We start from the raw sequence: 115,343 nt of genomic DNA on the forward strand, positions 1-115,343 counted from the left end.
TCAAACAGTTTGAAAAGGATATTTTACAAGCCTTAGCACATGATTTACATAAATCGGAACAGGAAGCTTATACAACAGAGATTGGGATGGTGTATGAAGAAATCAATCATACCATCAAGCACCTTCATAAATGGGCGAAGCCATCCCGCGCGAAAACACCACTGACTCATATTGGATCGAAAAGCATGATCATCAAGGAACCGTACGGAAGTGTTCTCATTATTGCCCCTTGGAACTATCCTTTCCAACTGGCTCTTTCTCCATTAATCGGAGCCATTTCAGCTGGAAATGCCGTCATCTTAAAGCCGTCAGAACTGACGCCGCAAGTCTCACAAGTGATCGGCTCAATTGTGGAACGTGTGTTTCAAGAAGATCATGCGGCAGTCGTAGAAGGCGGTGTAGATGTCAGTACAGAGCTGCTGAAGCTGCCCTTTGATTATATCTTCTTTACTGGAAGTGTGGCTGTCGGCAAAGTCGTCATGGAAGCGGCCGCAAAGCATCTGACACCTGTCACACTTGAGCTTGGCGGAAAAAGCCCTTGCATTGTCATGCCTGATGCCGACATCAAGCTTGCTGCGAAGCGAATCACTTTTGGAAAATTCACCAATGCTGGTCAAACATGCATTGCACCAGACTATTTGCTTGTTCATGAATCCATCAAAGAGGACCTTTTGCGGGAAATGACGGCTTGTATCCGTGACTTTTATGGCGAACAACCCGAAACGCATCCGCACTTTGGGAAAAATGTCAGCCAGCGTCATTTTGACAGACTCTCACAATTTCTTTTAAATGGTACGATCGTGACGGGCGGACAGTGCAATGAACAGGAGCTCAAAATCGCACCGACCCTTTTAGATCACATCTCATGGGAAGATCCCGTGATGCAGGAGGAAATTTTCGGACCGATTCTGCCTGTCATGACCTTTCATTCTCTGCATGAAGCAGCGGACATGATCAAAGCAAGGCCGAAGCCGCTCGCCCTTTACTTATTTACAACCAGTAAAGAAACAGAAGCATATGTCCTAGACAACCTCTCATTTGGCGGAGGCTGTATCAACGACACACTGATGCATGTGGCCACTCCTTACTTGCCATTTGGAGGCGTCGGAGAAAGCGGCATAGGACGATATCATGGGAAGGAAAGCTTTTTCACCTTTACGCATGAAAAAAGCGTCCTGCGTCAGACCAATCGCTTCGATTTTTCCTTCCGTTATCCAAATGCGAAAAATGGACTCGACATTGTCCGTAAATTTTTAAAATAAACAGGACGAAGGGGGTTTCCCCCTCGTCCTATTTTGATTCAATATCCTTGATACACCAGTTGATTTCTTCAAGCCCCATTTGCTTTAAATATGCGTTTGCCTGAGAAAACGGACGGCTGCCAAAAAAGCCGTTTCTTGCAGAAAAAGGACTTGGGTGAGGTGATTCAATGATGTAATGCTTGTTTTGATCAATGCGTTCTTTCTTATTTTGGGCATGTCTTCCCCATAACACAAAGACGACGGGCTGATCCCGTTCATTCAGCACATCAATCACCCGGTCTGTCACGCGTTCCCAGCCCTTGCCTTTATGCGAATTCGCCTCACCCTTTCTCACAGTTAGCACGGTGTTTAAGAGCAGCACACCCTGTTCTGCCCAGCTGACCAGAGAGCCATGGTTTGGGACAGGACAACCAAGATCATCCTTTAGCTCCTGAAAAATATTTCTCAAAGACGGCGGCTGTCTGACACCAGGCTGAACAGAAAAGCTTAATCCGTGTGCCTGTCCTGGGCCATGATAAGGGTCTTGTCCCAAAATCACCACTTTGACCTCTTCATACGACGTCAAATGAAGGGCACGATAAACGTCATCGGGTTTCGGAAAAACGGTCTGCATGCGATATTCTTCCTTCATCCACTCACGTAATTCCTGATAATACGGCTGTTCAAATTCACTCTTCATGACAGCCCACCAGCTATCATTTAAAAATGGCTTCATTGCGGTTCTCCTCCTTCTGCCTGCTGTGCCAATCTTGAGATCATCGGTTTTCCATCCCACACAATCTCACTCTCTGATTCTCGTTTTTTCATCGCTGGTTCTTCTAGTAGGACAGCAAAGTTAGCTGTCGGCAGATCGCCAAGTTCATGCTTTTCACTTAGATCATTTAAGTAGTTCTTCCTTGTTTCACCAAGATCACTAGACTGATTTCCACCGCCATCAAAAAACGCATAGATCACGCTGGCAGCTGGTACCCGTTTTACTCGCGCATGCTGTGATACACGCAAGAAAAAGTCCCAATCCCAGTAATGATGCATAGCTGGGTCAAAGTAGCCAACCTCTTCGTGTATGTGGCGTTTGTACATACTGCCGGAAGGAACATATGTAGAAAAAACACGCATATCCTCAATGTCCGCTGTATAAGCAAACAAACGTCTCGATAATGGAAAACGGATAGCGCCTTTTTCTTCAAATGAAACAATTTCTGCGTCAGAAAAGACAAAGTCGGCGTCGTCCAGCGCCTTGCTCATACGTTCGATATGACAAGGTGTGAAGTAATCATCGTCGTCACTTAGCATGATGACATCGCCTGTCAGCTCCCGCACCCCCACATTTCTTGCATTGACATGCTGGACATTCTCATCTAAATGAATCAAGCGGATCGGAAGTTCAGGATAGAGTTCCTGAATGATGTCCACTCGCTCCCCTGCATCATTCACTACTACAATTTCAAAAGGCTGTACGGTTTGTCTCGAAATGGATTCAAGCAGCTCACACAGCGCGCTTAGTCTGTTATGCGTCACAATTAATAAGGATATCTTCATATTCAACTTACTCCTTTAATAGATTCGTCTTTTTCCATTAAAACATAAATTGGCTTTCTTCTCATGATATAAAAGGCGGTTTGATTTTGCGGGAAAATGGGAATTTTTGATGGAAAGGAGTGATCACTATGGAATATATCACGGTAGAGAATAGCAAAGAAGCGAAACAGACCATTGAAAACTTACATTCATCAAAGGATGCCGTCTTCGTTTTTGCGTACGATCCAGAACGCTCTGATAACGTAACTGAGTATACAGATGCCAAAAGCATGACAGCAGTCGATCAAGGAATTTTAGATCAAGTTGCCAATGTCATTCGCACCCGGGATGATGAGCTCATGGCCAAAATGATGTCGGTCGGTGCTGATCAGGAGTTAGCCTTAACGCTTTTAGAGGAGCTGAAAAAAGGAAAATTGGTGATTTGTAAAAGATAAGATTTGAAGCGTTTCTCTCGTTGAGGAACGCTTTTTTATGCCGTTTCATTGTGATAAATGGAAAAGCTGATTATAATAAGGGATAGAACAATAACTGTTACACATCACATTGGAGGTTCAGCAACTATGTCTATGAATAAAGCACTCACCATCGCAGGTTCGGATTCAAGCGGCGGTGCAGGTATCCAAGCAGATTTAAAAACGTTTCAAGAGAAAAACGTCTACGGGATGACAGCTTTAACAGTTGTCGTTGCAATGGACCCTCATAACTCATGGGATCATCAGGTTTTTCCAATCGATACGGCGACCATTCGTGCGCAGCTCTCTACAATTGTGGAAGGCATTGGAATAGATGCTCTAAAAACAGGCATGCTCCCAACGGTCGACGTGATTGAACTCGCGGCTGAAACCATCAAAACATATGATTTGAAAAATGTCGTCATTGATCCTGTCATGGTTTGTAAGGGTGCAAACGAAGTCCTTTATCCAGAGCATGCTGAAGCTTTACGTGAAAAGCTCGCGCCACTGGCAACCGTTATCACACCTAACCTTTTCGAAGCAGGTCAATTAAGCGGCATCGGTGAGATCAAAACGATCGAACAAATGGAAGAAGCAGCAAAACGCATCCACAAACTTGGTGCAAAGTATGTCGTCATCACTGGAGGCGGTAAGCTAAGCCAAGATAAAGCGATTGATTTGCTTTATGATGGACAAACCTTTGAACGCCTTGAATCTGATAAGATCGACACACAATACACACACGGCGCAGGCTGCACATTCTCTGCGGCAGTCACAGCTGAACTAGCGAATGGATCAGACGTGAAGGAAGCCATTTATGCAGCAAAAGAATTCATCACAGCTGCCATTAAAGGCTCTTTCCAACTAAACGAATACATCGGACCAACCAAGCATTCCGCTCATCGTTTTGACAAATAAAACAGTAAAAACCGATTCACCTTTTTAATGGGTGAATCGGTTTTTTGTTTATCGATATTTAAAAACAGACCTTTATCTTCAATTGTCAGCACCTTCCATTTTCGTTCCGTAAAAAAAGCGCACTCGCTCCTGAGTACACTCTTTTGCCCCTACATGAATGCCTACTTTTGCTGATCCGATTCTTTCGCGATTTTTCGAATAAAGGCTTCAATGGATTCTACAAATAAGGCATATTCTTTCATTTGTTTATACGTATCTGACAGCTTCTCTTTTAACTCTTCCTGCTCTAGAGAAGGTTCACCGAGAATAGATTGGACTTGAATGAGCAATTCTTTATATTCTTCACGTTTATCTTCAACATGATCTGCCATTGTCTCCAAGCGCTTTCTAGTCGTCGGCTGCTGTTTTGAATTCAAGTAAACAACCCCTTTTTGTCCTACCGCATTTGGATAAACGTCAGCCTCAGCTGTATATATTTTAAAATGATACCATAATTCAACCTGTTATCATATATGTAAAACGTCATCAAACCGCTCACCACCGCCTGAGGCAACTCTTGTTTCTATGCGATATAGGCTTTAAGATACAGGCTGATCTCACTAGAAAAAAGCAGATCAATGACCTGCTTCTTTTTGTAAATGCCATGTCTTCAATTTCAGCTTCGTTTCATTTCTGCCACTCATCGAGATTGATTTATTTCCCGGGGAAGGAAAGTAACGTGAGGTAAATACTTCCCTGCCTCCGTTTACAAAAATCTCAATCGACGATGCATCGATAAAGATATGCAGGTCCTGTAATTCCTCTATTTCTACTTCACGAATTTCCTTTGCTCGATCTTCAAATCGATCTCGTTCTAATGTCAGTTTCCCCTCATCTTTATCATAAAAGATACGGGCAGCCGCACGAATACAGCATTCAAACCCTTTTTGTGTTTCAATTTGATCAATAAATACCTCTGCGCTCGTAATATCATCTACAGGAATAGAATGAACAGAGCGCTTAATATGAAATACATGCTCTTGCTCATTTGTCCGCATGGTCTGAAGCTCAGTTACTGGCTTTTGAATAAGATGTCCCTCATCATCTAAACGGAGCTCTCTCGGAATCGTTAAGCAGTGTATCCATTGATAGGAAATCGTCGGGTGATGCTCTTCTCCTTGATCAGGAACACCCATCCATCCAATTAAAAGACGCCTGCCTGATTCGTCTTGAAAGGTCTGCTGCGCATAGAAGTCAAAGCCTCGATCCAGCTCCTCAAATTCTCCGTGTGTATATTGGTAAGAGCTATCATCTAATGTACCAACAAAATAGCCTGATTGATGTGTATTGTGATATTTTAAGCCATTAGGCTTGAGCCCTTGCGGTGACACAATCAATACATCACGGCCGTCTAATTCGAACAGATCTGGACATTCCCACATATATCCGAAATCTTCTAATCCATTCTTTCCACTGCCTGCAATAATGCCCTGAAACGTCCAATTGTCTAATGTATCAGATGTGAACAAGACAAGATGTCCTTTGAGATCTTGGCTTTGTGCACCTAGAACCATGTACCACTGACCATTTCGCTTCCATACCTTCGGATCACGAAAATGTGCGGTGAATCCTTCTGGCAATGTCGCCACGACACCCTTTTTCTGAAAATGAATGCCATCGTCTGAAACAGCTAAACATTGATATGTCTCACGGTTACCTTGTTCATCACGAACATTTCCGGTATACATCACATACATGTTTCCATCGTCAATGACGGCACTGCCAGAATAACAGCCATTTTGATCAAACCAATCACTTGGGGCAAGAGCGGCTTCTTCATGCTGCCAATTCACTAGATCTGTAGATGTGTAGTGACCCCAGAATTTTGCACCATGTCCCGTTTTGAATGGCTGCCATTGATAAAAGACATGGTAAATCCCCTTCCACTGAATCAATCCATTTGGGTCATTTAAAAGACCAACTGGCGGCATCAAATGAAAATGCTGGCGGTACACATCTTTTTTCACCAAATGCTCATAGTTTCGAATACGGTCTGCTACCTTTTGACGAAGTGCTGCGTCAATTGTTGTCATGACTGTGACCACTCCTTGATTATTTTTCGACTTCTTTTACTTTAAAGATGATGGTGAGAATAAATGAAACAGCAACAGCGATTAACATACCAATAACATAATTTACCACATTTTGTAAACCAAATGGTGCTGCAATGGCAATCATCGGAATACCTGTTAAACCATAAGCGTTAGCTGCTACCTTCGTGAAGACAACGAATGCTCCGCCTAATGCGCCTCCGATCATTGCGGCAATAAACGGCTTACGATAGCGCAGGTTCACACCGAATATCACAGGCTCTGTAATGCCTAAGAAAGCAGAAAATGCGGCTGGAAGTGCGATTTCTTTTGTTTTCGCACGCTTCGCTATGAAAAAGACAGCCAATCCCGCCCCGCCTTGCGCTACGTTGGACATCGCCCAGATCGGCAGCAAATAGTTCCGTCCAATGTCATTCAGCAGTCCTGCCTCAATCGCATGAAAGCTATGATGAACCCCTGTGAGCACAATTAAAGAGTAAGCACCTCCGAAAATGAGTCCTGCTAAGAATCCTGCATGGTCATAAACAAATGTCAGTGCATTTGAAATTCCTGTACCGAGCATTCTTCCGAGCGGCCCAACCGCTATAAACGTCACAAATCCAGTCACAATCACCGTCACAAACGGGGTCACAAGTAAATCAATACTGTTCGGCACGACTTTTCTTAAATTCTTTTCAACAAGACACATGATATACACAGTCAATAAAACCGGGATGACTGTTCCTTGGTAACCAAGAAGAGCAATATCAAAATTGAATAAATGCATATACTCTGGTTTCGCTTCTGTCAGTCCCCATGGGTTGAGCAGGTTCGGGTGAATCATAATTCCCCCAATGACGGCACCTAAGTACGGATTTCCACCAAACTCTTTCGCTGCACTGACCCCAATTAAAATCGGTAAAATGATAAAGGCAGCACTCGAGAACATATCAAGCATTTGGAAGATCGCGGAGCTTGGATCAACCCATTTAAATGCTTTCATCATGCCTAGAAGACCCATTAATAAACCGCTCGCAACAATCGCCGGAATAATTGGTACAAAAATATTCGATAACGTCTTGGCAAAACGGGCAAGTGGATTCATTTTTTGTTTCACTGCTTCATCATGGCTGACAGGCTTTTGTTTCTCGTCGTCTGTCTCAAGACCGGTCTCACGAGCAAATGGCTCATATACCTTGTTGACAGACCCAGTCCCAAAAATGACCTGAAATTGTCCTGAGCTTGAGAAAGCCCCCTTCACACCATCAAGCTCTTCAATGGCCTCTTTGTCAATCAAACCCTCATCTTTCATCACCAACCTGAGCCGTGTGGCACAATGCGTTGCACTAATGACATTTTCTTTACCACCTAATAATTTTGTTAATTCTTTCGCTGTTTTTTGATAATCCATGTTGTCTCCTCCTTTTTTAAAGCAAAAAAGACCTAAAATTCACCAACGATCAAAGGACATACACGTCCCATCGTTACGCAAATTTTAGGTCTTGCCTGCCTGACAGTCACAATCCCACGATATCGAATTTTGATTACGCTTTCATCATAGTATAAGAGTGTGACCTGCGTCAATCTATTTTTTCGAATCAAATGACCCATATACACTAATAAGAGTAGTGTGCATAAAAAAAAGCCTGCATGCAGGCACAACCATTAAACCAATTCGGCATCTTGCAGACGCTGGACATGCAGCGTGATGTAGCCGATCTCCGATTTAGGGAGATGAAGTCCATATTCATTTTTCAACAAGTCAGCGAGTCCAAGTGCACACTGGTATGACGAATCATACTTTGTTTGGATAAAGAACAGCATCTCATCGTCCATAATTTGAAATGCCTCATTCGATTCCAACCTGCCTAATGCATACCTCAAATGTGTCACTAGCCGCTGATAGGAAATACTATCCTCATCAATCGAGTGATTAAAATAGCTTTCAATATGCTCGATCATTTCTTTGATCATCGTTGTGTATTTGACGGTCTTCTTCATGGACTCCGTATTCATTTTGGCCGTATGAATATGAAGCGCCACATATCCTGCCTCATCGTCCGGCAGTTCAACCCCAAGCCGCTCCTTTACATAACGAATGGCATACTTTCCAATGTCATATTCCTGCTTATATAAGACTTTGATCTCACCAAGCAATTTATTATATAGCACAATGCCTTTTTGAACGCGTTCAATGGCGAAGGATAAATGATCCGTCAGTGATATGTGGATATGATCACTGAGCGGCAACATGAGTTCACCCTCTGCATAACTGATAATATGCTCTGCCACCTCAATATGCGCTTCTGGCAATGTCGCAAGAATTTGTTTGAATTTCTCATTTTCTTCACGCACAACAAATATTTTCTCTATTTTTTGAACGGGAACGACGTCATTTTTCCCCTTCTGAAAAGCAATTCCGGGCCCCATCACAATTTTCTCCTGATCCCCCTCCTTTACAACCACTGCATTGTTATTCAATATTTTATATATCTTCAAGGGGTATCCTCTCCCACCAGATAACGTTTCTTATGTGGGATTTTACCCTGTTTCACCTCTTCTGTAAAGGGAAGAGCGGACCAGCACGCGCCTCTCTCGTCGTCTTCTCATCAAGCATCATCAGACTTTGCTGAAACAGTTTCTCTGCCCTGCGCTTCTTCTTATTTTTCTCTGCCAGCTTCTCTTGCTGTCTCTCTTTCTCTACTTGAAAGAACCCAGCATCCACTGCGGCCGCTTTAAACCGCTGCTGCTTCATCATCACACCAGGATTCACAAGCACATTCATCATGAAACCAAACCATACACTCAACCAGCTTTTCAATTTCTTCACTGAACATCCCTCCGCTTTTCTTAGAATCTAGCAGCTCTAGCAAAATAACTGCTCCTATCATATCCCGAGAAAAAAGAGAGGTTTGTCACAATATGGGTGAAAAAACAAACTAGTTTTCAGAAGTTTTGTTGAAAAGTGCAGAAGATCATCACGTTCCATGATCTTTTAAGAAAAATATTATACACACACTATCCAAAAGATAAGCACACCTTATCAACAGAGTTTATCCACATATCAACACCCTCTCACTAGATTTTGTGTATGGATTTTTTTTATTTTCCATATATGTATCCGAATATTTGAGTTATCAACAGACAATTGTGTATAAGTGCGACTTTATAAACAAAATAGTTCTTTATAACTATGTAAAATAAGACCATTTTAGTAAAGGAATTGTTTTCATCGTATTGAATACTTAATAACGGGCAGTGAATCTTTCCTATTTATCCACAAAAAGAAAGGCTATCTCCCTAAATACACAGCTAGAAAGGGGAAAATTAATTGAAAAAAGGAATCTCTCGTTCTTCTGTTCTATTGTTCTCCACTATTTTTATTTTATCCACATTCTTTTCAGGTCAACAGGCTGCTGCCGCCCCATCTAATAAACAGATGGAACTGGAAAAAGCAGAAATCTTCGGCGAAATCAATGTCAATTCAAGAAAACAAACCACTGTCATTGTTGAATTAAAGGAAAAATCCTTAGTTGAAGCCAAGCAAGAAGGCGAAGCACAAACGAAAGCCTCCCTCAAAAAATCTCGAACAAAAGTAAAGAAGGCAGCACTCAAAGAGGTAGATAAAGCGAGTGTTCGTCAAGAATATGAAAAAGTCTTTTCTGGTTTCTCTATGAAACTTCCTGCTAACGAAGTCCCGAAGCTGCTCGCAGTTGACGGAGTAAAAGCCGTTTATCCGGATGTTACATATAAAACAGATGAAGTGAAAAAGGAAAGCGTCCAGCTACCCAATGAGGATGTCTCCCCGCTTATGGATAAAAGCGCTCCATTTATCGGGGCACCAAAAGCATGGGATGCCGGCTATTCTGGAAAAGGGGTAAAAGTCGCTGTCATTGATACTGGCGTAGACTATACCCACCCTGATTTAAAAGGAAACTTCGGTTTATACAAAGGCTATGATTTTGTTGATCATGATTATTCTCCGCAAGAGACGCCTAAAGGAGACCCTAGAGGCGAATCCACAGATCACGGCACACACGTCGCAGGAACGATTGCGGCGAATGGACAAATCAAAGGTGTCGCAAAAGATGCCACGCTTCTTGCGTACCGTGTACTTGGACCAGGTGGATCCGGGACAACTGAGAACGTCCTTGCAGGCATTGACCGTGCTGTCACTGACGGAGCAGATGTCATGAACCTATCTCTTGGAAACAGTGTCAATAACCCTGATTACGCAACGAGCATCGCACTCGATTGGGCCATGTCTGAAGGCGTTGTCGCTGTCACATCAAATGGAAACAGCGGTCCGAATAGCTGGACAGTCGGTTCTCCTGGTACGTCAAGAGATGCCATTTCTGTCGGAGCAACTCAGCTTCCGTACAGCCTTTACAATGTGAAATTCCCGAACTATTCTACGGCAAAAATCATGGGCTATTATCAAGAAAGTGATTTAAAAGCACTTGACCAAAAACAAGTCACACTCGTCCCAGCAGGTATCGGTGACGAAAAAGCATTTGAAAACATCGATGTCAAAGGAAAGGTTGCGGTGATTGAACGCGGAGCCATTGCCTTTGTTGATAAAGTGGACAATGCAAAAGCCGCTGGTGCAATCGGCGTTGTGATGTATAACAATACCGATGGAGAAATTCCAGTAGATGTACCAGGTCTCGCTCTTCCTACGATTAAGCTTTCAAAAGCTGAAGGAACAGCGCTTGTCAAAGCCATTGAGGCTGGAAACCATACAACGACTTTCTCCATTCAATTTGTCAAAGAACTTAGTGAGCAAGTAGCTGATTTCTCATCTCGCGGACCTGTTGTGGATACGTGGATGATTAAGCCTGACCTATCAGCGCCTGGCGTCAGCATTGTGAGTACGATCCCAACACATGATCCTTCACAGCCTTACGGATATGGCTCTAAGCAAGGAACAAGCATGGCATCTCCACATGTGGCAGGGGTTGCAGCGATCATTAAGCAAGCGAAACCATCGTACTCTACTGAACAAATCAAAGCATTGCTCATGAATACAGCGGAAAAACTGTTTGACGCAAATGGCAGCCCATTCCCTCACAACACACAGGGAACAGGCAGCGTTCGAATCATCGAATCACTCCAAGCGTCTTCTATCGTTTCTGATGCCAGCTATTCTTACGGCACTTTCTTAAAAGAAAAGGGCGTTCAAATCAAAACGAAAAAATTCAAGGTAGAAAACCTTTCAAAAGCACCGAAAACCTATACCATTGATTACAAATTCGATGGTAGCGGCATTAGTACAAACGGAACGAAAAAAATCACTGTCAAAGGGAATTCCACTGGATCATTTACTTCTGCGGTACAAGTGAAGTATGCAAAAACCAAAAAAGGAACGTACCAAGGCAGTATCACAATCCGTGAAAATGGCAGAAAGGTCACTGAAATTCCTACTTTATTGATTGTGAAAGAACCTGATTACCCGCGCGTCACTTCGGTTTCAGTTGAGCCGGATAACCGTGCTGGAAGCTATGTCATTAGCAGCTATCTTCCTGGTGGTGCTGAAAACCTCGCATTCCTCGTCTACTCGACAGATGGAGAGTATTTAGGTGAAGCAGGTGTTTATCAACATGTTGATAAAGGGGAGCACCGCGTGAAGTGGAATGGCACGATCAATCAAGGCCAAAAGCTGGAAGCAGGTGAATATACAATGCTTGCGTATGCGAGTCTGAAAGGCAAATCAGATACCGTTCAAACGAAAGAACCTTTCGACATTTACCCCGAATAAATGTGAATCACAAGAAAAGCCTTGCATGAGCGGATCAGCTCATCAAGGCTTTTCGATCATATATGGAGGAAAAAGAGACTAATGTTGATATTGCTATGGATCGTTTCTTTTTTGACTGCTTTTTTTCTTACGATCATCTTGGTTTGTTTTTTGACCTTTTTACACGCGAAACAGCCTCGTCCTTTTCATCAAGCATGCGAGCTGACTGTCTATGTCTCCTGTATCTATCCGCTCAGTTTGCTGGTGACAGCCGCCTTTATTTTCATCATGATGCTCCTTTTCCCCTTTTACTGGCTGCGTGGACGGTAAATATTCATATTATGCATCAAATGCTTCCTTTAATAAACGATACGATGTGAGCCGATCTTGCATATGATGTGTGATGGTCACAGCGATCAATTCATTTGTATGATAAGCCTTTGCTAGTGCTGTAAGCTGCTGTTTCACAGAAGATGGCGTCCCAACCACCATCCTCTTCCGATTGGCAGCCACTCGTTTTTGTTCATATGGACTGTAGGAATAAGCCTGTGCATCTTCATATGAAGGAAATCCCCCAAGATTCTGACCCTGTTCATTGGCTAGTAAGGATAAATCTAGGCTGACAGCCAGCTTCTCTGCCTGCTCCTCTGTTTCTGCACATAAAACGAAGACCGCAAGATTGACGCGCGGCTCATCACCGAATGCTGAAGGTTCAAACCGGTTGATATATTGCTCCACAGAGTCTTCTCCGCCTTCACCATTAATAAAAAGAGCAAACGTGTAGCCAGCACCTGCTTTCGCTGCAAGCCTTGCACTCTCTCCAGATGAACCAAGCATCCATACCTCTGGTGCGGTTTCTACCTTCGGAGAAGCGGTCAGGTGAGGCAGCGGGTAGAATTCATCCGCTAGATCATGTAAATAGACCTTCAATTCTTCTACCTGCTCAGGATACTGATCACCTAGACGCTTTCGCTCACCATGATGAAGTGCAATGGAGGAAATCGGCATGCCACCAGGAGCACGTCCAATCCCAAGATCAATTCTGCCAGGAGCTAAGGCTTCGAGAACCCTGAAGTTCTCTGCTACTTTATAGGCACTGTAGTGGGGAAGCATGACGCCTCCTGAGCCAATACGTATGTTCAACGTAACGGCTGATAAATGGCCGAGAAGCACCTCTGGACTCGATCCTGCAAGCCGATTTGAAAAGTGATGCTCTGATACCCAAAAACGGTGATAGCCCCACTTTTCTGCCTGCTTTGCCAGCTCAACGGTTTGTCTCAGCGCTTCAGCAGGCGTTGCATCTCCAATCAAAGGAGATTGATCCAGTATACTTAATCTCATGATGCTGCACCTCTTACAGAAATCCCCCTCTCTCAATCGAAAGGGGGATGTCATTATTTATTTTCGATTAAAGCCCTTCTCTTTCACAAAATCTCCAAGGAAGGCACGCTTTGGCTTGCTAAAGCCCCGAAGCATCTGCTCAGACCAAGTATCTTTTCTATCGCCGTTTGTTCGTTCTTCATAATATGCTGAAATACGATCATCGTATTCTTTTAAATAACGATCCACATGGGCTTCATCTTGCTGATATGAGTTTTCATGATAAATCAGTTCAACTGGCAGCCGTTCCTTTTGTGAAGATTGATTGGCTGGATGTCCGACAACTAGACCAAATAATGGCAGCACATAGGAAGGTGTTTCAAGTAATTCAGAGACTTCTTTCAGCTGATTACGCAGTCCACCGATATAGCAGATCCCAAGTCCCATTGATTCTGCGGCTACACTGACATTTTGCGCAGCCAATGCCGCATCAATCACACTAATGAGGAAGGCTTCCGTATTTTCAAGCGCCTCCTGATGGTTCTTACCTGCTTTTTGAGCAATGTAATCGTGACGCTTCAAATCTGCACAGAAGACAAAGAAATGCCCATTCCTCTCAACGTATGGCTGATTCCCAGCCAGTTCAGCAAGCCTCGCCTTCTTCTCCTGATCCGTTACACCAATGATGCTATATGCCTGCACATAGCTTGATGTTGAAGCAGCCTGTGCGCTTTTGACAAGCGTCAGCACCTCTTCCTTTGTCAAACGCTCGTCTGTAAACGAACGGATGGATCGATGATTTAATATGGTTTCTATCGTTTTATTCAATTCGTAGACCTCCTTCACTCCTTCTATCATAAGACAAAGACATATTGCTTTTCAAAAATTAGAACTCGCACAAAAAAGACAGCCTATGCTTAGACTGCCCTTTACCCATTTTATTTAAATAAATAACTTTGATATTTCGTTAATTGAACACTTGCGTTATATGCGATCCCGAATCCAATGAGAACAGATAAAACAGAGCTTCCCCCGAAGCTGATAAATAAGAGCGGAATTCCAGTTACAGGCATCACGCCTATGTTCATCCCAATGTTCTGGAACGTATGGATCACAATGAGTGCTGTATATCCCACACAGAAAAATGACGCAAATCGGCTATAAGGATGGATACGGTCGATCAGTACGACAAGCCGGTAGATCAGGAAGAAGAACATGATCACAACAAATGCACAGCCGACAAAGCCAAAGGCTTCTCCTATAATCGAGAAAATCATATCTGTTTGTGCTTCTGGGACATAGACTTTTAAATTCTTAATGCCATTCCCAAAAATTTGACCTGCACCAATGGCCATGATGGCTTGATCCACTTGATATTTATCAGACCCAGATGCATCCTGTGTCTGCGCCTGGTTAGCTGAAGTAGAACTATCGGGCAGCCAAGCGGTAATCCGGTTGATTTGATACTGCTGAATTCCAATTTTTTGCGCAAAATCAGGGAAGAGAATAATCACGGCTAACACAGCGGCAACTAATAGCACAACCACTGAACCGATAAGAGAGATCAATTTCCAATTGACCCCAGATAAAAACACCATCACGACGACAATAAACATACAGACAGCAGCCGTACCCGCGTCCTGCATAAAGATGAGTCCAACTGGTACAGCAGCCACCCCGGCAATTTTTAATAGAAGAAAAACATCATCCTCTAATGTCCGCTTTCCTCTAGGGGTTGCCTTCCCAATAACAGAAGCAAGCATCATAATCAAACCAATCTTCATGAACTCTGAAGGCTGAAATGTTCCAACTCCCGGCAACACAAACCAGCTTTTTGCACCATTTTTAATTGGAGCAAAATCATGACCTGCAATTTGCGCCGGAGCAACTTTCAATAGAATTAACAGCATAATGCCGCCTATAAAAATATATAAGCTCAGCTTTTCTAATTGCTCGAGGTCAAAGTAATTAATGGCCACAATACATATCACCCCGACCATGTAGTAAATGATCTGTCTGGTCCATGCATTAGATCCATACTGCCCAAATTGACCCGCAGCATAAATAGCGATGACACTGATGGCAAAGAAGGCTAAAAATATAAAAATCAAATCTCCCTGATAGTAAGGAGATGTATTCTGCTTGTTCATGAACTAACCACCCTTATTACAAAACATAAAAGCCCTTATTTATATTAGATTGAAATTTTCACAAAAGCAACTCACTTTAAATATGACGGAAGATACGTCCAAAAGGTTCCAATCAATTTTCTAAAAATGAAATACTTTTCATCCTAACAATAGGAAAAAATTCCTTTCCACTCTTTCATTTCAACCCATCACAAGTCCTTTAAAAAGATTATTTTACAGATGTTAAGGGGAAAATTCAATGACCTATGTGGCGATATGACAAGCAAACATCAAGCCAGCATAAAGATGTACTGAGGAATGAGGAAAAAACCATTTTCTACGGAATAAGGCCCATTTCCCATTTATTGAGTTTACTTCAAAGTCAATTGTGGTATAATACTTGTAACAAAATGTTCACAATATCTCCTAAAAACAGACACAATTGCATCCTGACCTCTCATTTGATTTGAACATCAACTAACAAAGGAGTTGGATACGATGGATATGTTCTTTGCGTACCTCTGTATTGCAACGGCTACACCCCTGTTTTTATGGCTAGAAAACAGAAAAATCGCATTAGCTTCAATTCCACCTATTTTGATTATGTGGATTTTCTTCGGTCTTTACATGACAAGCAGTTTATCTCCAACAGGACATACCTTCATGATCGCATTCTTTGCCATTAACGTAATTCTGGCTCACATTGCAGCGTTCCTCATCTATGGACTTCCATTCATTCGCAAAAGATTCAGCAGCAGATAGATCTCGCACCACCAATTGGAAGCGCTATCGCAATCATCATAAAAACCACTCATCTATCAAAGATGAGTGGTTTTTTATTATTGATCTGAATGCTCAGACTGCTTTGGCGCAGACGGTGAATATCCGTCTTTGCTGTTCTCTCCGTGGCTGTAGTGAGCCGCGAAGATCCAAACAGATCCGATGACGAAGATAATCGCACAGAATAGACCAAACAGTGTATTTCCGACTTGAACAGTCCCGTTCTCGCTCTCTGTCATATGCATGAACATGAACAGCTGCAAGAATGCTTGAATGAATGCAAAACCAAAGATAATCCATAGTTTTGCGGCACTGCCAATTTCAGCTCCAATGGCAATCCAGAATGCTAAGATTGTTAGCACGATGGATAGGATGAAACCAACTACGTGTTTCCAAGGGAAGTGATCGTGCTCTGCTGAGGAATGAGTTTTTCCAGCCATATCACAAAAGCCCCCCTAATCCGATCAAGTACACAGCTGTGAAGATGAAAATCCATACAACATCAAGGAAATGCCAATACAGACTTGAAATAAAGATCTTCGCTGCTGTTTGTGGAGTTAAACCACGTTTTTTAATTTGGAACAAGACCCCGGTAATCCAGAAGATACCGATTGATACGTGTAGTCCGTGAGTTCCTAAAAGAACGAAGAATGCAGACCAATACGCACTTGTATGGATGCTGGCACCCTCGTGTACATAATGGAAGAACTCATAAATCTCAAAGCCAACGAAGCCTGCACCTAGAAGTAGTGTAAGAATTGTCCAAATGACAACCCCTTTTGTACTTCCACGGCGCATTTCATGAACGGCAATCCCACATGTAAATGAGCTCACTAATAGCAGGAATGTCATGATCAATACAAGCTTCATATCAAATAGCTCAGCTGGTAAAACGCCGCCAGCTGTTCTGCCATGAAGAACAAAGTAGGTCGCAAAAAGTGTTGAGAATAACACGATTTCCGCGCCAAGGAATATCCAGAAACCAAGGATGTTTAAACGTCCGGTTTCAGACTGATATTCAAGCGGTGCATTTGCATAGCTGCTATCATTATGTCCCATTACTTCTGCGCCTCCTTATTCTTTTTCTCTGTTTCAATCACTTCTTCAACAGGAATGTAGTAGCCATCGTCATATTCAAATGAACGTAAAATCATTGTTGCGAATACACCGATTAAGCCGATAACGCCAATCCAGTACCATTCAAATACAAGACCGAATGCACCAAGTCCGAAGAATGCAGACATGATCAGTGGTCTGCCTGAATTGTGCGGCATGTGAATTTTCTTGAACTCTTTTTCTGGATGAACGTCCACATTGTTTTTCTTCCAATGATGGAATGCATCTGGTGTTGTCACTTCTGGAAGTGCTGCAAAGTTATAATGCGGCGGAATTGCAGAAGATGTCGCCCAGTCAAGTGTACGTCCTTCTCCCCAGCTGTCTCCAGACACTTCACGTTTTGCGTGTCTCCAGCTGTAGTAAATGTTATAGCAAAGGATGATGAATCCGATACCCATCATGAATGCACCAATTGTTGAAATAAAGTTTAGTGCAGTCCAGCCATCTTCTGGTCCATACGTATAAATACGTCTTGGCATTCCTTGCAGTCCTAAGAAGTACTGCGGGAAGAAACAGATATTGAATCCGATCATGAATACCCAGAAGAACCATTTGCCGATTCTTTCGTTTAACTTGTAGCCAAACATTTTTGGATACCAGAAAACGAGACCAGCGAAACAAGCAAATACAGTACCTGCGATTAATACATAGTGGAAGTGGGATACAAGGAAGTACGTATTATGGTACTGGTAATCCGCAGCTGCCATCGCAAGCATAACCCCAGTTACACCACCGATCACGAAGTTCGGGATGAAACCAAGTGCCCAAAGCATTGGTGATGTAAAGCTGATACGGCCGCGATACATCGTAAAGAGCCAGTTAAAGATTTTAACACCTGTTGGTACAGAAATCGCCATTGTTGTAATCGAGAAGAATGAGTTAACCGCTGCACTGTTCCCCATTGTAAAGAAGTGGTGAACCCACACAAGGAAGCTCAGAACAGAGATTGCCACAATCGATACAACCATCGCTTTGTAACCAAACAACTGCTTTCTTGAGAACGTCGCAAAGATTTCTGAGAAAATACCGAAAGCCGGCAGGATCACGATATATACCTCAGGATGTCCCCAAATCCAGAAAAGGTTCGCCCAAAGCATTGGCATACCGCCTGCTTCGAGTGTAAAGAATGCAGAACCGAATAAACGATCAAATGTCATAAGTGCTAAAGCAACTGTTAATACAGGGAAAGCGAAAACGATGATGACAGACGTAATCAATGTTGTCCATGTAAACATTGGCATACGCATAAGTGTCATACCTTTTGTACGCATTTTTAAGATGGTCACCATGAAGTTAATACCTGTCATCAGTGTACCAATACCTGCAATTTGGAGCCCGAGCAAGTAGTAGTTTTGTCCAGGTCCTGGTGAGAAATCATTTCCGGCGAGCGGCATGTAACTCGTCCAGCCTGCACTTGGTGATCCTCCAATAACGAAGGAAATGTTGAACAGCATTGCTCCGACCATGAATGTCCAGAAGCTAAGGTTGTTCAAATACGGGAATGCAACGTCACGTGCACCAATTTGAAGAGGAACAACGACGTTGATTAAACCAATTAAAAATGGCATCGCCATGAATAGAATCATGATCGTACCATGTGTTGTGAAAATTTCATTATAGTGGTTGGAATCTAAAAACGTATTATTAGGAAGCGCCAGCTGTGCGCGCATCATCAGTCCGTCTACCCCACCGCGGAAGAACATAATCACAGCAGCAAGGATATACATGATCCCTAGCTTTTTATGATCAACTGATGTTAACCATTCTTTCCAGAGCCATTTCCACTTTTTGAAGTATGTTAAAACAAAAACGATGGCAATGGAAGTAAGAGCGATAGAAATTTGCGCACCAAGAATTAATGGGTCTCCAGTTACAAAAAACTCATCCCATTTTAAATGCATAACGGCCTCCTCCTTTCCTTAGTCAGTTTATTCACTATCTAGTTTTCTTTTATAGTTCTTCACATTCTCGAAAGGATCTGTTTTGGAATGCGGAGAAACTGATTGATAACCTAAACGTTTGCGTGCTTGGAGTGCATATTCAGAGTCCTCCCCATGCTTCGCAAAAGATAAATGTGTTGATGAGAATGTCTGCACATCTGCTGCATCAGGAAGCATCAGGATGTCATACGTTTTCTTCGTTAACTTTGGTGCTTCTTTTTTCGTTTTGTTTACCCATTTATCATAGTCAGACTGCATCATCGCATTGACTTTGAATTTTTGCTGAGCAAAGCCCTCACCTGTGAAGTTGGCGTTTCTTCCTTCGTATGTGCCTACTTCATCAGCTTGAAGATACTGTTCCATTTCCATTCCAGCCATCGCATACTTCTCCCCGCCTAGCTGAGGAATCCATAGTGATGCCATTGTATCAGCGGAAGTGATTTTGAATAAAATCGGCTGATCTTTTGGAATGTTTAAGTAGTTCACTGTTTCAATATTTTCCTCTGGATAACTAAAGATCCATTTCCAATCAACTGCTGTAGCATAAATGACAAGTGGATCTTTATGGCTTGTTGCTTGAGGTGCCTCTTCCAAAGAGTAAATTGTTTTGACAGTTGGAACTGAAAGGGCAGCAACGATTAATATTGGGATCACTGTCCAGACAACTTCTAGAAGCGTATTCCCGTGTATTTCTGGGTTGTAAGAGGCGTTTCCAACGTCCTTACGCTCACGGTATTTAACCAAAATGATGGTAAACAGTACAAATACCGCGCCAACGATAAAGAGCATGAATCCGATAGATAAAAGGATTAAGTCTTTTTGTTGTGCTGCGACAGGTCCTTTAGGATCTAAAACAGCGATATTGCTGCAACCTCCTAATACAAAAACACTCACGAGCATCGCTAATAAAAGCATAGGTTTAATGGCTCTGAACAAGAAGATCACCATCCTTCCTTAGATAATGTATAAATTGCTGAATAATTGTGAAAAGCCATCTGCCTTCGAAAACTTTTCTTCCCTTTGTAATGCTATCAAAATCTGTAGAAGTTAGCTTCCCTTTTTTCAAAAGTTCATTTATTTTTCAACAGATTTCTATTAAAATGTCATAAATTCGACATAAATTTATATTATTGCACACACACTAAATTTCTAGGAATTTGAAAAGTTGAGAGTTGAAGGCAAAGGACATACAATCTAGAAATTTGTCAAATTTAGGTTTACCACAATAAAAAAGTTTGGTCAAATTTCAATTTAACTTAATGAAATTTTATCTAGGTAAACAATTTCGAGATAGGCATCCCCACATTTAACAAAAACCTTACTCATTTTAACGCAAGTTCACAAGAAAAGAAAGGATCGATCTTCAGCCTGTGCGCTGTAACAATTGGTAATGCTGATGAATAAGTGGAATCTCACTAAAGACTTCCAGCAAAAAACCGGCTCATCGCCGGCATCCTGCATTTATTCATCTCTTACCAAGATGTCAGGTCGTCTATAGATGTCCCCTTCATGCTCGATGTCAATGTACGTCCACTTGCCCGTATAGGTTAAAAAGCGATTCTTCTCTTTTTCTACTACCATCGTATCCTCTGATTTCAGTCCAGGCAATGAAGGGTTCCATGTATACACTTGATAAAGCTGAACCTCCTCCTTCGATGAGGGAACGGCAATGATTTCTCTAGATTCAAAGCCCGTCTTTCCCCCTTGGTGAAGTTTTTTCCAACTATCTGAAAATCCTTCTTTTTCGTACTGAGCAATTCCTGCCTTCAGTACATTTCCAATGGTTTTTCCGGGACGGGTAGCCGCATTCATGACCGTGTCAATTCGCGCAAGCCGTTCCTTGTTCTCTTCAAGCTCCTTCGGAAGCTGACCAAAGTAAACGGATCTTGTCACATTGGCCACGAGTCCGTGCCGTTCAGCACAAAGCACAACAAGTGCATGCTTTTGAAGCGCCTTTTCTGTTGGAATCGGATGACGGTATTGATGGATACGGTCATCTGTTGCCACGAGCAGCACTTCAATCGTCATGCCTTGCGCAATCGCTTTTTGGGCGACAAGCGAAGCGATTTCATGCTCCGTTTGCCCTGGAACGATTTCTTTACAGACACTCTCTACAATAACAGCTGTTTCATGGCAAAGGGTTTCATATTGACTAAGCTGTGATGCCGAAAGGATCGATCGAACGTGCGACAAATCTGGCTCGATCCACTCAAACCCTTCCAATTGAATGTCTGCCCCTATTCGTTTGCCTTTTGTGAGTGTGTGAATGTAGGGGGCATCATCCTCATACCAATCCATTGTGACCACTTGAAAGGGATGGTCGAAATACGCCATTTCTTCTTCAATGATCCGCTTTTCTTCCATTTGATTCACAATCAGGACAATGTCGTCTTTCAACACGAGCAGCTGACACACGCCCTCTGGCGTGTTTAACACAATGTGATTCCTTCTTCCTCCTGTGAGCCAGGAGAAGTTATTTCTCTTTCGAATCAGGACACCGTCGAGTTGTTTTTCTTCCATTAAGGTTCTTACCTGTTCAATCATCTAATCACCTGCCTGTATGGAGTGTTTGAATGAAACGTTTAAAAGCTGTTTTCCCTTGCTCGGTTCTTTTAAACACACCTGCCTGCGCGAGAATACGAGAGAAAATATAGCCGATTTCTTTTTGTAAAACAGCTTCTGTATTGTCCTCTGTGAAGGTGTTCTCTTCAAGCAGGCGCTTCGCCCATGCTTCGTGCTTCATGATTGCAGGGCGGGCTTTGATTTCTTCAAGTGGTTTTTTGGACAGCAGCGCCGCCTTTAACTGGCTTAATTCCTCAGCTAATCTGCCAGGAAGGACGGCAAGACCCATCACTTCAATTAACCCGATGTTCTCTTTTTTAATATGATGGACCTCTTCGTGCGGGTGGAAGATCCCGTCTGGGTGCTGTTCATCTGTACGGTTATTACGCAGCACTAGATCTAATTCATAGTCATCCCCATGACGGCGTGCGATCGGTGTAATGGTATTGTGCGGAGTCTCTCCTGTATGAGCGATCAGCCCCACTTCTTCATCTGAATACATTTTCCACTCGTTTAAGATAAAGTCCGCTGCGCCGGCGAGCGTTTGCCGGTCGTTACTTTGAAGCCGAATCACAGACATCGGCCATTTTACAATGCCAGCCCTCACATTTGGAAACACTTTGAGTGAAAAGACGTCTTCCATCTCTGCTTTCGCCATCGGAAATTCATGAGCACCGCCTTGAAAATGGTCATGGCTTAATATACTGCCTCCAACAATAGGAAGGTCGGCGTTCGATCCAATGAAATAGTGCGGGTATATAGATATGAAGGAAAGCAGACGTTCAAAGGTCTTTTTTGTGATGTTCATCGGCTCGTGCTCGCCCTTGAACACAATACAATGCTCGTTGTAATACACATAAGGTGAAAATTGCAGAAACCACGATTCGTCTGTGAGCGTGACAGGGATAATCCGGTGGTTCTGTCTCGCTGGATGATTGATCCGCCCCCCAAACCCAACGTTTTCTTTACAAAGCAGACAAAGAGGATATTGCTTTTGACTGAGCTTCTTGGCTTCAGCGATCGCTTTTGGATCCTTTTCCGGTTTCGATAGATTAATAGTGATTTCCAGCACACCGTCATCTGTTGTTGTAAACCACTGAACATTTTTGGCGATTCTGCCTGTATGAATATAATGTGCATGCTGCTGCATCTCATAGAACCAGCTTGTGGCAGCCCTTGGTCCTTCATGCTTGCGTTTCTCTTCAAACTTCGCATAGATAACACTTGGAGGCGCCACCAAGCAGCCCATGATTTTTGCATCTAGTAAATCACGATACGTATCCGTCCCCTCAGGAATAAGGCCTGTTTCTACTGCCCACTCCAGTATCGGCATTAAGATGTCTTCAATGTCGTTTCCAGCTGAGACCGTCCTTGCTTCAGCGTCATCGAGCTCAAGCACCTCAAGCAGTCGATTTCTCGTATAACCGATATCTAGTGGTGTAATCAGCTCTTTATTGATCCCATATTGAATCAGCTGTTCCAGCTTTTCAAAAATATCTATCATCATTCCCTCTGCCCCCTCTCTTGCCTGCCTGTTATGCTTTATTCACTTTGGTAGCCTTCTGGGTGTTTCTGAAACCAATCCCACGCACTTTGAATGATGGTGTGAAGATCTGCATATTGAGGCTTCCAGCCCAATTCTTGCAGTGCCTTTTCAGAAGAAGCAATCAGCTTTGCGGGATCTCCCGCACGTCTTTTGGCCACCTGTGCCGGGATGGCATGCCCCGTTACTTCCCTTACGGCTTCTACGACCTGCTTCACAGAGAAGCCTGTGCCATTTCCTAAGTTGTATGTCGCACTTCCCTTTCCTGCACGCAGACGATCAACGGCTAAGATGTGCGCCTCAACTAAATCCATGACATGAATGTAATCTCTGATACACGTGCCGTCCTCTGTCTCATAATCATCACCGTAAATCATGATCTGATCCCGTTTTCCTAAAGCAACTTGAAGAATAATCGGAATCAGATGTGTCTCAGGCTGATGATCTTCACCGACAAGCCCTTCTGTATGAGCACCGGCTACATTAAAATAGCGAAGCACAACGTATTCCAGGCCATATGCTTGCTCACACCACTTCAACATTTTTTCAATCGCTAGTTTCGTTTCTCCATAAGGATTCGTCGGGTTGGTCTCATCCGTTTCAACAATCGGCACACGCTTTGGTTCACCGTACGCGGCAGCGGTTGAAGAAAATACGATGTGCTTCACATCAAATTCATTCATCACCTGAAGTAAAGTCGTTGCCCCTCCGACGTTGTTGTCATAGTACTTGAGCGGGTCCGTCACACTCTCACCAACAAGTGAATCTGCTGCAAAGTGCATCACCGCTTCAATTTGATGCGTTTGAAAAACCCGTCTTAAAAAAGCTTGATCTCTTAAATCTCCCTCTTCTAATACAGCTCCCTCTACAACAGCTTCTTTATGACCTGTCTGCAAATTATCAACTACCACCACTTGTTCGCCTTTAGCTAAAAGAGCCGCTACCGCATGACTGCCAATGAAACCTGCTCCTCCACAAACTAAAATTGTCATCAATCTTCCTCCTTCGTTAATTCTCTTGCGCCGCCTCCAATTCCAGCTGTGTAAAAGGAGGCTTGAATGCCCGTTTTTTCTTGATACACCGCACCTGTTTCTTCTATAAATGAGTCCAGCAGCTCTTCTTTCACAATGCTGATCGTGCAGCCGCCAAAACCTGCTCCTGTCATACGAGAGCCTATCGTCCCAGGATGAAGCCAAGCAGCTTCAGCAAGTGCATCTAGTTCAAGTCCAGTCACTTCATAATCATTCTTTAAAGAAAGATGAGAAGCCTTCATGAGAGCACCTAGTTCTTCCATTTTATCATCTTTCAGAAAATTTACTGCTTTCATGGTCCGCTCGTTTTCCGTCACCACATGTCTTGCACGTTGGCGGCACGTGTCATCTTGAATCAAGTGGGCATGCTGGGCAAATTCTCCCGCAGTGAGCTCACATAAATGCGCAATGTCCATTTCTTTTCTAAGGTCGTTTAAAGCAGATTGACACTCTGACCGGCGTTCATTGTATTTGGAGTCTGCCAGTGTCCGCTGTTTGTTTGTATTCGCAATCACAAGCACCAGCCCCTCTTGCCGAAACGGACTGTATTCAAAGGCAAGGGTGTCACAATTGAGTAAAATGGCATGATCTTCTTTTCCGAGGGCAATCGAAAACTGATCCATAATGCCGCAATTGACGCCAATGAAGTCATTTTCTGCACGCTGCGAAAGAAGGGCAAGATCAACATGTGATGTGCCGAATGAAGACCATTCATTGATCAAGACAGCTGTGACGAGCTCAATGGAGGCAGATGAGGACAGCCCTGCACCATTTGGAATATTGCCGCCGTACACGATATCAAAGCCTTCTTTGATATCCATACCTGCTTCTATAAACTGATTGAACACTCCCTTTGGGTAGTTCGCCCAGCCGTCCGATTCTGCGTAAGCAATTTCAAAAAGGTCGAATTCTTTCACACCATCTTCTTCAAAGTTTAAGGAATACATTCTGACGCGTCCATCTGACCGTTTTGCACCGGCAGCATACGTACCGAGAGTGAGCGCGCAAGGGAAGACATGACCTCCATTGTAATCGGTATGTTCACCAATCAGATTCACCCTCCCTGGGGCGAAAAAATAACGAAGTTCTTCTTTATCTCCAAATTGCTGGTGAAATGCTGCGCGTAACCTATCGATCATATCCATTCCCCTTTTCTCTTCTGATAATCTTATTTTAGTTGCCTCGACAGCGGAAGTTCAATGGTAAAAAAACCGTTAAAAAATACCCTTTTTTTGCTGTGGAATGGTACGATGTGATATGAGGTGTACCATGATTCAAAATAGAAAAAGGTTGTTTTTTGCTGTGAAGGGGGATTTCCAATTTGAAGAAGGAAGCATTTGCATTTCGTTTTCACCATTCTGATGTTACATTGCCAGCGCAAATATGGTCTGTTGGCTGGGAAGTTCAATCATCTTCGTTATACAGCTGGAATGGCGTAGAGCGGAAGGATCAGGGCAAGTGCATCTTTCAGCTCACACTGTCTGGACATGGCATGATCGAAATCGGACAGAAGCGATTCAAAGTATTGCCGGGGCAGGCCTTTCTCGTGAAAAGCCCAAGTGCCTATCAATATTATTTTCCAGAGGACAGTGAGCATTGGGAATTTCTATATTTGACGCTTTACGGGGAAGCCTGTGATCTTTGCTTTGATCAATTTATGGATGAAGGAAAGCAGGTCATGCGTTTTCATCCAAATTCAAAACCGATCCGCCTGCTAAAGAAAATTTATGATGAAGCCAGTGAAAGACGGATTACCAATCCATTTGAGGGGTCTAGCCTTGCTTATCAATTTGTCATGGAACTGTATTCATATTTGCCAAAGCTTGAGGGACAAATGGAGAAATGGCCTGAGCCCATCGTCCAAGCAGCCTTGTTTGCAAGCCATCATTTTCACGAGGAAATTGGCCCAGACGATATGGCAGCTGCGGCACGTTTATCCAAAAGTCATTTTACGAGGGAATTCAAAAAGGCAACTGGCTTCACACCGATTCACTACTTAACCAATATTCGATTAGAAAAGGCGGAAACGTTACTGAAAACAACGAAATATTCGATTGAAGAAATCGCCATACAGTGCGGCTACCGAAATGCGAATTACTTGAATAAAGTCTTTCGAAAAAAAATCGGCATGTCTCCAAAGCAATTGCGGGAAACAAGCGATGCATAATAAAAAGCAGCCGCTTTCAATTGGCTGCTTCTTTTACGCTTTCGTCAGATCAACACGAATTCTCCCTTGTCTTAAAACAATGGTCATTTGCGTGTCAGGGGTCATTAAGTTTTCTAAAATGTCTGTTGCCGTTTGAAGCGCAATGTCCATGCGGTTGATCTTTTCCTTTTCTTGTTCTGAAAACGCTTCTGGATGTGCGGTCATTTCTTTGACTAGCCTCAGCACTTGTTCATGCTGCTTTTCTGTTTGTTGATATATGGCATCATATAATTCGTCTGGCCTGCTGCTCATTTCACATCACCTATCTTTTTTCATGTGTTAAATCGCATCTTCTTTTGTTTTCTTAAAGACGAACCATTTACTGGCGACATAATTGACCACCACAATCACAAAGTTGACAAGAATTTTTGCGACAGTTTCATTGAGCGCCATTTGGCTCACAAATAAAATCATCAGCCCTAGATCTACACCTAGAGACATGAGACGGACACTAAAAAATGAAGAAAGCTCACGCATAAGACTTTTTGTGTCACGAGCCTTTTGCTTGAAGACATACTTCTTATTGGTGATATAAGCAAAGAGAACAGCAAATACCCATGAAACAACCGTTGCTGTTTTATAATCCATGGAAAACATCTCAACGAATAAATAGAAGCTGACTATGTTGACAATGGTTGTGCACACACCCATAACAAGATACATGACAACTTCTTGATACTTTTGAAAAAGGCTATACATCTCTTTCTTCATTCCTTCTTGGTGGTTTCTGTTTCTTTTAGAATACCATCTTGAGAAGAACTTCCCAAACGAACAATATGTGCGTCCTGCAAAGATGAAATTTGTTCTAATTGATGGCATATGTCAACCTAATCGGTTTATATGAGTCAAATGATTTAGGTCTTTATCATTATTTTAATTTATAATCTTTTAACTGACTTTACAATTGTTTATTATTAGAAGTAAGAAATCAATAATTTTGGGTTTTTTAGTCATTTTTTTAGGGACGTGGTAGGTGATAGTTTTTACAAAATAGGTTAAATGTCATCATTTTTCGACAAAAATCTAATTTGTGCTGTTTTCACTCACACGTACAGTTACTAGACGGTTTATTCAAGTCATTGGTTGCAGATGAATATGTCTTATTGAACTGGAGGATATTATGGATACGCAAGTGAAAAGAAGAGTTGACGAAGAGTGGGTTTATTTGATTCAGGAAGCGAAAAAAATTGGACTAGGCATCGAAGAAATACAAGCTTTTTTAACATCCAACGGTGATCAGAAGATGATAAACAAACCGTAAATCAACGCCGTTATCCTTTGTCTTTCAGACTGCTTTGGCTAAAAGTTCTGACCTTTCAATTGACCTTTTGAAAATCCTTTCATGACGATACGCTACAATAATTGAACACCTCTTTATACCAATCCCTTCCACTCAATGGGGTTCTGTCTTTCTATATTAGGAGGACAGTCCGTTTCCCGTTCTTTATATGATCTCTTTTTAACTGCCATTCATGAAAATTGCCCTTCTCTTATTATAAAACCAAGCTTCCCACCCATATAGTAAGCATGAGAACAACGAGAAAAAAGAAAGGTGGGTAGTGCATGAGTTCAGATTCCCTTTCCTATTATCACCAAAAAAAGGATCAGTATTATCACGGTGTAAACCCTGTCATCGTCAGCCGTATTCGTGAGGAATGGACGTCTATTTTGGATATCGGATGCGGCACAGGCAAGCTTGGAAAAATCCTTAAACAAAAGGACCGGACCATTTACGGGATTGAATCTTTTGAGAATGCAGCAAAGCAGGCTGAGCAGGAGCTAGATCATGTTCTATGCGGCAATATTGAACAGATGGCTCTCCCTTATCAACATGAACAATTTGACTGCATCATTTTCGGAGACGTACTCGAACATTTATTGGACCCGTGGGCTGTTTTAAAAAAGGTCAAACCCTTCCTTAAAAAAGAAGGTGCCATCCTGTCATCCATTCCGAATATCGGCCATATTTCAACGGTTTTAGAATTACTAGCCGGCAGATTTTCTTATACAGATGCAGGGTTAATGGATCAAACCCATTTACGTTTCTTTACCCTTCACGAAATTCATGCACTCTTTCATTCAGCGGGTTTTCGCATTCGCGAACTTGAAGCCATTCGCGTACAGCACCCTTCCTATGCGAGTGTGATGGATGATTTACATGAATTACTCGTGAAGCACGGCATCCGTTTTGATTTTAACGAAGCAGCTACAGCCTATCAATATGTGGTTGAGGCGGTTCAATTCAATGAGTAACCCCACTATCCTTTTTGTTTTATGTGTGAATGATGAGTCGATGTTTCAGGCTTGCTTCCGGCAGCTCGCTTCACTTCCTGCTCCGCATGGTTATCATGTGGAGGTCTTGCCGATTAGACAGGCATCCAGTATGGCCTCTGGATATAATGAAGCCTTCGCTCATCCTGCTCAGTTTAAAATATATCTTCATCAAGATACACTGATCGTCAAACAGCATATGCTCCTCGAGCTCATCCCCCTTTTTTTGCAAAATCCGTCACTTGGCCTGCTTGGGGTGATAGGTGCAGAAAGTGTGCCTGACAATGGGATTTGGTGGGAGAGCCAGGATTGCAGGGGGAAAGTGATTGAATATCGGCACGACACCTATCAGCTGCTTTCGTTTGAATCGGGTCGTCAACAATCGGAGACCCAAGATTATATCAAGGCTTCGGCTATTGACGGTCTTTTTATCGCGACTCAACATGATATCAGGTGGCGTGATGATCTCTTTGACGGCTTTCACTTTTATGATGTATCGCAGTCTTTTGAATTCGTGAAGCAAGGATATGAGATCGGGATCGCAAGACAAGAAGAGCCTTGGTGTATACACAAATGCGGAGATCATTTTGACGCAGAAGCATATGAAAAAGCGAGACAAACATTTCTTGCGAATTATCGGTAGAAAGCACCCTTTTCGGGTGCCTTTTTTATGATATACTGTCATAAACAACCAGATCGTCTCATATGCATTGGAGTACCTTGTCCCTAATTCGTACAAAGGAGGAAACAATGGCAGACAAAAAAGTTCATTATAAGAAGGTTGCCGCTTCAGAGGATTTTCGAAAACTTCTTGAGGAAAAACGCAGATTTATCGTACCGATGACGATTTTCTTTTTTCTCTTTTACTTTTCACTTCCGGTTGCTACATCCTACTTCACCTTTTTGAACACACCGGCAATTGGTGCTATCTCATGGGCTTGGTTATTCGCCCTCACACAATTTGTCATGACATGGGTTTTATGTGGACTTTATGCGAAAAAAGCGGCTCAGTTCGACAAATATGTAAGCGCTTTAAAAAACGAATCGAGAGGTGATGACGAATGAGCATGACCGCTTTTATTTTATTCGTAGCGATCGTAGGGCTCACATTGGTCATCACATATTTTGCTGCGAAGAAAACAAGTAGTGCGAGTGATTTTTATACAGCAGGCGGAGGTCTGACAGGGTTTCAGAACGGTCTTGCCATCGCAGGCGATTATATGTCCGCTGCATCATTTTTAGGAATCGCCGGAATGATCGCGTTAAATGGTTTTGACGGTTTTTTCTATAGCATTGGTTTTCTTGTGGCGTATCTTGTCGTTCTTTACGTTGTGGCCGAACCACTTCGAAATCTAGGGAAATATACGATGGCAGATATGATTGCTGCACGATTTAAGCGGCCGGCCATTCGAGGGGTTGCTGCCTTTAACACGATCACGGTATCTACTTTTTATATGATTGCACAGCTTGTTGGAGCAGGCGCATTGATTAAACTGCTTCTTGGCATTGATTATTGGATCGCCGTGTTGATCGTGGGTGTCTTGATGACCATTTATGTGGTGTTTGGCGGCATGATTGCTACCAGCTGGGTACAAATCACAAAGGCCGTTCTCCTCATGATTGGAACCTTGATCATTTCACTGCTTGTGTTTGCAAAGTTTGATTTTAGTCTGCTGAAGATGTTCGAGCAGATGAAAACAGCGACCCCTCTCGGCGAGTCGTTCCTACATCCGGGAAATAAATATGATGTGCCATTGGAAACCCTGTCTCTGAACCTTGCCCTAGTGCTTGGTACGGCTGGTTTGCCACATATTTTGATCCGTTTTTATACGGTAAAGGATGCCATTTCCGCGCGAAAATCTGTCCTTTCAGCCACTTGGATCATCGGGATTTTTTATTTAATGACGGTTTTCCTTGGCTTCGGTGCCGCTGCCTTTGTCGGATCAGAAGCGATCACAGCAGCCGATGCAGCAGGGAACATGGCCGCACCTATGCTCGCACAAGCCCTTGGAGGAGATTTCTTATTTGCCTTTGTTTCCGCAATCGCCTTTGCGACCATATTAGCTGTGGTGACAGGACTCGTATTATCCGCCGCATCTGCTTTTGCCCATGATTTTTATAGTCAGATCATCCGCAAAGGGAAAGCGAGTGAACGAGAACAGGTCAAGGCCGCACGCTTTGCTTCAATTGGCGTGTCCATCCTCTCCATCGTCCTTGCGTTATTTGCCCAGTCCTTAAACGTCGCTTTTCTCGTGTCTCTTGCCTTCGCAGTTGCAGCAAGTGCGAATTTACCATTGATTATCTTCACTGTCTTTTGGAAACGATTTAACTCCACTGGCGCCATTGCAGGGAGCTTAACGGGTCTTCTGAGTGCACTTATCATCGTATCGCTCAGCCCAAGCGTCTGGGACCCATCGGGAGCAGCCATCTTCACAGGCGAGCCACTCATCCCGCTGTCAAACCCAGGGATTATCTCTATCCCACTTGGATTCCTTGCCGCTTACTTAGGCACCATTTTCTCCTCTGAAAAAGCAGATGAAGAGACCTTTACAGAAATTCAAGTAAAGGCACATACAGGCATGCATATGGATACTGATTCATAAGGAAAAGCCGGCTGCTCTGCCGGCTTTTTAATAGCGCTGGAATAACTCTGGGTTTTTCGGAATGTTTTCTAAATAAATGATTTTCCCTTGATCGTCCAGTTCCGCAATGTCAATTCCTTCTGCTGTATATACACGGCCATTCGTGAGCTTTCCGCAAACAGCCCAGTTTGTTTCATACTTTCCATCTTCTCTTTCCACCCATCCATCCCACATATGCTTAATGTCTTCATGTACGTGAAAGAACGTGTTCAAAAATTGTGTAAACTCTTGAATACCAGGCTTTTGAGCGCCATTTAAGACAATCATGACATCGTCAGAAAACAACGCCAGCAATTCGTCCATTTGCTCCTGTCCTTTTCCCGCCTCATCATATCGGCGAAAATACGTATCGAGCACTTTCATTGTTCATTCTCCTTTATTTACCTGTCATTTCGAAAACAATCGAACAATAAGATTGTACACAATTGTTTCTTTCCTGTCTATTTTTCCCCAAATAAGAAAAGACATGAATGGAGTCATTCATGTCTTAGACTGTTGACAAAGGGCTAAAATGATTTTTATTTTAGCCCTTTGTCTTCTTTTCAGCGTGATAGAAAACCTTTGCAGTCTAGGAAGGACGAGTACCGGAGCGGAGCGAATTTGACATTCGTGAGCACCGGCACGCAGGACTGACACCGAATGCGAGGGTTTGTCTACACGCTGAGACATGAATGGAGTCATTCATGTCTTCTACAGATTAAAGAGATGCTTTTTCTGATACAACAAGTGATTTTAGTTCTTCTGCCGCTTTTTTTGGATCCGTGCTTTGGCTAATGGCGCTAATGATGCTAATGCCATCTGCTCCTGCTTGTATGACTGGTGCAGCATTTTCATATGTGATGCCGCCAATCCCAACAATCGGAATATGAAGACCATGATGACGTACTTCGGTGATCAAAGACACACCTTGGACACTGCGTGTATCCTTTTTCGTCTCTGTTGGGTAGACCGGACCCATCCCGACATAATCTGCCCCGTCCTTCATCGCTTGTTTCACTTCATCTATATGATGAGTGGACACGCCTAATAGTTTATTTCCGATCCTCTGCCGCACGTCTTGTGCATTTGTATCTTCCTGACCAACATGGACACCATCTGCATCAAGATCTACCGCTAGCTGTACATCATCATTTACGATAAAAGGGACATTCGCTTCTTGGCACAGGGCTTGTATGTCCCGGGCCAATTGTTTCTTCTCTTCACCTTGCAGGGCTCCTTCACCCTTTTCACGAAATTGAAACATGGTGATCCCGCCTTGAATGGCTTCTTTCACGACATCAAGCGGATGCCTGCTTGTATTCGTTGTTCCCATAATAAAATAAACCGATAATTGCTGTTTGATTTGCTGTTGATCATCCTTTGTCATGCGAAACTCCCCCTATTTTCCCTAACGTGATCACATCATCGCTATTTGTGTTTGATAATGCGTTTAACAATTCTATTTGAAAGGTTCCTGGTCCACTCCCTTTTGTCTGCTGAGCAGCCTTTTCAGCTGCGACACCATAAAACAGCAGAGCAGCTGCCGACGCATGAAGTGGCAGTTCACCCGTTGCACAAAATGTGCCGATGACAGATGTGAGTAAACAGCCAGTCCCTGTCACCTTTGTCAGCCATTCATGTCCATTATGAATGGACAGCACCTCATCTCCATCTGACACTACATCGACTTTTCCTGTGATCACCACAACGGTCTGAAATACTTTTGCCGCTTGCTTCGCTAATGCAGATACATCCCCATTCGTCTCTTTCGCATCAACGCCTTTTGACTGCCAGCCATCCACTCCGAGTAAATGAGCGATTTCAGCAGCATTTCCTCTCACAACGGATATCTTTACTTGCTGTAACAGCTGTTTCGCCGTTCTCGTTCGAAACGTTGTCGCACCTACCCCAACAGGATCTAATAGAACAGGTACACCTTTTTCATTAGCCGCTTGTCCTGCAATGACCATAGCCTCCACAGTGTCCTTTGTCAGTGTGCCAATATTGAGAACAAGTGCATCCGCTAATTGCGCCATTTCGGCGACCTCCTCTTTGGCATTTGCCATGACAGGAGAGGCACCTAAAGCAAGCAGTCCGTTGGCTGTAAAATTCGTCACGACTTGATTGGTGATGTTATGGACAAGTGGATTATTTGCTCGAACTTTCTCTAGTAGATTAGATGCGCAGCTTATTTTCATCAGTATCGTCCTCCCTTTTACTCAGCATCCCAGACATAAGATTTAGTATGCTTTAACCATTCTCTTGCTGCAAAGGACAAATAGCGGTCCTTTCGCCAAATAACACCCAAATGCCATGGGATAGATGGGTGTAAGGAAATAACCTTTACCTTTTCAGGATCAAGATCTCGGCAGATCCGTTCAGGGAGAAGCCCGATCCCAAGGTTCTCGGCTACCATTTCACTAATGAAATCCCATTGAGACGTTTCATAAATGACATTTGGCCGGAACCCTGCATTCATACATTCATTCAATATTCGGCTGTGCAAAACAAAATCTTCTCTAAAGAAAATAAAAGACTCTTCCTTCAAATCAGCTAAATGCACCTCATCACGCCCTGCCATCGGATGCGATGGATGCGTCACAAGCTTCATGTTCTCTTTAATAATGGTGTACGTATGAAAAATTTTATCATTTGCAGGCAGAACAATGACACCAATATCTAACGATCCATCCTCGACGCCTTCCTCAACTTTAATAGAGCCGTGCTCAACCAATTGAAATGTGACATCTGGATACTGCTGGCGGAATTCTCCCATGACATTTGGGAAGAAACTTGACCCAATCATGGGCGGCAGCCCTATTCGAATATGCCCTTTTTTTACATCCATTAAATCATTTAATTCACTCGTTAAATTCTGAAATGATTGGGTGATTTCACTTGCCTGTGTATACATCGTTTGTCCAGCATCTGTCATTTCAACCTGCCGGCCGTTCCGGTAGAACAGCTGCACCCCCAGCTCATCCTCCAGGTTTTTGACCATCTTGGAAATGGTCGGCTGCGACACATAAAGGGATTGCGATGCTTTCGTGAAGCTCTTTAACCTTGCCACTTCTAAAAAATATGTTAAATGTCTGATGTCCACATGGCTCATCCTTTCTATAGACAAAAGGAATAATAACTATTCGATATATGTATTTTACCTATAATAGAGCGTGCTGTACACTTTAAAGTAAGCTCATCAATTGGAACGTTGTCATGTTTTTGTGAAACAGTGAACAATTTATATAGAAAAAGGAGTGAACAGAAAGTGCAATTGCTCAAAACGCCGCTGATTGCTACCCTTCAGATTATGGCTTTATTTGTTTTTGCGAAATTGATGAATGTGCTGGCGGCCTTTTTGCATTTAAGAATTCCGGGCACGATCTTAGGCATTCTTGTCATTTTCTTATTACTTCATTTTAACATCATTAAATTAAAATGGATTGAACTTGGCGCCGTATGGCTGCTCGGAGAACTGCTGCTCTTCTTTATCCCGTCAGCAGTAGGTGTGATTGATTATGGAAAATTGCTTTCTCAATCTGGCACAAGTATTGTCCTTGTCGTCTTACTTAGTACCTTTGTGGTCATGCTCTCGACTGGCATGATGACGCAAATGATTGCGAAAAGAAAGGAGCGAAAAAAGCTATGTTAGTTGGCGGACTATTTCTGATCTTAACGGTTCTTTTATATCTCGGATCAAAAGCGGTGTACAAACGGCATCCGAAAGTCTATGTTTCTCCGTTACTTGTGACTCCGCTTGTCCTTGTGGCCCTGCTGTTAATCGTAAACATTCCTTACGATGCTTATAATCAAGGCGGGAAATGGCTCACGAATATGCTTCAGCCTGCGACTGTTGCTTTTGCCATTCCTTTATATAAGTATTTTCACATTCTGAAGAAGCATGCAGTGGAAATTATTTTGAATGTGGCTTGCGGTTCTGTCATCGCCATCTTATCAACGGCATTTATCGCCAAATTGTTTCATTTGGACACAAGCCTTATTGAGAGCCTTGTCCCAAGGTCGATCACAACACCAGTGGCAATGAGTGTGTCAGAAATGATCGGCGGCATGCCATCCGTTACGGCTGTATTCGTCATTTTAACGGCACTGTTCGGTTCGATCATCGGTCCAATGGTCATCCGTTATTTCCGCATTGATAATGACATTGCAATGGGCGTCCTGCTTGGTACAGGTGCACACGGGGCAGGAACATCGAAAGCCTTTGAATTAAGCTCTGTCTCAGGTACAATCTCAAGTGTGTCAATGATTATTTCCGCCATTATTACATTATGTGCAGCGCCTATCCTCATGTCGTTCACCTTATAAAAAAAGCCATTTCCCCTTATTGGAAAATGGCTTTTTCTTATGCTTGAATGAAGACAACCTTCAAATAGTTTCCTTCAGGATAATTCTTAGTTGTACGGAAATCCTCGGGAAGGGTATACTCTTCGAGGATACGATACGTTTGTCCAGATTCTTTAAAGGCATCAGCAATAAATCCTTTAAATTTTTTCATTCCAAATGCACTGCTATTGGTTGATGCCACAATGACGCCGTTCTCAGCCGTGATTTGGATAGCTTCTTTTAATAGCTTTTTATAATCCTTCGCTGCACTGAATGTGTGTTTTTTCGATCGTGCAAAGGAAGGCGGGTCTAAGATGACTAAATCATAGGTCCATCCCTTCTTCGCTGCAAATGGGAAGTATTTAAATACGTCCATGACTTTGATATCCTGTCCGTCCACATCAATTCCATTGACTTCAAACTGCTCGGATGTTTTTTTCAAGCTGCGGTTTGCGACATCCACACTTGTCGTACGGCTCGCTCCGCCAATCGCTGCTGCCACCGAGAAAGCGCCTGTGTAAGAAAATGTATTGAGCACAGTCTTTCCTTTTGCATAACGATCTCGGATTGCTTTTCTCACATGACGCTGATCAAGGAAAATGCCTGTCATAGCGCCATCATTTAAGTAAACCGCCACGTTCATACCGTTTTCTTTCACGATGAGAGGAAAGTCCCCTTTTTCTCCCTTCACAAAATCATCATCCTCAATGTATTGTCCAGACGTATCAAAGCGTTTCTTTTCATAAATTCCTTTATAGTCTGGATATACCTGCTCAAGCGCAGCCAATACATCTGCTTTTAATGTATTAACACCTTCGCTATACCATTGGATGAGATAGAATCCGTCATAATAATCAATGGTGATTCCACCAATTCCATCACCCTCTCCATTGAACACACGAAAAGCAGTCGTCTGCGTATCACGAAATAAATGCGTTCTACTTTTCGCTGCCTGCTCAAGCTTAGAGACAAAAAAGGCCTGATCTATTTTTTCGTTCGCATCAAAGGAAAGCACCCAGCCGATTCCTTTATTTTGCACACCATAATAGCCTTTTCCTAAAAAGGAGCCTCTTTCATCCACCCATTCAATGAGCTCGCCTTCCTGCACTCCGTTCACACGCGATACAGCATCTTTTGAAATGAGCGGATATCCCTTTTTCACTTGTTCTGCAAATGTTTGTTTTAATGAGATTTTTTTCATTTGTGTCATCCTTATCCTAAATTGACTCTCTCTATCCTACCATATGAATGTATACGTTACTTCTATTATGATAAGATGAGGAGAAAAATATCAACATGACATAGAGGAGGCTCTTCTTTTGACGACATTACGCTTAGATCATACAGGTATTATGGTCACGAATATTGATCAGTCCATTGATTTTTATGAAAAAGTTGTGGGCATGAAATTAAAGGATCGGATCACTCATACAAACGGAGTGATTGAGCTTGCATTTCTTGGATTCAAAGACGAAGCAGAAACGGAAATTGAGCTCATTCAGGGCTACAGCAGTGACCTGCCATCTGAAGGAAAGGTCCACCATCTCGCCTTCACAACAGACAATATTCATGCTGAATTCAACCGTATTCAAAAGCTGCAAATTGAATTAATAGATGAGGAAATCACAACATTGCCAAATGGATATTGCTACTTCTTTTTCAGAGGACCAGATCAAGAATGGATTGAATTCTTCCAGCGCTAATATTTCCTAGGAAATTGGGTGGCTATCCTATCTTCATATGAATGGCGATGTCTCTTATGATCCATTTATTTATAAAAAAGAGTAAGAGCATGTATATCTGCCCTTACTCTTTTTTTATAGCACCTTGCTAAGGAATGATTTTGTACGCTCATGCTGCGGGTTTCCAAAGAGTGCTTCCGGTTTGTCTTCTTCGACGATATAACCGCCATCCATAAAGATCACGCGGTCTCCTACCTCTCTTGCAAAGCCCATTTCATGTGTGACCACAATCATCGTCATGCCTTCGACTGCTAATTGTTTCATAACAGCTAATACATCCCCAACGACCTCAGGGTCAAGTGCCGATGTCGGTTCATCGAATAATAGCACTTTCGGGTCCATCGCCAAGGCTCTTGCAATGGCGACACGCTGTTTTTGTCCACCAGATAATTGGTTAGGATAGCTTTTGGCTTTGTCCTTTAAGCCGACCTTTTCAAGCAAGTCTATGGCTTTATCGACTGCCGCCTTCTTTTCGACACCTTTTACCTTAATTGGTGCGATCGTGATATTTTCTAAAACCGTTTTATGAGGAAATAAATTAAAGTGCTGAAATACCATGCCCACTTCTTGCCGTACTTTATTGATGTTAACCTTTGGATCTGTAATCGTATGTCCATGGACAATGACTTCTCCAGCAGTAATATCCTCTAATTTATTAAGACATCGTAGAAACGTGCTTTTTCCTGATCCAGAGGGACCAATGACACACACTACCTCCTTTTCCTCAATGACTGCATTCATATCCTTTAAGACTTCGTTCTCACCAAAGGATTTCTTTAAGTTTTTCACCGTAATCATACTCATTTGATATCAAATCTCCTTTCTGCATAGCTAGCCAGTAGAGAAAGTAAATAAATGATCACGAAATAAATGACACCGACAATGAGCCAGACATTTAAAGGATCAAATGTAGCCGATGCTTGTACTTGCCCTCGCTGCATAATATCGGCGATCCCGATAATAGATAAGAGGGACGTGTCCTTTAAGCTGATGATGGCTTGGTTTGTAATCGCTGGAAGCATCCGGCGAAATGCCTGCGGAAGGACAATAAAGCGCATGTTTTGTCCCCCTGTAAAACCTAGAGAGCGTGCGGCTTCTGTTTGTCCTTTATCAATGGACTGAATCCCTGCACGAATAATTTCTGAGAAATAAGCCCCCGCATTAATCGCTACTGTAATAATCCCTGCCGGCACTCGATCAAGCGAAATGAATTCAAGTGTATTCAAACCAAAATAAATGAAGAATAGCTGTACGATAAACGGCGTACCTCGAATGGCATTTACAAAAACGAGTGCGATGAAATTCAAGACTTTAAATGGTGACAGGCGGAATAATGCCACAATTAAACCGATGATAAATCCTAAAATGATAGCAACAACAAAGATGTATAAAGTGGTTTGCAAACCATCCATTAAATATGGAAATGCATTCATAATCGTATCCATGTTTCTCCCTCCCTAATTCACATACGATGTACACATAAAGAAAGCGCGCTCGGAGCGCGCCTCGCTTGTGTTATGACTTCAAATATTTATCAATGATTTTGTCATATTCACCGTTTTTCTTTAGGTTCTCTAGGCCTTTATTGATTTTCTTCAGTAAGTCTTGGTTTTTCCCCTTCATCACAGAGATACCGTATTGGTCCCCATTCAAACGGTCTCCAACTGTTTTCAATTTTAAATCTTGTTGGGCGATCGCATACGTAATGACAGGATAATCCTCGATCAATGCATCTGCATTTCCATTCGATACTTCTTGGAACATAGATGGACTGTCATTAAATTGAACAACTTCATACCCATATTTATCTGCGTTATCTGATGCAAATTTTGCTCCTGTTGTCCCATTTTTAACAGCTAGCTTTTTCCCCTTTAAATCATCAATTGATTTGATGCTGCTGTCCTTTTTCACGACAACTGTCAGTCCAGCGTCGAAATATGGATCTGAGAAATCTACTTTCTTTTTACGCTCATCTGTAATACTCATCCCGCCCATTCCCACATCAAGCTGACCTGCTTGCATCGCTGGAATGATCCCTGAGAAGTCCATTGCTTCAAGCTTCACTTTGAAATCTTGGTCCTTTGCAATCGCGTTAATTAAATCAACGTCTATTCCTTCATATTTACCGCCCTTTTCAAATTCAAATGGCGGATATGTTGTATCTATCCCAATTTTATATGTGCCTTTGCCTTCTCCCGAACCGCTGTCCGATTTCGATCCACAGGCTGCCATGACAAGCACAACAATTAGTCCCATGATCAGTAACATCGATTTCTTCATAAAACACGACCCCCTATTGTCAGTTTTGTCTAAATATTCGCAATAACAATATTACTATACCACGCTAAATCTATGGTGTGTGATGTTTTTTATCAATACCAAAGATCTATACAATTCTAGATCAATAGTCTCTTTAAATTTTACTTTTTTTGCGAATAACTCATTTTATTCTGAAAGAAGAGGGATTCACAATCATGATGTAAGATAATCTCACGTAAAAATGAGTCTGCACCTTGAAAATCGCCGTTTCTTTCTCTTCTACGAAAAAACACTCATCGACCGCCATTCTCTCTCTATTGATATTGCAATATATTTTTTCAAAAACCCTCTATTTACCTAAAAAAATGTAAGCGTATACAAAATCCTTGGAATCCCTTTATTTTTCACTATTGGTTGAATTTACATCAAAAAACATGTTTTACAATTCGCGAGAGAGCGCTTAAAATATAAGAAGATACTTAATATGGAAAGTTGATTCAAATGACCGGAAATCGAAATAGACGGATAGATGAAGAAAGGAGGATATGAGTTGGCAGAAACTAGGGTTTTGTCGTCCGTTGATGTAGCGAATATGCTAAATGACTGGTATGTCATGATGAAAAAAAGAGAGATACAAGAAGCGATACAGCTAAAAGAAGACATTCTTCAAGCGTTTGATCGAATGGAAGAGAATCAAGACGTCTTACTTTACTATCAATTACTAGAATACCGATTTAAGGATCTCATCGAAGATACAGCTTCGTTAGATCATAGTCTTTTTGTTGATGAAAATGCGATCCGTACGGATGATATGCTCAGCTACTATTTCTATTTCTTTAAAGGCATGTATGAAATGCGCAGAGGGAATCAAGATACGGCATTTCATCATTTAAGATTGGCCGAGGAAAAATTAGACCTCGTGCACGATGACATTGAAAAAGCAGAATTTCATTATAAAACTGGATGCCTATACTATAATATTAGGTCCACGCTTCTCTCCATACACCACTTAAAGATGGCTTCATCTATTTACGACGCAGATCCATGTTATGTGAAAAAATCAATCAGCTGTCAAATGATGCTTGCTTTGAATTATGCTGATCAATCGAAATATGATGAGGCAGTGACGTTGTTTGAAGAAGTGATTCATTCACTAGAACAGATGGAAGACCCAGACTTACTTGGTCACGCGTATTGCAATGCAGCCTTTATTAAAAGTTTAAGAAATGAATACAGTGAAGCTGTACCGCTCCTAGAAAAAGCTTTATTCATTGAGACATTCGAAACTTCTTCTCCAGGCGGCTATTTACTTGCCATGTATGGCTACACAAAAGCACTATTTAAGCTGAAAAAGCCTGGTTTGTTCCACTATTACGTACAGCTTTCACTTCAAAAAGCAGAAAATTTAAAACAACGAAACATTTCACTTAAATTATCCATTTTAGAAACACTCATGCTTCAGCCAGACAACATGATCGAGCAAATCATGTCTTATTGTGATCAATTAGAATCAATGAATTTCCTTGTCGATCTTGAAGCCATCTGTCAGGATGTAGCAGCTTACTTAACGGATAATGGGCTTCATGAAGAATCCACTTATTTTTGGAACAAGGCGTTGTCCTTAAAAACTTGTTAAGAATATGGAGTGATGTATGATGAAGAAATGGCTCATCACAAGTGCGATTTTTACGCTCTTGATAACAGGTATTTTCATTGGAACTTCTAGCCAAAAAGACAGCCAATCTGCACAATCTCAAGACAAGAGTACGATCATTCAAAAGAGAGATCGCGGAACCAACCCTTAATATGGAAGCCTTTGTCTTCTTTTCAGCGTGATAGAAAACCTTTGCAGTCTAGGAAGGACGAGTACCGGAGCGGAGCGAATTTGAGATTCGTGAGCACCAGCACGCAGGACTGACACCGAATGCGAGGGTTTGTCTACACGCTGAGAGTAGCTGTCAAAAACAGCTACTCTTTTTATCTGCTAATCAATTTCTCGTTTGATATTTTGCATTTTTTCATCTAAGTAATGGGCGATATCTGCCGCTTCCTTCAGTTCATCGGTGAGCTGATGAGGGACATCGTTTTGCAGTTTATAATAGATTTTATGTTCAAGACTCGCCCAGAAATCCATCGCAATGGTCCGAACCTGAATCTCGACCTTCACATGCTCCACACGATTCGTTAAGTAGACAGGAATCTCAACAATTAAATGAAGACTTCTGTAGCCGTTTGGCTTTGGATGTTGAATGTAATCCTTCACTTCAAGGATCTTTAAATCTTCTCTTTGCCTCAATACATCAATAACGTTATAGATATCCTGAATAAAGGAGCAGATGATGCGTACTCCAGCGATATCATGAATATGCTCCTTTGCACATTGTGTAGTGATGTCGCATCCCTTTCTTGCTAGCTTATTTACGATGCTTTCAAAGGATTTGATCCGTGATTTTGTATGCTCTATTGGGTTATGTCCATGGATTAAATTATATTCCTGACTAATTATTGAAAACTTTGTATCCATTTCATCTAACGCAAATTTATATACTAATAATTCATTTTTCCAGTCTTCCATGACACTTTTCAAATCTTCTACATGAGTTGCTGACATATTCATTCTATTTGTCATCTCCTTTTGGCAAACGGCGGTTACACCGCTTTCCGTTTACTAGACGGAGAGAGGACTCGAATGGTTTTAAAAAAATACGTCTTAGCTACGCTGCTTGTAATACGTCAGCGCCAGCGCAAGTGCAAGCACCGATCCTTTCACAATGTCCATCGCATAGTAAGGGACAGACATCATCACAAGTCCATTTTGTAAAATACCGATGAGCACAGCACCAATAAAAGTGCCAAATGCGTTTGGCTTACCTGCTCCCATGACAGAAAAGCCGATAAAGGCAGCCGCTACTCCATCCATTAAATAAGGCGCTCCAGCATTAATTTCTGCTGTCATCACCCTTGACGCCAGTACAATACCACCTATCGCTGCAAATAAAGCAGAGAGAAGATATGCTGCGATTTTGTATTTGTTCACATGAATGCCAGACAATCGAGCCGCTTCCTTATTCCCACCGATGATGTACATCAATCGGCCATGCTTTGTGTAGGTCATGAAAACATGTGCAAATAGCACGATGGCTGCCATAATCAGAATGATATATGGCACCTGTCCGATTTTACTGAAAAAGGCGGGGATGGTACCAGTCGAGAAAGTACCATCAGGCAGCACCATATTTTCAGAAATGGTCGCACCTTTCGTATAGGTTTGTGCCAGCCCTTGAATGATAAACATCATGGCTAATGTCATAAGCATATCTGGAATCTTCATTTTGACAATCATCCATGCATTCAGTAAACCAACAATAATAGAAGCCGCTAGCGCAGAGAGGATCGCAATCAGTGGATTTTGCGAGAACCATACAAACATAGAGATTACAATCGCATTCGATAACGTAGCGACTGAGCCTACTGATAAATCAAAGCCATTCACTGCCAATGATATCGTTAAGCCCACCGCAATGATGGTGACAATTGAGATAGATCGTAAAATGTTGATGATATTCCCTGATTGCAAAAACGCTGGATTCGCTGCCGCAAATACCACGATCAAAACGACAATCGTTAAGATAGTGCCGTATTGATAAAAGAAATCAAACAGGTGAAATGATGGCCGCTGTTTTTTCATTTGCTGCACAGGGGCTGAAATTTGTCGTTCGCTCATGATTGTCCTCCTGTTGAATGATATAAAAGCTCTTCTTCTGTCGTTGGTGCGGTCATTTCCCGGGCAATGCTGCCATCATATAGCACGTATACTCGATCTGCGATGCCCGCAATTTCCGCCAGCTCACTTGACGCATAAATCACGGACTTTCCCCGGGCGGCAAGTTCTGCAATAAGAGAGAAAATGTCTTTTTTCGCTCCAACGTCTACGCCTTTGGTTGGTTCATCAAAGAGATACACATCCGCCTCAGCTAGCAGCCATTTTCCAATGGCAATCTTCTGCTGATTTCCACCAGATAAATGCTTTACCTTCGCCTCAAGAGAAGGCGTTTTGACGCCAAGCCGTTTGACGATTTCACCTGCTGCCTGCTTTTCCTTAGGACGATGTAAGAAGCTGAGCACCCGTGAGAATGAGCGAAGACTTGCAGCTGTTAAGTTCCATCCCACGGTCTCTTCCGTTAGAATCCCTTCTTTTCTCCGCTCCTCGGGAACAAGTGCCAAGCCGGCTCTCACGGCTTGATGAGGCGATTTGATTTGAATGGTTTTACCATGAAGCTGCACAGTGCCCGCCTTCTTTTCTGAGGCGCCGAAAAGGGCTTTGCACAACTCTGTTTTACCAGCACCGACAAGTCCTGCAATCCCGAGAATTTCTCCCTTTTTCACATGAAGATGAATGTTGCTTAATTTATGCTGGTCGTATAACTGTTTCACTTCAAGCACAATAGGTGCATCCTTCAAAGGTGTACGGGGCGGGAATTGCTCCTCTAATGGCGCGCCTAGCATTTCCTCAATGATCTGCTGGGGATTGGTGTCTTTGACGAGGTGTGCCGCCACATCGGTTCCATTTCGCATCACAGTCAGCTCATCACAGATGTTGAAAATTTCGGGCATGCGATGGGAGATAAAAACGATGCCCGTTCCATTCTTTTTCAGCTGATCAATCATTGAGAATAACTTGCTTGTTTCCGCATGACTAAGCGGAGCGGTTGGTTCATCTAAAATTAAAATGCTGCATTTGATCGAAACGGCCTTGGCAATGAGCACCATCTGTTTTTCTGCAAGTGTCAGATCACTCACAAGACGTTTTGTAGAGATGTCGATGTCCATCTCTTTTAATAGTTGAGCCGCCTTGCGATGAAGCTCTTTCCAGCGGACAAATGATTTTTTCTCAATCTCATGCATCATCATGTTCTCACCAACACTTAGATAGGGAACAAGAGCCGTATCCACTTCTTGATGGACCGTCTGCACACCGTATGAGGCCGCTTCCTTTGGTGTTTGAATCGATGCAGCCTTGCCATTGATGTGGATGGTTCCTTCAAAATGCGAATGAACGCCAGAAAGAACTTTCATTAACGTTGACTTCCCAGCACCATTCGCTCCAATCAGCGCATGGACCGTGCCTTTTTTTAATGTGAAATTCACTTGATCCAGCGCTTTAACCCCAGGGAATTCAATCGAAATGTTCTCCATACAAACAAGCGGCGAAGTCATAGGTGTCCTCCTTGTCTATTGATCGTCATTTGAAAAACGAAACACCCTCTATGGAAAGAGAGTGTACGTTGTTTATTTTGCATAATGTTTCTTCAAGGTCTTCATCCAATCTTCTTCAAAAGCAGTAGATGAACCGAACCCCTTTACTTCTTCCGCAAGATTGACCATATTGATGGCCTTGCCTGCTTGTTGAAGCTGCTTTTGTGAAATGAGAGAGGCCTCAAGGTCATAGGAAGATGGTGTTTTCTCTCCAGCTATTTTCTTCGCAAGAATCCTCACGTCAACTGCACCAATGAGCTTCGGATCAACCGCTGCTGTGTACTTCCATGAGCTGTCTTTCGCTGTCATTTCCTGAAGATCGGCATTTGACACATCAATACCGTAAATCTTCACTTCTGTTCTTCCTGCTTCCTTTAAGGCTCTTGCTGCACCAATAGCAAATGCGTCCCACGTGGCAAAAATAGCGTCAAGCTTGCCCTTTGGATACTTATTCAGCATGGCAGCCACTGCATTTTGTGTTTGAACAGACGTATCAGAGGAAGCAATGCCAAAACGGTCAAGCTCCTTGAGCCCTGCATGCTGTTTGAGTGTTTCTTGGTACACCTTGTTTCGTCTCACCATTGGCGGGAACCCATCTACCCAGAGGTATGCAATATTTGCTTTTCCTTTAAAATCAGATACGAGTGCGTCTAATGATTTTTTCGCTAATTGTTCGTCATCTTGAGACGTCACTGTGACCCCTTTGATGTCCTTCAGCTTAGGATTCGAATCAAACGCTACGACTGGAATGCCCTTCGCTGTGATCTTTTTCACGTCAGCGACGGTCGCCTCGTCGTCCCCATGAGAGATGATAAAGCCATCATAATTTTCTTCCAGCGCCTGAGAGATCGCATCATGGAATTTCGCTGTATTTCCATTTGCGGTGTAGACATCTACCGTAAAGCCAAGCGCTTCACCTTCTGCCTTCGTCCCAGCTAAAAACTGCGCTGTATGATCATCTCCTCCGATTTTACGGATGACTTTAATTTTTGCTCCCTGTCCCTTTGCAAAGCGCTTCGGTACATTGTCAAAGGAAACTTTTTCGTTCGCATTCGCCTTTGAGCCTGAGCTTGATCCTGCTCCACAGCCTGCTAATAGGACGGTTAGGATCGTCAATAATACAAGAGATGATGTCCAATATTTACGTTTCATTGCTGTTCCTCCTCCAGTTATTTTATTTATCACATCAGAAAACTAGGTAAAAAAGTAAGAAAACGCCAGTAAACCAATGGATTGCTTCTAAAATAGAGACAAAAAAGCCTCTCTTGAAGAAGAGAGGCTTGATCACCGTTGCATGAAACATGTATCGGGAAGTCTTCCTCTCTTATCTGTCAAAGCTGTAACAGCTTTGCAGGAATTAGCACCAATTTCTAAAAATAGAAACGGTTGCTGGGCGTCATAGGGCCAGTCCCTCTGCCTCTCTTGATAAGAGATCCGTTATGAAATTTGTTTTAGTTGAAATGTCTTCTTTACTTTAATGCGATGTCCCACCAATGTCAATGACTTTTTTGAATATTTCTAAAATGATATGTGCATGGTCATTGATTTGATTAACTGCCGACGATTTTCTTGGCAGGTGAAGATTTCTTCAGACGGAAATCATATTTTTTCTCATTCACATAATGTGGATTGAGGTGTACTGATCCTTTATCTTGACCGCTTTTGGAGCGATACGTTTTGTAGCCTTCCATCCATTTTCCGCGCCATACCCACTGTGATGCTTTCGCACCTTTGCGGTCATCATAGACGTTCTTCTGGAATGTATTCTTTTGGTTCACTTGATAAAGGTTCACGACTAAGTAATGCGATCTACTAGCTGTCATGATATTATTCGTGATCCGATTGTTCACTGCTTGATATTGCATGAGCAATTGACCGCCTTCTAGGCCGGCTGTGTCATTTTTGTACAAAATATTATGCGAGATGGTCGTGTTTGTTGTTCCGCCCCGCTTCTTATCATAGCCGCCAATTGAAATGCCTGTATAACGGTTTAGATACACTTGATTGTGCTCGATGCGAATGCGATCCGCCATTTTCCCTTTATGTTCACTTGTGACTTCAATCCCAAGGTCATTGTGATGTGTGATGTTATGATCGATCACAATGTCTTTCCCGCCATCCACATAAATTCCGCCAGCGGAGATGTCCTTGCCGTAAGCTGGATTCCCATAACTCGTAATCCCATATACTTTGTTTCTAGATACGACACCATTTCTGACCTGATCATATTTTTTAGAAGGGGCTACTTTCTCAAAACCAATTAAATCAATGCCAATATTATCAGTGTGCCTGACCGTGTTATGTGTCACGCGAAATTTTTTGACGTTCCCGTTTAACACAAGGGCTTCACTGAAGCCAAGTTTTAATTTTTCAACGGTATTTCCTTTGATTTCAATGTCTTCAATGGCAGCAGGAGCTTTTGTCCCATAGACAGCAATACCATGCGCATTCCCATTTTTGTGTGTCGTCTGAATGTCATACACTCGGTTGTTGAGCAGCTTGACTCCTTTGCCGCTTCCTTTGATGAAAATACCGACTGGTGTTACATCTTCTTTATTCGTCTTAATATGCCCAACCGTAAGACCTTTGAGTGTGATGTAGCTTTTTTGATCGATCGTTACAAGACCGCCGTCTGCTTGATTTCCTTTAAGGGATGCTCCGCTAATGACAGGCTTTTCTTTTCCATAAGCTTGAAAGACAACTGGTGCTTTCTTTGTTCCTGAATGACGGACAATCAATTTCTCTTTGTATGTACCGCCTCTCATGTAAATCGTTGCCCCAGCTTTAGCCATACTTGCCGATTTCTTCAGTGTGCGGAAAGGTTTTTGCTGCGTTCCCGGGTTTTGGTCGTTTCCGTTTGTTGCCACGTAATAAGTTGTGCCTTGCTTGGCGCCAGCCTCCTCTGTCATCGCTTGACAGCCAAAGCTGATCACGGTTATGAATATAATCAGTAAGATACCTGGTATCATTCGTTTCATCTCGTTGTTTGCTCCTTTCACTTCTCTTCTTCCTTTATCGGTTAAAAAAAAGAGGATTAAAATATGACGCTGCCCCTTGCAAGGTACTGGTCAAAAGGTGTATGGTTGAAAGAATATCTTACAGGAACCACTCGTTATAAATTGTCAGATTAATCAGTTAATAATGCATTTGGTTTTTATTTCTTTTTTGAAAAGGGGTGACATGAGCCAAACTGACGGGAGAGAAGAAAAGCGCTTTAACAGATTTTTCTTGTCTGAATTCTAGAAAACCTATTGCTAATATTTTGTGAAGGTATAGAATAGAATCATAATTATTTCATATTATTAGAATTTTCAAATAATCAAACAGCAAGGAGATTTACGATGCCAAAACAACCCATCCGCGTTGAACTTAGTTCAACAAAAAAACCAAAACCTCAATCTGATCAACTTGAATTCGGAAAAATCTTCACAGACCACATGTTTGTGATGGATTATTCAATTGATAAAGGCTGGTACGATCCAAGAATTATTCCTTATCAGGCGATTCCAATGGACCCAGCTTCTATGGTCTACCATTATGGTCAATCTGTTTTTGAAGGCTTAAAGGCTTATGTTTCGGAGGATCAAAAAATTCTCTTATTCCGTCCGGAAAAGAACATGGAACGCTTAAACAGATCGAATGACCGCCTATGTATCCCGCAAATTGATACAGAAACGGTTTTAGAGGGCTTAAATGAACTCATTCGTATTGATAAGGATTGGGTACCTGATGCAGAGGGCACTTCCTTGTATATTCGTCCATTCATTATTTCCACTGAGCCATATTTAGGCGTTGCACCGTCAAGCACGTATAAGCTGCTCATTATTTTATCTCCAGTGGGATCATACTATAAAGAAGGCATCCATCCGGTGAAAATTGCGGTTGAAAACGAGTTTGTCCGTGCCGTTAAGGGTGGAACAGGAAATGCCAAAACAGCCGGAAACTATGCATCAAGCCTGAAGGCACAGCAAGTCGCTGAAACCAAAGGGTTTTCACAGGTTCTTTGGCTTGATGGGGTCGAGAAAAAGTACATTGAAGAAGTCGGCAGTATGAATATCTTCTTTAAAATCAATGGAGAAATCGTGACACCTGAATTGAACGGCAGCATTTTAGAAGGCATCACACGTAACTCTGTACTTGAGCTGTTAAAGCATTGGGACATTCCAGTGACAGAACGCAAAATTTCAATTGATGAGTTAATTGAAGCACATCAAGCAGGCGAACTTGAAGAAATCTTTGGAACTGGGACGGCGGCCGTAATCTCTCCTGTCGGTGAATTAATTTATCACGATCAGCCATATGTCATTCAAAATGGTCAAACAGGCGAAGTATCGAAGAAATTGTACGAAGCCATTACTGGCATTCAAAAAGGAACACAGCCAGACATCTTTGGCTGGACAGTAGAAGTTGACTCGGTTGTCAAGCAGGCTTAAGCATGTGAAAGAACCTTTCAGTCATGAAGGGTTCTTTTTTTGTTTATTTACCCCTCCAATATACCTTATAATGGTAATCATACGTATAAGGAGTGATGGTATGTTTTTTACTTATCTACTAGCGTTCTTAGGTATTTGCATCGGATCGATGATCATAGCTACAGGTTTCGACGATTCACCGTTCCTCACCCGGTTTCTATTTAAGGTTCTCGGGATTTTTATCCTTGTTCTTTCCATTACTTTTGTAAAGGTTAGACGAAAGAGGCTACACAACAAAAAGGCGAAATAGACTCAGATGTCCAGTCAGCCGCCCATCAAATCGTGCACCAAAACAAGACCGATACCCCCACAATCGCCCCTGCATATATCCACTGTTTCCTTTTTATGCTCCGCTTTCTTTCGATCAGTAAAAAGATCTCTGGTAAAAAGACGATGATGATTTCTAGGATAAAGACAAGATAATAAACAAGCGGCATGGGCTGGAAATCAAAGTCTCTTTCATCTCCACCAATCGTTGCGAAATACATCAACAGGTTGGTCACTGGAATGGTAAAACAAACGAGCAGGCGGAGAACATAAATCCACACATACTGTCTATGACGAATAAGACCAATAAATGAAGCAATGATGCCATACAAAAACAAGACCACTGTGCCATAACTCATCAGTGGTTGAACGATAAAGCCGTAAAGCATTAAACCAATTGCAACCATATTCAAACCGTCCTTTCTTTGAAGCCATACATGCTGTTTTTTCTATCATACACTTCTTTCTTGAATTCCCATATGGGGCAATGATAAAAAACGACCCCATAAAGGGGCCACTTTGTTTTACGCTTTGACTGATTTGAAGAATTGCGGTAAATACTCACGGTGCGCTTCGAGCATTTCATCTAACATTTGCTTTGCAATTTCGTCAGAAGGGACAAGCGGGTTGATCGTCATGGCGACAAGAGCCGTCTCGTAATTTCCTGTCACAGCCGCTTCAGCTGCCATGCGCTCAAATGATTTGATTTGCTGAACGAGCCCTCTCACTGCCACAGGCAGATCACCTGTCGCTATAGGTTTTGGTCCGTCCTTCGTAATGATACAGTTCACTTCCACCGCTGATTCCGGTGGAATGCTGGCAATCGCTCCTCTGTTCACTGTATTCACGGGTTGAATGTCATGCTTATCATTATAGATCGAGCTGATTAAGTTACATGCGGCATCGCTGTAATACGCCCCGCCTCTTTTTTCGAGCTGCGGCGGTTTAATCGATAAATCAGGATCTTTATACAGCTCAAATAATTCTTGCTCGACTTGCTGCACAACCTCTGCTCTTGTTCCTTTTTCTTGGGCCGCCTTTTGCTCTTCTTCCAGCATATCTTTTGTTTTATAGTAATAACGGTGATACGGACATGGGATAACCCCTAAGCCTTTGACAAAAGATGGCTCCCAGTTTTTCGCTTCAATGTTTTTCATGGACCACTGGCTATTCGGATTTCCTAGTTCATCGAGCACTTGATCCATAATGCTGACCCCGTCTAAATACACGTCTAATCCATAGACCATGTGATTGAGACCGGCAAACTGCACCTCAATACGTTCAACATCCACATCTAACGCCTTGGCAATCCCCATTTTGATCCCAATCGGCACATTGCATAGACCGACCACTTTTTTTAGATTCGTGTACCGTAAAACAGCTTCTGTGACCATGCCTGCTGGATTTGTAAAGTTCACAAGCCATGCATCTGGACAAAGCTTCTCCATATCCTTCACGATCTCTAGAATGACTGGAATGGTGCGAAGACCTTTAAATAAACCGCCTGGCCCGTTTGTTTCCTGCCCAATGACGCCGTATTTGAGCGGTATTCTCTCATCCTTTGCCCGTGCTTCCAGCAGTCCTACACGAAATTGTGTCGTGACAAAGTCTGCGTCCTTCAGGGCTGCCCGGCGGTCAAGAGTCAGGTGTACCTCAATCGGCAGACCGGCTTTTTCGACCATACGTTTTGCCAGAGCACCCACGATGTTCAGCTTTTCCTGCCCTGCTTCAATATCCACAAGCCATAATTCCTTTACAGGCAATTCATGATACCGTTTGATAAAACCTTCAACCAGCTCAGGCGTATAGCTCGAGCCACCGCCTATTGTGACAATTTTGATTCCGTCTTTCATGAATTGACACCTCCGAGTTGCTTCATTTTTTCATGGAGCTCGATGATTTCCGCTGCAAGCTCCTTGACGGTCATGGCGTTCATGAGATGATCTTGTGCATGAATCATTAAGAGACTGATGCCTGCCTTTTCTCCTCTGATTTCTCCTTGGATCAGCTCTGTCTGTGCGTGATGCGCCTCATTTAACGCGTCCTGTGCTTCCTGCAATTTTTGCTTCGCCTCATCAAAGTTGCCTTGCTTTGCACATGTAATGGCCTCCATTGCAGAGCTTCTGCCATTTCCACCGTGTAAGATGAGTTGAAACACAATTTGTTCCATTTCCATCGGCCGCATCCCCCTTGTTCCCTCTATTACATGCTGACGACATTTTCATCAGTTGATGCTTTTGTTTCCAGCTCACTTTCTTCTTTCCATTTCTGCTTATCCCACATTCTAAAGAACGGGTAGTATAGCGCAAATGACAACGCGAGGTTGATCAGCTGCATAACAGCGCCAGAGATTTTCCCGCCTGTTGCGAGATAGCCTGAAATGATTGGCGGCATTGTCCATGGGACAGCGATTCCTGCCGGTTTTGCCACAAGTCCTGTACTCATTCCGATATATGTGGTGATGATCATCATGATTGGCGTGAGGATAAACGGAATGAGAAGCATTGGGTTCATCACAATCGGCATTCCAAAAATGATCGGTTCGTTGATGTTAAAGATGGCTGGCCCAATGGCAAGTCGGCCAAGCTGTTTCATTTGTTTACTTCTGGCACGTAAGATCATCGTCAGCACCAAAGCAAGTGTCGCGCCGCTTCCGCCGACATTGATGAAAATTTCAAAGAATTGCGCTGTGAAGATATTTGGCAGCACCTCTCCTGCTTGAAACGCAAGACGGTTCTCATCCATCGCACCGAGCCAAATCGGACCCATGACGCCGCCGACAATTGTTGCTCCATGAATACCGCATGCCCAGAGGAGCATTTGCACACCCACGGCGACGATACTCCCGCCTAAGCTTCCACCAAGAATGGAAAGCGGTGTGCCAATTAAGACGGTGATGATATTATGAATACTCTCAAAAGGTGTCATCTCAATCACAAGTCTCGTGACCCAGATCAGCGTGATCACCACAAAACCTGGAATAAGTGCGATAAACGATTTACTGACGGCCGGCGGTACACCATCAGGCATTTTAATGACAATATTCCGCTGTACAATGAAGCGGTAAATTTCTGTTGAAAGCATGGCAATAATCATGGCGACGAATAACCCTTTGCTGCCCATGAGTGTGACCGGAATTCCGCCATTCACTAGGATGGCTTCTGTTGAGCCTTCAGGTGTGAAAGGCACTTGATATGGCGTGGCCAAAAGGAAAGCCGCGACAGCGATCGCACCAGATGATAGTGCATCAACGGCATACTTTTCAGCAAGCCTGTAGGCAATCCCAAAGGTTGCAACAAGTGCCATAATGTCAAATGTTGCATTAACAGGATAGGATAGTTTCGTGGCCCATTCGGCTCCAAAGATACTTGCCATAAAATCGCTGTATCCTGGGATCGGAAGGTTGGCTAAAATGAGAAACAGTGAACCGACAATAATGAGAGGCATGGTTAAAACAATTCCGTCACGCAATGCTTGTAAATGTCTTTGAGCGGCAATCTTTCCTGCAAACGGCATAACCTTCTCTTCTAGAAATCGGTTGAATCCATTCATCCCTTCCGCCCCCTCTATCCGTTCACTAGCTGTTCAGCAGATTTTAGAACCTCGGCGCCATTACACACGCCATAATGCACGGTATTAATGACGTCTACTGGAATTCCTTTTTCTTCTCCGAGCTTTTTCATTTGTGGTAATAAATATCGAACCTGAGGTCCTAATAAAAGCACATCGGCTTGATCAATATGACTTTTTGCAGCATCTCCAGATACCGCCCAAATGCGATAGTCTTTTCCTTGTTCTTGTGCGCTTTTCTCCATTTTTGTGACAAGTAAGCTTGTTGACATACCTGCTGCGCAAACCAATAAGATGTTCATGTGTAAACGCCCCCTTTTCAAAGTGTGAAGCTTTTCTTTACACTTTCATCATATTATGAAACCGCTTTCATAAACACCTATACTTTTTCCTTTAGGAAGCGGAAAAAGTTAATGTCACACTGTTAGTTCTTGTACGAAGGGGCCTTTTTGTACATGATATCGAGCATGTCTTCAAATGTATCACAGGCGATGAGATGCTGAATGAATTTCACATTATGCACAAGCTCTCCCAGCAGCCGGTACATCCCTTTTAAATCTTTGGCGTTCTCTTTTTCGACACAAAGCAAGCAGACAAATTGAACCTTTTTCTCTCCCCAAATGATCGGTTTTTCTAATGTACATATCGCCCAAAACGTCTCTTCTGTCAGCGGGGTCATCGGATGCGGAATCGCTGTATAATGCCCGAAGGAGGTAGGTGCTGCCTCTTCTCTTTCCATCACAGATGGTGTGAGCTCTGCTGGTGCTAACCCCATGTCGATGACTTTTTGCGTGAGAAAGGTCATGACCTCTTCCTTTGTTTGAAAGGCACGTCTTGTAAAGACCAATTCCCTTTTCATATATTGTGAGGCTAATGTCACTCTTGTTTCACTCGTCAGGGCTTCTTCAATTTTTAAAAAGTCGCCGCCTCCTAAAATGGTGTTCACTTGAATGACTGGAATCGGTAAATCTATATGAATAGGGATCGTCGTAATAATCAAATCCAGAGCATGTAAAGAGGCTTGCGGAAGTGAATAAAGCTCTGCTGTTCCTAAAATGGTCAGCTTTGACCCAAATTGTGACCGCAAACGATCCTGCAATAGCCTTGCACTCCCTGCACCAGATGCACAGACAATGAGACATCGCTTCGGCGGAATCTCCATTTTCCTACGCTCTAAAGCAGCACCAAAATGGAGCGCCATATATCCGATTTCATTCTCATGAATGGATAGGCCCGCCTCTTCTTCAATGACCCTGCTGGCAATAATCCCTGCTTCAAAGGCAAGTGGATACCCTGCTTTTATTTCATCAAGCATCGGATTTCTTAAGTTCATTCCATATTTACACCGGTTCATGGCAGGCTTTAAGTGCAGACTGAGCCCAATCATTAATTCCGCATCACTAGCTAAATCAAGCTGCAATTTTTGGTCAATGGCTTTCAGCATGTACTGAACGAGACGGCTCGTGTCATCATCCACAATTTGTTTTTGACCGCTTGATGAAAAGGACTGTACCATTTTGGCTGTTCCTAGCAAATGAATGGCGATATAGACGATCTCCTCTTGTGGAAATGAGACATCCAGCAGCCCTTCGAGACGTTCCACCATTTTTTTGGCTACCTTGTATTCCTTTGCCCGTGGAATTTCGTTGATTTCCTCTGGAAGAACAGATACATAGTTTCCGTGTCTAATTCGTTTACAGGCAATGGCGACATGGACAATTAAATTATTCACGCAAATGTCTGATAGATTCATTCTTTCCTCATTGATATAATCAATCATTGTTTTCTGAATCAATTCCAGCTCATGTTTTGGCAAAATGGTGACAGCTGTGTTCAGCATCGTTTGGCAGGAAAGTCGCTCGTTGAATAAATATTCTGACATGCAATACCGAATTTTCATCTCTGATCCTTTAATCCGGCAGCCTTTGTTCGGCTTCGCTTCCAGCTTCAGATCAAAGGGTTCAAGCTTGCGTTTGACCCATTTCATATCGTTACTCATTGTCGATTTACTAATAAACAGCTGCTCCTGTAAGTCCTCTAGCTTCACATACGATTCTGCCAGAAGAAGCTTTTTTAAAATAAACCGAACACGCTCCTCCGGCAGAACGGCAAGCGGCTCTTCCTGCTCGACCTCCCCCTTCATAAAACGGCGAAAAGCATTCTCATCTTTAATCAACAGCTCATAGCCAGCTCCTCTAACAGCTGCTACAGCCGCTTGATAAGGGGCAAGGCGGTCATTTAGTTCCTTGATGTCTGTACGAATGGTGCGGCTTGTCACTTGTAAGCTGACAGAAAGTGCAGCGCTTGTAAGTGGGGTCTCAGCTGCCATCAGCTGACTTAAGATGTGCGCCAGTCTTTTACTCAGCATCAAATCGGCCTCCTTATGTAAGGATGGAGAATCTGCCTTGTCTGGACAGGTTGTATACGCTTGCAGTTCTCTTCATTACTCATATTCTACTGAAAAGAAATAAAAATTGCCAATTCATTTATATGACAAATGCCCCTATTTATACGACTAACCATATCTAATGACCTACGAATCTCCTTTTTAGATGTTTCTTTGAAAACGACGAAAAAAGGCGTTACACCTTCGTGTAGCCGCCTTTTTTATGAGGAGATGAGCTGTGTAAAGACAACCAATCTTTTTTCATGTGTACCTGCTGCATGATCAAATGTCCCAGTACATGTGATTAAATTGAGATTCCGTGTAAAGGCGTACCCGAAAAAAGCATTTGGCTTCTCTTCACGCGGATAGCTTTGCACTTTGATGACTTCAAAGGTTCGCTTTTTTCCTGACGAAGACATCACGATCACCTTGTCTCCCTTTTTTAGCTCCTTTAGTCGATAAAAAACAGATGGCCCCCATTTATTATCAACATGACCATTCATGACAGCATTCCCTTTATCCCCTGGCTTCGGACCATCTTCAAACCAAGCCGTGTTGTCAGTATTTTTAGGGACACCCATACTGCCACCCTTTGATAAAGCCGTTTTCTCCACTTTTGCTTTGACATCAATAGCGGGAATAGCAATGTCAGCTGGAACAATACCAGACGGCTCGTCTTTTAACGTATCGTGTGAGTGGCTCTGTTTCTCAGCTTGATTTGTGGCCATTTTCTCAGGAGGTGATGTTGTTTCTGAGGATGACGATTCATCCATAAAATGTGATGCACAGCCTGTGATGATGAGAAGCGTGAGAATACCCATCAGCCATTTTTTCACGCAAGTCGGCCTCCTTTTGAAGAAAGGAACGGCACAATTATGCACGCTCCCCTCTTGTCTTTATGATTTTGAATTTGATGTCTTGCGGCGAATGAGGAAGAACGCACCCGCTGCACCTCCGGCTAAGATGAGACTAGCGATCATCCCAGCAAAAGCTTCATATGACATGCCTAAAGGACCGGCAGTACCTCCCATACCCGTTTTCGGCATTTCATTTGGCATTTTGGATTTGAACAGTTCAGGATGCTGATCGACAATAGCTGATGCGACATCTTGACCAACCATGAACATATGACCATACGCCTCTCTCACTGTCGGATAAAGCTGATCATATTCACCCTGATGATAAGACGTATACGTTTTGATCAGCTCATCAATATGTGTTTTCAAGCCTGCTTCTAAATCAGCCGCCTTCAAACGTCCATCTGTCGCTTGATCTAAAAACGTCGCTTGCTTCATCCGGTAAGCATCTAAATCTTTGACGGCCTTCTCCTTCGCTTTTTCGTCACCTGATGCATCCGCTTTGACATAATCAACTAGGTAACCGATATGGCTTGACCAAATGGTTTTAAATTGTTTTCCTGCATCCTTTCCATAAACAGATGCAATGGCATCTGATAAATCATTTGTATTTTCATTTAAAGCAGCCGCTGCTTGGTCAAAGTCCTTGCTGCCATCATTTCCTTTTTGCATGGCAACTACCGCGAGTGCCAAATGCTCTGAGAACAAGTAATTTAAATCCTCACGAAGATCTGCGGCTGGTGTATCCACTGATTTTTGATCAAATTTCCCAGGAAATTGATCTGTCATCGCCCATGACACGCCTTTGCCTACTTCAAACATATGATGAATGGATTTTCTAACGGTGTCATAGGTCGTATCAAAATCCTTTTCTGTGTAGCTGTTAAAAGCTTTCAGTAGTTCATTGACGTGCATCTTTAAGCCTTCTTCAAGTTCACTTGCTTTCAATCTTCCACCCGTTGCTTTGTCAAGCATATCAGCTTGTTTCATGCGATATTGATCAAGCTGTTTGACTGCTTTCTTTTTACCTGCTTCATCTCTTTTCGCTGTTGCTTGTACATAATCAACAAAGTAGCTAATATGGCTTGACCAAATGTCTTTGAACTGTTTCCCTGCTTTTTTTCCGTACACAGAGGCGATCGCATCTGATAAGTCATTCGTGTTTTCATTTAACGCCGCCGCTGCTTGATCGAAATCTTTACTGCCGTCAATTCCCTTTTGCATCGTGATCACTGCTAAATAGGCATGCTCTGAGAACAGCTGGTCTAGTGCTGCTCGAAGATCCGTTGCTTTATTTGACACCTCTTGTGATGAAGACGTCTTCTTTGCATCACCATGCATATGTCCTTCGTGTGCACTTGCAATATGAGTCGCTGGGAATAGTAATACTGCGCTAAGCGGGATGGTTAAAATAGCTTTTTTCATGTTCATCTGTTATTGCCTCCTCTTTCCGTTTGTTATGTACTTAACGGAGTAAGAGTGGAAATGGATCATTCGAATCTATTATTTTTTCTTTCATCGCAGGGTCTGGATATGATTCCATAAAAAAAAGCCGGATGATCCGGCTGATACGTTACGACCTTTTGATGCTTTTCGCTCTTTATATATTTTCCTCACCACTGGATAAATCACTGGTGCCCATTTGACAACTTGTTTCAGCCATTTTTTCATTTTCTCCCGCGCCTCCTTATTGTCATTCTTACAGGACGATTCCCCATCTAGTCATGAAATAAACAGGTGCGGGAGAGCAGGAGTTAAATCACGCCTTGTGCCATCATGGCATCTGCCACTTTGCGAAATCCTGCAATATTTGCTCCTACCATTAAGTTTCCAGAGTGTCCATATTCGTCTGCTGTCTCCGTACACTGACGATAAATAGACTGCATCATTTGTTTCAGCTGATCATCTACTTCTTCAAATGTCCACGACATCCTTACACTGTTTTGCGCCATTTCCAGTGCTGAAACACCTACCCCGCCAGCATTCGCGGCTTTTGCTGGTGCAAACAGAATACCATGCTGTTCAAATACTTTGACGGCCTTAAGAGTGGACGGCATATTGGCCCCTTCTCCTACAGCAATGACCCCGTTTGCCACGAGCTGCTGTGCATGCGCTTCAGATATTTCATTTTGTGTCGCACATGGCAGTGCAATGTCACAAGGAAATGACCAAATTTGTTCGCAATCTTCAATCAATTCAGCATGCGGGTGAATGTCTATGTATGCCCCAATCCGCTGATTGTCGACTTCCTTCAGCTGCTTCACTGTCTCAAGTGAAATGCCTTGCGGGTCATAAATGGCTCCGCTTGAATCACTACAAGCAACAACCTTACCACCTAGCTCCACTACCTTTTCCATCGCATAAATAGACACATTACCCGAGCCGGAAACGACAACCGAACGCCCTTTAAATTGCAGCCCATGGGCTTTCAGCATTTCTTCCATAAAGTACACCAGTCCGTAGCCCGTTGCTTCTTTTCTCGCTAAGCTGCCGCCAAACCCCGGACTTTTCCCTGTGAGCACACCAGCCTCATAAGCACCGCGCATTTTTTTGTACTGGCCGAACATATAGCCAATTTCCCGTGCCCCTACGCCAATATCACCTGCTGGCACATCTTGATCAGGTCCAATATATCGGCTGAGTTCACTCATAAAGCTTTGAACAAAACGCATGATTTCTCCATCAGATTTCCCTTTTGGATCAAAATCTGATCCACCTTTCCCTCCGCCAATCGGCATACCAGTCAGTGCGTTTTTAAAGATTTGTTCAAACCCTAAAAACTTGATGATGCTGGCATTGACGGATGGGTGGAAACGAATGCCTCCTTTATAAGGACCGATGGCACTATTGAATTGAACCCTAAACCCTCTATTGACTTGGACTTTGCCCTCATCGTCTACCCATGGTACGCGAAACATAACAAGGCGCTCAGGCTCAATTAACCGTTCTAAAATGCCCTGTTTTTCATACTCTGGGTGCTTTGCAAAAACCGGGACGAGTGATTCCAGAATTTCTTTTACCGCTTGCTGGAATTCCTCTTCGCCTGGATTTCGCTTTTCCACCTCCTCTAACACACGGTGGATGTAACTTTGTGCTGTTTGTGCTGCTCGATCTAAGGTCAACATGTCTCATCTGCCTCCTTGTAGATATCTTCACACATTTATTTGTTAGATTTTCTAACGCATATTGAGATTAATTTAACACCAATTGTAAAATCTGATCAATATTGATAACAGATGAAAATGATGCCGAATTGAGATGGATCAAGCAGCAGCAGCTATCGTCTTTAAAAATGACCGCTAAAGGAATGACTATTGTGCTAGAAATGATCAATTGGACTTTACACGTCCCGCTTTATTTGACAAATAGATGAATCATGATCTATTTCTAGATGGTTTGAAAACGAAAAAAAGGCCAAAAGTTTGATGGAACGCGTTCAATCCTTTCGAAGATTCTCGCCTCTTTTTCGATCAGGTAATACGACACAAAGCCAATATAAAATTGAAGACGATGGGAAGTTAATTAAACCGACAATGCCCCAGAACCACTTATAGCGCCCTCTTTTTTTTGCATCCATAAACAAGAGAAATCCCTGTGCAAACAATAACGGCAATGCACACAATAAGATGATCATTTCCGTCTGACTCATAAAGACCCTCCTTTAATGTGTTGATATTCCTTGATTCCTACTACTACACAGAGCGGGATGCTCACCACCTGGAGAAGAATTAAGATCATAGGCAAATGGGTGATGGCAGCTGCAAAAAGTGCCAGAATGGTGAGACTAATGAGAACGTACGCAAGCATTTCTTGTTTAAAACGCCTTTTCTCTTTTTCCTTTGCCTGCTTTAGCATCATCATGACAGCCTGCTCACTTGGTTTTTTCACTTCAATCTGTTCATCTAGCTGCTGTAACTCTTCTTTTAAACGCTCGGTGAAACGATCTTCCTTCATAAGAACCACTCCTTTCGAATTTTCTTTAATCCATGATGAACCCTCGACTTCACAGTGCCTTCTCTCATACCGAGCATCGAAGCAATTTCTGGGTAAGTAAAGCCATAATAATAATGCAGAATAATCGGTGCTCTCTCCTGAGCCTTCAATTCATTTAAAGCATCCCACATCTCATGCCATGTGTGGCCCTTTTGCTGAACGTCCCATTTGAAGCGGCGTATGGCTTCTTGATTGGCCTTCCCTTCTCTCATTTGTTCACGTTTTCTTTTCTTCTGGTGATCTAAAAATTGTCTCGATGCAATGGAGATGAGCCATGTTGAAAATAAGGAATCTCCTCTAAATGAAGAAAGTTTCATGTACGCTTTCAGCATCGTCTCTTGCATGATTTCTTCTGCCAGCTCTTGTTGAAGGGTAAGCTTCATCATATACCGGTAAAGAAAGGAATAGTGCTGCCGATAAAGTGCTGTAAATGCGGCATCATCTCCCTGTTTTGCCCGCTCGATCAATAATGTCTCCTCTGTCTGCTCCAAACACGCCCCTCCTTCCTTTCTTTCTCTTATTTATGAGACGACACGGATGATAACATCGTTTAAAATAGATCCTATTTTTTTAAAATGTCTCCTTATCCCCCTGCTGATCCGGTCATCGGTTCGTTTTATATTCAATTTTTTCTTATGTAATGATTATGACATTTCTTTGTCTCTAACAAAATGACGCTTTCGTAATCATCTTGATTTTCCATAGAATGGAGAACCCCTTTCCCATAATCATGATGTCATCCCAATACCTATCGTCAATGGTCCTTGTCTCATTTAGATGAAAATGAAATAATCATCGCCTTAGTTTCCTAGAAAATCATGGAATACACAGCGCCAATTCTTAGCCGATGATACCTTTTTGCGTGCTATGCTCTTCCTACATTCCGAATGAGGCGATGCCGGCGAAAGAAGGAGGAGCGTTTGAATCGCAGCTTATTTTGGAAACGTTTACATTAAATCAAAATAGAATGGAGATGTTGATTTTGAAGAAAAAAGTTCCAATGTTAGCTGGTGTGTTAGCGGTTGGTCTCGTGACTTCATTATTTGCACCAAATGGGGAGGCAAACGCGGCAGCCAAATATCCAGAAAGTCCTTCGATTATGGCCAATTTTAATCAGCAAGGATTCTCCACATTGAATGGAGGCACAACAGGCGGTGAAGGCGGTAAAACAGTGACAGTAAAGACCGGAAATGAACTATTAGCCGCCCTCAAAACTAAAGGAACAAATGAAAAATTAAAAATCGTCGTAGACGGGACGATTACCCCTTCTAATACATCTGCAAATAAAATTGATGTCAAAGATACAAACAATGTCTCAATCGTTGGTAAAGGCACGAAAGGCGAATTTAACGGGATTGGCATTAAGGTATGGCGGGCCAATAACGTGATCATCCGCAACCTGAAAATTCACCACAGCAAAATCGGTGATAAGGACGCCATTGGAATCGAAGGCGGCTCTAAAAACGTCTGGGTCGACCATAATGAGCTCTACAACACATTGAACTCTGGGAAAGATGACTATGATGGGTTATTCGATGTGAAAAATGACTCTGATTACATTACGTTCTCATGGAACTATGTCCATGACAGCTGGAAAACGATGCTTATGGGCAGCTCCGATAACGATAACTACAACCGAAAAATCACGTTCCACAACAACCGTTTTGAAAACTTGAATTCACGTGTACCGTCTATGCGCTACGGGGAAGGTCATGTGTATAACAACTATTACAAAGGCATCCATACAACTGCAATCAACTCTCGTATGGGCGCGAAAATGAGAATTGAGCACAACGTATTTGAAAATACAAACAATGCCATCGGCAGCTGGGACAGCCGTCAAGTTGGTACATGGCATGTCATCAACAACTCTTATATTAACAGCACAGGCAGTCTGCCAACGTCTTCAACAGGTACGTACAACCCTCCTTATAACTACTCTTTGCTTAACGTGAACAATGTCAAATCAGAAGTGGTATCAAATGCTGGTGTTGGAAAAGTAAACCCTTAAATCACAAAACGTTCGGGCAGAGATCACCTGTCCGAACGTTCTTTTCATTCATTTTATTTATATTGTAGAAAACGGTCGATCCATCTCATATAGCCTTTGATAACGCTGGTTTTCTCTCAATAAATCCTGATGCTTCCCCTGCATCTCAATGTGTCCATCTTCAATAAACATGATGCGGTCACACGTCTCGCAGCCAGTCAGGTGATGGGTAATCCAAATGACAGTTTTTCCTTTTAACACACGGAAGATTGTTTGAAGCAATTCACGCTCTGCCTGAGGATCAAGTCCGACGGTTGGCTCATCTAATACCACAATCGGTGTGTTTTGCAGCAAGATCCGAGCTAACGCCATACGCTGTCTTTCTCCGCCTGAGAAACGAACTCCTGTCTCCTGTACACCTGTGTGATAGCCTTCTGGTAAAGATTCAATGTAATCGTGCAGCTGCACTTGTCTCGCCGCTTCTTTCACCTGCTCTTCTGTCGCGTCTGGGGATCCTAAGCGAATATTGTTTAAAACAGACGTATCGAATAAATAAGGCTGTTGATTGAGGACAGACACATAAGCTGACACGTTCTCTTGAATGCTTTGCACCGGTTTTCCCTGAATGCTGACAGCACCTTGATTTGGCACGACCGCCCCTTCTAACAATTTTAAAATGGTCGATTTGCCTGCACCGCTTTTTCCTAAGAGAGCGAGTGATTCTCCTTGCTTAAGCGAAAACGAAAGGTGCTTTAGCACGTGTTGATGCGCATCATATCCAAAGGACACTTGTTCAAAACAGACAGCTTGATCATGAGAAATGATTGACTGATCAACGAATTCCTTCTTAGATTCTCCTTCATACGACTGCTTTTCATAATGATGTAATCTGCTAACAGTATGCTGATAAACAGGAATGTCACCTGCCGCATCTGAAAGCGGAAGAAAGGCTTCTGTTAACGGAAACAGCACAAGCACAAAGGCCGCAATGAGCGTGTGCGGCATAGAACCTGACTGAACAACTGAGCCGCTCCAATACACCACAAGAACAACTGCTCCTCCAATAATCAGCTGCGCAAAAAATTGGCGCAGACGGATAAACCGGTGCTTGGCAGCTTCAAGCGCTAACAGCTGAGCTTCTTTCTGTTCATAGCCGTCAACAAAATCTTTCTGTCTGCCGCTAAACAGCCAGTCACTAACTCCCATGACGGCATCTGTTAAATGGCTGTACAGTTCATTTCTGCCTTTTTTCATTTGAATTTGTCTCGCCCGGTTCACAAGCAATGTGACGTATGGGAAAACAAATACGAGAAGTGCCATATAGAGCAGCATCAATCCAGCAAATGGCCATGAGAAAAGTCCAAGTGCCCCAATCGATGCTGCATATAAAAGCAGCGCACCGATGGATGGAAAGATTGTTTTTAAATACGCATCCTGTAACCTCTCCACATCTTCTGACAAGAGCCCAAGCATTTCCCCTGTACCAAGCTTCGTCTGTTTGGCACTTCGTTCAGCCATGTCATACAGACGCACCCGCATTTTTTCAATCATCGTCAAAATGAGCTGATGACTCGCCAGCCTTTCTGCATAACGAGCAGCAGAACGTGAAATACCAAAGGTGCGTACAGCCACGATTGGGACGTAGACCATCAATATATTCTCAGGTCTTGTGGCGGCTTTTGAAATCAGAAATCCCGAGGTATACATCAGCAGAGAAGCAGAGAACACCGCAATGCTTCCTAAAAAAAGCACCAAGACAAACAGCTTTTGATTGTCCTTGATATAAGGTATAAACCAGCCTTTACTGACCATGTGAGACCGCCCCCATTTGCTCCTGTACCAATTGATAGTACACACCTTTTCTTCGCATTAATGATTCATGTGTCCCCATTTCTGCAATGGTTCCATGATCCATGACAATGATCTCATCCATCTCCGGCATCCAATGCAGCCTATGTGTCGCTAAGAACACGAGCTTATCTTCAAACAGCGGAAGCATCGTTTCCTTCAATTCATACTCCGTCTCAATGTCGAGATGCGCCGTTGGTTCATCTAACAGCATAATCGACCGCTGGCCGAGAACAGCCCGAGCAAGCGCAATTCTTTGTGCCTGGCCGCCGCTTAGCCCTCTTCCCTGCTGTCCGATGACCTCATCCAGTCCATTTGGCAGCTGCGCTACAAGCTGAGATAACCCAGCCGCCTGCACAGCTCTTTCCACTTCTTCGTCTGTTGCATGTGGTTCATAAAAACGAATGTTTTCTCTTAATGTCATGTGAAATAAATAGGGGTGCTGCGGCATATAGACGACTTCCTTTTGCCATTCCTTCATCTGTAAATGAACAAGCGGATGGCCGTTTAGCGTCATTTGACCTGAAGACGGTTCAACAAAGCCGCCGAGGACATCGGTTAACGTCGATTTTCCTGAACCACTGGCACCAATGATTCCGATTCTTTTCTTTCCTTTGACAGTCAAATCCACATCCTGAATGGAATAAGGAGCATGTTCATCATGCAGGACACAAATATCTTGCAGCGTAAGCACAGCTTGTTCATTCCACTCGTTTAGCTGCACTGATTGTGTCTCCTGCGCATGGAAGCCCTTTTCATCTAAAATGACCTGAATGGCCTCATTCGCTTCTTTTCCATTTAACGTCGCATGATAATCATTTCCCACTTCACGTACTGGCAGGAAATATTCCGGAGCCAGCATAAGCGCCGTCAAAGCTGGCAATAACAGAAGTTCCCCTTCAATTAACCGCAGGCCAAGAAAGACAGCAACGGTCGCAATCGATAACATAGAAAAGAAATCGAGGGCAAACGATGAAAGAAATGCGACCTTCAGCGTGTTCATGGTCGCCTTTCGATATCGCTTTGACACCTCTGCGATATTACGGGAGTGCTTTTTGCTAATACCTAAGTAACGAAGCGTTTCAAGGCCGCGGAGCGAATCAGTAAAATGATTGGATAATTTCTCATACGATCTCCATTGTTTGGCCGCTTTACGCTGAGCAACAAGACCTAACAAAATCATAAAAACAATTAAAATCGGCAGCGTCACAATCAAAATGACGGCAGATGTTTCATCTAATGTCCAAACATAAACGAGGACCATCACCGGAATAACAGCCACGTTCACCATTTTCGGCAAAAACAGCTGTAAATATTGACGATATTGGACAATTCCCTCCATCGCTAATGTGACAAGCTTTCCTGTACCTTTTTTCTTTGTGAAAGCTGGACCTAAACGAAAGAGTTGGTCTAACAGCTGTTTTCTGACGTCTGCTCCAATTCGGGAAGAGTAGGTAAACATGACCTTCTCCCGAATCAAGGTGAGACCGTGCCGCACCAGAAAGGCAGCAAGAAACAGCAGGACATAAGGCGTTGCCTGCGAGAGGGTTTTCCCGTCAAACAGCGTTGTAATGGCATGTGCCAGCCACTGTGCTTGGAAAATAATACTTGCTCCTTGGATGAGTGACACAATACCTAAGAGGGCAAGAAGCCCTCTCATTCCTTTTAATTGAAGCAAACGTTTATCCATTAGTAAGTCATTGGCTCCTTACCGCTTACACGTTTACGGAAGACGTAATAGCTCCAAATTTGATACCCAAGCACAAAGGGCAGCAAAGAAATGGCAACAATCGTCATGACCGTCAGTGAATAAGATCCGGATGCAGCGTTTTGAATGGTAAGATCAAACGCATGGTTGATCGAACTAATCATGACGCGCGGGAACAATGCAGTGAAAAGCATCGTCACTGTCACCATGATGCCAGCACCTGTGAATAGGAATGTCCAGCCATCACGTTCTTTTTTCATAAAGAATAGAGCCGCTACGTAACAAACCACAATCAGCACGGTTAAAGGAATGGTGATGATCGGGCGCACTGTGTAAATGTCTGTTTCCATGATGGACACACCGACAAATAGGACAAGCACTGGCAGCGCAATAAGCAGGACACGCTGACCAAGCTTTCTTGCACGGTCTCTTAAATCACCCTCTGTACGAAGTGTGACGAAAATCAATCCGTGCAGAAGGCAAAGAACCGTCACAGCTAACCCGCCAATCACTGAATAAAGGTTCACAAAATCCGTAAAACCAGCATACATATTCATGTCTTGATCAATTGGCATCCCGCGTAAAATACTTGTGAATAGCACACCGAGTAAAAACGGTGGCAGCAGACTGCCAAAGAAGATGACCCAGTCCCATGCTTTGATCCAAGAGGCTTTCTCAACCTTCCCTCGGAATTCAAAGGCGACCCCCCGCCCAATGAGCGCTAATAGGAGAACCGTAAACGGAATATAGTATCCGCTGAACATCGTGGCATACCAGTGAGGAAATGCAGCGAAAATAGCACCGCCAGCTGTAATCAGCCAAACCTCATTCGCATCCCAGAAAGGACCAATCGTATTGATTAAAATGCGGCGCTCATGCGCATCCTTTCCAAGCAGCTGCATGGACATCCCTACACCAAAATCAAATCCTTCTAAGAAGAAAAACCCAACAAACAATACTGCGACAAGAATAAACCAAATCTCGTTAAGATATGCCATGATATGCGCCTCCATCAAATGGATCTGTAGACAGGTCCGTTTCATCCTTTTGATCTGTATCCTCTTCAGAATGTGCACCTTTTTTAATTTCTCGAATGAATAAGTAGGCAAGCAAGATTGCAAGAATCAGATAAATGGTCGTAAAGCTAATGACTGAGAATAATAGCATGCCATAGGATACGTTTGGTGAAATCGATTGAGCGGTCGTCATCATGCCAAAGACGGTCCAAGGCTGACGCCCGATTTCGGTCATAATCCAGCCGGCTGAGTTTGCAATAAACGGGAACGCAATCATCCAAACCATGAAGCGTAAATACCATTTGTTTGATTCAAGTTTCTTTCTAAAGCTCAAGTACAAGCCAATCATACTAGCAAAAATCATAAGCATTCCCGCACCGACCATGATTCTAAAGCTCCAGAACGTTGTTTTCACTGGAGGAATGTAGTCTCCTGGGCCAAACTTTGCTTCATATTCTTTTTGAAGTGTCAGCATACCTGGAACATCTCCACTGAACTTCGAATAAGCCAAATAACTTAAAGCAAACGGAATGTTGATTTCTGCAGAGTTTTCTTTTTTATCTGTGTCAATGTTGGCAAATAGTGTCCAAGCCGCTGGATCTCCACTATCCTTCCAAAGGGCTTCACTTGCTGCCATCTTCATCGGCTGTGATTTCATTAAATGCTTTGCTTGGTCATGTCCAGAGAACGCCACACCTAAGCCAGAAATTAAAGCGAGTACCATGGCAATCTGGAATGATTTTTTGAAAAAGGCGATTTCTTGTTTTTTGATCATTTTATAGGCACTAACACCTGCAATAAAGAAAGCACCTGTTGCCAGCGCACCGAACAGAACGTGCGGGAACTCTACCCAGAGCTGCGGATTCGTGACAAGAGCGCCAAAATCATTCATTTCTGCACGGCCATTTTTAATGACAAATCCAACTGGCTCCTGCATAAATGAGTTAGCTAGTAAAATCCAAAACGCCGAAAAGATCGTACCAAGGGAAACAAGCCAAATACACAATAAATGAATTTTCTTCGGCAGACGATCCCAGCCGAAAATCCAAAGTCCAATAAATGTAGATTCAAGGAAAAAGGCCAACAGTGCCTCAATGGCAAGCGGTGCACCAAAGACATCACCAACAAACCTTGAATAGTCAGACCAGTTCATCCCAAACTGGAATTCCTGCAGAATCCCTGTCACCACACCTACTGCAAAGTTAATTAAGAAAAGGTGACCCCAAAACTTCGCCATCTTTTTGTAGATGTCTTTTTTCTTCACTACATAAAGGGTCTGCATCAATGCGACGATAAACACCAAACCTATAGACATAGGAACAAAAATAAAATGTAATAATGTCGTTGAAGCAAATTGAAATCTTGCTAAAAACAGCTCACTCACAGCCTTACATCCTCCCTTACTTTCACATGCCGAATGATTCGAGATCTTTATGCTCACCATTTCACAAATATTTCACTACTTGTTCAATGGTTCACAATTAATAGCCTGTTTGAAACGGTTCACTCGGTGAAAATTTACTCTTGAATTTCATTCGGTTAGTTATTTATACCTGTACTTTACACCCATACGCTTCAAAAATAAAGTAAATTTTACCTAAAAATTGGGTGGTATTGTGTCAGTTGTTTGAATACTTTGTCAAAATTATGTGACGGAAAGAAAAAAACTGCAAAAAAAATAGCGCTGCACCTCGGCGGCAGCGCTGTAATGACATTTAGGCTTTTTTCTGTAAAGCTGGTCTTGTCACTTGTACTTCATAGTACGTAATTTTGTTTTTTAATAGTCCTTCAGGTTTCACTTTTCCATGAGCGTGCGCATCACCAAACGCCTGAGATTTTGTCCAGTTCACAAAATCCTCCTTACGGTTCCAGCGGGTATGAATGGTCACTTCATCATAATCTGTTGTCTGCTGTGTGACCCATACTTCCATGCCTAAAAACCCTTCCATGAATTCTACTTGTCCCTGCTTGTTAAATCGTTTGACGAGATGGTCGGCACTGCCTTTTTCTACTCTTACTTGGTTGTTTACAATGATCATGTTCTTTTCATCTCCCTTTTGTTGTTGGATCGAAGCGATTGGGATGATGAGCGGATGCTCTCCGTTCAAGTGAACCTCCGCCTGAATCCCAAAGACCTCTTTGAAAAAGTCTTCTGTTAATACTTCTGTTGGTGCCCCTATTTGATGCACGTGACCACGCTTCATCGCAATGAGGCGGTCACAATACTTTGCTGCCTGCTGCAGGTCATGAAGAACCATTAAAATGGTGATTCCATGCGTCTGATTCAGCTGTTTAAGCAGCTCTAATAATTCAAGCTGATGTGCAATATCTAAATAAGTTGTGGGCTCATCCAGAATAATGGTCTCTGTTTTCTGAGCAAGCGCCATCGCAATATACGCCTTTTGCCTTTCTCCACCTGACAATGTATGCAGCATCCTGTTTTCATTGCCGCGGCTGTTCGTCACATCAAGCGCCCACTCAATCGCTTCATGATCTGTCTTCGAGCTCTTTTTCCAGATCGAACGATGCGGACTCCGTCCAAGTGCGATCAGCTCACGCACTGTCATCGATGGGATGGCCGTTCTCGTCTGCATGAGAACAGCGATCTCCTTTGCAATTTCCTGCGCCGTCATCTCTTTTTGCGGTATATCGTGAATGTAAATCATGCCGCTTTCTATCGACGTGAGGCGTGCGGCCGCTTTGATAAAAGTCGACTTCCCTGACCCATTTGGTCCAATGATTCCGGTCACACTTCCCTTAGGAACAGCTGCTGAGATTGACGACAGCCGAAAGCCCCCTTGACTGAGACTCACGTCATCCATTGCAATCACATCCAACTTAACCCCTCCCTTTCTTTTTTAATAAATAGAGGAAGAAAGGTGCACCGATGCAGGCTAGCAATATACCGACAGGCAATTCAACCGGGGTAAACCAGACCCGTGCCGCTGTATCTGCAAAAACCACAAGTACGCCCCCGCCCAGCATCGAAATCGGCAGCAGATACCGGTAGTCATCTCCTATTAAAAGACGGATAAAATGAGGAACGACAAGCCCGACAAACCCAATTAAACCGCTCACGCTTACAGCCGCACCAGCTAAAAGCGCCGCCAGCGCAATTAAGAAAAATCGGGTTCGCTCTACTCTCAGGCCCAATAGCTGAGCCGATTCATCGCCAAGCAGGAGAAGATTTGCCGGCTTGATTGCAAAAAAACAAAGACACAACCCAGCCAGCGCATATGGCGACACAAAGCTAAGATGATGCCAGCTCCGCCCGTTTAATCCACCTGATAAAAAAGGCAGAACAGCCTGCACCCGCTCACTATAAAGCACCATAAACCCGTTCATGACCGCACCAAGCAGGGCATTGACTGCCACTCCCGCCAAAATCAATTTCAGCGGTGAAACGCCTTGGTCAAATGACAGCACATACACAACGAGTGCCGCTAATAAAGCGCCAAGAAAGGCTGCGGCTGGAAGCAAATACGTAAATTGCGGGAAAACAATCATGCTGAGTACAGCAGCTAAGCCCCCGCCGGCTGTGACACCAATGATGCCGGGGTCAGCGAGCGGATTTCGGACGACCCCTTGTAAAATCGCCCCGGATGCTGCGAGACAGGCCCCAACGATGAAACCAATCAGAACACGCGGCAGCCGTAAATCCATCACGATTTTTTCATGGACAGGCTGCCCTGATCCCGTCAAAGCAGCGATCAGATCCGGCAGCGATAATTGAATAGAACCTAATGCAAGTCCTAGACATGCGCCCACACCTAAAGCGAGAAGCAGTCCCGGTATAAGCCACTTTCGTCTAGACTGTCTTTTTTGAAAATCTAACTCGGCATTCATTTTCATGATGACAATCGCTTCAATCTCTTCTCTAGTTCATCAATCGCTCTTATCACTTCTGCGCCTGGATTCGTACCAAATAGATCACTAGGCAAAATCTCGACGTGTCCATTTTTGACAGCTGACACATCGTGCCATGCCGCATTCTGTTTCATTTCGCTCATAAAGCCCGCTTTCACATTTTCTGGATTGCTGTGTGTCATCAGCAGAATGAGATCAGGATCGGCTTCGATGACCTTTTCTGCATTGATTTGAGCGTATTGAGGGAATTTTTCGAGCGCCGGTTCATTCTCAGCAATGTTCGCACCCCCAGCGATGTGCAGCAAATCCCCGCTTAAGGAATGAGGAAGTGCCGCCATATATGTGCCGGGAGCACCGTACACAACGAGTGTTTTCACTTTTTTCTTAGGCGGCTTGACCTGCTTTTTCCGCTGATCGATTTGTTCATTGAGTGCTTTTGCCTTTTGCTGCTTTTCAAGCAAATCACCAAATAACGAAATTTGACGCTGAATATCCTTCACTGAATTGGCGCTTGTCAAAAGAAGCTGTGAACCAATTCCTTCTATCGTAGAGATGTCCTTACTGTTTAATTGTTCATTCCCAAGCACAACATCAGGCTTTAAACTCGTGAGCAGCTCTACATCATATTGATGCGTTGTGCCAATCGTTTGTACGGACTTTGCCTTCTGTAACTTGTCTGGTAACTCGGTCGTTGGACGGCCGACAACCTCACCGCCTAAGGCATAAATAATGCTCATGTCTCCAGTCGATAACGAGACAATACGCTGAGGTGATTCATCAAACGACAACGTTCTGCCGGCAAAATCCTTTATCTTCAGCGCTCCTTGCGTGCTCCCTTTCTCTACCGGTGCTGCTTGACTGCATCCTCCGAGGAGAAGCATCAAAACGAGTCCCGCCACGATCACATGTGAAAATTTCAACCGTCTGTCTCTCCTTTTCTAGTAAACTTTCTTTAGCTTTGCCTGTACCACGAGACGCCCGTTTTTAGGTGCAAGCACATGATCACAGGTCGATAAGGTGAGGATCAGGTCATCCGTGGACACGTCTGTCTTCGTTTGATAGATCGACTTCTTACGCACGGCTTGCAAGTAGTGCGCATATTCGCCAATATCCTGAAAATCGGTTTGAATATAATCGAAGTCAACCGTCGTTTCATACACAGCAAAAATCTCCGCTTCGTAGCTTTGATACAGCGTATCGTACTGAAATGTCCGGTGCTCATCGAAAAAATCCCTTTTTAGATAGTTTGTGAGTCCAGCGAACATTGATCCATCCCTCATCCGATGGCCATACACCACTGTATTTGGACTTTCATGTAAGACGTCGTTTCGATAATCCATAAAGATACTGCCTGCCCGGGTATCGTTCTTTAAATAATTGCGAGTTAAGTAGAATGCATTATCGCGTGATTGAACAATCGGGTATTGAATCATTGTGCCCTTCATATTGATCCAGCCGACAATGTCGTCATTCACCTTTCGCAGCTCATCAAATGACGTACGAATCTTTCCCGGTTCCCGCTTTTCATTCATTTCTTCTTGTCCATACATCGTCTGGGCCTTTGCAAGCACTTGACGATTTTGATAATAGCCGAAGAGTTCTAAGCCGATGGCCGTACCGCTATAAATGAATACACCTAAACAGACGATCGTCAGCATCCGCTGCCAAAGCCGTTTTCCTCGTTTCACACTGTCTCACCTGCTTTTTGCACAGCTTATATACCAACAGGCACGATGTACATCCCTGTTTCTGCATCCTGTCTAATCGTGACGGACACATGATAAATGTGCCGCACCATCTCTTCAGTTAACACATCGTTTGGCTGTCCTTCACTGATGATTTGTCCATCCTTCATCGCAATGATGACATCGCTGTAGCGAACAGCCTGATTCATATCGTGCAGCACCATGACAATCGTTAATCCATGCACAACATTGAGCTCTCGAATGAGCTCAAGAATGTCAAATTGATAGTAAATATCCAAATAAGTTGTCGGTTCATCTAGGAAAAGGATCGGTGTTTTTTGCGCAAGTGCCATTGCAATCCATACACGCTGCCGTTCCCCACCTGATAGTGAGGCGAGCGGCACTTTTCGTTTTTCCGTTAGCTTTGTACTGTACAGCGCCCACTCAATCGCTCTCTCATCCTCTTCCTTGTCACCCCCGCGCATCGTCTGGTACGGCGTTCTCCCAAATGCCACGACCCGTTCGATCGTTAAATCAAGCGGCGCTTCATTTTGCTGATGAACGACAGCGAGCTTTTTTGCCAGTTCCTTTGGCTTGAACGCACTCAGCTCTTGGCCATCTAAGTGAATCTGTCCTTTATTGGGACAATGATTATTCGCCATCAAGGAAAGCAGCGTGGATTTTCCCGAGCCATTTGGACCGATAATGGTTGTGATTTTCCCCTGTTCAATCTGTGTTGTGACCGATTGAACGATGCTCTTCTGCTGGTCATAGGAGAATGACACCTCACGAATGTCCATGGAGACGGTCCCCCCTTCTTAATAAAAAGATAAGAAACGGCCCGCCAATGACGGCCATGATCGTAGAAGCAGGGATTTCATTTGGTGCTACAAGCGTTCTGCCAAGCGTATCAGCTGTCAAAATGAGCAAAGCCCCACTTAACGCAGAAAATGGAATCAGTACCCGGTGATCCGAGCCGACAAGCCTTCTTGAAATGTGCGGAATGAGCAAGCCGACAAAGGCAATCACACCCGCTACCGCAGCTGTCACCGCTGCTAGTAAAACCGCAGTCATTGAAATCAAAAGGCGCATTCTGGTCACACGCAATCCTAAATTTTTCGCCGTCTTATCCTGAAGAGCCAAGAGGTTACACCATCTGCTAAAGAAAAGTGCAACGACAAGGCCAACGATGCCATAGACGCCAATTAAACGGACATCTCCCCACGTTTTCATCGTGAGATTCGACTGCCCTGACTGATTCATCGTGATATTGAAATAGCTGCAAATGGTAACAAATGCTTCTGCCATCCCTGTAAACATGGCATTGATGGCGATCCCAACCAAAATCATACGGATTGGGCTCAAACCACCCTTCCAAGACAGAACGTATACAAGAAAACATGCAATGCCCCCGCCTAATACCGAAAATAAAGGAGAGTAGAAATAAAATTGAGGAAGCGCTGTAATCGCCATTAAAGAAAAGAAGCTGGCTCCTGATGAAATACCAATGACACCGGCATCAGCTAATGGATTCCTCATGACCGACTGCAATAGTACACCGGAGACAGATAAGGCTGCCCCTGTAAACATCGCGATGAGCATGCGGGGGATTCTCAAATCTTTAATGATTTCTACCTGTGCATGTTGACCGGTGATGAGCCCTTCCAATAATTCAATCGGAGTGACATGAATACTCCCAGTAATGGCAGAATAAATAAAAACGCCAACCAGTAAGAGACTGACTATCAGAAATAAAATCCCTGTTTTTTTCATCTTGAACGTCCTTTTATCATTAAGATTCGCCGCTTATGACGGATACAACATACGTGTCAATTCCTCTAATGCCTCTGCTGCCTTTAAATTGCCTGTTGTCCCGAATAAGCTTTCTTCTAGGTCGTACACCCGGTCTTGTTTTACCGCGTTAAAATGCTTCCAGATGTCATTTGTTTTGAATTCTTGATCAAACATGCGGACGACTTCATCTGGCATCCCATGTGCGGCCCGGAGAATGATATCTGGATTGGCTTTTTGTAAATACTCTGTATTGGATGCCAAATACTCCATTTTTTCACCTTTGACAATGTTCTCTCCTCCTGCGATACGCACAAGATCACCGATATATGAATTCTCTGTCGCCACCAAATAACTGCCTGGTACACCAAGCAGAATCAGAACGGACGGTTTGCGCTTTCCCTTCGTCCTCTCTTGTATGTCTTTCTTTTTTTGTTCAAAGTCAGACACAATGCGTTTGGCTTGTTTCTTTCTGTCATACTGATCACCAAGCTTCGTGATGGCCTTCTCCATGTTGTCCAGGCTTTCAAGATTTAAGTATGTGGCAGGGACACCTGCTTGTTGAAAGGGTGTCTCTAAATCATATTGAAGGGTCGTGACAGACAGGACATCTGTCGGTTGAAGTGATTGGATGATTTCCATGTCCGGGCTCATTGGATTGCCGACTTCTGGCAGTCCTTTGTAACGAGCTGGCAAGGATTTTTGACTTGTTGGCACCCCGACAAGATCCACCTCTAAAGCATCCATGATCTCCACAGCAGCTACAGTCGTTGCCACAATCCGCGCATTTGATTCCGCGCTTTTCTTGCCTTTCGCTGAGCTTTCAGCCGACTGTGAGCACCCCGACAAGATCACGCACACACTTAAAGCAGCGATCAGGGAACGTGACATTCGATGCTTCAAAAACAGAAGCCTCCTTTCGAAAAAAGAGAGTGGATGCGCCGAGAGAAATGGCGCATCTCACTTAAAATAAACCATCTATCTTGCCTTAGTTTGATACTTTCTCACGAGCACGAATAACGACCCGCCGAATAAAAGAATATACACCCAGAGAAGAGAGGGATCTCCTGTTTTCGGATTCAGCTGGCCTGTCTCAGACTTGGTTTGGTCATCTGATGGCGTAAATGTCATCTGCTCTGCGCCCGTTTCCTCTGGTGCCAGATTCACAAGCTGATTCGTTTGAGAATCGTGATCATTTGGATTTTTGACAAAGCCGATACTCTCATCGTCTCCGATAACCGTGGCAATCCCGCTGCCTTCACCATGTGCGATTCCTTTCGTGTCATAGATAAGTTTGACATCGTACTGCTCATGGTAATTCGCAGCTGGAATGTCAATTTTCACACGTGCTGCCTGGTCACCTCTTAAACTTTTTGCTTCATATTGAATCACTCGTGTATCTGCTTTTTGATCTGTTTTTGCGACAAGAGTCTCTTCATATTTCCCGCCTGTCCCTACTTGGAAGGATGTGATGGCTGAGCTGTTCTTCACTGTATATGAAACGAAATGGCGGCCATTTTTCACCACCAATGTCGCAGGGCTCACGACGTAATCGTTCATACGAGAAGGCTCATCCTTGTCTGCTTTCTTCATTGAAAAAGGAAGCTTGTATACACCATCTTTTAGCTGAGCTGTCTCTTGACCAGCTCCACCGTTATTTGTTTCTGGTGCTGGTGTATTTGGTTTTGGTGTTTCTGGAGTGGCTGGTGTTTCTTCCTCTACCTGACCGTCCTTAAGTGGAGAGATACTCTTTGAATCAAATTGAAAACGAATATCGTAGGTTTGGTCATAATTAGCAGCTGCCACCACAATGTGTACTTTTCCTTTAACCGCTTTTTTCAAATCAGCCACATCAAATGAGACGACTCTTGTGTTCTTTGCTTGATCTGTGCTGACGGTCTTCACTTCTTGATAAGAGCCGTTTTTCTCTGTTTTCAAAGAAGCAACAGACGTATTGTCCTTCACCGTAAAGGAAATGGTTTGCTTTCCGTTTTTGACGGTTAAGGATGCAGGATGTGAGAAGTATTGGTTCATCCGAGATGCCTCGTCCTCATCCCCTTTTAGCACACTGTAATTGACACGATACACACCATCTTTTAATTGATTTTGCGCAGAATCATCTGGCTTTGTACCGTTTTGATCATCTGGTTTTGTTTCGTTATCGTCTGGCTTTGCAGGCGTGACGAGTGTTAGACTGCTTTGATCGAATGCGAGCTGTACGTCATACGCTTCGTCATAAATAAAACCGCCTAAATCCCAGTAAATTTTGACCCAGCCGTTTAATTTTGCTGATAAGTCGGCTACATCAAATTTGATCACACGTGTATTGGCTGTTTCATCCTCACTGACCGTTTCAGTGGTGACGAGAGCGCCATTTTGTTCGACCTTGAAATCTGTGATTTCTTTGCTTTGCTTCAGCGTGACATAGGCTGTCGTCTTGCCATTTTCCACGATCAGCTTAGCTGGCTTTTCTGTATAAGTATCCATCATGGACGCTTCTGTGCTGCCATTTTTTAAAATAGTGAATCCAACTGTGTATTCACCATCAACGAATGATGCCGCTTGAGCCGTTCCTTGAGGAATCTGAAACGCAGTCAACAAACTGAATAAAACGAGCAGAATGGCTGCCTTTAGATGAAAAAGACGTTTCAAAAGGTGACACTTCCTTCCGTTAATGCTTGATGATCCACTTTCTTGCTAAAAACCCGCCTGAACATAAGACAAGCACAAGGAGCCAACCCGTCTGGCTTGTATCACCAGTTTGCGGATTCTCTTCTTGTTTCGTATGAGTGGATGAATCAGATTTTTTGGTTGATTCCTTTGATGATTGCTGGCTTTCTGCTGCACCCGCTTTTTCGTTTGAGCTGTTAGAAGAAAGTGCCTTGATGCTGCTTTCATCGAATTTCAGCTGAATTGTATAATCATGATCATAGTCAGCAGATTTTACAGTGACATGAATTTTTGACTTGATTGGTTTAGACAAGCTCTGTGCTTGGAATTGAACGAGCCTTGTATTGGCTTTTTTATTCGTTGAAAGAACCGTTGTATCGACATAGCCCCCATTTCCCGGAACTTTAAATTCCGTCACCCAGCTGCTATTTTTAATGGTCATTTGCACTGTCAGCTTTCCATTTTTCAAGATCACTTTAGCCGGCTTCAGCCAGTAATCATTTGCCATTGAGACCGCATTTCCTTCAGCCTTCAGCACAGTATAGTTGACGGAGTATGTACCATCATTTAAAGAGGCAGCCTGTGCATTTGAAAAAGGCAGTATGAGTGCCAATAAAAAAGCGGCCATGAAGGCTGGCAGCCTTATCCATTTTTTCATCAAGCGAATTTCCTCCCTTTTTATTGAACAGTTGCTGCATCAAACTTGAGGCGAATGTCATAATTGCCTGTATATCCGATGACCGGCACAGTCACACTCACTTTTGCTGGTACGACTTCTGTCAGACTGGACACATTGAATTCTACCGTTCTTTTATTGGCAGCTGTGTTCGTACTGATCACCTTCGCATCTTTGTAAACACCTTGATCCAGTGTTTTAAAGCTTGTGATCCAAGAGCTATTGGTTAACGTGACTTGCGCTTTGATTTTCCCATCCTTCACGACAAGCTTGGCTGGTTTTTCAAAATACGTATTCGCTGTTGAAGTCGAATCGCTATCTGCCTTCCATACCACATATTGCGCTGAATATTGACCATCTGCTAAGCCTGCTGCTGAGGCAGAGCTAACCGGAGCTAAAGCAAATAATAGAACAAAGCTAAAGAATAATAATACGTGTGACGATGGACGAAGTGCTTTCATGTGAACCCTCCTAATTGATATTGATAATTATTCTCAATAGACAATAAAAAAAATAACCTTCATAAGTGTTGAGATCACACTTATAGATGATTATGATAATCATTATCAATTGTGTTGAAAAAATAAATCTTTGCTTCCAAAAAGTCAAAGATGTCTGCTTCCAAATGATGGATCGATATTTATTTTAGGCAATCTGTCCCATTCATAATACCATGGCATAACCTCCATTCCATTACAGGGAAAAGAACCCTCTTCTCCTTGATATTATATGATGGATGAATTTATTGTCAACATCATTTTTCATACTATTGTCTTAGATTTCTGGAAAATCACAAAAAAAAATTTCGATCAGGTGCACCTGATCGAAATCGATTAGGAAGGGACATGTTCCCCTTTTTTGCTGTTTTTTCGCTCTAAAGACCATGCGTACATTTCACGAATAATCGGTTCGATTTTCTTCCCTTGCGCTGTTAATTTATATTCAATCCGCACCGGAATGTCGGGGTATACTTTTTTCTCAACGAGCCCTTCAGCTTCTAAATCCTTCAGCCTTTCTGATAATAATCTTCCGCTGATGTTCATTTCATTTTCAAGCTGACAAAAACGCTTGGGCCCTGTGAGAAGCTGATTGATGATGAGAATCACCCACTTCTTGCCTAGAATTTCCATGGCATCTGTAATTGGGCAGCCGTCCACTTGAGCCATACTTACTCCCTCCTGCCTTTCTCTCTTTTTTTCATTATAACACAATTAATTACTTGAAATAAGTCACTAACTATTATATAGTTTAGTTACTAAAAGTAACAAGGTATACATTTTTATAGATTTTCAAAAACATTTGAACATGCCGATGCATATATCATGAAGGAGCTGACCAGCTTGAAGACAATTGAGCAGCTAAGATTGGGTGTAACAGAATTACATGTGTCCAACTTTGAGCGTTCTTTACCTTTTTATACAGACATTTTAGGGTTTACTATATTAGAACAGACGGATTCCGCCGTCACTCTTGGCAGCAATGCAAAGGAACCGATCCTTTTGTTAAAAGAAGATGCACAGCTGAAGGAGAAACCTAATCATGAGCCAGGACTTTATCATTTTGCTGTTTTATTACCTACCAGAAAAAACCTGGGCACATGGCTGGCACATGTGATCAAAAAAGGCTATCCTTTAATTGGAGCAAGCGATCACTTTTTCAGTGAAGCCATTTATTTAAGTGATCCTGACGGCATTGGCGTAGAAATTTATGCTGATCGCCCTGAGGACGTTTGGGTAGGTGAGCATGGAGAACTGAAAGGTGGCGGAAATGCACCGCTTGATGGAGATGGTCTCCTGCAAGAAGCCGCTGATTCCACCTGGGAAGGACTCCCTGCTGATACAGTCATGGGACACTTGCATTTCCATCTTAACCCAGAAGAAGCTGATTCCTTTTATGTGAACACGCTCGGTTTTCATATCCGAATGGCTCCCCAAGCAAGTTTATTTGTCGCTGCTGGTGTGTACCATCATCACCTTGCCTTTAATGCATGGGGACGCGGGAGAAAAGGAGCCATTGATCCACGTTTTTCAGGAATTAGAAGCTATACACTGGTTTTCCCTGAAGAAGCGGACAGACAATCCGTCGTCGAACGTCTGACAAAAGCAGGCGTTGCTGTCAAAACGACAGGAAAAAGTAACGAATTTGTTGATCCATTTGGCGTTCTCGTTCGTTTACAGATTGAAGAAACAGATAAAAAAGAAGGTGCAGAATATGGACAAACACACAGATCTTAAAACAGCCATTTTAAAAGATAAAATCAAACGAGTACAGCAAGAAGACGGATATATATATATCACTGGACCCATTAAACTGCCAGTGAATTTAGACGGCAGAACCGTGATGTTCAACTGGTATTCATGGTTAAAAGACGATGGGTTAGAGCCATTGTCAGATGAAGCTTTAATTGAAAGCCTCTCATCCCGTGAGCTTGCCGATCATCAGCAATCAAGCGTTCTTGTGTATGGGGATTTCGAGCACGCTGATGAAGCCTTTATCCGCATGCATTCCATTTGCCACACTGGCGATATTTTCGGAAGCAAGCGCTGCGACTGCGGTTTCCAATTGAAGCAGTCCATGCGAATGATTGAGGACAATGGAGCAGGTGCCCTGTTTTATTTAGCCAACCATGAAGGGCGCGGCATTGGCCTTTTCAGTAAAGCCATGGCTTACATCCTTCAAGAGAACGGCTATGATACAGTGGAAGCAAATGAAGCGCTTGGTTTCGAAGATGATACGCGTCAATATGAAGAAGCCATTGCCGTTCTTCAAACACTTCGTACAAAGCCAGTAAGACTCATTACCAATAATCCGAAAAAGACAGATGCCATCAGTCATGCAGGTCTTTCTCTTTCTGGACGCATTCCGCTTTGGGGTGACGTCTCTGAATTCAACGAAAAATACTTGCAGACAAAAATTAACCGCTCAGGCCACATGAAGGCGGATCAAGAGGTGCATACGATTGCCACATCATGAGCGATATATGAATCTAGCCCTAGAAAATGCACGTGCCATGAAAGGACAGACATCACCGAATCCGCTCGTCGGGGCTGTGATTGTCCGCGATAATGAAATTGTTGGAGTCGGTGCTCACATGAAGGCCGGCGAACCACATGCTGAAATTCATGCACTCAAAATGGCAGGAGACAAGGCAAAAGGAGCCACGATTTATGTGACCCTAGAGCCTTGTTCCCACCATGGCCGCACAGGCCCTTGCGCTGAAGCACTTGTCAGAGCCGGTGTCGAAACCGTTGTCGTAGCAGCACTTGATCCGAACCCGCTTGTCGCTGGCCGTGGGATTGCCATTTTACAAGACGCAGGTATCCAAGTTATCACGGGCGTACTTGAACAGGAATCCATTCTCATGAATGAAGTGTTTAACCACTTTATTACGAAAAAAACGCCTTTCGTGACGCTCAAAGCGGGCATCACCCTAGATGGAAAAATTGCTTCTGTTACGTCTGACAGCAAGTGGATTACGTCAGAAATTTCCCGTTATGACGCTCACCACATCCGCAGTATCAATGATGCGATTTTGGTTGGTGCTCAAACCGTCATTCATGACGATCCTTCATTAACCGCGCGGATTCCAAATGGTCATCATCCAATTCGAATTGTCCTAGATTCTAAGCTTTCGACACCACTGACGGCAAAGATCGTCACTGATCAGCTGGCACCTACATGGATTTTTACAACAAAGCAAGCAGATGAGGAAAAACGAGCGGCTTTAGAAGCAGCTGGCGTCAGCGTCTTTATGACAGACGGCGACACGCGAGTGCCTTTACAAGAAGTACTTCAAGTGCTTGGAGAAAGAAATGTCTCCTCCCTCATGATTGAGGGCGGCGGCCAAGTCAACGCCTCATTTTTAGAGCTGCAGCTTGTAGATAAATTGGTCATCTACATGGCACCTAAGCTCATTGGCGGACGACTCTCTCCTTCCTTTTTCGGAGGCGAAGGCATACGCCTCATGAGTGACGCAATTGAACTGGATCAACTCGCCATTGAACAGCTGGGGAAAGATATCAAAATAACTGGCTATCCCGTTTATCAATAATCAAAAAAGCTTGTAGATTTGGTCTACAAGCTTTTTGCAAATGATTTATTTTTGAGGTGAATAGGTTGTCAATGAAAGGAATCAATCATTTATTATTTTCTGTTTCAGATTTAGAGGCATCTATTGATTTTTACACACAAGTTTTTGACGCAACATTATTAGCAAAAGGGAAAAATACAGCTTACTTTGATTTGAACGGGCTATGGCTTGCCCTCAATGTTGAAAAAGATATCCCTCGTCAAGACATACATCACTCTTACACACACATCGCCTTTTCAATTGATGAAGAGGATGTTGATCACATGTATCACAAACTAAAAGATTTGAATGTCAACATCTTACCAGGCCGTCCGAGAGACGAAAGAGATCAGAAATCGATTTACTTTACGGACCCTGACGGACATAAATTTGAGTATCATACAGGAACCTTGAAAGATCGAATAGATTATTACAAACAAGAGAAAACACATATGGAGTTTTTTGATAAATCGTGAAAGAAATACAGAGAAGAAACAATAAGATGCTATTCGTCATTTGGTAGAAAAGCTGGTAAAATATACATAGAAACGTGAAGCAAGCGATAGTCCTCCCCCCTTCCATACTAAAGGTGTTTTTATGCCGAGAAAGGAGGGGTCAGTTTGAGAACAAAACTTGTGCGTTCACGCGTTGAGAGACGCAAGAACAAAAAGAAAGAAGCTTGTACCTGCAAGTACAAGCTTTGGTTTCTTATCTTAAATTCAATCCGAACTCTAGTCCAGTTCATCGTATGGATTATAGATAAGAGACCGTTCTGAATTAACCCTTAAGATTATCATGAAAAATAAAGTGGCACCTTCATTACCCCTAGTCAAGGTAATGCTGGTTCTATCTCGTTTCTGTTTTTTGGAGGGCTACTTTATTTTTTTCATATTATTTCAGTGTATTCCTCAAATTAAAAATTTATACATAGAAAAAGCACACGGTAGTCAGCCGAGTGCCCAAATTAAATTTCTTTTCAGTTATATGGTGAACGTTCAAGAAATTCACCTTGAAGCTCTCGTGCTTCAGTTTGAAAACTAGTTCAACTTAGTCCGAGTTGAACAAAAAACTTGTGCAACTACATGTTACCATAAGTAACAATTTGTTACCATAGATAAGCATATTTTTTTAACCTTAATGTGTCATTTTAAATGATTGATACTGAATATATTTTAAACATTCTGTGTAAATCTCTAAGGACTGTGCAGAATTTTATTTTTTTTGTTAGTTGCAGTAATTTCAAATTAGAGTGAGGTAAATTTATTTTTCCTTCCTGCACAATGTTTAAAATAAATGATACAGCTTTTTTGTTGTTCAATTTATCAAATAAACTGAACAACAATCTATATAACATAAAAGTGTGACTTGTACTTTTCTTCTATACCCTCCTACTTTCTATTGGCAACTGTAAGACCTTATTTAGTTAAATAAAAAAAGAATCAGTATATTAAAAAGCTGATTCCTTATATTGCATTAATCTATCCAAATCCCAAAACAAGTTTTATTCAATCCGTGAAACTTGTCGTAAAATGTTTCACATGAAACATCTGTGATCTGACCTCTACGAATTCCCCTCTACCAGCCTGCCAAAGCTTTCGGGTGAAAGTCCCGGTGAAATGTGAAGGCGGTGTAAGGACATCATGCCTTGTTCCTTTTTCGCATGTCCTGGTTCAGTGGTGACAGCCATCTGATATCCAGCTTCCTTCGCCAGCTTCAGCGTGTCTTCGTTATAACGCCCAACCGGATAGCTGACCATTCTCGTACGCTGAGAAAATCGCTGATCAAAGAATGCCTTTGACCCTTTTAATTCCTCTTCCTGCTGCTTCTTTGATAAACGATTGAGCTCTAAATGGTGAATCGTATGACTCTCAATGGATAGTCCATGTGCCATCATTTCATCCATTTGATCATCTGTTAAGTGATGCGGACGGCCAATGGATTGCTCAATCATAAAAATCGTTGCTTTCATCCCATATTGCTTTAAAATCGGAAATGCCTTTGTGTAGTTGTCCGTATATCCATCGTCAAATGTAATCAGGACACACTTTTCACTTGGCTTCGTATTTGTTGTGAAGACGCGATATGCCTCTTCCGGTGACAGCGTGACATAGTCGTTGTCCCTCAGCCATTTCATATGAGCCGCAAACTCGCTCTTTGGCACACGTAATGAGTTGCCGCTGGAGATGCTGTGATACATCAAGATCGGAAGCTCAACCGGCTCCTTTTGCTCAATCCAGTTTTGTGTATCTATCACAGTCGCTTCTTTCTGATGAATCTGTTTTGTTTCTTTTGCTAATTGACCCTTTTCCTCTTTGACTACTTGCTGGTTTCCTTCCGCTTGCTCCTTCTTTCCCATACAGCCCGAAATGAGCAGCACCAGAAGACCAACCGCAATCAACATACATGTTTTTTTCATTCACCAATCCTGCTTTCTCTCTATCTACCGAATGATTATAACAGAAATTGGTTAATAGCTGACATCTATTTTGACAGGGTGTTCATTTTTTTACACATTTCGATCATCTCAATGGCGAGCAGATGAATGGTCTCTGTTGTGAGCATTTGATCTTCTGCATGTATCAGCAGTAAAGAAAAGGGAAGCTGTTCACCTGCCGCCTCTTTTTGAATGAGCGACAAGTGCAGGTGATGGATGCTTCGAAACGCTTCCTCCCCTTTTTCGATCAACTGCTGCGCTTTTTCAAAATCATCTGCTCTTGCGAGACGAATCGCTTCTACATAATGGCTTCTCGCCTCACCTGCATGGGCAATGATTTGAAAGGCTGCTCCCTGCATTTCCTCTAATCACATCATCAGCCTCTCCTCCGATTGCTCAAGATTCATTTGCTAGTTTGTCCGCTCTATCGCAGCCACTATATGGAGCGCCAAATACCCGATCTCATCTTCATGGATCTCCACGCTCTCTTTTTCCTTAAGCCATCTGCGCACCATATCCTGAATCAATTGGTACGTTTCTTCAGGTAACAGCGCAGGGTTCGGATGCTCCTGCTGAAACACATGCTCTGCCATACAATATCTTAATTTCATTTCATCCCCTGTCAGCCGCAGTCCATATTTAGGGCGATGAGATACAGAAAGTCCATGTAATGAAAACAAGTGCCTGACTGCTTTCAGATCATTTTTCACTGTGGATTCACTCACAAATAGTTCCTCTGCCAATCCATCTAATTTGATATAGTCGTCTGACAGAAGCAGTCTTTTCAGTAAATAAGCCACGCGGTCCTCAGGCTGAATCGGAATCACCTGTTCCTTTTTCTCATTTCTTTCTCTCATCGACTTTTTCAAAAATGTACGAAATGCCCCATAATCCTCGACGTTCAATATATACCCTGCCCCGCGTTTCATCTGAAGTACTGCTCCATGTTCTTCTAATATTAATTTAAGCGCTTTCATATCTGTTCAGATTGTTCTTGATGTGACCCCAATCACGCGGGCCATTTCTTCACTTGTCAGTTCTTGTTCCGCTTGCATCAATCGTTTCAGGAGCTCCTCCTGACGTAGAGATAGCATGGATTCCCCACCCTAGGCAATTACTTTTGCCTATTATCATATAGGAAACAAGAGGAGGGATGCATCATGGGTTCTTTTATGTTTGTTGTTATGATCATATTGGCTTCTTTACATTCTCACACCAAAGGATAAACGTACATCTTCTAAGCATTCTGCACATCACAGTTCAACGACAAGTAACTATACTGATTCCTATACTCATCATGCTTCAGATGCCTCCTGCGGGAGTGGTTCAGGCGGAAGCAGCGGAGGGTGTGATGAAACAAAAAAACAGCCGCTCATAGGGCGGCTGTTTCGTTTATTGTATTAAAGAGCTTTCCAGCCTCGTTCAATCAAATGTTTAACATCCTTTGCAAAATCCTCGCCCTTTTCCATCACGTCCTGGGCTCTTCCTGCAAAATTACTGGCGACAGCCAGCTCCATTTTTTTCAATTCAAAGTGCAGGATTTTTTGGTCAATCTCAGACATATATTTTTCATACTCATTATTCACGATGTCGTGCATCACACTGTAGGCTTCTTTCCGATGGCGATGAAAGTCTATTCCTCTCTCACCTTTCCATGACGAATCTAGAGCAGGCTTTTTGATTTCCTTTAAGTCTGACTGCACAAGATCTTGTTCTGTTCGAATATTGCTTTTGGCTGTCTTTAACCGAGAGATCATTTCGTCAAATTCTGCACGTTTGTTTTCAATTCCCATATGCAGATGGTGCAGCATCTCGGATAAACTCATGTCATCCACCTCTATCGGACCTCATACGAAAGCACTGCGTCAGAGCCTTTGGAACCGAGCAGCTCACCTGCTTTTTCCAATCCTGACATTTCTACCGTTCGCTTTCATTAAGTATAGTATAAGGTGAAAAGCCTTATGCTTAAATAGGGAAAAGGTGTCCTTTTAACGTAGTGATTGGAAGGAAAACGGAATAATCATAGGACATAAATCTCGAATTATATATGAGTCTTTATAACTACATTTCACACCATATCAATGTAAGCAATAAATAAAACGATTGTGCTGATTTATTTTGCAGCAATCGCTTCATCCTGTTCTTTTAACGTCTTCACATTAGAGCGCGTATCTTGAACATTTTTAATCAAGGCTTCTTTAAAGCTTGAGACCATTTCGCCCACCTCTGCTTCACGTGCCGTCCACTTGGTCACAAATTCAAGGCTGTTTTCACCCGCTTTATCTGCTGCTTTTTTCATTGTTAAAGCTTCGACTGCTTGGGAGACTTCATCTAATTTATCCATGACTGTTTGGTAGTTTAACTTAATTTGTCCCATTGTGATATCCTCCAGATTTGTTCAGCATGACAGCAGCTTTACAAGCTGCCCCATGCTTTTGAGATCAAGCGTTTTGCGTCCTCTACTGCGTCTTCTCCTTTTTCAGCAAGACGTGCGGCGTCTCCAGCTAAAGAACTGGCAAAGGATAAGGCAGCTTGTTCAGCTTCTAATGTATTGATTTTGAATTCAATGCGGCTCACGTAGCGTGGGTATTTGTCGTTCACGATCGTTTGCAGCGCATCATGTGCTTCATTCCGCTCTGATTTGAAATCCTGGCTTCTCTCACCTTTCCAAGAGGTCCCAAGCTTTGGCTGCTTGATTTGCTTTAGGTCTGTTTCTGCCGCATCTTGTTCACGTTCAATCTTGCTTTTCGCCTTTTTGAGTCGAGCGATCTTCTCTTCGATCTCTGCTTTTTTATTTGAAATGCCTCCGTTAAGGGCAGTCAGCATATCCGATAAGCTCATAGGGGTTCCTCCTCCTGTCAAAATATAAAAACGCTGCTTAGATTCCCTCTAAACAAGCGTAATGGTGAATAGCATTTTTTCCAATATTGTTATTATAAGGCTCAAAGACTCATGTTTGAATAGGTATTTGTGCCCTTTTTATGGTATAAATATGCTTTCACTCTCCTTCATACTACACCTAAAGACCTCTTCTGTAGGGGGTCTAAAATCACGATCACCTACTTTGTATCACATATAGTCTCTCGGTCCTAGGACAAACAAAAGCCGCCCAGTGAGGAGCGGCTTTTGCAAACGGCTTATGATGCCGATTCTTCTTTTTCTTGCTGATCTTTGACGTACCAAATGAATTTCCCAGTATATCCGTAAATAATCGCAAGACCAATGGCGACAAAGCTCAACCACATAAATGGTAAATAAGAGAATGTCGATACGCCTAGAATTCCCGCCATGTAAATCCCGTTATCTGACCATGGAACCATACCAGACGTAAGCGTACCACCGACCTCAGAGTTTCTGGATAAAACACGTCTGTCTAATTTTAATTTATCATAGCTCTTTTCCATAATTTTTGGCGTAAGGATGATTGATACATACATAGCACAGCCAAAAATATTCGCAAAGAAAGCAACAACTAGTGTGGATAGAGTGACGTTTCCTGCATTATGCAATTTCTTCTCAAACGTAGAGACGATGACTTTTAATACTCCTAAATATTCAAGTACACCACCGAAACCAAGACCGAGGATAATCACCACTAAAGATCCTAGCATATTGACAATACCGCCACGGTTTAACAGGGTATTTAAGAAATCTACATCTGAGTTAATGGAAAAGCCATTATAAGCCGTAGCAATCGCATCTGCCGGATTCATTCCTTGAAAAGCCATGGCCCAAATCGAGCCTAGGAGAGCACCAATGGCGATAACAGGCATTGAAGGTTTCTTAAATACGAGCAATAACACAACAACTACAGCCGGAATAACCATCCAGATATTAATTGTAAATGTATCATGAAGTGCATTTTTCAAAAACTCTACTTTATCTTGATCAATGTTTCGACCGCCATACATAAACCCTGTAATCGTAAACATAATCGCTGTAATCACAAAGGCTGGTATGGATAAGACCATCATAGCTCTTACATGCGCCAGCACGTCTACTTTAGAAAGAGAAGCGGCGAGTACGGTGCTATCTGATAATGGCGATAATTTATCACCAAAGTAGGCTCCAGATAAAACGGCACCTGCAACAATTGGAAGCGGAATCCCAAGACCTTCACCAATCGCAATCATGGCAATACCTGCCGTTCCAACCGTCCCCCAAGAGGTTCCTGTTGCAATGGACATAATGGCACAAATAACAAGTGTAGCTAATAAGAAAATGTTAGGATGAATAAATTCTAGGCCATAATAGATTAATGTAGGTACAACACCACCAGCAATCCATGTTCCAACAAGTGCACCAACAGCAATTAAGATCAAGATAGCATCTAAACCATTTGATATCCCTTTTGTAATCGCATTTTGAAGATCCTTATATGAATGTCCCAATCGAATCCCTAAAGCGATCACCATAAACCATGAGATAAACAGTGCTAGTTGAATATCTAATTTGAAGTAAAGAGTAAATGATAAAACAATTGCTAAAAACAAGCCAAGTACAGACACGACCTCTGTCAAAGACGGCAGACGTGGTGATTTCATTTTGTTTCCTCCCTTTGTGCGTGTGTTAAGCGTTTTCAAAATATTGTGAAAAAAGTGTGCCAATTCGAAAGAAAGTGAATTGCCTGTTTTTCTCTTTGTCACAGGCAATTCGTCATATTGATAAAATAAATTTTTTGATATTATTGTCGCTCTAGCAGCTCTTGACCCGCAATACCAGGCTTTGTCATCTCGTAAGGATTTAAGATAATATCAAGTTCTTCTTCCGTTAAAACATCATACTGCAAGCAAAGATCTCTGATCGATTGTCCCTTCAAAATAGCTTCTCTTGCAATTCTAGCGGCTGCTTCGTAGCCTAAGTGAGGGTTCACGGCAGTGATCACGCCTGCACTTTTTTCTACATATTCTTTCAAACGTTTTTCATTTGCTTCAATGTCCGCTAAACAATGATCTGTGAATGAACGGAATCCGTTATTCATTATACTAATAGATTGAAGCAAATTAAAGACCAGAACAGGCTCCATCACATTTAACTCAAGCTGACCCGCTTCAGAAGCAAGACAGATGGTGTGGTCGTTCCCAATGACCTGGAATGCGATTTGGTTAATGAGCTCTGCCATGACTGGATTGACTTTCCCAGGCATAATGGATGATCCAGGCTGACGGGCTGGCAATGCAATTTCAGCAAGACCTGCACGCGGACCAGATGCCATTAAACGAAGATCATTGGCAATCTTAGACATGTTCATCATACATACTTTTAATGCGGCGGACACTTCTGTGTAAGCATCTGTATTTTGCGTCGCATCCACAAGATGCTCTGCGCCTACAAGCGGAAGACCAGAAATATCTGCTAGCTTCTTCACCACGATCTCAATATAGCGTGGATCTGCGTTTAAGCCTGTCCCAACAGCTGTCGCACCCATGTTTACTTCATATAAATGCTGCTTCGATTGGTTAATCCGTTTAATATCACGGCTTAGAACGCGGCTGTATGCTTCAAATTCCTGTCCCAAACGGATCGGAACAGCATCCTGCAGGTGCGTACGACCCATTTTGATCACATGATCGAATTCTTTCGCTTTCTTTTGAAATACGTCCTGCATCACCTGCATCGTCTCAAGCAGAATGTCTAACTGCTTGAGCACAGCAATATGGATAGCGGTTGGGAATGAATCATTCGTCGATTGCGACATGTTCACATGTGTGTTTGGACTTAAATGAATGTATTCACCCTTTTGATGTCCCATGATCTCTAGGGCTCTGTTACCAATGACCTCATTGGCATTCATATTCATCGAAGTTCCTGCGCCGCCTTGAATTGGGTCTACAATGAAGTACTCATGCAGCTTACCTTCAATGACTTCATCAGACGCTTGAACGATGGCATTGCCAATTCCTTCATATAAACGTCCAACTTCCATATTGGCTTGAGCTGCTGCTTTTTTGACGATGGCAAAGGCTCTGATAAGTTCCTCATGCATGCGATACCCTGTAATCGGGAAATTTTCTTTTGCACGAAGGGTTTGAACACCATAATACACGTCTGCCGGAATTTCTTTTTCACCAAGAAAATCCTTCTCGTAGCGATAAGTTGCTTGAACCATCTGATATGACCTGCTTTCTATAGAATAGTTAAATTACTAAATCTTCTGCGATTGGCGTTTCCATAATCTTTTTCACTTCTCTTGGATCTGTTGTTTTGCCTAATGCCCACATGAGTTTCGGCACGATGGCTTCTGTGTTCATGTTTCGTGAACGTGCCACCAGTTCTTGATTGATCTTGCGTCCTACTTCATACACACTCATGTCTTCTCCTTCTTCGAGACACTGAGTTGTGATGACAACAGAAATGCCTTCTTCCAGCAATTCGTTGATCTTTTCTAAAAGGTTTCTTCCTTCGAAAGGAATTCCGCCGCTGCCGTAGCTTTCGATGACGACCCCTTTGTACACACCTTTGATCGCCTCTAAAAACTCAGGCTTAAGTCCTGGGTGCAGTTTTAATAGACAAACATCCGTGTTCAAGGATGCATCTAATTTAAGCGGTTTCATTGACGTTCTTTTTACTTTGCTATTGTATTCAATTTGATGGTTTTCAATCGATGCAATATATGGGTAGTTAATACTTTCAAATGCATCGTAGCTTTTCGTTCTTAGTTTGATTGCGCGTGTTCCTTGAATCACTCTTCCATCAAACACGACGTATACGCCGCCTACACCGTCACATGCAAAACGAATCGCATCTGTGATGTTTTTCTTCGCATCTGTTTTCTTAAACGTAATCGGAATTTGTGAACCTGTAATAACAATCGGCTTATCAGGATTTTGCAGCATATAAGATAGAGCTGCTGATGTATAGGCCATTGTATCGGTTCCATGAGTGACGACAAAGCCGTCGTATTGATCATAATTCTCATAAATGGCTGTTGCGATATCCACCCAGTATTCAGGCTGCATATTTGTACTATCTATACTCATCAGGGACTTTGTGTCCATTGTGTACTCTGCATTAATTTCGTTTAAATAGCTTAAAAGGTCCTCAGCTTTAACACCTGGAGCCAAACCATTTTCACTCTCTACAGATGCAATCGTCCCACCAGTGGTTAAAAGCAATAATTTCTTCAACAGGTCCACCTCTTTCAGTAAAATTACTTCGTTTGTCACACATATTATAAGCCAGCTTGTGCTATTCTATAATATACGCTTTACGCGTACCTTCATTGTCATTATAGTCACATACTGCGAATTAATCAAGAAATTATTACGCATAACGCGTACACTCCATGTCAAAATATGATATACTGTTGATGTATATAAAGGAGCGTTCATGTATGATACTCGATCGTTTAACCACCCTTAGAAAAAAGAAAAAATGGTCTCTCCAGCATACGGCAGATCGCCTAGGTATCGCCAAAAGCACCTATGCCGGTTACGAATCTGGGTACCGACGACCTTCGCTTGAAGCAGTGAAGCTGCTGGCTGATTTGTATGATACGTCCATTGATTTTTTACTTGGTAGAACGGACGAGCCAGAGATAAAGCGCAAAATCTCTGATATCAAAATTGAACTGACGGAAGCAAAAGAAGGAACCATCCTCGTAGATGGCGTTCCACTAACCGATGAAGAAATCAAACAGCTTGTTGCCTTTATTCGGGCGAAAAACACTCTGAAAGTATAAACAAAGAAAAGAGAGATCCCTATCATACGGGCGCCTCTCTTTTCTTTTTGATAACAGCTGCTTATGAATAAGGTGAAGACAGCTGGCTTAATTCCTCTAACCGCCGCTTCGCTTCTTCTTTATTAAACGAACTATAATAGCGATAATTCTCATCATCTAAGATACGGTAATGCTGACTCAGCACATTTTGCTGGAGACGAAACGTGCCTTTTTTTATCGAGGTCCGCCACCAAACCTTTCCGCCAATTGTACGTTCAACAGATAGATGCAATTCATCATGTGCCACGACTTCCAAAATCTCAAGCGGGTCATCCCCAAGTGTCCCTTTTAAAATGTCACTATCCCTGAATAATGCACAAACGGCCGCAGTTTGTGTCCAGTTGAGGCGCAGTCTGTTTTTTTCGACCTGCTGCAAATGCCGTTTCGATAAACCAAGTATCTCAGCCATGCGGTCCTGCGTATAATTCTTTTCTTTTCGAATCCGTGCCATTTGTTCTGTGACGAGGTCGATTACCATCTCTTTGTCCATCTCTCATCACCTCTTGAGCGTTCAGTCTTTACTGACATCATACACGATTTTTTCGAAAAAGTGGCGTCCTATCCTTTGAAATCATGGCGTAAACAACCTAGTCGATCTGCTCTTCGACCTGACCATGCTGCTGTTTCCAGTTCTCTTGGGCAGCCCGATTTAAATATGGATAGATGTCTTGTTTGACGGTTTGCTCGAATACTTCTTCATCTAAAATACTGTACGCCGGAATCTTGATCAATTTCCCATCTATTTTCCGAATGAGCACATCCATGAAGAGAAATCCCCTTATACTGTAACGGTGCCGGCGCATGTCGATTGATTGAATGTCTTGAAAAGGGATCGTTTGCTCTCGATGCAGCACAGCGCCATTCTCTCCGCGCTGAATTCGAAAAATCACATTTCCCCTCTTCGTAAAAGCCGGCAGAATCATTAAAAAGGAGATCCAGCCATACACAATGCCTAATAGTCCGCCTAAAAATAAAAATAATATATAATTCGATTCAAATGTAAGAGCTTCTGAAAATAGCCAAATACCGATGATACCAAAGCCGCCCGTTGCTAAGAATGCCCATACTCTTAGAAAGGGTCTGCTCCTCACTTCTATTACTTCACTTGGATTCAAGCGTCATTCTCCTTTTCTCCATTAGAATATAGAACGTAACCCGTCTCTATGAGCCGTCTCTATGCGAAATTCGTTTTCCTTTATTCCCGACACAAGCCATGAATGTTTCTCACCTGGTATAACAAATAACATGGACTCCACATCCGGCGTATTGTTTTTGTCATAGGCTACCTTCATAAGGGAATCCATCTTTCCTTTTCTCGCCTGCACATCGGAAACAAATGCCCTCACGAGTTCTTGATTCTCTGTTTTATTAAGGAAGGAAAAACACTCATCTTTCCCTTCGCTTGCTTGCTCTAACAGCATTTCAAATTCCTCTGCTTGCAGGTTAATAACAGGTATGCGGTGATCACTCATGTGTATGCTCAAAAAGGCTTTCACTTGCTCCTCTGCCTGCTGATCGTCTTTCAGTTTATGGATCTGATGCACTTGTTGATCATAAAGCGTATGATGCGCATACACGCCCGCCTGCGTCGTATGAAAGGAGGTACTGACTTCTTCATCTAACTCTCCAAATCTTGAAGCCTTGACGGTATGAGATGCATCATTCATGGCCTGGATGAAATGACGGTATTCTGCTTTATAACGGTATTGTCTGTTTCGAAATTCCAGCACGTCTTTTGCCAGCAAAGAGCGGCACGCAATTTCAAACAAAAACCCAAGACGTTCATCCTCTACATCAGGATAATAGGCTTCCTTTAAGGACATGCCTTGTTCAAAATAGCCTTCACTGTAAAAACTAAAGATGAGTTCCTCGATACTTAGACTCAGCTGATCCAACTTGATCTCTCCTTATCCAAAAGAAAATGCGCCCTTAAAGAAATCGCCTGCACCCTTTATAAGCGAGTCTGCGGTTTCTTTTGTTTGTTCTATCCCTTTATGTATCATCTGATTTGCTTGATCAATGGTGTCATTGACTGCTTTCACACCTTGACCCGCCAGCTCAAATGCTTTTTTCCCTTTATCCACGACTGTATGAATCGGTTCCTTTAATTTCACTGCGACCTGTTCAGCAAAACCGGATGTCAGCTTGGCGACTTTTTCTCCAATAAATCCACCTACTGCTGATCCAATGGCGCCACCAACAACTGTTCCAATTGGGCCCGCAAAGCTTCCGAGAGCGCCGCCGACAACGGCACCTGCGACGGACCCGCCAGCGATAAAGACCGTATTATTCACTGCATTTCCAACAGCCTTTGCATTTTCACGCTTAAGAACTTCCGGCTGATCACCGAATTCTGCATAGTTCTCAGCCATTTTCAAACCACAGCCAACCGTTTCCGTTGCACCAGTGACAACTGTTGCAATGATGGCATTTCCTTTAGCAAATCTTGCCCCATTTTTCAGAACAGACTTGATTCCAGCCGTGTCCTTCCAATTGATACTCCCTTTTGTAAAATCGCGGACACTGTTCGTAAACGCAACCGTATCGTCAGGATAAAATTTTGTGAATTTCTTATGGACCAAATCAGCCATCGACCAGTTGGATCGTTTTAATAATTCTTTTTTACTCAGCCAAATCCTTGCTAGCCGGTCAAATCTCGTTCCTTCTACCTGGCTGGTCAAATCAAGCAGCAGCTTAGAATGCTGCGCTGCATAACGGCCATTTTCTTTCATAAAGGTTGTCATCCCAAGCCCGTAGTATTTCGCCTGCATCATCACGATACCAGCTAAGCTCGTGAGCGTGCCATATTGATCATAGATGCTGTACATTTTCCTTAGAATATCATCTGCATCGACCATTTTATCTGCTGCATGACGAATCGCGATATCATCACTGCTCAATTTGCTTATTAATGCTTGTCCAGCACTCCATGCGTCCCCAACACCAGAAAAACAGCTTCTATACCGAGGATCACAGCCTAAAATCAAATGATCCAGTTCACTATGTAAATCGTGGTGCTTTGTTTCGGTGGCGGAAAGCTCACCTACAAAATCATTCGCCAGCCCTGTCAGCTGATCTGGATCAACCACAATGTCACGTGCCATCACATCATTTCCCTTCTCGGTTTCTTTCTCTCCGTTCTTCTCGTCTTTTTCGCTCAATCTCTTCCATTCTGGCAATTTCGGCTTTACGCTCCTCGATCTTGACTGCTGCATCCCGCAGTTCCTGGCTCGTTTCAAGCAAGTCCTTTTCAAATTGATCATAGCGTGCCGTTGTTTCCTCAAAGCTTTGATCAAATTTATTCTTTGCTTCTCCTTGCCAGCCTGATCCTACTGCTTTCAGCCGATTCTCAAGCAGCTGCTTCGACTGCCGAATCTCATCAGCCGCTTCCTGAAACTTTTGAGCGAGTGCCAGCGTTTGACTAGAATCCAACTTTCGCACCCCTTTCTCCCAATTTAACGTACAAATGGATGATTTTATATGTCCTCATTATAAATAAAAAGACACCCAAAAAAATCACCCTAAAGAACCATTCAGCACATCGCCTAATAAAAGTAGGCCTTTTTCCCCTCTAATTGCCAGAGAAAACCTTTCTTGTTATGAAGCGCATTCAAGACGTGATAAAATGAACATATTCTACAAAAGGAGTGACGTATAGATGAAAGAGGAAATGATCAAGCGTTTCACAAGTTATGTGAAAGTAGATACTCAGTCTGATGCAGAAAAAGAAAGCTGCCCATCTACTGCAGGACAGCTGAACCTAGCGAGACAGCTTGTTGAAGAGATGAAATCCATCGGGATTCAAGAAGTAACAATGGATCAAAACGGCTATGTTATGGGAACGATCCCATCTAACACCGACAAAGAAGTGCCAACGATTGGCTTCCTGGCTCATATTGATACAGCTACTGACTTCACCGGCAAGAATGTGAAACCGCAGCTTCATGAGGACTATCAAGGCGGTGACATCATGTTAAATGAAGATTTACATATCGTGTTATCTCCAGCACAGTTTCCAAATTTGCAAAAGTACCAAGGACATACGCTCATCACCACTGATGGCACGACCTTACTTGGTGCAGATAACAAAGCAGGTATCGCAGAAATTATGACCGCCATGCATTACCTCATTCAGCATCCAGAAATCAAGCATGGAAAGATTCGAGTCGCCTTTACTCCAGATGAAGAGATTGGCAGAGGACCGCACAAATTTGATGTCGATGCCTTTGGCGCTTCCTATGCTTATACCATTGACGGCGGACCGCTTGGAGAGCTTCAATATGAAAGCTTCAACGCAGCAGGTGCCAAGGTATCGATTAAAGGAAACAATGTCCATCCAGGTACAGCGAAAGACAAAATGGTCAGTGCTGCGAAGATCGGGATGCTCTTTCACAACAAACTCCCTTCAGATGAATCTCCGGAGTATACAGAAGGATATGAAGGCTTTTTCCACCTGACGAAGTTTGTAGGAGAAGTGGAAGAAGCAGAGCTGCAATATATTATCCGTGATTTTGATAAAGAGAAGTTCAACAATCGCAAAGCACTATTTGAAAAGATTGCAAATGACTTAAAAGCGGTCTACGGCGAAAACAGTATCACCCTCAGCATTCAGGATCAATATTATAATATGAGAGAAAAAATTGAGCCGGTTAAACATATTGTGGACATTGCCTATGAAGCAATGGAAAACCGCTCAGTGACACCTGTGATCGAACCTATACGCGGCGGTACAGATGGCTCTCAGCTTTCATATAAAGGTCTCCCAACACCAAACATCTTTACTGGCGGAGAAAACTTCCACGGTAAATATGAATTTATTTCAGTGGAGAACATGGTGAAAGCAACAGAAGTCATCGTGGAAATCGCACGTTTATTTGAAGAAAAAGCATAGACATGTTTACAACCGTTCCTGTTCGGGAACGGTTTTTTAATAAAAGTTTACAATATTCTGAAACTTTTGTGACACTTAATCGTACTAATATAGACAACCCCAGAAAAATTCTTCTTGACGAGTGAAATAATTGGAAATATAATAGTTAAAAACAACCAGTATTTTAGACCTAAATTAGCAGATCATCTAAACCTTAAGAACTAAACCGATTCTGCTGCTTATTTTCAGTTATAAACATCACTCACCCTGTCTACACTGAAAGAATAGGATGAATTGGAGGAATGTCATATGATGATTTTATTGATTATCGCTTCACTTTGCTGCTACTTACTTTTCTCTTTCAAAAAAGATAACCGCACCCAAAAACGAAAAAGCGCAGAGCTTTCGGAGTTTGAAATCTTTCGTATGCGCCGCCACTACAACGGCAAACGCCGCCATCCACTAAACGATGCACCTAAACAAGTATAAATTCAAAGAAAGAGCCTCATCAGGGGTTCTTTTTGTTTGTGTAAGAACGTGTTTTAGACACAATAATAAACGACCACATCCAGTGGCCGTTTATTATTGTTGACAAAGGGCTAAAATGATCTTTATTTTAGCCCTTTGTCTTCTTTTCAGCGTGATAGAAAACCTTTGAAGTCTAGGAAGAACGAGCACTGGCGCGGAGCGAATTTGACATTCGTGAGCACCAGCGCGCAGGACTGACAACGAATGCGAGGGTTTGTCTACACGCTGAAACGACCACATCCAGTGGCCGTTTCTCTTTTTATTTATACACCTTTGCAGGTACTTGAATCATAGGAATTCCTTGATAGTATGGTGCGATTTCATAACCACAGATCCAAATGGAGCAAACAACGAAACAATCAGCGAAAAAATAATCAGGCTGATCGTTAGGCCTTTTTTCATTGTCATAGTAAAAACCCTATTTTCGTCTATTACCAATTGAGTATACCGTGACAAAAGAACCAAAAGAAGCGTCATTTCCATATTATTCTTCTCTTTTCCACATCGGGTTTGTTTACCGTTTTCATAAGTTCCTGTATGCTTAATGTAGAATGTTAGATGAAGTGTGGTGTTTATCATAGAAGAGAATATTTTTAGTCATATTCGGACAACGTTTCATAGTTTGTCCCCAACCCAGAAAAAGATTGCCAATTACATTTTACAAAACCCTCAGAAAGTTGTGCTTCATTCCATTAGTGCACTCGCCGCTGAATGCAACACAAGTGAAACGACGATCTTTCGGTTTTTACGAAAAATTGGCTATGAATCGTACCAAGTGTTTCGTGTCCATGTCGCGCAGGATATTGCGACCAATACTCCTCAATCCATATACGGCGAGATCGAGGCATCTGATAGTGTAGCAGATATTAAACATAAGGTCATAGAGTTAACAACAAACTCTATTCAGGATATGAAGCATATTTTAGAAGATCAAGCCGTGACTCAATTTATCGAACAAATGAAACAGGCACATAAAACCGTCTTCTTTGGAGCAGGTGCGTCCAGTTTTATTGCAGGAGATGCTTATCATAAGTTCCTCCAGCTTGGTTTTGAAGTGAGTCTGTGCAGTGATCCACATATGATGAATATGATTGCAACACACGCCACGGAACACGATTTTATCGTCGCGATCTCCCATTCAGGAGAGAGCAGAGAAATTCTTGATGCCGTGCAATTTGCAAAAGAAAAGGGGGCAGCAATTGCCTCTATCACGAGCTATCCGAAATCAGAGCTCGCAAAGCGCTCTGACTTTCACCTGCTCAGTTCATCAAGGGAAACAACATATCGATCCGACTCTATGATCTCCCGTATTAACCAGCTCGTCATCATTGATGTTCTTTATGTCGCAGCTGTTTTAGAGCTAGGATCAAATGCCATTGAAAACGTGAAACGATCTCGATTAGCCGTAGCTAAAAATAAAACATGAACGCATAAGACCGGAGCTGATTCCGGTCTTTTTTTGTGACTTTTCTCATATTTTCCGTTGACACGTTCCTATCACGTCATGTACATTAAATGAACAATAGTTTTTTTTCTACTATTATTTAAATTAGATAGTATATATACTAACATTCAGAAAAGAAAGCGCTTTTTGTAAGGGTTTTCTATATGGGAGGCGGACAAAGTGACAAAACAGATTGGATTCATTGGACTAGGAATTATGGGAAAACCTATGGCACTCAATCTATTAAAAGCCGGTCATACTGTGACTGTGTTTGATCTGAACGAGGAAGCCATTCGAGCATTACAAGAAGCAGGAGCAAAGGGCGCTTTTTCAGCAGCTGAGGCAGCTTCTGAAAGCGATGTCATCATCACGATGCTTCCTAAAGGCGAGCATGTAGAAGCAGTTATATCAGGTGATCATGGCATTTTAGCTACAGCTAAACCTGGCACAGTCATCATAGATATGAGCTCTATTTCACCAGTTACCTCTAGAGCATTGGCCGCCCTAGCAAAACAGCACCAGGTAGAATTTATCGACGCACCTGTCAGCGGCGGAGAACCAAAGGCGATAGACGGGACACTTTCTATTATGGCTGGCGGCGAAGAAGCCATCTTCGAACAAGTAAAGGATGTCCTGCTCGCGATGGGCACAGAAGTCGTATTAGTTGGGACAAACGGAAGCGGGACAACAGCTAAACTTGCCAATCAAATCATCGTCAACTTAAATATTGCTGCTATGTCTGAGGCGCTCGTTCTTGCCGCTAAATCAGGCATTGCAATTGATAAAATGTATGAAGCGATCCGTGGCGGACTGGCAGGGAGCGCCGTTCTCGATGCAAAGGTCCCACTGATTTTGGATCGAAACTTTGAACCTGGCGGACGCATCGACATCAACTTAAAGGATTTAACCAATGTGATGGAAACTGCCCATGATATCGGCGTTCCTCTCCCTCTTTCTAGTCAGCTGCTTGAAATTTTCCATGCCCTCAAAGCAGACGGAAAGTCTGGACTTGATCATGGCGGCATTGTTCAATATTACGAAAAAATGGCTCATGTCGAAGTGAAGAAAGGATGAGATGATCATGATGCAAAGCACTGAAATACTGAATGCCATTCCGAAAGCGGATTCAAAGAGCATTCAAACGGCATATGAACAAGCACTAAGCCATTTTCAGCATAAAATCATTGTATTAGACGATGATCCAACAGGTATTCAAACCGTACATGGCGTCTCTGTTTTCACTGATTGGTCAGAGGAAAGCATTGAAGCCGGTTTTCTTGAAGACAGCCGTATGTTCTTTATTTTAACCAATTCTCGCAGTATGACTGAGAAAGAAACTGCCGCTGCGCACGAAACGATTGCTTCAACGATTGTGAAAGTAGCTGAGCGGCTTCATCAAGATTTCATCATTGTCAGCCGGGGAGATTCTACCCTGCGTGGACACTTTCCGCTGGAAACTGAAGTACTCAGAACAACCATTGAACAACGAAGCTCCTTCCAATTTGACGGAGAAATCATTCTTCCCTTTTTCCAAGAAGGCGGACGCTTTACGATCAACAATATCCACTACGTACAGGAAGGACACGACTTGATTCCTGCTGGTGATACAGAATTTGCACGAGACCGCACATTCGGCTTTCAGTCGTCTCATCTCGGGGAGTGGATTGAAGAAAAATCAGGCGGAACGTTCACAAAAAAGAACACCACCTACATTTCGTTAGAAGATATACGGGCTTTACGCATTGATCAAATCAAGGAGCAGCTCATGACCGTGAAGGATTTTCAAAAGGTGGCTGTGAACGCTGTAGATTATGACGATGTCAAAGTCTTTGTCACCGCCCTCATTGATGCCACCCAAGCAGGTCAGCAATTTATTTTCAGAAGTGCGGCTGCTCTCACAAAAGTACTTGGCGGCATCCACGACCAATCCTTATTAACAAGAAAAGACTTGATACAAGAAGAAAGCCCAAACGGTGGTCTTATCATGGTTGGTTCTCATGTCAAAAAAACAACGGAACAATTAAGAGCGCTGCAGCAAAATAAAGAGATCGCTTTTATTGAATTTAATACACATCTCGTGTTAGAACCCGAAGAATTTCAAGAGGAAATTGACCGCGTGATTGAGCAAACCGAAATGCTGTTAGCATCAGGTCAATCTGTTGCTGTTTATACAAGAAGAGAACGCCTTGACCTTGGGGACAATCGTCAAGAGGAGGAATTAAAGCTTTCCGTTCAAATTAGTGATGCTGTGACAAGCATTGTCCAGCGCCTCACAATTCGCCCTAAATATCTCATTGCCAAAGGTGGAATTACCTCAAGTGATATTGGAACAAGAGGGCTTAGCGTCAAACGTGCGACTGTTGCAGGTCAAATTAAACCTGGTATTCCCGTTTGGCAAACAGGAGAAGAAAGTAAATTCCCCTTCATTTCTTACGTGATTTTCCCGGGAAATGTTGGCTCAAAGGATACGTTAAAAGAAGCTGTAGAAATACTTGAAGGATAAAGCGCAGGGAGTGTTCTCGCTCCCTTATGCACCACAAAGGAGGAAAGACCATGTCGTTAGTTTTTATTGGACTTGGCGTTTTGTTATTGCTTTTACTCATGGTTGTCTTTAAGTTAAACGCTTTCATTTCGTTGATTATTGTCTCTTTAATTGTTGCTGTTTTAGAAGGTATGTCACCACTTGAAGCGATTGCTTCCGTCGAAAAAGGACTCGGTAGTACACTCGGGCATCTAGCACTGGTTCTCGGTTTTGGAGCGATGCTCGGTAAATTGATGGCTGATTCTGGCGGCGCCCAGCGCATTGCGATGACGCTCATTGACCGATTCGGCATTGGGAAAATCCAATGGGCAACAATGCTGACTGGATTTGTTATTGGAATTGCTCTGTTTTATGAAACCGGATTCATTATCTTAATTCCATTAGTCTTTACCATTGCTCAAGCCGCAAGACTTCCTGTGTTGTATGTTGGCATGCCGCTCGTCGCTGCACTCATCACAACACATGGCTTCCTCCCTCCTCATCCAGGGCCGACAGCCATTGCCAATGTCTTTCAAGCAAACATGGGACAAACGTTGTTAGTTGGAATTATTTTAGCAATTCCTGCTGTGTTAGTAGGCGGACTACTGTTTACGAAACTATTTCAAAAAGATCAATTGCATGCACATATACCGAAAAACTTATTTAATCCAAAGGAATTTACAGAAGAGGAAATGCCAAGCTTCGGGATTAGCATTTTTACCGCTGTTTTGCCTGTATTACTTATGACATTCAGAGCATTTTTAGAAATTTTCTTCCCATCCTCTCCATTCTTGCCAACAGCTGAGTTTTTAGGTGAACCGGCGATTGCGCTATTAATCTCAGTGCTGCTTGCCATCTACACGTTTGGACTTGGCAGGGGCAAAAGCATGCAGGAAGTCATGAAGTCGATCACGGATTCTATTGGCTCCATTGCAATGATTCTATTAATTATTGCAGGCGGCGGCGCTTTTAAACAGGTGCTCATCGATAGCGGCGTCGATCAATACATTGCGGGGATCATGCGAGGAAGCACTCTTTCTCCCCTGCTCCTCACCTGGCTGATTGCTGCTGTCCTGCGTGTATCATTAGGGTCAGCAACTGTCGCCGGTCTCACCGCGGCTGGCATTTCTGCACCACTTATTGGATTAACGGGTGTCAGCCCGGAATTAATGGTGATCGCAACAGGTGCCGGAAGTATTACGTTCTCTCACGTGAATGATGCGGGTTTCTGGATTTATAAAGAATACTTTAACCTGTCAATGGCCCAAACCTTTAAAACATGGACATTGATGGTCACTGTTCTTTCACTTGTCGGACTAGCTGGTGTTCTTGTCGCTGATTTGTTTATGTAGGAAAATAAATTGTAAAAGCCATTGACTTTTTCTCGAAAAGATTGAATAATTGTGTATATTAAGAAAATTGAATCAAAAGGTAACCTTATTAAGAGTGGTGGAGGGACTGGCCCTGTGAAACCCGGCAACCGCTGTTCCTAGGAACAGAATGGTGCTAATTCCTTAAGCAAGCACACGCTTGTTTGAAGATAAGGCAGAGATCTCACAGTATATGATGCTCTTCCTTATCCAAGGAAGAGCTTTTTTATTTGATATTCAACCTGTAGAAGGAAGGGATTCAGCATGACACAAGTACAAACCATTGGAAAGAAAACAACAAAGCCGCCATTTCGCGCAGATCAAGTAGGAAGTTTACTCCGTTCAGAGCGCATCAAAGAAGCACGTAAGCAAAAAGCAGACGGTACGCTGACAGCAGAGCAGCTCCGACAAATTGAAAATGCAGAAATCACACGTATTGTGGAGAAGCAAAAGGAGATTGGATTAGAGGTTGTGACAGACGGAGAATTCAGACGTGCATGGTGGCATTTTGACTTTCTTGAAGGACTTGATGGGGTCGAAGGATTTGAAGCAGATCAGGGCATTCAATTCCACAACACAACGACAAAAGCACGAGGCATTAAGGTAACGGGTAAAATCGATTTTACAGAGCACCCAATGCTAGAAGATTACCGCTTCCTTCACAGCATCGCTGGTGATCATACGGCAAAAATGACGATTCCAAGTCCGAATATGCTCTTTTTCCGTGGAAAGCTTGATGAAGGTGTGTATGACAGCTTAGATGATTTCCACCATGATGTGGCCCAGGCGTATAAGAAAGCCATCCGTGCTTTTTATGATGCAGGCTGCCGCTACTTGCAGCTAGATGATACGGCATGGGCAGTGTTCTTTTCTGAAAAAGGTCATGAACAAATCAAAGCCTTTGGCCGCGAGGAAGATGAACTTCGTGAGTCGTTTGCAAAAACAATCAATGAAGCCGTTGCCGATCGCCCAGAGGATTTAGTCATCACAATGCACATTTGCCGTGGCAATTTTAAATCAACATGGGCAGCTGAAGGTGGTTACGAAGCAGCGGCAGAAACGATTTTTGCTGGTTTAGATCTTGATGGCCTCTTTTTAGAATTTGACGACGATCGTTCTGGCGGATTTGAGCCTCTTCGATATGTGAAGAACCCAAATCTTCAAATCGTACTTGGTCTTGTGACTTCAAAGTACGGTGAGCTTGAGCCGGTTGAACAAATCAAAAAACGAATCGAGGAAGCGGCTCAATATGTAGACATCAACCAAATTTGTTTGAGTCCACAATGCGGATTCGCATCCACGGAGGAAGGCAATCTGTTAACAGAAGAGCAGCAATGGGAAAAGCTGCGTCATGTGATTGAGATTGCTGATCAAGTGTGGACGTCATAGTCCCTTGACGAAAAAAGAGACAAACCGCATCATCAGCGGTTTGTCTCTTTCTTTTATACATCTAAATAATCACCATTCGTAGCAATCACTTGTTTATACCAATCGAAGCTTTTCTTTTTCTTTCTATCTAATGTACCGTTTCCTTCATTATCACGGTCGACATAAATGAAGCCGTAGCGTTTTTTCATTTCAGCAGTTGAAGCACTGACAAGGTCAATTGGGCCCCAGCTTGTATAACCGATCAGGTCTACTCCGTCTGCGATCGCTTCTCTTGCCTCTAGCAAGTGGCTTCTGAGGTAATCAATCCGGTAATCGTCTTGAATCGATCCGTCCTCTTCCACTTGATCGACAGCGCCCAAGCCATTTTCTACGATAAACAATGGTTTTTGGTAGCGGTCATACAGCTGATTAAGCGTCGTACGAAGTCCTTTCGGATCAATTTGCCAGCCCCAATCACTTGCTTCAAGGTATGGGTTTTTCACGCCTGCAAATAGATTCCCACCTTCAGCCTGATCAAGGATTGCAGGATCTGTACTTGCCACAAAGCTCATATAATAACTGAAGCCGATATAGTCCACTGTATGGTTTCTTAAAATGTCTTCGTCACCATCTTGGAACTCAATGGTGATTCCATTTTCACGTAAATAACGTTTCATGTATCCTGGATAGTAGCCTCTTGCCTGTACATCTGAGAAGAACAATGTTTTACGGTCTTGATCAATCGCAGCAAACATATCTTCTGGTCTTGAGCTGTACGGATATGTGGTCATAGCTGCAATCATACAGCCAATTTTCGCATCTGGAATGATTTCGTGTCCCGCTTTAACAGCTAAAGCACTTGCAACAAATTGGTGATGGGCTGCTTGATATTGAATGCTTTTCTCGTCTTCGCCTTCTTCAAATACAAGTCCGCCACCTGTGAAAGGGGCATGTAACACGACGTTGATTTCGTTAAAAGTCATCCAATATTTCACTTTGTCTTTATATCTCGTGAACAATGTTTTAGCGTATGTTTCGTAAAGATCCACAAGCTTACGGTTTCTCCATCCGCCATAGTTTTTCACAAGTGCAAGAGGCATTTCATAATGAGAGATGGTCACAACTGGCTCAATCCCGTGCTTGTGAAGTTCATCAAACACTTTGTCATAGAAAGCAAGACCTTCTTCATTTGGTTCAGTATCGTCGCCATTTGGGAAAATACGCGGCCAAGAAATCGATAGTCTGAAGCACTTGAATCCCATTTCTGCAAAGAGTGCAATATCTTCTTTATAGCGATGGTAGAAGTCGATTGCATCATGATATAAGTTAAGGTCTTTCATTGATTCATCGAATGGGTGCATAATGCCATGTGGAGATACGTCAGCTGTAGATAAGCCTTTTCCACCTTTGTTATAAGCGCCTTCAATTTGGTTGGCAGCAACAGCGCCGCCCCATAAGAAACCTTTAGGAAATGTTTTTTCTAACTTGTTCATGTTGAATGACCTCCTCATTTTCTTTGACACTGACTGTGAGCAATGTCTCTTTCTCTGTGATCGTTCCATCTGTTTTCGCATCAACTCGTGCAAAATCGTTTGTGTTGGTGACGATAATAGGCGTGGTGACATCATAGCCTTCTTGCTGAATACCCTTGATATCAAATTCAACCAGCACATCTCCTGCTTGAACAAGATCACCGGACTGCACATGACTTGTGAAATGCTTTCCGCCAAGCTTCACCGTATCAATCCCAACATGGATGAGAAGCTCTGTACCTTTGTCACTCTTTAATCCAATCGCATGTTTTGTTTGGAAAATGGTTTCAACCTTGCCGTTGAACGGTGCAACAACACGTCCAACTGTTGGTACAATGGCAGTACCTTTACCCATGATTTCATTAGAGAATGTTGCATCATTTACTTGATTTAGCGGCTTTAATTGACCTTCAAGTGGGCTTTGTACCACTTGATTTTGAAGCGCTTCTGTATCTTTCTTTTCTTCCGGTTTGTCTGCTTTTGTTTCATCTTTCACTGGTACATCCTTGAATCCAAGTACAAGTGTCATGATGGTTGCCACAGCAAAGCCGATGACTAAACCGATTATTGAGTAGACAAACGTTGGTCCGATGAACGTTGGGATACCTGGAATACCTGCTGATCCAGACACCACATATGATTTCACTTTAAAGATGGACATGAACACGCCGCCTGCTGCTGCACCAATAAGAGCTGCAATGAACGGTTTTTTCAATCTCATGTTCACACCATACATAGCAGGTTCAGTAATCCCCATTAACGCTGTGATGCTTGTAGACATCGCCAATGATTTGAATGTTTTGTTTCTTGATTTTAAGAAAACACCGAATGCTGCGCCAGCTTGTGCCATATTTGCAACAAACATCATTGGAATAATGTAGTCAAAACCGTTTAATGTAATATTGTTGATCATGATTGGAACAAGCGCATAGTGCATGCCCGTAATGATCAATGGTGACATGAAGCCGCCGATCAAAAGTCCGGCTAAAATACCTGCATGTTTAAACAATAAATCAATTCCGCCTGAAAGGCCATTTCCGATAATTGCGCCAAGCGGTCCAACCGCTATGAGCATAATTGGTACAACGACAAGAAGTGTAACAGTTGGAACAAGGATAATTTTTAATGATTTCGGACTATATTTTTCTGCAAATCTTTCAACATATGAGCCGAGCCAGATTGTGAGTAGAATTGGAATCACCGATGAAGAGTACACAACGGCAACCACTGGCAAGCCTAGAAATTCTGTATTTCCTGCGCCCAGTAAAGCGGTTAACTGCGGATGCAGTGCTGCTGCTGCAATGGCAGCGGCGATATACTGATTTGTGCCAAGCTTTTTAGCTACGCTTACAGCAAGCAGAATCGGTAAGAAGTAAAAGGCTCCGTCTCCGATAGCTGTTAAAATCGCATACGTACTGCTTTTATCTGATATCCACTGGAACGTCAGCATCAGTGCCAATATCCCTTTGATCATACCGGCTCCAGCAATGGCTGGAAGAATCGGCGTGAAGACACCAGAGATAAAATCGAAAAGCTTTGATATCACATTTTGTTTTGATGCTTCTTCTGTACCGCCTGACTTTACATCTATTGACAGGCCTGAGTCAGCAATCATCGCTTGATAGACATTTGAGACATCATTGCCGATAATGACATGGTATTGACCGCCGCTTTGATTCACACCCATGACGCCATCTGTTGATTGCAGTTGCTCCTTATCCGCCTTGCTTTCATCGTATAAGTTGAAGCGAAGTCTTGTCATACAGTGCGTGACGTGCTTGACATTCTTTTCACCGCCGACAAGCTCTAAAACTTCTTTTGCTGTTTGTTTGTGGTTCATTGTATTACCCTCCAATCGTTGATTAAATCTTGATATAGAAAAAACCTAAACATCCATTAATGCCCGAAAAATAGCGATTCAGACATTAATCGATATTTAGGTTTTGCCTGCTTAACCAGTAACAATCCTTCATAGCGATTGATCATTATTGAATTTTATAAGTCTTTAGATATAAAAAAACCTAAATCATGCCTTATCAGAGATAGGGACAATGATTTAGGTTTTGCCTGCTTGATCAGTAACAATCCTTCATAGCGATTGATCATTATTGAATTTTATAAGTCTTTAGATATAAAAAAACCTAAATCATGCCTTATCAGAGATAGGGACAATGATTTAGGTTTTGCCTGCTTGATCAGTAACAATCCTAAAAGATTGTGGGTTATTTAGTTTATAGTTATAAATTATCATGTTAATTTTGTGATGTCAACGCTTTCTTTTTGAATTTATTTTCTTTTTATTACTCTGTCGATATGCAAAGTTAAGTATAACATCTCATCTTCTATGAGACTTCGGTTGTGTTCTTTTTGAACATACGCATTAATTTTTTCGGCGCATCGGAAAGCTGCTGTGTTTTTTTCTCTTACCACTTCATACAGAAATTCATTTTGATTTTCCATTTGTGTTTCGTTAAACAGGCGCTGCCCAAAAAACTTTAAATGCGTGACAAAACGGAAATAATTTAATGATTCCTCGTCCAAATCAATTTGAAAGTGATACTTTACGATATTCAAAATATCTTGAATGAGCTTCGTGATTTGAATAACATTTGGCATTTCCTCATTGAGCTCTGCATTGACAATATGCATGGCAATAAAGCCTGCTTCATCCTCAGGAAGATGGATGTTGAGCTTGTCCTGTATGATACGTATCGCTTCTACACCGCACATGAACTCCTCTTTGTACAACCGTTTAATTTCCCAGAGCAAAGCATTTTTGATGTCCATTCCTTTTTGATGACGTTCGATGGCAAAGGTGATATGATCCGTCAACGTCACATAGATGCTGTCATTTAAATTTTTGTTAAGGGTCGTTCTCGCATAATCAATAATCGCCTCACACACTTGCATATACTCGATTGGAATATCATAAAGCAGGGTTTTAAATTTTTCTGATATATCTTTATTTTGAATGGAAAATACTTTTTCGATACGTTCTTCGTCAATCGGGTCTCCGCTTTTCTTTTGAAACGCGACCCCTCTGCCCATAATGACCAGTTCATGCTGCTCGTCATCATACGCACTGACTACATTATTATTGATTACTTTCGAAATGATCAATTGATACCCCCCAGTACATTCCACTTTTTCGAGCATCTCATTGTAGATTGATATGTCATTTTATTATTATCTTCAAAAAAGAGGACTTTAAGATGATTTTACATTTTTTTTTGATACGGTCAACTAGAAAGAATGACATATTACCTCTCAAAAATGACGAAATAGGGGCAAAAAAGGCTAAAAACATACACAAAAACACTCTATGAAGAGTGTTTTTTACAAAATTAGGAGCAATCCCAATTATAGGCGATATTCTCGAAATTTTTCCGTTTGAGGTCTTCTGGTTTGATAAAAAAGTTGGCGATCCCGCAATCTCCCCACAGCAGGTCAACTTCATCATCTGAGTCAATTTGCAATAATAGAACGGTATGTTCTTGATCTACATATGTACGCGGGTCCTCTTGTGTAAACCCTGGATACCCGCCTAATTTATGACCAAAGCCACTCGCTATGTCATAAAATTCATCTAGCAGGGCATCTGCTTCATCAGCATCAACATTCGCATCTTCAAATAGGTCCCAGCTTTGTTTGCCTGTGACTTTTTCAAATCGAAAATCTCCTACGCTGATCGTTTCGCTTGATAATTCACCTGTAATCGCGCCTTCCTTCGTGACAGGAAAATAAAAATCATCTGGGATTTTCACAAAAGAAAAATCAGTTAATAACTCTTCTTCTGCTAAGAAAGGTTCCTCAATGAATTTGATCCGAAAATCTTTTTGCTCTGTTTTATGGTCAATATTCATCCCATAAAGATCATCATGCACAGAAATAAAGATTTGCAGAAGTCCTGTTTCTGGATAATCTTTCAGCTTCGGCAGCTGACCGAAATTCATTTGTGCCAAAAGCTTCATAGGGTGTCCTTCACCGTCAACTGGATATACGTCGTTTTTTGGGAAGTAAGGATCACCAGCTATTTTGCTGTCGTATGGTCCTGTTTTTCCTTGTTTCATCTTTAATTGAATCATTGGTTTTTCGGTTTGCTTTAACAACGGACGGTAGGGCGCGAGTATTTCTTGCAGCTTCGCTGATAGTGTCATGATGATCTTCCTCCTTATGAATAGGTCTAAAGACCAAACTGGTCTCTCTTTTTCTATCATACAGAAGTGTACCCTGCCTGTCAGCGATCAACCGGTCAATATCCTGACACATATCTCACCTTAAAACGTTAAAAAACCTCCGATACAGCTGGAGGTTTTGGTCCGTGAAGTTTTTATTTCACTTGATAGTTTACTAAGTCGTCTGCCAATGTTTTCATCGTTTCGTTTGTTTCGTGAAGTCCTTCAATAATTTTTGTAAAAGTGCCGACAAGCTCTGCTTGATGTTCAGAGGAAGCCACAATTTGTGAAATTTCTTCTTCCATTCCTTTAATAGAGCTCTGTACATCTTTTAGCGCTGTTTCGATATCAGTTGTCGCTTGCTTCGCATGAGTGGATAGCTTTCTCACTTCTGTTGCGACCACTCCAAAGCCTGCCCCTGCTTCACCTACTCTTGCAGCCTCTATGGATGCGTTGAGTCCGAGTAAGTTCGTTTGATCAGAGATACCTTTGATGAGATTGGACACTTGATTGATTTTAGAGGAATTTTCGACAGTGGTTTTCGTATTTTGTAGAATTTGTTCACTTGTCGCTTGTAGTTCCTCTGAATGTGCGGCAACTTGCTGTACCATCGCGACTAGTTTTTCGGAAGCTTGGTTGCTCTCCGTCATGATGTGATCTAATCGTTGTTGATTGGTTTGGTCATATGCAACACAGAAGGCAGCGGCAACTTGACCAGTCTCATCTGTAATCGGGACGGCTACGATATCCATAGGAATCCCGTATACTTCTTTCGGGATTTGGATAAACGATGGCTCTCTCCCATTTTTCAGCATCGCAAAGTTTTGAAATCCATCAGCCACTGTATCACCAGCTTTAAAACCTAAATCAATGTTCCCATGTTGCTGATAATAAAGAACCTTCTCTTTCCCTAAAACAGAAAAGGTTAGTTGCTCTCTCATAGCTAGTCCAATGATTGGTAAAGCGTCTATTATGTTATCAATTCTCTGTGACATTCGCTCACGTTCATCCTCTCTTTTTCTCAGTACACCTTCTTTATCGGTTCTTTATATGATCTATTCCAGCCTGCAATGTGTACTAATATCAATCAAATGACCTAAGACATATAAAAAGCCCACATTCTATCAAGAGAATGTGGGTGTTTTTAAAAAAAGAAAATGCATATGGAGACACTGACACCTATGAAAAAAAGATACAAATAGTCGATCCATGAGGTGCTGATGATATGATAATACGTTCGCTCCCTCGTCCCTGTGAAGCCTCTTGCTTCCATCGCAATCGCTAGGCGTTCAGATTTTCGTACGCCCTGCGTGAAAAGGGGTAGTGCATAACGTATAAAGGCTTTCCAGCTGTTTTTTTGCTTGTAGCCTCTGATTTTATGCGCAGCCTTCATTTGCTTCAATTCACTTTGAAACAACGGGATAAACCGGAAGCCGGCAAGCATTCCATACGCCCATTTTGGTGACATTCGGCATTGATGTATTAAGCTCATCATAAAGGCTGTCAAATCTGTTGTGGAGGTAAAAAGGAGACCAAATGTCACAAAGCCAAGCATTCTGAGAGATATGGTGAGTCCATTTCTTAAACTCTCCTCTGTGACATGAAACCAGGCCCACTTCCAAACAGTATGATCCCCCTTGCCGAAGGCCGCCATCATCCAAAACACAAGAATAAAAAAGATCAAATAAGGGATAAATCTTGTGATAAGATACTTGATATTCCAACTGCCTAGTACAAGCCCGATGCCCAGAGCAAACAGCCAGATGATGAACGTTGTTTTAGGATCAGAAATCGCCATCAGACAGCACATTGCAAGAAGGTGAGCGAGTAATTTCATAACTGGATTCACAGTGGATAGAAAGGAGTGATTACTTTGCAATCGTCAGCACGTCCTTTCTTTCAGCCACATAGCGATAATGCAAAGGCACTCTCAGCTGATAAGAATCAACGAGTTTCTGATTTGAAAATAAATCATAAGGCGTGCCATCATACACATGCTCTCCTTGGTGAAAAAGCAGCACCTGATCTGCGCACTCATCGACGATCTCCATATCATGTGTGACCATCATAACAGTGGTGCCTTGGCGTTGGCGCTCTTTTAAACGTCTGATTAATTCCTTCGCCGTTTTTTCGTCCTGCCCGAAAGTCGGTTCATCTAACATTAATACATCCTGATCAAAAAGAAGCATTGTGGCGACACTTAATCTTCTTTTTTGCCCTAAACTTAAGGTGAAAGGATGTGCTTTCGCATGCTTCTCTAAGCCGAACTCTTCCAATAGCTGAACCGTTTTTTCTTGTACAACTGATTCTGGCCAATTTCGCTGTCTTCCGCCAAATGCGATTTCATCAAACACCGTGTCTTGTATAAATTGCAGCTCTGGATTTTGAAAAACAAAGCCTGCTTTTTCATATAGTAATCGGTCAGACCACTTTTTGAGATGTTTTTCTTTTAAGAAAATATGGCCTTTTTTGATTGGCTCTAAGCGGATTAAATGTTTGAGACATGTACTTTTTCCGCTTCCATTTTCCCCGATGATCGCCACCCAATCTCCTGCTTTTATATCCAACCGAAGGTCATTCATAATCCTTTTTTTCCCGTAGCTTAATTGAAGATCCTCTGTTCGAATGATTGTCTCTCGATCTGTTGATCGGACTTTCTCACGCCGCTCTTTGCTTGACTCAAAGGTTTGCATAAGTGTTTGACTCAGTGGGTGAAATGGATCTTGAATAATAGTGGACCATTTCTCGGGAAATATTTTTGGACGCCAAATGCCTGCCTCTTTCATTTCTCCCTCATATGCTGTCATCACATCTTTCGGAGATCCATCTGCCAAAATGCAGCCTTGATCATCTAATAAAATAACCCGGTCCATCCATTCGATGACACCGTCTAGCACATGCTCCACAAAAATCATGGTTTGATCCTGATCAGCTGCAAGCTGCTGTAGCAGCTGAAATATCTCCATTCTGCCTGCTGGATCAAGCTGTGCAGTCGGTTCATCAAAGAACAGAACATCCGGCTCTAACGCTAGTAAACAAGCAAGCGCCAATCGCTGCTTCATGCCGCCTGATAATGTGTGAATATCTGTATTCGGATCGACATCCAGTTGTACTTTTTGCATGAGATGCCGAATGATGTCATCCATCTCTTCACGAGGTACAGAACGGTTCTCTAAGCTAAATGCAATTTCTTCATTGACCCGGTGCATACAAAACTGGGAATCAGGGTCTTGAAACATGACGCCTGTATGTCTTTGTAACATCACTTCTCCCTGCACGTCTGCTTCCATATGTTCTGGAATAATTCCAGCAAGAACCGAAATGAGCGTGGATTTTCCGCTTCCGCTTGGCCCTAAAATGAGCACCTTTTCCCCTTTTTGAATAGAAAGAGATACTTCATGCAGAACGGGCTTAGGCTGTTCATAAAAACGGACAGTGAGATTATTGCACGCGAGAAATGAATCCATGCTGTTCACCTTTGTTTCGTTTTTCTTTCATGATGGCATATTGATTCAGTACACCGGTCTTGGATAATGCATCCACTACAACTTTCGCTAAGCATCCCCCAAGTATCATACCGCTGATGATTTGAGTCACAAGTGTCATGAGTAAAACTTGAGGCGTGTAATAACCAAATCCATTGGCCATCAGGCTATATGCCATCGCTCCAACAGCTGCAAAGGCACCAGACAGCATAAGTGTCCACATGCGATATCGTTTATAACCAAAAAGAGCGAAGGCGATTTCTGCCCCAAGTCCTTGGCATACACCAATCAGCAGAGCTGAAAGACCGAAGTGGCTGCCTGTCAGTAATTCCACGGAGGCTGCGGCTGTTTCTGCAATGAGGGCAGCTCCCGGCTTTTGGATGATATAAGCGACGATTGGACTGGCAATCACCCAAATCCCAAACATGATATTGCCTCCTGCTGGACCCACAAGTGCTGTAATCGGTAAATAAAGAGTGGACCACCCTAAGTAGATCACACCGCACGCCACAGATAGAATCACGGCAAGGACGACTTCTTTCATCTTCCACGTCATGATGAATGCACCTCCAGCTTGACTGGCCACTCTTCCACAGTGAACGCCATTTCCCAGAATTTGTACTCAAGCTGACAGCTTAAGAAGAAGTGCTGTTTCATTTTTTCTTTTTCTTTCTCACTTGCTCCTTCCGCCCACTGATCAAGCCTTTTGCAAAGCTCAACTGTAACAGAGTCAGTTAACCCGCCATAAAACGTGATCCACTCATAAAATGGATGTGCCGGGTCAGGCTGCACGTCTGAAAGCATTCGTTTGCCTATTTCCCAATATGTCCAAGGGCAAGGAAGCAAAACAGCAATAATTTCTCCAAGTGTGCCTCCCTGTGCGACTTGCAGCATGTGATGAATATAGTGATGAGCACTCGGCGCCAACGAAGCACCTTGAAGCTCATCATATGCTACACCTGCCACTCGGCAAAGGTTTTGATGAGGATGCGTCTCACTATCTAGTACAAAAGCCATCTGCTGATGGAAAAAGGCAATGTCCTCTCTATCTGTACACCTGCTGATTGCTGCCGCATAAATTTTAATAAATGCATGTAAGTATTCTGCATCTTGTTTGACGTAATGAATGATCTGTTCCTTTTCAAGCTTTCCTGCTGCCAGCCCTCTGACAAACGGATGCTGATAAATGGCTTCAAATAATGGTTCCGCTTCTTTCCTTAATTGCGTTGAAAATGTCATAAAAAAAGCCTCCTCTTCTTCAGTTGAATAAATGAAAAAGCCACCCCAAATGGAGCGGCCTTCTTATCAATTCAATCATGAATAAGACAAGGTCCAGCTCCACTTCCCTCCGCTAGTACGAACTAGATCAGGTTCAAAGGGTCCAAGATTTTCTCTTGTCTCAGTCATACATGACTCCCCTAGTGGACTTTTGTCATTTAATTATCTTTACTCTACACATGTGGCGATTTGATGTCAACCGCCTTTCTTAATTCAATGTTTTAATTGTTGGCAGCTTCTCGATCCCTGCAGCATAGTAAAAATTAAGAACACTGAAGAAATCAATCGGCTTTCCTGTTTTTAAATCAACGGCTAAAATATGATCGCCGTAATTTGTCAAATCATCAAGGTCTAGGCGTCTTGGTGTTGTCTTCCCGAGAGTATCAACAAAGGTATCATGATAATATTGCCCGCTTGCAAACGATGATTGATGGTACATAAACAATGTCTCCACATCTAAGTAGACGAGAATGGCCTCTGAGGAACTCGCATAAGGAGCTGAGTACGACACTGGTGCCGAAATGCTTTTCACTTTCACACTTGAAATCGAATGGGTTCTCTGTTCATATTTTCCATCATATGAGAAATAAAACACACGCTTCCATTCATAATCTGCTGTCTTCGATTGCTTGTTATATACTTTTGTGCCATTTGCA

116 protein-coding genes and 3 riboswitches (2 of these 119 only partly in view) are annotated in these 115,343 nt (G+C 42.7%); of the genes, 30 read left to right on the top strand and 86 right to left on the bottom strand.

Features of this window, described 5'->3' with window-relative positions:
• Positions 1-1,262 carry the 3' portion of an aldehyde dehydrogenase gene (locus ACYH0L_RS17515; RefSeq protein ID WP_256499097.1) on the top strand. The gene continues 97 nt to the left of window position 1, outside the view, so the window shows 1,262 of its 1,359 coding nt (coding positions 98-1,359); the start codon falls outside the window, past its left edge; the stop codon is at positions 1,260-1,262.
• Positions 1,263-1,290: 28 nt separating this feature from the next.
• Here ACYH0L_RS17515 and ACYH0L_RS17520 read toward each other — a convergent pair whose 3' ends face one another.
• Complete coding sequence (locus tag ACYH0L_RS17520; protein ID WP_099728010.1) at positions 1,291-1,977, bottom strand: uracil-DNA glycosylase; 687 nt, start codon at positions 1,975-1,977, stop codon at positions 1,291-1,293.
• Positions 1,974-2,801 (bottom strand): glycosyltransferase family 2 protein, encoded by an 828-nt coding sequence (locus ACYH0L_RS17525; RefSeq protein ID WP_256499098.1) that lies wholly within the window; start codon positions 2,799-2,801, stop codon positions 1,974-1,976. The genes ACYH0L_RS17520 and ACYH0L_RS17525 overlap by 4 nt, the downstream gene beginning before the upstream one ends.
• Before the next feature lie 128 nt (positions 2,802-2,929).
• On the opposite strand from ACYH0L_RS17525, the gene ACYH0L_RS17530 reads away from it, so the two are divergent.
• Positions 2,930-3,235, top strand: coding sequence for a general stress protein (locus tag ACYH0L_RS17530; RefSeq protein ID WP_099728012.1), 306 nt, complete (start codon positions 2,930-2,932; stop codon positions 3,233-3,235).
• Between the two features lie 126 nt (positions 3,236-3,361).
• Positions 3,362-4,171, top strand: a complete 810-nt coding sequence (locus ACYH0L_RS17535) for a bifunctional hydroxymethylpyrimidine kinase/phosphomethylpyrimidine kinase (protein ID WP_482354184.1) — start codon at positions 3,362-3,364, stop codon at positions 4,169-4,171.
• Between the two features lie 161 nt (positions 4,172-4,332).
• Here the strand turns inward: ACYH0L_RS17535 and ACYH0L_RS17540 are convergent, their stop codons facing one another.
• From ACYH0L_RS17540 to ACYH0L_RS17560, 5 genes are all read right to left on the bottom strand, one after another.
• Positions 4,333-4,587: a hypothetical protein gene (locus ACYH0L_RS17540; protein WP_099728014.1), complete on the bottom strand. Its 255-nt coding sequence runs from the start codon at positions 4,585-4,587 to the stop codon at positions 4,333-4,335.
• Between the two features lie 198 nt (positions 4,588-4,785).
• The gene (locus ACYH0L_RS17545; protein ID WP_230030569.1) at positions 4,786-6,243 is read right to left on the bottom strand and encodes a sucrose-6-phosphate hydrolase; all 1,458 of its coding nucleotides are present in this window, start codon (positions 6,241-6,243) and stop codon (positions 4,786-4,788) included.
• Positions 6,244-6,262: 19 nt separating this feature from the next.
• On the bottom strand, positions 6,263-7,651 hold the full coding sequence (locus ACYH0L_RS17550) for a sucrose-specific PTS transporter subunit IIBC (protein ID WP_249704840.1): 1,389 nt from the start codon (positions 7,649-7,651) through the stop codon (positions 6,263-6,265).
• 254 nt (positions 7,652-7,905) lie between these two features.
• Positions 7,906-8,739: a PRD domain-containing protein gene (locus ACYH0L_RS17555; RefSeq protein WP_099728017.1), complete on the bottom strand. Its 834-nt coding sequence runs from the start codon at positions 8,737-8,739 to the stop codon at positions 7,906-7,908.
• Positions 8,740-8,791: 52 nt separating this feature from the next.
• Positions 8,792-9,070, bottom strand: a complete 279-nt coding sequence (locus tag ACYH0L_RS17560) for a hypothetical protein (RefSeq protein ID WP_230030567.1) — start codon at positions 9,068-9,070, stop codon at positions 8,792-8,794.
• 501 nt (positions 9,071-9,571) lie between these two features.
• Between ACYH0L_RS17560 and ACYH0L_RS17565 the strand changes: the two genes are divergently transcribed.
• Positions 9,572-11,998 (top strand): S8 family peptidase, encoded by a 2,427-nt coding sequence (locus tag ACYH0L_RS17565; protein WP_327925431.1) that lies wholly within the window; start codon positions 9,572-9,574, stop codon positions 11,996-11,998.
• Positions 11,999-12,316: 318 nt separating this feature from the next.
• Here ACYH0L_RS17565 and ACYH0L_RS17570 read toward each other — a convergent pair whose 3' ends face one another.
• The 3 genes from ACYH0L_RS17570 to ACYH0L_RS17580 form a co-directional block, all read right to left on the bottom strand.
• Positions 12,317-13,321, bottom strand: a complete 1,005-nt coding sequence (locus tag ACYH0L_RS17570; RefSeq protein WP_249704851.1) for an LLM class flavin-dependent oxidoreductase — start codon at positions 13,319-13,321, stop codon at positions 12,317-12,319.
• Between the two features lie 54 nt (positions 13,322-13,375).
• Positions 13,376-14,125 carry an oxygen-insensitive NADPH nitroreductase gene (nfsA, locus tag ACYH0L_RS17575; protein WP_367307873.1) on the bottom strand — a complete coding sequence of 250 codons (750 nt, stop codon included), beginning with the start codon at positions 14,123-14,125 and terminating at the stop codon, positions 13,376-13,378.
• A gap of 110 nt (positions 14,126-14,235) precedes the next feature.
• Positions 14,236-15,447 carry an FtsW/RodA/SpoVE family cell cycle protein gene (locus ACYH0L_RS17580; RefSeq protein ID WP_099728023.1) on the bottom strand — a complete coding sequence of 404 codons (1,212 nt, stop codon included), beginning with the start codon at positions 15,445-15,447 and terminating at the stop codon, positions 14,236-14,238.
• Positions 15,448-15,924: 477 nt separating this feature from the next.
• Between ACYH0L_RS17580 and ACYH0L_RS17585 the strand changes: the two genes are divergently transcribed.
• Complete coding sequence (locus tag ACYH0L_RS17585; protein ID WP_034321979.1) at positions 15,925-16,188, top strand: spore morphogenesis/germination protein YwcE; 264 nt, start codon at positions 15,925-15,927, stop codon at positions 16,186-16,188.
• Between the two features lie 77 nt (positions 16,189-16,265).
• Here ACYH0L_RS17585 and qoxD read toward each other — a convergent pair whose 3' ends face one another.
• The 8 genes from qoxD to ACYH0L_RS17625 form a co-directional block, all read right to left on the bottom strand.
• Entirely contained in the window at positions 16,266-16,646 is a 381-nt protein-coding gene (gene qoxD / locus ACYH0L_RS17590; RefSeq protein WP_099728024.1) for a cytochrome aa3 quinol oxidase subunit IV, read from the bottom strand.
• Between the two features lies 1 nt (position 16,647).
• Complete coding sequence (gene qoxC / locus ACYH0L_RS17595) at positions 16,648-17,265, bottom strand: cytochrome aa3 quinol oxidase subunit III (RefSeq protein WP_099682291.1); 618 nt, start codon at positions 17,263-17,265, stop codon at positions 16,648-16,650.
• Positions 17,265-19,223, bottom strand: coding sequence for a cytochrome aa3 quinol oxidase subunit I (qoxB, locus tag ACYH0L_RS17600; RefSeq protein ID WP_034321971.1), 1,959 nt, complete (start codon positions 19,221-19,223; stop codon positions 17,265-17,267). The genes qoxC and qoxB overlap by 1 nt, the downstream gene beginning before the upstream one ends.
• A 27-nt stretch (positions 19,224-19,250) precedes the next feature.
• The gene (gene qoxA / locus ACYH0L_RS17605; protein ID WP_099728052.1) at positions 19,251-20,207 is read right to left on the bottom strand and encodes a cytochrome aa3 quinol oxidase subunit II; all 957 of its coding nucleotides are present in this window, start codon (positions 20,205-20,207) and stop codon (positions 19,251-19,253) included.
• A gap of 516 nt (positions 20,208-20,723) precedes the next feature.
• Positions 20,724-21,806 (bottom strand): M24 family metallopeptidase, encoded by a 1,083-nt coding sequence (locus tag ACYH0L_RS17610; RefSeq protein ID WP_099728025.1) that lies wholly within the window; start codon positions 21,804-21,806, stop codon positions 20,724-20,726.
• Between the two features lie 4 nt (positions 21,807-21,810).
• Positions 21,811-23,331, bottom strand: coding sequence for a UDP-glucose--hexose-1-phosphate uridylyltransferase (gene galT / locus ACYH0L_RS17615; protein WP_482354185.1), 1,521 nt, complete (start codon positions 23,329-23,331; stop codon positions 21,811-21,813).
• A gap of 35 nt (positions 23,332-23,366) precedes the next feature.
• Positions 23,367-24,359, bottom strand: coding sequence for a UDP-glucose 4-epimerase GalE (gene galE / locus ACYH0L_RS17620; RefSeq protein ID WP_482354186.1), 993 nt, complete (start codon positions 24,357-24,359; stop codon positions 23,367-23,369).
• Positions 24,359-25,537, bottom strand: coding sequence for a galactokinase (locus ACYH0L_RS17625; RefSeq protein WP_437124978.1), 1,179 nt, complete (start codon positions 25,535-25,537; stop codon positions 24,359-24,361). Before ACYH0L_RS17625 ends, galE begins: the two co-directional genes overlap by 1 nt.
• Positions 25,538-25,719: 182 nt before the next feature.
• Here ACYH0L_RS17625 and ACYH0L_RS17630 point away from each other — a divergent pair, with 182 nt between their 5' ends.
• Positions 25,720-26,565, top strand: a complete 846-nt coding sequence (locus ACYH0L_RS17630; RefSeq protein WP_099728029.1) for an AraC family transcriptional regulator — start codon at positions 25,720-25,722, stop codon at positions 26,563-26,565.
• A gap of 33 nt (positions 26,566-26,598) precedes the next feature.
• Here the strand turns inward: ACYH0L_RS17630 and ACYH0L_RS17635 are convergent, their stop codons facing one another.
• Together ACYH0L_RS17635 and ACYH0L_RS17640 are read right to left on the bottom strand one after the other, a co-directional pair.
• Positions 26,599-26,856 carry a hypothetical protein gene (locus ACYH0L_RS17635; protein WP_008345502.1) on the bottom strand — a complete coding sequence of 86 codons (258 nt, stop codon included), beginning with the start codon at positions 26,854-26,856 and terminating at the stop codon, positions 26,599-26,601.
• Between the two features lie 27 nt (positions 26,857-26,883).
• Positions 26,884-27,267: a GtrA family protein gene (locus ACYH0L_RS17640; protein WP_012011676.1), complete on the bottom strand. Its 384-nt coding sequence runs from the start codon at positions 27,265-27,267 to the stop codon at positions 26,884-26,886.
• A 457-nt stretch (positions 27,268-27,724) separates the two neighbouring features.
• On the opposite strand from ACYH0L_RS17640, the gene ACYH0L_RS17645 reads away from it, so the two are divergent.
• From ACYH0L_RS17645 to ACYH0L_RS17665, 5 genes are all read left to right on the top strand, one after another.
• Positions 27,725-27,865 (top strand): anti-repressor SinI family protein, encoded by a 141-nt coding sequence (locus ACYH0L_RS17645; RefSeq protein ID WP_008345506.1) that lies wholly within the window; start codon positions 27,725-27,727, stop codon positions 27,863-27,865.
• 302 nt (positions 27,866-28,167) lie between these two features.
• A complete protein-coding gene (locus ACYH0L_RS17650; RefSeq protein WP_230030561.1) occupies positions 28,168-28,857 on the top strand; it encodes a class I SAM-dependent methyltransferase in 690 nt (229 codons plus the stop codon).
• Complete coding sequence (locus tag ACYH0L_RS17655; RefSeq protein WP_256499104.1) at positions 28,850-29,518, top strand: glycosyltransferase family protein; 669 nt, start codon at positions 28,850-28,852, stop codon at positions 29,516-29,518. Before ACYH0L_RS17650 ends, ACYH0L_RS17655 begins: the two co-directional genes overlap by 8 nt.
• A 107-nt stretch (positions 29,519-29,625) precedes the next feature.
• Positions 29,626-29,940, top strand: a complete 315-nt coding sequence (locus ACYH0L_RS17660) for a DUF485 domain-containing protein (protein ID WP_256499105.1) — start codon at positions 29,626-29,628, stop codon at positions 29,938-29,940.
• Complete coding sequence (locus tag ACYH0L_RS17665; RefSeq protein WP_099728034.1) at positions 29,937-31,478, top strand: solute symporter family protein; 1,542 nt, start codon at positions 29,937-29,939, stop codon at positions 31,476-31,478. Before ACYH0L_RS17660 ends, ACYH0L_RS17665 begins: the two co-directional genes overlap by 4 nt.
• A gap of 27 nt (positions 31,479-31,505) precedes the next feature.
• On the opposite strand, the gene ACYH0L_RS17670 is transcribed toward ACYH0L_RS17665, so the two are convergent.
• The 4 genes from ACYH0L_RS17670 to cidR all read right to left on the bottom strand — a co-directional run bounded on the left by ACYH0L_RS17670 (position 31,506) and on the right by cidR (position 34,599).
• Entirely contained in the window at positions 31,506-31,880 is a 375-nt protein-coding gene (locus ACYH0L_RS17670) for a nuclear transport factor 2 family protein (protein ID WP_099728035.1), read from the bottom strand.
• 334 nt (positions 31,881-32,214) lie between these two features.
• Positions 32,215-32,883: a thiamine phosphate synthase gene (gene thiE, locus ACYH0L_RS17675; protein WP_249705349.1), complete on the bottom strand. Its 669-nt coding sequence runs from the start codon at positions 32,881-32,883 to the stop codon at positions 32,215-32,217.
• Positions 32,870-33,694: a hydroxyethylthiazole kinase gene (gene thiM, locus ACYH0L_RS17680; RefSeq protein WP_099728037.1), complete on the bottom strand. Its 825-nt coding sequence runs from the start codon at positions 33,692-33,694 to the stop codon at positions 32,870-32,872. Before thiM ends, thiE begins: the two co-directional genes overlap by 14 nt.
• A 17-nt stretch (positions 33,695-33,711) precedes the next feature.
• Positions 33,712-34,599, bottom strand: a complete 888-nt coding sequence (gene cidR / locus ACYH0L_RS17685) for a cidABC operon transcriptional activator CidR (RefSeq protein WP_099728038.1) — start codon at positions 34,597-34,599, stop codon at positions 33,712-33,714.
• 165 nt (positions 34,600-34,764) lie between these two features.
• On the opposite strand from cidR, the gene ACYH0L_RS17690 reads away from it, so the two are divergent.
• Together ACYH0L_RS17690 and ACYH0L_RS17695 are read left to right on the top strand one after the other, a co-directional pair.
• Complete coding sequence (locus ACYH0L_RS17690; RefSeq protein WP_099728039.1) at positions 34,765-35,148, top strand: CidA/LrgA family holin-like protein; 384 nt, start codon at positions 34,765-34,767, stop codon at positions 35,146-35,148.
• On the top strand, positions 35,142-35,822 hold the full coding sequence (locus ACYH0L_RS17695) for a CidB/LrgB family autolysis modulator (protein WP_249705351.1): 681 nt from the start codon (positions 35,142-35,144) through the stop codon (positions 35,820-35,822). Before ACYH0L_RS17690 ends, ACYH0L_RS17695 begins: the two co-directional genes overlap by 7 nt.
• A 37-nt stretch (positions 35,823-35,859) precedes the next feature.
• Here the strand turns inward: ACYH0L_RS17695 and ACYH0L_RS17700 are convergent, their stop codons facing one another.
• On the bottom strand, positions 35,860-37,041 hold the full coding sequence (locus ACYH0L_RS17700; protein WP_482354187.1) for a class I SAM-dependent rRNA methyltransferase: 1,182 nt from the start codon (positions 37,039-37,041) through the stop codon (positions 35,860-35,862).
• A gap of 118 nt (positions 37,042-37,159) precedes the next feature.
• Here ACYH0L_RS17700 and ACYH0L_RS17705 point away from each other — a divergent pair, with 118 nt between their 5' ends.
• Entirely contained in the window at positions 37,160-37,543 is a 384-nt protein-coding gene (locus ACYH0L_RS17705) for a VOC family protein (protein ID WP_008345541.1), read from the top strand.
• 114 nt (positions 37,544-37,657) lie between these two features.
• Here the strand turns inward: ACYH0L_RS17705 and ACYH0L_RS17710 are convergent, their stop codons facing one another.
• The 3 genes from ACYH0L_RS17710 to ACYH0L_RS17720 form a co-directional block, all read right to left on the bottom strand.
• On the bottom strand, positions 37,658-38,386 hold the full coding sequence (locus tag ACYH0L_RS17710; protein WP_305881444.1) for an amino acid ABC transporter ATP-binding protein: 729 nt from the start codon (positions 38,384-38,386) through the stop codon (positions 37,658-37,660).
• Entirely contained in the window at positions 38,383-39,027 is a 645-nt protein-coding gene (locus tag ACYH0L_RS17715) for an amino acid ABC transporter permease (RefSeq protein ID WP_099728043.1), read from the bottom strand. The genes ACYH0L_RS17710 and ACYH0L_RS17715 overlap by 4 nt, the downstream gene beginning before the upstream one ends.
• A 70-nt stretch (positions 39,028-39,097) precedes the next feature.
• Positions 39,098-39,862, bottom strand: coding sequence for a transporter substrate-binding domain-containing protein (locus ACYH0L_RS17720; RefSeq protein WP_034660424.1), 765 nt, complete (start codon positions 39,860-39,862; stop codon positions 39,098-39,100).
• Between the two features lie 529 nt (positions 39,863-40,391).
• Between ACYH0L_RS17720 and ACYH0L_RS17725 the strand changes: the two genes are divergently transcribed.
• Both ACYH0L_RS17725 and ACYH0L_RS17730 read left to right on the top strand, forming a co-directional pair.
• Complete coding sequence (locus tag ACYH0L_RS17725; protein ID WP_482354188.1) at positions 40,392-41,477, top strand: response regulator aspartate phosphatase; 1,086 nt, start codon at positions 40,392-40,394, stop codon at positions 41,475-41,477.
• A gap of 16 nt (positions 41,478-41,493) precedes the next feature.
• Positions 41,494-41,646 carry a hypothetical protein gene (locus ACYH0L_RS17730; RefSeq protein ID WP_256499113.1) on the top strand — a complete coding sequence of 51 codons (153 nt, stop codon included), beginning with the start codon at positions 41,494-41,496 and terminating at the stop codon, positions 41,644-41,646.
• Between the two features lie 179 nt (positions 41,647-41,825).
• On the opposite strand, the gene ywaC is transcribed toward ACYH0L_RS17730, so the two are convergent.
• The 5 genes from ywaC to ACYH0L_RS17755 form a co-directional block, all read right to left on the bottom strand.
• On the bottom strand, positions 41,826-42,458 hold the full coding sequence (gene ywaC / locus ACYH0L_RS17735; RefSeq protein WP_099728045.1) for a GTP pyrophosphokinase YwaC: 633 nt from the start codon (positions 42,456-42,458) through the stop codon (positions 41,826-41,828).
• A 93-nt stretch (positions 42,459-42,551) separates the two neighbouring features.
• Positions 42,552-43,565 carry an ABC transporter permease gene (locus tag ACYH0L_RS17740; protein WP_256499114.1) on the bottom strand — a complete coding sequence of 338 codons (1,014 nt, stop codon included), beginning with the start codon at positions 43,563-43,565 and terminating at the stop codon, positions 42,552-42,554.
• Complete coding sequence (locus ACYH0L_RS17745) at positions 43,562-45,058, bottom strand: sugar ABC transporter ATP-binding protein (protein ID WP_410612318.1); 1,497 nt, start codon at positions 45,056-45,058, stop codon at positions 43,562-43,564. Before ACYH0L_RS17745 ends, ACYH0L_RS17740 begins: the two co-directional genes overlap by 4 nt.
• A 72-nt stretch (positions 45,059-45,130) precedes the next feature.
• On the bottom strand, positions 45,131-46,249 hold the full coding sequence (locus ACYH0L_RS17750; protein ID WP_327924900.1) for a sugar ABC transporter substrate-binding protein: 1,119 nt from the start codon (positions 46,247-46,249) through the stop codon (positions 45,131-45,133).
• A 169-nt stretch (positions 46,250-46,418) separates the two neighbouring features.
• Positions 46,419-46,529: riboswitch (SAM riboswitch) on the bottom strand.
• Positions 46,530-46,647: 118 nt separating this feature from the next.
• Positions 46,648-48,075 carry a right-handed parallel beta-helix repeat-containing protein gene (locus ACYH0L_RS17755; protein ID WP_482354189.1) on the bottom strand — a complete coding sequence of 476 codons (1,428 nt, stop codon included), beginning with the start codon at positions 48,073-48,075 and terminating at the stop codon, positions 46,648-46,650.
• Between the two features lie 363 nt (positions 48,076-48,438).
• Here ACYH0L_RS17755 and ACYH0L_RS17760 point away from each other — a divergent pair, with 363 nt between their 5' ends.
• Positions 48,439-49,530, top strand: coding sequence for a branched-chain amino acid aminotransferase (locus tag ACYH0L_RS17760; protein ID WP_099728049.1), 1,092 nt, complete (start codon positions 48,439-48,441; stop codon positions 49,528-49,530).
• Positions 49,531-49,844: 314 nt separating this feature from the next.
• Here ACYH0L_RS17760 and ACYH0L_RS17765 read toward each other — a convergent pair whose 3' ends face one another.
• The 13 genes from ACYH0L_RS17765 to sigY all read right to left on the bottom strand — a co-directional run bounded on the left by ACYH0L_RS17765 (position 49,845) and on the right by sigY (position 61,133).
• Positions 49,845-50,243, bottom strand: a complete 399-nt coding sequence (locus ACYH0L_RS17765; RefSeq protein ID WP_034660737.1) for a hypothetical protein — start codon at positions 50,241-50,243, stop codon at positions 49,845-49,847.
• A 117-nt stretch (positions 50,244-50,360) separates the two neighbouring features.
• Positions 50,361-51,689, bottom strand: a complete 1,329-nt coding sequence (locus ACYH0L_RS17770) for a 6-phospho-beta-glucosidase (RefSeq protein WP_256499133.1) — start codon at positions 51,687-51,689, stop codon at positions 50,361-50,363.
• Entirely contained in the window at positions 51,686-52,012 is a 327-nt protein-coding gene (locus ACYH0L_RS17775) for a PTS lactose/cellobiose transporter subunit IIA (protein ID WP_230031591.1), read from the bottom strand. Before ACYH0L_RS17775 ends, ACYH0L_RS17770 begins: the two co-directional genes overlap by 4 nt.
• A 26-nt stretch (positions 52,013-52,038) precedes the next feature.
• Positions 52,039-53,388, bottom strand: a complete 1,350-nt coding sequence (gene celB, locus ACYH0L_RS17780) for a PTS cellobiose transporter subunit IIC (RefSeq protein ID WP_099727159.1) — start codon at positions 53,386-53,388, stop codon at positions 52,039-52,041.
• 14 nt (positions 53,389-53,402) lie between these two features.
• Complete coding sequence (locus tag ACYH0L_RS17785) at positions 53,403-53,708, bottom strand: PTS sugar transporter subunit IIB (RefSeq protein WP_008355465.1); 306 nt, start codon at positions 53,706-53,708, stop codon at positions 53,403-53,405.
• Positions 53,709-53,830: 122 nt separating this feature from the next.
• The gene (locus tag ACYH0L_RS17790; RefSeq protein WP_249705631.1) at positions 53,831-55,774 is read right to left on the bottom strand and encodes a BglG family transcription antiterminator; all 1,944 of its coding nucleotides are present in this window, start codon (positions 55,772-55,774) and stop codon (positions 53,831-53,833) included.
• Positions 55,775-56,013: 239 nt separating this feature from the next.
• The gene (locus ACYH0L_RS17795) at positions 56,014-56,628 is read right to left on the bottom strand and encodes a class F sortase (protein WP_099727161.1); all 615 of its coding nucleotides are present in this window, start codon (positions 56,626-56,628) and stop codon (positions 56,014-56,016) included.
• 60 nt (positions 56,629-56,688) lie between these two features.
• On the bottom strand, positions 56,689-58,080 hold the full coding sequence (locus ACYH0L_RS17800) for a copper amine oxidase (RefSeq protein ID WP_256499134.1): 1,392 nt from the start codon (positions 58,078-58,080) through the stop codon (positions 56,689-56,691).
• Positions 58,081-58,164: 84 nt separating this feature from the next.
• Positions 58,165-58,320 (bottom strand): hypothetical protein, encoded by a 156-nt coding sequence (locus tag ACYH0L_RS17805; RefSeq protein WP_249705633.1) that lies wholly within the window; start codon positions 58,318-58,320, stop codon positions 58,165-58,167.
• Positions 58,321-58,403: 83 nt separating this feature from the next.
• The gene (gdhA, locus tag ACYH0L_RS17810) at positions 58,404-59,774 is read right to left on the bottom strand and encodes an NADP-specific glutamate dehydrogenase (protein WP_482354190.1); all 1,371 of its coding nucleotides are present in this window, start codon (positions 59,772-59,774) and stop codon (positions 58,404-58,406) included.
• Between the two features lie 311 nt (positions 59,775-60,085).
• Complete coding sequence (locus ACYH0L_RS17815; RefSeq protein ID WP_034321872.1) at positions 60,086-60,298, bottom strand: hypothetical protein; 213 nt, start codon at positions 60,296-60,298, stop codon at positions 60,086-60,088.
• Complete coding sequence (locus ACYH0L_RS17820) at positions 60,295-60,603, bottom strand: YxlC family protein (RefSeq protein WP_099727164.1); 309 nt, start codon at positions 60,601-60,603, stop codon at positions 60,295-60,297. The genes ACYH0L_RS17815 and ACYH0L_RS17820 overlap by 4 nt, the downstream gene beginning before the upstream one ends.
• Positions 60,600-61,133, bottom strand: coding sequence for an RNA polymerase sigma factor SigY (gene sigY, locus ACYH0L_RS17825; protein WP_230031596.1), 534 nt, complete (start codon positions 61,131-61,133; stop codon positions 60,600-60,602). Before sigY ends, ACYH0L_RS17820 begins: the two co-directional genes overlap by 4 nt.
• 482 nt (positions 61,134-61,615) lie before the next feature.
• Here sigY and ACYH0L_RS17830 point away from each other — a divergent pair, with 482 nt between their 5' ends.
• Positions 61,616-62,653 carry a pectate lyase family protein gene (locus ACYH0L_RS17830; RefSeq protein WP_268254884.1) on the top strand — a complete coding sequence of 346 codons (1,038 nt, stop codon included), beginning with the start codon at positions 61,616-61,618 and terminating at the stop codon, positions 62,651-62,653.
• Positions 62,654-62,710: 57 nt separating this feature from the next.
• On the opposite strand, the gene cydC is transcribed toward ACYH0L_RS17830, so the two are convergent.
• The 15 genes from cydC to ACYH0L_RS17905 all read right to left on the bottom strand — a co-directional run bounded on the left by cydC (position 62,711) and on the right by ACYH0L_RS17905 (position 79,059).
• Complete coding sequence (gene cydC, locus ACYH0L_RS17835; RefSeq protein ID WP_482354191.1) at positions 62,711-64,444, bottom strand: thiol reductant ABC exporter subunit CydC; 1,734 nt, start codon at positions 64,442-64,444, stop codon at positions 62,711-62,713.
• Positions 64,434-66,170, bottom strand: a complete 1,737-nt coding sequence (gene cydD / locus ACYH0L_RS17840) for a thiol reductant ABC exporter subunit CydD (RefSeq protein WP_230031598.1) — start codon at positions 66,168-66,170, stop codon at positions 64,434-64,436. Before cydD ends, cydC begins: the two co-directional genes overlap by 11 nt.
• The gene (gene cydB, locus ACYH0L_RS17845; RefSeq protein ID WP_099727168.1) at positions 66,170-67,186 is read right to left on the bottom strand and encodes a cytochrome d ubiquinol oxidase subunit II; all 1,017 of its coding nucleotides are present in this window, start codon (positions 67,184-67,186) and stop codon (positions 66,170-66,172) included. The genes cydD and cydB overlap by 1 nt, the downstream gene beginning before the upstream one ends.
• On the bottom strand, positions 67,173-68,588 hold the full coding sequence (locus tag ACYH0L_RS17850) for a cytochrome ubiquinol oxidase subunit I (RefSeq protein ID WP_482354192.1): 1,416 nt from the start codon (positions 68,586-68,588) through the stop codon (positions 67,173-67,175). The genes cydB and ACYH0L_RS17850 overlap by 14 nt, the downstream gene beginning before the upstream one ends.
• 331 nt (positions 68,589-68,919) lie before the next feature.
• Entirely contained in the window at positions 68,920-70,041 is a 1,122-nt protein-coding gene (gene isdG / locus ACYH0L_RS17855) for a heme oxygenase (protein WP_482354193.1), read from the bottom strand.
• A gap of 1 nt (position 70,042) precedes the next feature.
• Positions 70,043-71,056: a FecCD family ABC transporter permease gene (locus ACYH0L_RS17860; RefSeq protein ID WP_482354194.1), complete on the bottom strand. Its 1,014-nt coding sequence runs from the start codon at positions 71,054-71,056 to the stop codon at positions 70,043-70,045.
• A complete protein-coding gene (locus ACYH0L_RS17865; protein WP_482354195.1) occupies positions 71,053-71,991 on the bottom strand; it encodes an ABC transporter substrate-binding protein in 939 nt (312 codons plus the stop codon). Before ACYH0L_RS17865 ends, ACYH0L_RS17860 begins: the two co-directional genes overlap by 4 nt.
• Before the next feature lie 18 nt (positions 71,992-72,009).
• Complete coding sequence (gene srtB, locus ACYH0L_RS17870; protein ID WP_099727173.1) at positions 72,010-72,759, bottom strand: class B sortase; 750 nt, start codon at positions 72,757-72,759, stop codon at positions 72,010-72,012.
• A 26-nt stretch (positions 72,760-72,785) separates the two neighbouring features.
• A complete protein-coding gene (locus ACYH0L_RS17875; RefSeq protein WP_482354196.1) occupies positions 72,786-73,556 on the bottom strand; it encodes an ABC transporter ATP-binding protein in 771 nt (256 codons plus the stop codon).
• Positions 73,543-74,529 (bottom strand): FecCD family ABC transporter permease, encoded by a 987-nt coding sequence (locus ACYH0L_RS17880; protein ID WP_099727175.1) that lies wholly within the window; start codon positions 74,527-74,529, stop codon positions 73,543-73,545. Before ACYH0L_RS17880 ends, ACYH0L_RS17875 begins: the two co-directional genes overlap by 14 nt.
• A 33-nt stretch (positions 74,530-74,562) precedes the next feature.
• Entirely contained in the window at positions 74,563-75,450 is an 888-nt protein-coding gene (gene isdE, locus ACYH0L_RS17885; RefSeq protein WP_099727176.1) for a heme ABC transporter substrate-binding protein IsdE, read from the bottom strand.
• Between the two features lie 75 nt (positions 75,451-75,525).
• Positions 75,526-77,199: an NEAT domain-containing protein gene (locus ACYH0L_RS17890; RefSeq protein WP_482354197.1), complete on the bottom strand. Its 1,674-nt coding sequence runs from the start codon at positions 77,197-77,199 to the stop codon at positions 75,526-75,528.
• 19 nt (positions 77,200-77,218) lie between these two features.
• The gene (gene isdC, locus ACYH0L_RS17895; RefSeq protein ID WP_482354198.1) at positions 77,219-77,875 is read right to left on the bottom strand and encodes a heme uptake protein IsdC; all 657 of its coding nucleotides are present in this window, start codon (positions 77,873-77,875) and stop codon (positions 77,219-77,221) included.
• A 20-nt stretch (positions 77,876-77,895) separates the two neighbouring features.
• Entirely contained in the window at positions 77,896-78,354 is a 459-nt protein-coding gene (locus ACYH0L_RS17900) for an NEAT domain-containing protein (RefSeq protein ID WP_482354199.1), read from the bottom strand.
• Between the two features lie 372 nt (positions 78,355-78,726).
• A complete protein-coding gene (locus ACYH0L_RS17905; protein ID WP_230031607.1) occupies positions 78,727-79,059 on the bottom strand; it encodes a winged helix-turn-helix transcriptional regulator in 333 nt (110 codons plus the stop codon).
• Positions 79,060-79,233: 174 nt separating this feature from the next.
• On the opposite strand from ACYH0L_RS17905, the gene ACYH0L_RS17910 reads away from it, so the two are divergent.
• The 4 genes from ACYH0L_RS17910 to fosM all read left to right on the top strand — a co-directional run bounded on the left by ACYH0L_RS17910 (position 79,234) and on the right by fosM (position 82,438).
• On the top strand, positions 79,234-80,127 hold the full coding sequence (locus ACYH0L_RS17910) for a VOC family protein (protein ID WP_249705644.1): 894 nt from the start codon (positions 79,234-79,236) through the stop codon (positions 80,125-80,127).
• A complete protein-coding gene (locus ACYH0L_RS17915; protein ID WP_099727181.1) occupies positions 80,105-80,866 on the top strand; it encodes a GTP cyclohydrolase II in 762 nt (253 codons plus the stop codon). The genes ACYH0L_RS17910 and ACYH0L_RS17915 overlap by 23 nt, the downstream gene beginning before the upstream one ends.
• Positions 80,853-81,944, top strand: coding sequence for a bifunctional diaminohydroxyphosphoribosylaminopyrimidine deaminase/5-amino-6-(5-phosphoribosylamino)uracil reductase RibD (gene ribD / locus ACYH0L_RS17920; protein ID WP_482354200.1), 1,092 nt, complete (start codon positions 80,853-80,855; stop codon positions 81,942-81,944). Before ACYH0L_RS17915 ends, ribD begins: the two co-directional genes overlap by 14 nt.
• A 71-nt stretch (positions 81,945-82,015) precedes the next feature.
• A complete protein-coding gene (gene fosM, locus ACYH0L_RS17925; RefSeq protein ID WP_373605139.1) occupies positions 82,016-82,438 on the top strand; it encodes a FosM family fosfomycin resistance protein in 423 nt (140 codons plus the stop codon).
• Positions 82,439-83,523: 1,085 nt separating this feature from the next.
• Here fosM and ACYH0L_RS17930 read toward each other — a convergent pair.
• From ACYH0L_RS17930 to ACYH0L_RS17975, 10 genes are all read right to left on the bottom strand, one after another.
• Positions 83,524-84,378, bottom strand: coding sequence for a polysaccharide deacetylase family protein (locus ACYH0L_RS17930; protein WP_482354201.1), 855 nt, complete (start codon positions 84,376-84,378; stop codon positions 83,524-83,526).
• 65 nt (positions 84,379-84,443) lie between these two features.
• Complete coding sequence (locus ACYH0L_RS17935) at positions 84,444-84,755, bottom strand: PTS sugar transporter subunit IIA (protein ID WP_230031613.1); 312 nt, start codon at positions 84,753-84,755, stop codon at positions 84,444-84,446.
• 51 nt (positions 84,756-84,806) lie between these two features.
• Entirely contained in the window at positions 84,807-85,325 is a 519-nt protein-coding gene (locus ACYH0L_RS17940) for a helix-turn-helix domain-containing protein (RefSeq protein WP_367308020.1), read from the bottom strand.
• A gap of 54 nt (positions 85,326-85,379) precedes the next feature.
• Positions 85,380-85,490: an HTH domain-containing protein gene (locus ACYH0L_RS17945; RefSeq protein ID WP_230031616.1), complete on the bottom strand. Its 111-nt coding sequence runs from the start codon at positions 85,488-85,490 to the stop codon at positions 85,380-85,382.
• Between the two features lie 306 nt (positions 85,491-85,796).
• A complete protein-coding gene (locus tag ACYH0L_RS17950) occupies positions 85,797-86,222 on the bottom strand; it encodes a YwqH-like family protein (protein ID WP_099727186.1) in 426 nt (141 codons plus the stop codon).
• Positions 86,223-86,509: 287 nt separating this feature from the next.
• Complete coding sequence (locus ACYH0L_RS17955; protein WP_008355536.1) at positions 86,510-86,773, bottom strand: YwqI/YxiC family protein; 264 nt, start codon at positions 86,771-86,773, stop codon at positions 86,510-86,512.
• Positions 86,774-86,811: 38 nt separating this feature from the next.
• Positions 86,812-87,237, bottom strand: a complete 426-nt coding sequence (locus tag ACYH0L_RS17960) for a YwqH-like family protein (protein ID WP_230031617.1) — start codon at positions 87,235-87,237, stop codon at positions 86,812-86,814.
• 296 nt (positions 87,238-87,533) lie between these two features.
• Positions 87,534-88,940 (bottom strand): Na+/H+ antiporter NhaC, encoded by a 1,407-nt coding sequence (gene nhaC, locus ACYH0L_RS17965; RefSeq protein WP_099727188.1) that lies wholly within the window; start codon positions 88,938-88,940, stop codon positions 87,534-87,536.
• 140 nt (positions 88,941-89,080) lie between these two features.
• A complete protein-coding gene (gene aspA / locus ACYH0L_RS17970; protein ID WP_099727189.1) occupies positions 89,081-90,505 on the bottom strand; it encodes an aspartate ammonia-lyase in 1,425 nt (474 codons plus the stop codon).
• Positions 90,506-90,533: 28 nt separating this feature from the next.
• Positions 90,534-91,523 carry an asparaginase gene (locus ACYH0L_RS17975; protein ID WP_099727190.1) on the bottom strand — a complete coding sequence of 330 codons (990 nt, stop codon included), beginning with the start codon at positions 91,521-91,523 and terminating at the stop codon, positions 90,534-90,536.
• 206 nt (positions 91,524-91,729) lie between these two features.
• On the opposite strand from ACYH0L_RS17975, the gene ACYH0L_RS17980 reads away from it, so the two are divergent.
• On the top strand, positions 91,730-92,077 hold the full coding sequence (locus ACYH0L_RS17980; RefSeq protein WP_099727191.1) for a helix-turn-helix domain-containing protein: 348 nt from the start codon (positions 91,730-91,732) through the stop codon (positions 92,075-92,077).
• Between the two features lie 61 nt (positions 92,078-92,138).
• Here ACYH0L_RS17980 and ACYH0L_RS17985 read toward each other — a convergent pair whose 3' ends face one another.
• From ACYH0L_RS17985 to ACYH0L_RS18005, 5 genes are all read right to left on the bottom strand, one after another.
• On the bottom strand, positions 92,139-92,606 hold the full coding sequence (locus ACYH0L_RS17985) for a helix-turn-helix domain-containing protein (protein WP_482354202.1): 468 nt from the start codon (positions 92,604-92,606) through the stop codon (positions 92,139-92,141).
• Between the two features lie 97 nt (positions 92,607-92,703).
• Positions 92,704-93,231 (bottom strand): YfjD family protein, encoded by a 528-nt coding sequence (locus tag ACYH0L_RS17990; RefSeq protein WP_099727192.1) that lies wholly within the window; start codon positions 93,229-93,231, stop codon positions 92,704-92,706.
• A 21-nt stretch (positions 93,232-93,252) separates the two neighbouring features.
• Positions 93,253-94,011: a hypothetical protein gene (locus ACYH0L_RS17995; protein WP_099727193.1), complete on the bottom strand. Its 759-nt coding sequence runs from the start codon at positions 94,009-94,011 to the stop codon at positions 93,253-93,255.
• 12 nt (positions 94,012-94,023) lie between these two features.
• On the bottom strand, positions 94,024-95,220 hold the full coding sequence (locus ACYH0L_RS18000; RefSeq protein WP_230031620.1) for a DUF6861 domain-containing protein: 1,197 nt from the start codon (positions 95,218-95,220) through the stop codon (positions 94,024-94,026).
• A gap of 4 nt (positions 95,221-95,224) precedes the next feature.
• The gene (locus tag ACYH0L_RS18005; protein WP_099727194.1) at positions 95,225-95,548 is read right to left on the bottom strand and encodes a WXG100 family type VII secretion target; all 324 of its coding nucleotides are present in this window, start codon (positions 95,546-95,548) and stop codon (positions 95,225-95,227) included.
• A gap of 226 nt (positions 95,549-95,774) precedes the next feature.
• Between ACYH0L_RS18005 and pepT the strand changes: the two genes are divergently transcribed.
• The 7 genes from pepT (at position 95,775) to ACYH0L_RS18040 (ending at position 104,238) form a co-directional block, all read left to right on the top strand.
• A complete protein-coding gene (gene pepT, locus ACYH0L_RS18010; RefSeq protein WP_482354203.1) occupies positions 95,775-97,007 on the top strand; it encodes a peptidase T in 1,233 nt (410 codons plus the stop codon).
• Positions 97,008-97,295: 288 nt separating this feature from the next.
• Positions 97,296-97,475: a hypothetical protein gene (locus ACYH0L_RS18015; RefSeq protein ID WP_008345664.1), complete on the top strand. Its 180-nt coding sequence runs from the start codon at positions 97,296-97,298 to the stop codon at positions 97,473-97,475.
• A gap of 607 nt (positions 97,476-98,082) precedes the next feature.
• Entirely contained in the window at positions 98,083-98,940 is an 858-nt protein-coding gene (locus tag ACYH0L_RS18020; RefSeq protein ID WP_180275507.1) for a MurR/RpiR family transcriptional regulator, read from the top strand.
• Positions 98,941-99,138: 198 nt separating this feature from the next.
• Entirely contained in the window at positions 99,139-100,032 is an 894-nt protein-coding gene (gene garR, locus ACYH0L_RS18025; protein ID WP_249705647.1) for a 2-hydroxy-3-oxopropionate reductase, read from the top strand.
• Between the two features lie 7 nt (positions 100,033-100,039).
• On the top strand, positions 100,040-101,461 hold the full coding sequence (locus tag ACYH0L_RS18030) for a four-carbon acid sugar kinase family protein (protein ID WP_327924922.1): 1,422 nt from the start codon (positions 100,040-100,042) through the stop codon (positions 101,459-101,461).
• Between the two features lie 50 nt (positions 101,462-101,511).
• Positions 101,512-102,831 (top strand): gluconate:H+ symporter, encoded by a 1,320-nt coding sequence (locus tag ACYH0L_RS18035; protein WP_482354204.1) that lies wholly within the window; start codon positions 101,512-101,514, stop codon positions 102,829-102,831.
• Positions 102,832-102,913: 82 nt separating this feature from the next.
• Positions 102,914-103,026: riboswitch (SAM riboswitch) on the top strand.
• A gap of 87 nt (positions 103,027-103,113) precedes the next feature.
• On the top strand, positions 103,114-104,238 hold the full coding sequence (locus tag ACYH0L_RS18040) for a 5-methyltetrahydropteroyltriglutamate--homocysteine S-methyltransferase (protein ID WP_230031627.1): 1,125 nt from the start codon (positions 103,114-103,116) through the stop codon (positions 104,236-104,238).
• 53 nt (positions 104,239-104,291) lie between these two features.
• Here ACYH0L_RS18040 and bglH read toward each other — a convergent pair whose 3' ends face one another.
• The 10 genes from bglH to ACYH0L_RS18090 form a co-directional block, all read right to left on the bottom strand.
• Entirely contained in the window at positions 104,292-105,710 is a 1,419-nt protein-coding gene (gene bglH / locus ACYH0L_RS18045; protein ID WP_482354205.1) for an aryl-phospho-beta-d-glucosidase, read from the bottom strand.
• Positions 105,682-107,589 carry a beta-glucoside-specific PTS transporter subunit IIABC gene (locus ACYH0L_RS18050; protein ID WP_230031631.1) on the bottom strand — a complete coding sequence of 636 codons (1,908 nt, stop codon included), beginning with the start codon at positions 107,587-107,589 and terminating at the stop codon, positions 105,682-105,684. The genes bglH and ACYH0L_RS18050 overlap by 29 nt, the downstream gene beginning before the upstream one ends.
• A gap of 446 nt (positions 107,590-108,035) precedes the next feature.
• A complete protein-coding gene (licT, locus tag ACYH0L_RS18055) occupies positions 108,036-108,869 on the bottom strand; it encodes a BglG family transcription antiterminator LicT (RefSeq protein WP_482354206.1) in 834 nt (277 codons plus the stop codon).
• Positions 108,870-109,093: 224 nt separating this feature from the next.
• Positions 109,094-109,906, bottom strand: coding sequence for a YwqG family protein (locus ACYH0L_RS18060; RefSeq protein WP_230031633.1), 813 nt, complete (start codon positions 109,904-109,906; stop codon positions 109,094-109,096).
• A gap of 173 nt (positions 109,907-110,079) precedes the next feature.
• Positions 110,080-110,919, bottom strand: coding sequence for a methyl-accepting chemotaxis protein (locus ACYH0L_RS18065; protein WP_230031635.1), 840 nt, complete (start codon positions 110,917-110,919; stop codon positions 110,080-110,082).
• A 149-nt stretch (positions 110,920-111,068) separates the two neighbouring features.
• Positions 111,069-111,803 carry an energy-coupling factor transporter transmembrane component T family protein gene (locus tag ACYH0L_RS18070; RefSeq protein ID WP_230031637.1) on the bottom strand — a complete coding sequence of 245 codons (735 nt, stop codon included), beginning with the start codon at positions 111,801-111,803 and terminating at the stop codon, positions 111,069-111,071.
• Positions 111,793-113,391 (bottom strand): ABC transporter ATP-binding protein, encoded by a 1,599-nt coding sequence (locus tag ACYH0L_RS18075; protein WP_230031639.1) that lies wholly within the window; start codon positions 113,389-113,391, stop codon positions 111,793-111,795. Before ACYH0L_RS18075 ends, ACYH0L_RS18070 begins: the two co-directional genes overlap by 11 nt.
• The gene (locus ACYH0L_RS18080; RefSeq protein WP_230031641.1) at positions 113,366-113,965 is read right to left on the bottom strand and encodes an ECF transporter S component; all 600 of its coding nucleotides are present in this window, start codon (positions 113,963-113,965) and stop codon (positions 113,366-113,368) included. The genes ACYH0L_RS18075 and ACYH0L_RS18080 overlap by 26 nt, the downstream gene beginning before the upstream one ends.
• On the bottom strand, positions 113,962-114,648 hold the full coding sequence (gene tenA / locus ACYH0L_RS18085) for a thiaminase II (RefSeq protein WP_099727209.1): 687 nt from the start codon (positions 114,646-114,648) through the stop codon (positions 113,962-113,964). Before tenA ends, ACYH0L_RS18080 begins: the two co-directional genes overlap by 4 nt.
• Before the next feature lie 87 nt (positions 114,649-114,735).
• Positions 114,736-114,839, bottom strand: a riboswitch (TPP riboswitch).
• A gap of 56 nt (positions 114,840-114,895) precedes the next feature.
• Positions 114,896-115,343, bottom strand: partial view of a hypothetical protein gene (locus ACYH0L_RS18090; RefSeq protein ID WP_099727210.1) — the final stretch only. The gene runs 680 nt beyond the window's last position; the window shows 448 of its 1,128 coding nt (coding positions 681-1,128); its start codon lies beyond the right edge, outside the window; its stop codon occupies positions 114,896-114,898.

This window comes from Bacillus sp. MC1252 (genome assembly GCF_056838025.1).

Excerpts from the sequence above, each read along its gene's own strand:
- ACYH0L_RS17520 (WP_099728010.1), bottom strand. The coding sequence starts at position 1,977 with ATGAAGCCATTTTTAAATGATAGCTGGTGGGCTGTCATGAAGAGTGAA.
- ACYH0L_RS17525 (WP_256499098.1), bottom strand. The coding sequence starts at position 2,801 with ATGAAGATATCCTTATTAATTGTGACGCATAACAGACTAAGCGCGCTG.
- ACYH0L_RS17530 (WP_099728012.1), top strand. The coding sequence starts at position 2,930 with ATGGAATATATCACGGTAGAGAATAGCAAAGAAGCGAAACAGACCATT.
- ACYH0L_RS17535 (WP_482354184.1), top strand. The coding sequence starts at position 3,362 with ATGTCTATGAATAAAGCACTCACCATCGCAGGTTCGGATTCAAGCGGC.
- ACYH0L_RS17545 (WP_230030569.1), bottom strand. The coding sequence starts at position 6,243 with ATGACAACAATTGACGCAGCACTTCGTCAAAAGGTAGCAGACCGTATT.
- ACYH0L_RS17550 (WP_249704840.1), bottom strand. The coding sequence starts at position 7,651 with ATGGATTATCAAAAAACAGCGAAAGAATTAACAAAATTATTAGGTGGT.
- ACYH0L_RS17580 (WP_099728023.1), bottom strand. The coding sequence starts at position 15,447 with ATGAACAAGCAGAATACATCTCCTTACTATCAGGGAGATTTGATTTTT.
- ACYH0L_RS17585 (WP_034321979.1), top strand. The coding sequence starts at position 15,925 with ATGGATATGTTCTTTGCGTACCTCTGTATTGCAACGGCTACACCCCTG.
- qoxD (WP_099728024.1), bottom strand. The coding sequence starts at position 16,646 with ATGGCTGGAAAAACTCATTCCTCAGCAGAGCACGATCACTTCCCTTGG.
- qoxC (WP_099682291.1), bottom strand. The coding sequence starts at position 17,265 with ATGGGACATAATGATAGCAGCTATGCAAATGCACCGCTTGAATATCAG.
- qoxB (WP_034321971.1), bottom strand. The coding sequence starts at position 19,223 with ATGCATTTAAAATGGGATGAGTTTTTTGTAACTGGAGACCCATTAATT.
- ACYH0L_RS17610 (WP_099728025.1), bottom strand. The coding sequence starts at position 21,806 with ATGATTGAACAGGTAAGAACCTTAATGGAAGAAAAACAACTCGACGGT.
- galT (WP_482354185.1), bottom strand. The coding sequence starts at position 23,331 with ATGATGATAGATATTTTTGAAAAGCTGGAACAGCTGATTCAATATGGG.
- galE (WP_482354186.1), bottom strand. The coding sequence starts at position 24,359 with ATGACAATTTTAGTTTGTGGAGGAGCAGGTTTCATTGGCAGTCATGCG.
- ACYH0L_RS17625 (WP_437124978.1), bottom strand. The coding sequence starts at position 25,537 with ATGATCGATAGGTTACGCGCAGCATTTCACCAGCAATTTGGAGATAAA.
- ACYH0L_RS17635 (WP_008345502.1), bottom strand. The coding sequence starts at position 26,856 with ATGAGCAGCAGGCCAGACGAATTATATGATGCCATATATCAACAAACA.
- ACYH0L_RS17640 (WP_012011676.1), bottom strand. The coding sequence starts at position 27,267 with ATGTATCTTGTTATGGGTGTGTGCACAACCATTGTCAACATAGTCAGC.
- ACYH0L_RS17645 (WP_008345506.1), top strand. The coding sequence starts at position 27,725 with ATGGATACGCAAGTGAAAAGAAGAGTTGACGAAGAGTGGGTTTATTTG.
- ACYH0L_RS17650 (WP_230030561.1), top strand. The coding sequence starts at position 28,168 with ATGAGTTCAGATTCCCTTTCCTATTATCACCAAAAAAAGGATCAGTAT.
- ACYH0L_RS17655 (WP_256499104.1), top strand. The coding sequence starts at position 28,850 with ATGAGTAACCCCACTATCCTTTTTGTTTTATGTGTGAATGATGAGTCG.
- ACYH0L_RS17660 (WP_256499105.1), top strand. The coding sequence starts at position 29,626 with ATGGCAGACAAAAAAGTTCATTATAAGAAGGTTGCCGCTTCAGAGGAT.
- ACYH0L_RS17665 (WP_099728034.1), top strand. The coding sequence starts at position 29,937 with ATGAGCATGACCGCTTTTATTTTATTCGTAGCGATCGTAGGGCTCACA.
- ACYH0L_RS17670 (WP_099728035.1), bottom strand. The coding sequence starts at position 31,880 with ATGAAAGTGCTCGATACGTATTTTCGCCGATATGATGAGGCGGGAAAA.
- thiE (WP_249705349.1), bottom strand. The coding sequence starts at position 32,883 with ATGACAAAGGATGATCAACAGCAAATCAAACAGCAATTATCGGTTTAT.
- thiM (WP_099728037.1), bottom strand. The coding sequence starts at position 33,694 with ATGAAAATAAGCTGCGCATCTAATCTACTAGAGAAAGTTCGAGCAAAT.
- ACYH0L_RS17695 (WP_249705351.1), top strand. The coding sequence starts at position 35,142 with ATGTTAGTTGGCGGACTATTTCTGATCTTAACGGTTCTTTTATATCTC.
- ACYH0L_RS17700 (WP_482354187.1), bottom strand. The coding sequence starts at position 37,041 with ATGAAAAAAATCTCATTAAAACAAACATTTGCAGAACAAGTGAAAAAG.
- ACYH0L_RS17710 (WP_305881444.1), bottom strand. The coding sequence starts at position 38,386 with ATGAGTATGATTACGGTGAAAAACTTAAAGAAATCCTTTGGTGAGAAC.
- ACYH0L_RS17715 (WP_099728043.1), bottom strand. The coding sequence starts at position 39,027 with ATGGATACGATTATGAATGCATTTCCATATTTAATGGATGGTTTGCAA.
- ACYH0L_RS17720 (WP_034660424.1), bottom strand. The coding sequence starts at position 39,862 with ATGAAGAAATCGATGTTACTGATCATGGGACTAATTGTTGTGCTTGTC.
- ACYH0L_RS17730 (WP_256499113.1), top strand. The coding sequence starts at position 41,494 with ATGATGAAGAAATGGCTCATCACAAGTGCGATTTTTACGCTCTTGATA.
- ywaC (WP_099728045.1), bottom strand. The coding sequence starts at position 42,458 with ATGAATATGTCAGCAACTCATGTAGAAGATTTGAAAAGTGTCATGGAA.
- ACYH0L_RS17740 (WP_256499114.1), bottom strand. The coding sequence starts at position 43,565 with ATGAGCGAACGACAAATTTCAGCCCCTGTGCAGCAAATGAAAAAACAG.
- ACYH0L_RS17745 (WP_410612318.1), bottom strand. The coding sequence starts at position 45,058 with ATGACTTCGCCGCTTGTTTGTATGGAGAACATTTCGATTGAATTCCCT.
- ACYH0L_RS17750 (WP_327924900.1), bottom strand. The coding sequence starts at position 46,249 with ATGAAACGTAAATATTGGACATCATCTCTTGTATTATTGACGATCCTA.
- ACYH0L_RS17755 (WP_482354189.1), bottom strand. The coding sequence starts at position 48,075 with ATGAAACGAATGATACCAGGTATCTTACTGATTATATTCATAACCGTG.
- ACYH0L_RS17760 (WP_099728049.1), top strand. The coding sequence starts at position 48,439 with ATGCCAAAACAACCCATCCGCGTTGAACTTAGTTCAACAAAAAAACCA.
- ACYH0L_RS17765 (WP_034660737.1), bottom strand. The coding sequence starts at position 50,243 with ATGGTTGCAATTGGTTTAATGCTTTACGGCTTTATCGTTCAACCACTG.
- ACYH0L_RS17770 (WP_256499133.1), bottom strand. The coding sequence starts at position 51,689 with ATGAAAGACGGAATCAAAATTGTCACAATAGGCGGTGGCTCGAGCTAT.
- ACYH0L_RS17775 (WP_230031591.1), bottom strand. The coding sequence starts at position 52,012 with ATGGAAATGGAACAAATTGTGTTTCAACTCATCTTACACGGTGGAAAT.
- celB (WP_099727159.1), bottom strand. The coding sequence starts at position 53,388 with ATGAATGGATTCAACCGATTTCTAGAAGAGAAGGTTATGCCGTTTGCA.
- ACYH0L_RS17785 (WP_008355465.1), bottom strand. The coding sequence starts at position 53,708 with ATGAACATCTTATTGGTTTGCGCAGCAGGTATGTCAACAAGCTTACTT.
- ACYH0L_RS17790 (WP_249705631.1), bottom strand. The coding sequence starts at position 55,774 with ATGCTGAGTAAAAGACTGGCGCACATCTTAAGTCAGCTGATGGCAGCT.
- ACYH0L_RS17800 (WP_256499134.1), bottom strand. The coding sequence starts at position 58,080 with ATGAACATGAAAAAAGCTATTTTAACCATCCCGCTTAGCGCAGTATTA.
- ACYH0L_RS17805 (WP_249705633.1), bottom strand. The coding sequence starts at position 58,320 with ATGAAAAAATGGCTGAAACAAGTTGTCAAATGGGCACCAGTGATTTAT.
- gdhA (WP_482354190.1), bottom strand. The coding sequence starts at position 59,774 with ATGTTGACCTTAGATCGAGCAGCACAAACAGCACAAAGTTACATCCAC.
- ACYH0L_RS17815 (WP_034321872.1), bottom strand. The coding sequence starts at position 60,298 with ATGAGTCAGACGGAAATGATCATCTTATTGTGTGCATTGCCGTTATTG.
- ACYH0L_RS17820 (WP_099727164.1), bottom strand. The coding sequence starts at position 60,603 with ATGAAGGAAGATCGTTTCACCGAGCGTTTAAAAGAAGAGTTACAGCAG.
- ACYH0L_RS17830 (WP_268254884.1), top strand. The coding sequence starts at position 61,616 with ATGTTGATTTTGAAGAAAAAAGTTCCAATGTTAGCTGGTGTGTTAGCG.
- cydC (WP_482354191.1), bottom strand. The coding sequence starts at position 64,444 with ATGGTCAGTAAAGGCTGGTTTATACCTTATATCAAGGACAATCAAAAG.
- cydD (WP_230031598.1), bottom strand. The coding sequence starts at position 66,170 with ATGGATAAACGTTTGCTTCAATTAAAAGGAATGAGAGGGCTTCTTGCC.
- cydB (WP_099727168.1), bottom strand. The coding sequence starts at position 67,186 with ATGGCATATCTTAACGAGATTTGGTTTATTCTTGTCGCAGTATTGTTT.
- ACYH0L_RS17860 (WP_482354194.1), bottom strand. The coding sequence starts at position 71,056 with ATGAAAATGAATGCCGAGTTAGATTTTCAAAAAAGACAGTCTAGACGA.
- ACYH0L_RS17875 (WP_482354196.1), bottom strand. The coding sequence starts at position 73,556 with ATGGACATTCGTGAGGTGTCATTCTCCTATGACCAGCAGAAGAGCATC.
- ACYH0L_RS17880 (WP_099727175.1), bottom strand. The coding sequence starts at position 74,529 with ATGAAAAAAACAGGGATTTTATTTCTGATAGTCAGTCTCTTACTGGTT.
- isdC (WP_482354198.1), bottom strand. The coding sequence starts at position 77,875 with ATGAAAAAATGGATAAGGCTGCCAGCCTTCATGGCCGCTTTTTTATTG.
- ACYH0L_RS17900 (WP_482354199.1), bottom strand. The coding sequence starts at position 78,354 with ATGAAAGCACTTCGTCCATCGTCACACGTATTATTATTCTTTAGCTTT.
- ACYH0L_RS17905 (WP_230031607.1), bottom strand. The coding sequence starts at position 79,059 with ATGGCTCAAGTGGACGGCTGCCCAATTACAGATGCCATGGAAATTCTA.
- ACYH0L_RS17915 (WP_099727181.1), top strand. The coding sequence starts at position 80,105 with ATGGACAAACACACAGATCTTAAAACAGCCATTTTAAAAGATAAAATC.
- fosM (WP_373605139.1), top strand. The coding sequence starts at position 82,016 with ATGAAAGGAATCAATCATTTATTATTTTCTGTTTCAGATTTAGAGGCA.
- ACYH0L_RS17930 (WP_482354201.1), bottom strand. The coding sequence starts at position 84,378 with ATGAAAAAAACATGTATGTTGATTGCGGTTGGTCTTCTGGTGCTGCTC.
- ACYH0L_RS17935 (WP_230031613.1), bottom strand. The coding sequence starts at position 84,755 with ATGCAGGGAGCAGCCTTTCAAATCATTGCCCATGCAGGTGAGGCGAGA.
- ACYH0L_RS17940 (WP_367308020.1), bottom strand. The coding sequence starts at position 85,325 with ATGAAACGCGGGGCAGGGTATATATTGAACGTCGAGGATTATGGGGCA.
- ACYH0L_RS17945 (WP_230031616.1), bottom strand. The coding sequence starts at position 85,490 with ATGCTATCTCTACGTCAGGAGGAGCTCCTGAAACGATTGATGCAAGCG.
- ACYH0L_RS17950 (WP_099727186.1), bottom strand. The coding sequence starts at position 86,222 with ATGAGTTTATCCGAGATGCTGCACCATCTGCATATGGGAATTGAAAAC.
- ACYH0L_RS17955 (WP_008355536.1), bottom strand. The coding sequence starts at position 86,773 with ATGGGACAAATTAAGTTAAACTACCAAACAGTCATGGATAAATTAGAT.
- ACYH0L_RS17960 (WP_230031617.1), bottom strand. The coding sequence starts at position 87,237 with ATGAGCTTATCGGATATGCTGACTGCCCTTAACGGAGGCATTTCAAAT.
- nhaC (WP_099727188.1), bottom strand. The coding sequence starts at position 88,940 with ATGAAATCACCACGTCTGCCGTCTTTGACAGAGGTCGTGTCTGTACTT.
- aspA (WP_099727189.1), bottom strand. The coding sequence starts at position 90,505 with ATGGTTCAAGCAACTTATCGCTACGAGAAGGATTTTCTTGGTGAAAAA.
- ACYH0L_RS17980 (WP_099727191.1), top strand. The coding sequence starts at position 91,730 with ATGATACTCGATCGTTTAACCACCCTTAGAAAAAAGAAAAAATGGTCT.
- ACYH0L_RS17985 (WP_482354202.1), bottom strand. The coding sequence starts at position 92,606 with ATGGACAAAGAGATGGTAATCGACCTCGTCACAGAACAAATGGCACGG.
- ACYH0L_RS18000 (WP_230031620.1), bottom strand. The coding sequence starts at position 95,220 with ATGGCACGTGACATTGTGGTTGATCCAGATCAGCTGACAGGGCTGGCG.
- pepT (WP_482354203.1), top strand. The coding sequence starts at position 95,775 with ATGAAAGAGGAAATGATCAAGCGTTTCACAAGTTATGTGAAAGTAGAT.
- ACYH0L_RS18015 (WP_008345664.1), top strand. The coding sequence starts at position 97,296 with ATGATGATTTTATTGATTATCGCTTCACTTTGCTGCTACTTACTTTTC.
- ACYH0L_RS18030 (WP_327924922.1), top strand. The coding sequence starts at position 100,040 with ATGATGCAAAGCACTGAAATACTGAATGCCATTCCGAAAGCGGATTCA.
- ACYH0L_RS18035 (WP_482354204.1), top strand. The coding sequence starts at position 101,512 with ATGTCGTTAGTTTTTATTGGACTTGGCGTTTTGTTATTGCTTTTACTC.
- ACYH0L_RS18040 (WP_230031627.1), top strand. The coding sequence starts at position 103,114 with ATGACACAAGTACAAACCATTGGAAAGAAAACAACAAAGCCGCCATTT.
- bglH (WP_482354205.1), bottom strand. The coding sequence starts at position 105,710 with ATGAACAAGTTAGAAAAAACATTTCCTAAAGGTTTCTTATGGGGCGGC.
- ACYH0L_RS18050 (WP_230031631.1), bottom strand. The coding sequence starts at position 107,589 with ATGAACCACAAACAAACAGCAAAAGAAGTTTTAGAGCTTGTCGGCGGT.
- ACYH0L_RS18060 (WP_230031633.1), bottom strand. The coding sequence starts at position 109,906 with ATGACACTATCAGCGAAGCTGCAAGAAATACTCGCGCCCTACCGTCCG.
- ACYH0L_RS18065 (WP_230031635.1), bottom strand. The coding sequence starts at position 110,919 with ATGTCACAGAGAATTGATAACATAATAGACGCTTTACCAATCATTGGA.
- ACYH0L_RS18075 (WP_230031639.1), bottom strand. The coding sequence starts at position 113,391 with ATGGATTCATTTCTCGCGTGCAATAATCTCACTGTCCGTTTTTATGAA.
- ACYH0L_RS18080 (WP_230031641.1), bottom strand. The coding sequence starts at position 113,965 with ATGACGTGGAAGATGAAAGAAGTCGTCCTTGCCGTGATTCTATCTGTG.
- tenA (WP_099727209.1), bottom strand. The coding sequence starts at position 114,648 with ATGACATTTTCAACGCAATTAAGGAAAGAAGCGGAACCATTATTTGAA.